Source organism: Burkholderia sp. AU31652 (genome assembly GCF_002223155.1).
In the GTDB taxonomy this organism is placed as follows: Bacteria; Pseudomonadota; Gammaproteobacteria; order Burkholderiales; family Burkholderiaceae; genus Burkholderia.
In genome coordinates, this window is record NZ_NKFG01000005.1 from 1,479,736 (window position 1) to 1,592,612 (window position 112,877).

Genomic DNA, 112,877 nt, shown 5'->3' on the forward strand with positions numbered 1-112,877 from the left:
CGTTCGCGAGGTCGATCCCGCTTTCCAGCCGGAACACCGCCTTCAGCCCGCCGCCGAGATCCTCGACGCCGCGCAAGCCCCACCGCGACGTGTTCTTGTTGCCCGACTTGAGCTTGACGGAATTGCCGCCTTCCGGCGCCGCGTGGTTCGCGAACTCGATGCCGGCGTCCATGATCCCGTAGATCGTGACCGACGACTGCGCGTGCGCGGCCGGCACGGCGATACAGACTGCCGCGGCCAAACTGGTGAGGACTACTGTTCGAATGGAACGTTCTGCGCGTGACTTCATTTTGACGGCGTCTCCTTGGTTTTTGTGGGCGGGTTGAAACAGAAAACGGGTACGCGTCGCGCCGATGCGGGGCGCGAAGGGATGTGTGCGCGAATGCATGCGCGGCGGCGCGTGGGCCGCCGCGACGGGGTCAGCCCGCTTTCGCGAACGCCCAGCAGTCGTTGGCCGGGAATTCGATCCAGTGCTTGCCCGCTGCGCGCGGCACGTGACCGAATGCGCGCAGGCGCATCTCGCCGCAATGGAACAGGTATTCCCAGCGGTCGCCGAGATACATCGACGTGACGAGGTCGGCCTGCAGCCGGTTCGCACCCGGGCCGTCGGCGACCTGCACACGCTCGAGGCGGATCACGGCCTGCGCGTCCTGGCCCGGCGCGAAGGTGTCGCGGGCGAGCGCCTGCAGTTCCCAGCCGTCGCCGGCGAGCGTCACGCGTTCGCCGTCAATGGCCGCGACGCGCGCGTCGATCCGGTTGTTGCTGCCCATGAACTCGGCCGTATACAGCGAGCGCGGCGCGCCGTACAGCTCGGCCGGCGTGCCTTCCTGCTCGATGCGACCGTTGCGCAGCAGCAGGATGCGGTCGGACATCGCCATCGCTTCGGTCTGGTCGTGCGTCACGCACAGGGCCGACAGCCCGAGCGATACGATCAGCTCGCGCAGCCATGCGCGCGCTTCCTCGCGCAGCTTGGCGTCGAGGTTCGACAGCGGTTCGTCGAGCAGGATCACCGGCGGGTTGTAGACGAGCGCGCGCGCAATCGCGACGCGCTGCTGCTGGCCGCCCGACAGCTGATGCGGGAAGCGTTCCGCGAGATGGCCGAGGCCGAGCTGGTCGAGCGCGGACTGCACGCGGCGCTTCTGTTCGGCCGGCGCGACGCGGCGCAGCTTCAGCCCGTAGCCGACGTTGTCGGCGACGGTACGGTGCGGCCACAGCGCGTACGACTGGAACACGAGCCCGAGCGAGCGCTGCTCGACGGGCAGGTCGACGCGCTGCGCGCCGTCGAAGAACACGCGGTCGTCGAGCTGGATGCGGCCGTCGGACGGCTGTTCGAGGCCGGCCACCGCGCGCAGCAGCGTGGTCTTGCCGCTGCCCGACGCGCCGAGCAGGCACACGACTTCGCCGGCCTTCAGTTCGAACGACACGCCCTTGAGGATCGGATGGGTGCCGTAGCTGAGGTGCAGGTCGTCGACGATGAGCTTATCCATGAAGTTTCACTCCGAAACGCAGGGCCACGCCGAGACCGGCGCCGACCATCGCAATGTTGATGACAGAAAGCGCGGCGACCTGGTCGACGGCGCCGGTCGCCCACAGCGACACGAGCAGCGCGCCGATCACTTCGGTGCCGGGCGACAGCAGGTAGACGGCCGTCGAGTATTCGCGCTCGAAGATCATGAAGATCAGGAGCCACGCGGCGAGCAGGCCGAAACGCACGAGCGGCAGCGTCACGTCGAGCGACACGCGGCTGCGCGTCGCGCCGACGCTGCGGCCGGCTTCCTCGAGCTCGGGGCCGACCTGCAGCAGCGCGCTCTGGATGAGCCGCATCCCGTACGCGAGCCACACGACCGTGTACGCGATCCAGATGCTCCACATCGAGTTCTTCAGCTCGCGCAGGCCGGGGACGAACAGGAAGATCCACAGGAACGCGAGACCGGCGAGCAGGCCGGGCACCGCGCGCGGCAGCAGCACGAGGTAGTCGAGCAGCTTGGTGGCCCAGTCGGGGCGGCGGTGGCCGGCGAACGCGACGAGCGAGTAGAAGCCGATCGCGAGCGCGCCGCCGATCACGCCGACGCCGAGCGTATTGACGATCGCGCGCACCAGGTTGTCCTGCTCGAACAGTTCGATGAAGTTCGACAGCGTGAGCACGTCGGCGAGCGCGACGCCTTCGCCCCAGTTGGTCACGAACGCGCGCAGCACGATGCCCGAGATCGGCACGATCACGGTCAGCATCAGCCACAGCGCGACGATCGCGAGCGCGACCCAGCGCCATACGCCGAGCGGCAGCACCGTCGCGCGGCCGGCCTTGCCCTTCACGGTGACGAAGCGGTTCGCGGTCTTCAGCAGGCGGCGCTGCAGCAGCACGAGCGGGAACGTGATCGCGACGATGCACACCGCGACCGCGGCCATCAGGTGATACGACGGCACGCCGAGCTTGTTGGTCAGCTTGTACAGGTAGGTCGCGAGCACGAGGTGGCCTTCCGGATCGCCGAGCACGAGCGGCAGCCCGAACACCTCGAAGCCGAGGAAGAACACCAGCACGCCGGCGAACAGCAGCGCGGGCATCGTCATCGGCAGGCTCACGTCGAGCGCGACGCGGAACGGGCGGGCGCCCGTCACGCGCGCGGCTTCCTCGACATCCGAGCCGAGGTTGCGCAGCGCGGCCGACGAGTACAGGTACACGTGCGGCACGTGCGTGAGGCCGACGATCACCGTGATCGCGAAGACCGAGTACACGTTCCAGGGCACGCTTTGCACCCCGAACAGTGCCTTGAACCACACCGAGTAGAAGCCGACCGGGCCGGCCGCGACCACGTAGCCGAACGCGAGCACCATCGGCGACACGAACACGGGCGTGAGCAGCAGCGGTTCGAGCCAGCGGCGGCCGGGCAGGTCGGTGCGCACCATCAGGAACGCGAGGACGCCGCCGAGCGGGATCGAGATGAACAGCATCCCGCCGGCGATGATGAACGAGTTCTTCACGGCCGACCAGAAATCGGGATCGCTGAAGACGAAACGGAAGCCGTCGATGCCGAGCGTCTTGTTCGCATCGAAGAACGGCGCGGACAGCAGGCTCTGGAACAGGATGAAGCCGAGCGGCAGCGCGACCGCGATGGTCAGTACCGCGACGACGATCCAGCGCAGCATGCCGGCGAGCGGCTGCAGGCTGCTGACCGGCAGCGCGGGAATCGCATCGCGCGGGCCGGTGGCGGGCGGAACGGCAGGCACCGATCCGCGTGTGCTGGTTGAAAGCATGAGTTTGCCCCTGCGGCCATCCGGATGGCCGCCTCTAGGAAGTCGGTATGGGGAAGGGGCCGCCCGCGCGACGTGGCGGGCGGCCATTGGCCGGCCGAAGCCGATCAGCGGATCAGCCCTTGATCGCCTGCTGCCATTGCTTCAGGAACGCGAGCCGCTTCGACTGATCCAGATAGACGAGCAGGCCGGTGCCGATCTGGATCGGCTTCAGCGAATCGCCGAGTTCCTTCGTGAGGCCCGCGGCCGACGTTTCGCCGGTCACGTCCGTGCGGATCGCGTACAGGTTGGCCTGGTTCGCGATCAGCGTCTGGCCGCGTTTCGACAGCAGGTAGTCGACCCACAGCTTCGCGGCGTTCGGATTCTTCGCTTTCTTCGAGATGGTGGTGAGGCGGCTCACGATCTGTGTGTAGTCCTTCGGAAACACGTAGCCGATCGACTTGTCCTTCTTTGCCTTCGCGTACGCGTACGATCCGAAGATGTTGTAGCCGATCAGGTTCTCGCCCGACGAGATGCGCTCCATCATCGCGCCGGTGCTCGACTGCAGCTTCGGGCCGGTCGCGCCGATCGCCTTCACGAGTTCCCACGTGACCTTCTCGTTCAGGTGCGCGTCCTGCGTCAGCGCGTTGAAGCCGACGCCGGATTTCTCGACGTCGTACGTCGTGAGCTTGCCCTTGAACTTGTCCGGTTGCGACGCGAGCAGCTTGATCAGCTCGGCGCGCGTCTTCGGCACTTCGTTCTCGGGGATCAGGCGCTTGTTGTAGACGATCGCGAGCGGCTCGAACGTCGTGCCGTAGGCCTGCTTCTGGTACTGCGCCCATTGCGGCAGGTTCGCGCTTTCGGGGGAGTCGTACGACGCCATCAGGCCGTCGTTGACGAGCTTGACCTGCAGGTCCATCGCCGAGCTCCACAGCACGTCGGCGCTGGTGCTGCTCGCCGCGTTCTCGCTGATGTAGCGGTTGTACAGCTCGGTGCTGTTCATGTCGTTGTACTCGACCTTCACGCCGTACAGGCTTTCGAAGTCCTTGATCAGCGGACGCACGAGGCCCGTGTCGGTCGTCGAGTAGACGATCAGCTTGCCTTCCTTCTTCGCGGCGTCGATGACGCCCTGGTAGCTCCCCGGATACCCGGCCGGAACCTGCGCGGCGGCGCTGCCGGCGGCAGTGCCCAGAACGACCGCCAGCGCGGCGGCGAGGTGCTTCGGTGCAAACGGCATGTCTTCCTCCAGTTACGTCTAGGTGTTGTTCGAGTGGAGCGGATGTTAATTGCGGTGCACTTTCAGCCCGCTTTCATTTCTGTTCACAATCGTGTCGTTCATGTCATGGATTTCCCGAGGTCGAAGCGGCGGCGGCCGCGCGTTTTGCAGCGTGCGGCACGGTCGGACAAGGGGGAGCGGCGGGTTGCCGCGGGGCGCGGCAACGATGACGGGCGCGGCTAGGCGGGTTGCGCGAGCAGCTTGCCGAGCAGCCGGCCGCCATGCCGCGCGTGCGCGGCCGTCAGCGCGGAATACCCGACGACGACGCCCGCTTCGCACCGGGCGCTTCGACAGAATCCGCGGATCGGCTGCAATTCGACGCCGTCCGCCTGGGCTTGCGCGACATACGTCGCGTCGTCCATCCCGGGCGGCAGCCACAGCACGAAATGAAAGCCCGCGTGCTCGCCGGACACCGTGTACCGCCCGCCCGCGTGTTTCGCCAACTGGTCGAGCACGAGGTCGCGCCGCTGGCGGTACGCGTGACGCGCGGCGCGCAGGTGCTTCGCAAAATCGCCGTGCGCGATGAAGCGGGCCAGCGCCAGCTGCGGCGCCACGCCGACCGAGCGCGCGGTCGCATGCCACACGGCCGACAGAGCCGGCCGCAGTTCCGCGGGCACGACCATGAAGCCGATGCGCAGCCCCGAGAACAGCGTCTTGTTGAACGACCCGCAGTAGATCACGCGATCGCACGCGTCGAGTGATTTCAGCGCAGGCAGCGGGGCGGTCTGGTAGCTGAATTCGCCGTCGTAGTCGTCCTCGATGATCCATGCGCGGGTGCGCTGCGCCCAGTCGAGCAGTTCGAGCCGGCGCGACACCGACATCGTCACGCCGAGCGGCGCCTGATGGGCGGGCGTCACGTAGGCCGCGCGCGCATCGGGATAGCGGTCCAGCGATGCCGTGTCGATGCCTTCCCGATCGACCGGCACGTCGATCACGGTCGCGCCCGCGATCGTGAAGATCTGCCACGCCGACGCATAGCCGGGATCCTCCATCAGCACCGTCGCGCCGGGCGCGAGCAGCGTGCGCGCGACGAGATCGATCGAATGGCGGATGCCGGTCGTGATGAAGATGTCGCCGGCGTCGCACGGGATGCCGCGGTATTCCCGCAGGTACGCGGCGATTTCGTCGCGCAGGCTTTCGACGCCTTGCGCCGGCGTGGCCCCGAGGTCGTGCGCGGTCGCGGCAAGCAGGCTGGCCCCGAGCGCCTTCTTCCATTGCTGCATCGGCAGCAGGCCGGGATCGGCAAGCCGCGCGACGAACGGCACGCCCGGGCGCACGCCTTGTTCCGGCGCGGGGGCTTCGGTCGTGCGTGCCGGTGCGGGGTGTGCGACGGATGGGGGAAGGTGGGTGTCGCGCGATTGCGCCGCCGCGCGCAGATAGCTGTCCGGCACCACCGCGCATACCCGCGACCCCGACCCTTGCGTGCGGGCGATGTAGCCCTCGGAGCACAGCCGGTCGTACGCCGCTTCGACGGTTCCCCGGGCGACGCCCCAGCGCGCGGCGAGGGTGCGGCTCGACGGCAGCGGGCTGTCGCCGGGCAGCAGGCGCTTCAGGATCGCGTCGCGCAGCGCGTCGGCGATGCACTCCTGCTTCGACTGCGGACTGCCCGCGGACAGCCCGGCCGGGCACGGCAGATCAAGCGGAATCGCGGCTTTGCCTCGCGGCATAGTGGTCTATTCAGTCAAGGATTTAATGGCCCTTCAGCTTATATCACTTTGACCTTAGATTGCTGTCGACCCCATCAATCCGACCGGAGGCGAGCTCACCGCATGAAAACGCGTTCATTACCCCAGTGGGGCTGGCTGCTCCTGTTGATGCTCGTCGTGTGCCTGCCGCGGGTCACGATCGATGCGTACCTGCCGTCGCTGCCGGCGATGGCGGATGCGCTGCACGGCACCGATGCCCAGTTGCAGCTCACGCTCACCCTGTACATGGTCGGCTACGCGCTGTCGATGCTGGCGTCGGGGCCGTTGTCCGATCGCTATGGCCGCCGTCCCGTCCTGCTCGGCGGTCTCTGCCTCTACGTGGTCGCGAGCGTTGCCTGCGCGTGGTCGACCAGCGTCACGGCGATCGTCGCCGCGCGCATCTTCCAGGCGTTGGGCGGCTGCAGCGGAACGGTGATCGGGCGGGTGATCGTGCGCGAGCGCTTCCCGACCGCGATGCAGGCCACGATGCTGGGCCGCATCTCGGCCGGCATGGCGCTGTCGCCGGTGATTGCGCCGCTGGCCGGCAGTGCGGTGGCCGAATGGCTCGGCTGGCGCGGCGTGTTCGGGCTGCTGGCAGCGGGCGGGCTGGTCGCAACGGCGATGGTGCTGCGCTACCTGCCGGAGACGCGCGAACGCAACGCGCGGCCGGCGCCGGGCGCGGGGCTTCTGCGGACGTACGCGGGCCTGCTGCGCGAGCGCAGGTTCCTGCGCTACTCGCTCGCCATCAGTTTCGCGTACTGCACGTACTACCCGTTCATCGCGGAATCGTCGACGTTGTTCCAGCGGCAACGCGGCGTATCCGGCCCCGTGTATGCGGCGATCTTCGGCCTGACCGTGCTCGGCTACCTGATCGGTTCGAACCTGTTCGCGCGGACCGGCACGCGCTGGAAGACCGATTCGGTCATCGCGGCGGCGGCGGGCGTCAATCTGGCGGGCGCCGCCGTGTTGTGGATCGGCGGTGTGATCGCGCCGACGGCGGTCGCGGCGCTGGTCGTCCCGATGTTCTTCGTGATGATCACCGTCGGGATCGCGATTCCGGCCTGCCAGTTCGCGGTGATGCAGCCGTACACGACGATCGCGGGGACGGCGTCCGGGCTGTTCTTCTTTATCCAGATGGCGATCACCGCCGCGTGCGGCGGCGTGCTGGCGTGGCTGTCGGACGGCACCGCGCGCCCGATGATCGTCGTCACGGCCGGTGCGAGCGTCGCGTTCCTGGCGGTGGCGGTCGGCCTGCGCGAGCGGCGCCGGGCAGGCGAAAGTTCGCGCTTCGCGACGCGCAACCGGCCCGCCGCCGAGCGCTGAGCGACGGTCGGCCGGGCCGGCCGACGTGCGCCCGAGCCGACGGCGCAACCCGTGTTTCCGCGAGGCGTCGCGATGGAAAGGATCATGTAATGTAGCGGCCTGTCGCTGACCTTACCGGAATCCCCATGCGTGTGCTGCTCGTCGAAGACAATCCGAACCTCGCCCAGTCGCTGAACGATGCGCTAAGCGCGGCGCGCTTCGCGGTCGACCACATGGCGGACGGCGAGGCCGCCGACCACGTGCTGCGCACGCAGGATTACGCGCTGGTGATTCTCGATCTCGGGCTGCCGAAGCTCGACGGGCTGGAAGTGCTGCGGCGGCTGCGCGCGCGCCGCAATCCGGTCCCGGTGCTGATCCTGACCGCGCACGGCTCGGTCGAGGATCGCGTGAAGGGGCTCGATCTCGGCGCCGACGACTACCTCGCGAAGCCATTCGAACTGACCGAACTGGAGGCGCGCGCCCGCGCGCTGATCCGCCGCAGCCTCGGCCACGAGCATTCGCGGGTCGAATGCGGGCCGCTTTCGTATGACAGTATCGACCGCAGCTTCCATCTCGCGGGCGAGCCGCTGCCGCTCACGCCGCGTGAGCGTTCGGTGCTCGAGGTGCTGATCCTGCGCAACGGCCGCGCGATCAACAAGGAAACGCTGTCGGAGAAGATCTTCGGGCTCGACGAGTCGGTGAACGCCGATGCGATCGAGATCTACGTGTACCGGCTGCGCAAGAAGCTCGAGAACGCAGGAGTCGCGATCGTCACGCTGCGCGGGCTCGGTTATCTGCTGGAAGCGAAGGCGGAGACGGCTGAATGAACCGCCGCCGGGCTCACGATCTTTGCGCGGAACGGGTGGGCGCGTTGACGCGCCATGCCGGATCGACACGCTCACGGCGCGCCAACGACACGCACGCCATTCACGGCCGACCGTGCGGGCGCGGAGCGGTGCGCCGTGCATGCGCCGCCGTGTCCCTATGGGCGGCCTGGCGGGGGGCCGAGTGACCCGCCCGAACCTGCGCGCGCAGGTCGCGCTGTGGTTGCTGCTGCCGCTGCTCGGCCTGCTCGCGCTCGACTCGTGGCTCACGTACCAGCGCGCGATGAGCGCCGCGCACGTCGCGTTCGACCGCACGCTGTCGTCGTCGCTGAAGTCGATCCGCGAAGGCGTGCGGCTCAACGACGGCGAGATCGAGGTCGACCTGCCGTATCTCGCGCTCGAAATGCTCGAATCGAGCGACGGCGGCAAGGTCTACTACCTGATCCGCGAGGACAACGGCCACACGATCACCGGCTACCCGGACCTGCCGCTGCCGCAAGGGCGCGACGCAGGCGACGGCGCGCTGTTCGTCACGCGTTACTACGACGTCGTGTATCGCGGCGAGCAGTTGCGGATGGCCGCGCTGCGCATCCCGGTGCACGACGTGCCGACCGCGCAGTCGCGCATCGTGTGGGTGATGGTCGGCGAGACGATCGAGGCGCGACAAGCGCTCGCGCGCGAGATCCTGGTGGGGTCGCTGCTGCAGGAAGGATTGCTCGTCGTGCTGGCGCTCGGCATCGTGTGGCTCGGCGTCGGGCGCGGGCTGCGGCCGCTGAACCGGCTGTCGGCGACGGTCGCCGCGCGCAGCGAGGACGATACGACGCCGCTCGATACCGGTGCGGTGCCGAGCGAACTCGCGCCGCTCGTCGAGTCGATCAACCAGTACATCGGCCGCACGCAGCGGATGCAGGTCGCGCGGCGCCGCTTCTTCGCGGACGCGGCCCATCAACTGAAGACGCCGCTCGCGGCCGTGCAGGCGGGCGTCGAACTCGCGTTGCGGCCCGACGAGCAGCCGCGCGCGAACGGGCACCTGCGGCGTGCGAACGGTGCGGTGCGGCAGGCCGCGAAGATCGTGCAGCAACTGCTGTCGCTGTCACGGCTCGATTCGGACAGCGGCCATGCGGTCGCGCACAAGCCGGTCGCGCTGCACCGGCTCGCGCGCAGCGTGACGCTCGACTGGTCGCCGGTCGCCCGCGCGCGCGACATCGATCTCGGTTTCGAGCACGAGGCCGACCTTGACGTGCACGGGCAGTCCGACCTGCTCGGCGAGATGATCGGCAACCTGATCGACAACGCGATCCGTTATGCGGGTGATCGCGCGGTGATCACGGTGCGCGTATCGCGCGACGGCGAGCACGCGCGGCTCGACGTCATCGACAACGGGCCGGGCATTCCGGCGGACGAACGCGACGCGGTGTTCGAGCGCTTCCATCGCGGCAGCAAGACGCAGACGGTCGAAGGGACGGGGCTCGGGCTGTCGATCGTGCGCGAGATCGCACGTGTGCACCAGGGCAGCGTGACGCTGGCCGATGCGGCCGGTGGCGGGTTGGTCGTGACGATCTGGCTGCCGGCGGCGAACGACGCAGCGCCGCGCGCTGCGTGATGGCGATCGGCGATGCGGGAAGCGGTGGCTGTGAGCCGCGGCTTCCCGGCGGTGAAAGGGGCGAGCGGTTCCGCCTGCCCGGCTCAATCGCCGAATCCGATCTCCGCTTCCAGCGACTGGCCGACTTCGAGCCACGCGCCCGCGCCTTCGACGACGATCGCATTGATGCCGAACGTCAGCTCGCCGTTGAAGTTCGGGTTCGCGCGATAGGTCTGCATCGTGTCGGTCGGTTCGTGCGGCCACGCCGGATCGGGCGCGCCGGTGGCCTGATCGATCGTCGGCATCGGGCAGCGCGTGCACGGCTTCACGAGGCGCAGCCGCACGGGCGTCGCGCCTTCCGTGTCGAGATGTTCGACGAAATCCTCTTCGAACGCGTCGAGATCCGACACGACGATATTCGGGCGGAAGCGATTCATCGGGATCGCCGGCGCGCCCTTCGCGGCGAGCCGCGCATTCAGGTCGTCGAGCGACGACTGGCCGATCACGAGCAGCGGGTAACCGTCCGCGAACTGCGTGTGCGTATCGATCTCGCCGGTCCATGTGCGGTTGCAGCCGCGACGCGCGTCGGGCCCGAAGCGCGCGAGCTTCGTGGGCGTGCCGAGGAATTCGGTGAGCCACGCGGCCGTTTCGGTGCCCGTGTCGATCGCGTCGACGGTGTCGCGCCATACGGTCGCGGCCATTTTCGGCGTGGCGGGCGATACGTCGCCGTCGAGCGGCGTGCGGATCTCGCGCATGCCCGGCGCGTTCAGCACGAGCGCATCGCTGTCGAGCGCGGTGCGGATCAGCGCGAGGCGCGGGTGCGTGCGCTGCGTGATCATCTGCCCGGCCGGGTCGGTGATCAGCCAGTGGCGGTCGTACGCCAGGCCCGTTTCGAGCAGTTGCGCGCGCGACAACGCGATGCCGGCGCAGGATTTGATCGGGTAGACGAAGAGTTCGGCGATGGCTGGCATGACGCTGGCTGAAGGCGAATGGCGAGACTGCGATTGTGCCAGATCATGCCGAAGCCGTTCGGGCGGCTGCGCGCCGTCGCGCGGCCGGTCAGGCGAGCGGGAAGCCCGGGTCGAACGTCGTGCGCACGTCGAGCGGCTGGCGCAGCAGTCCGGCTTTCAGGTAGAAGTCGGCCGTGCGTTGTTGCTCCGCGACGACCGTCGCGTCGATCGGCAGCCAGCGCGTGTGGCGGCGCTCGAACTGCAGCTTCGCGGCCGCCGGCGGAATGCCGATGATGCGCGCGAGTGCGGCGGAATACGCATCGACATGGCGGTACGACCAGGTCTGCGCGCGGACGACGCGCCGCAGGAAATCGTGCAGCACGTCGCGCTTCGACGCGATCGCTGCGTCGGTCGCCGCGAGGTAGCTGAGGCCCGACCACAGTCCGCGGCCATTGACGAGCACGCGCGCGCGGCCGCTCGTTTCGGCGAGCGCGGTATAGGGCTCCCAGGTCGCCCACGCGTCGATCGAACCGGTTGCGAGCGCAAGCATCGTGTCGGCCGGCGGCAGGAAGCGGAACGACACGGCGTCGGGCGGCAGGCCCGCTGCATCGAGAGCCTTCAGCGTGACGAAATGGCCGATCGAGCCGCGCGTGGTGCCGATGCGCTTGCCCTTCAGGTCGGCCGCGCCTTTCAGCGCCGCGTCGGGCTGCACGAGCACCGCCGTGCCGTACGGGTCGGAACGGTTCGCGCCGATCACCTTGATGCGTGCGCCCGACGCGAGTGCGAAGATCACCGGCGCATCGCCGATCGGGCCACAGTCGACGGCGGCCGCGTTCAGCGCTTCGGCGAGCGGCGCGGCGGCCGGGAACTCGGTCCACGCGATGTCGTACGCCAGGCCGTTCAGTTCGCCGGCCGCTTCGAGCAGCGCACGCAGCCCGCCTTTCTGGTCGCCGGCGCGCAGCAGCGGCCGCGTGCCCGATTGTGCGCGCAGGGCGGCCGGGGCTGCGGCGATCGTGGCGAGAGCGCTCGCTTGTGCGAGGAAATGGCGTCGGGTCGGATTCATCGTGAAGCTCGGTCGGAAGAGAAGTTCAGGGATTCAATCAATGCGGAAGCCCGGCCTGCACATCGCGTACGGGCTCCGTGTCGACGCGCAGCAGCAGCGCAGTCAGCGGATCGCCGGTCGCTGCCGGCACGGCCGGTCGTGCGGTGGCGTCCGATCGGCACAGCAGGTCGGCATCCGACCAGCCGGCGCTGCCCGGCAACGCGCGCGCCCGCAGCCAGCCGCGCCGATCGGCGAGGAGCTGCGTGCCACCGAGCGCATCGGGCGCCACGCCGGCGATCGTCGCGAATGCGCGCCACGCATCGGGCGTCGACGCGACGCAATCGGCTCGCGCGGCGCCGGTCGCCTGCGCCACGGGCGCGCCGTGTGCCGTGACGAGCAAGGTTTGCCAGCGCGCGTCTTCCGGCGGCGGCGTCGCGCCCGGCGCGAGCGCGACGATGCGCACGCGCTGGCCGTCGCGCCAGCGCTCGAGCGGCTGGGGTGCAGCGGCGCCGCAGCGCACGTCGAGCGCCGGCAGCGGAACGGGCACGGGCCACGCGCCTTCCGCCTGCGCGCCGCTGCCCGCGGCGAGCGCTTTCAGGTAGTCGAGCACGGCCCAGGTGTCCTGGGGGCCGAGCGTCGCGGTGAAGCCGGGCATCGTCGACGCGCTGTGTTCGTCGCGCGTGCCGTGGCGTACGCGCCAGAACAGCTCGCCGTCGAGACGTCGGGCGAGCAGCGCGCCGGCGAAGGTCGGCGGCCAGTGCGGGAGCGTGGCCGCGAGCGGCCCTTCGCCGCGTCCGTCCGCGCCGTGGCACGCCGCGCAATGCTGCGCATACAGATGCGCGCCGTGCATCACGTTCGATACGGAAAACGGCGCGGGATCGCGCTGGAAACTCGTCGGTACGGCAGGCGAGAGCCACAGCGACGACGGCGGCCACGGCGCGAACCACGCAACGGCCAGCGCGGCGACTGCCGATACGACACGCCACTTGCGCGACGCCAGCGCGATGCCCGCGAGCACGACCGCCAGCGCCGTCGCCGCCACGGCGAACGCAAGCTGCCGCGTGAGTCCCGCGTCGATGCGCAGCGTTTCGAGCGCGATGCGATGGGCCCATGGCCACGCGGCTTGACCATCGGCGTCGCCCGTCAGCCCGATCGCATGCAGCACGCGCGCCAGCGCGATTTGCGCGCGATACAGCCCTTGCAGAAACAGGAGCGCCCAGTCGGCGAACGTCGGCGCGTTCATCGGCTACGGCCGCGCCGCGCGGCGGCCCTTCGTCGAACGGTACCGCGCATCTACCAGCTCGCATCGAGCCCGAGATGCCGCAGCGCGTCGTGACGCAGTTCGGCGAGGCGCGGGTCGCCGCGATGGCGCGGATAGGGCAGGTCGACGTGCAACTCGGCGACGATCCGCGCGGGGCGCGGCCCGAACACGATCACGCGCTGCGCGAGGAACAGCGCTTCCTCGACATCGTGCGTGACGAGCAGCGCGGAGAAGCCGTCGCGTTGCCACAGCGCGGTGAGCTCGGCCTGCATCGTCAGCCGCGTCAGGGAATCGAGCTTGCCGAGCGGCTCGTCGAGAATCAGCAGGTGCGGATCGTTGACGAGTGCACGGGCCAGCGCGACCCGCTGCGCCATCCCGCCGGACAACTGATGCGGGAACACGTTCGCGAATTCCTGCAGCCCGACGCGCGCGAGCGCATCGTCGACGCGATGCTGCGCGGTGCGTGCCACGCCGCGCGCCTCGAGGCCGAGCGCGACGTTCGCGCGCACGCGCCGCCACGGGTACAGCGTCGGATCCTGGAACACGACGATGCGCGACGGATCGGGTTGCTCGATCGGCACGCCGTCTTGCGCGATCGTGCCTTGCCGCGCGGCGTCGAGGCCCGCGACGAGGCGCAGCAGCGTCGATTTTCCGCAACCGCTCGGGCCGAGCAGCGCGACGAATTCACCGGCCGCGACCGACAGCGTGACGTCGTCGAGCACCGGCAGCGCGCCGCCGGGGCCGTCGAACGCATGGCTCACGCGGCGGATGTCGATGCGCGCGCCGCGCGCCGCCGTGACGGCGGGCGCAGCGGCAACGGACGATGCAACGGACGATTCGAGTACGGCGGCGCTCACCATTTGACGGTTCCTTTCTGCCAGGCGAGCACGCGGTCGCGCACCGCGAACAGCAGCGCGATCAGCCCGGAAAACAGCAGCGCCATCACGATCAGCGCCGCATACATGTTCACGTACGATGCCCAGCCCTGCGCCCAGCTCAGGTACCAGCCGAGCCCCGACTTGACGCCCATCATCTCGGCGACGACCAGCACCGTGAACGACGCGCTCAGCCCCATGAAGATGCCGACGAACACGTGCGGCAGCGCGGCCGGAATCGCGACGCGCAGCACGAGGAAGCGCGCGTTCGCGCCGAGCGTGCGCGCGACGTCGTAATACTGCTTGTTGACGCTCGCGACGCCCGACCACGTGAGCACGGCGACCGGGAAGCCGGTTGCGAGCGCGATCAGGAACGCGGCCGCGGAATAGCTCGACGGGAAGAAGTAGAACGTGAGCGGCAGCAGCGCGGTGGCCGGCACGGGGCCGAGCACGCGCAACACCGGATGCACCCAGTAGCCGATCCGGCGCGACCAGCCGATCGACACGCCGACCGCGAAACCGACCGCGACGCCATACGCAAAGCCGAGCGCGAGCAGCTTCAGCGTGTTGCCGGCGCTGCCCAGCAGGCGTGGCCAGTCGTCGACGTAGACCTCGATCAGCGCCTGCGGCGGCGCGAAGAACGGCGTCGGCAGCCAGCCGGTTTTAGCTGTGACGATTTCCCACGCGGCGAGCACGAGCGGCAGCGCGACGAGCCACGGGCCGGCCGGGCGCACGCGCGCGAGCCGCTTGCGTGTCGCGGGGACGAGATGGCCGAGCGTCGCGGCGGCGAGCAACAGCGCGGCGATCGTCCACGCGCCGACGGCGAATTCGTCGGTGTACGCCCAGTCGCTGAAACCGACGACGCGGTTCGGCCACAGTCGCGTGAGGGCGCCGAGCACGCCCCATGCGAGCGCGGCGGCGATGCCGGTCGGCCAGGTACGCGCGCGACGGGCTTCGGCGGCCAGCGTCGCTTCGCAGGCCGTGCAGGCGACACGTGCCGACGATGCGGTGGTACTGGCGCCGGAAGCGCCGGAAGCGCCGGAAGCGCCTGAAGCGGAGCGTGCGGGAGCAGCGTGTTCGATCGTCGACATCGCGTCACCCCAGCACGTTCGCATAGACCTGCTGCGCGAAGCGCTGCGGGTCGGTGCTCTTCTTCAGCACGCTGATGCGGCGGAAGTCGTCCGCGTAGAACGCGATTTCCTGCTGCAGGTCGACGTTGGTCGGGTGGTGATTGTAGGTGAGCGTCGCGTAGAGCTTGCGCAAGTCCTCGGGGTTGATCTTCGGCGAATACTTCGCGAACACCTTCGCGGCTTCGTTCGGGTTGTCGTGCGTGAATTCGGTGGCCTGCACGATCGAGCGCGCGAGCGCGGCGGCCGACGGACGGTCGTTGCGCACGAGGTCACCGCGCGCGCCGATCACGCAGCACACCTTGCGCGCGTATTCGCCGGACAGATTCGTCGCCAGCTCGGTGTATGCGCCGTTGCTGCGCTTCTCGAGCAGATAGAGGTTCGGGTCGCCGTCGGCGATCGCGTGGATCTCGCCCTTGTCGACCGCGACGCCGAGCAGGTCGGCCGGATACTGCCGCCACGTGATGTCGCGTTCGGGATCGATCCCGTTCTTCGCGAGCAGGATCGAGAAGAAATGCTTGCCGGGCGCAGCCAGGTCGCTGACGCCGACCGTCTTGCCCTTCAGCGCCTGCAGCGTCGTCACGCCGGCCGCCTTCGCGCCGACGAGCCGCACGCAGCCGCCGTGCGAGCTGCCGATGATCTTCACGTCGAAACCGGCTTCGAGCGGCTTCAGCCAGCGGTGAATCATCCCGACCGCCGCATCGGCCTTGCCGGTCGCGATCGATTCGAGCAACTGATCGGTCGAGCCGCTGTAGTTGATCAGATCGACCTTCAGGCCGTTCTTCTCGAAGAAGCCGCGCTCCTGCGCGACGACGATCGGCGTCAGGCAGAACGCGTTCTGGTTCCACGCGAACGTGAGCTTCTTCAGCGGCGGCGCGGACCAGGCCTTGCGGCCCAGCGTGATCGCGGGCGCGGTGAGCGCGACGGCGCCGGCGGCGCGCAGCAGCTTGCGGCGCTTGTCGTCGTGCGCGTCGTCGGGCACGGGTGCGGGTGCGGTGGTTCGGGTCATGAGGGCTGGTCTCCGGTCGTGCGGAATGTTGCTCAGTCGAGCAGGTCGGGTTCTTCGGCGACGACGCGCGCGAACAGGCTGTCGAATGCATGCAGCGCACCCTCGGGGCCGCCGATCTGGCCGTGCGTGTGGCGCGCGGTCGCGCGATCGATCGGCTGCGGCGTGCCGGCCGCCTCGGCCAGCAACTGCGTGTGCGCGGCGTTGTCGAGCGCGATGTACCACCACGCAGCGGCCTCGACCGTCGGGCCGGCGCTCAGGATCCCGTGGTTCTTCAGGATCGCGCCCTTGTGCGTGGTGCCGTCCGGCTTCGCGAGCACGTCCGCGATCCGCGCGCCTTCGCTCGTGTCGACGACCATCCCCGTGAAGTCGTCGAACAGCGCGTGGTCTTCGTAGAACACGCAGGCATCCTGCGTGAGCGGATCGAGCAGGCGGCCGAGCGTCGACCACGCCTTGCCGTATGTCGAGTGCGTATGCGCGGCGGCGACGATGTGCGGATGCGCTTCGTGGATCGCCGCATGGATCGCGAACGCGGCCTTGTTCAGCGGCCGCGTGCCGATCGCGGTTTCGCCGCGTGCGTTGACGAGCAGCAGGTCGGACACCTTGATCTGCGAGAAATGCACGCCGAGCGGATTCACCCAGAAGTGGTCGGGCAGCTCGGGGTCGCGTGCGGTGATGTGGCCGGCGAGCCCCTGCGCGAAGCCGAAGCGGGCGAACAGGCGGAATGCGCCCGCGAGCCGTTCCTGGCGGTGACGGCGCTCGGCGGCGACGTCGATGCGCGGTGCCGGCGGATCGAACCAGAAATGCTGGCGCGGCGCTTCGGCGAGTTCGAGACCCGATGCGGTGCGGACGGGCGAGGCAAGGACGGCGGACATGATGGCGGATGGCTCCAATAGGCTTCGTTGGGCTCAGGCTGCGCGGCGTGCCGCGTCGCGGGCGGCGACGGCGCTGCGCACGCGCGGAATCAGTTCGCGGCCGTAGTCGATCGCGTCTTCCAGCGGATCGAAGCCGCGGATCAGGAACGTCGTGACGCCGAGGTCGTAGTAGTCGAGCAGCGCATCGGCGACCTGTTCGGGCGTGCCGACGAGCGCCGTCGAATTCGAGCGTGCGCCGGTGAGCTTCGCGATCTCGGTCCACAGCCGCTTGTCGACGCGCGAGCCGCGTTCGGCCGCGGCGAGCAGGCGGCGCGCGCCTTCGCTCTGCTGCGGGCCGCCGGCGCCCAGGCCGGCCGCTTCGCGCAGCCGGCGCGTTTCGTCGAGGATGCGATGCGCGCGTGCCCACGCTTCGTCCTCGGTCGCGGCGAGGATCGGGCGGAACGACACGGAGAAGCGCACCTGCCGGCCGTGCTTCGCGGCTTCGGCGCGCACGCGTGTGGTCAGGTCGCGCACCTGGTCGAGCGATTCGCCCCACAGCGCGTAGACGTCCGCGTGCTTGCCGGCCACTTCGAGCGCCGCTTCCGATGCGCCGCCGAAATAGATCGGCACATGCGGCTGCTGGAACGGCTTCACTTCCGAAAAGCCCTGCTTGAATCGGTAGTGCGCACCGTCGTGATCGAACGGCTGCGCTTCGGTCCAGATTCGTCGGAGGATGCCGAGGTATTCGTCGGTGCGCGCATAGCGCGCGTCGTGATCGAGGAAATCGCCGTCGCGCTGTTGTTCGCTGTCCGAGCCGCCGGAAATGAAGTGCACGGCGAGCCGGCCGCGGCTGAACTGGTCGAGCGTCGCGATCTGCCGCGCGGCGAGCGTCGGCGCGGTGAAACCCGGGCGATGCGCGAGCATGAAGTGAATGCGCTCGGTCGCGGCCGCGGCGAACGCGATCGTCAGCGTCGCCGACGGGCCGGTCGAGTGGTGCGGCACGAGAATCCGGTCGAAGCCGGCCGTCTCGTGGGCGCGCGCAAAATCGCGCACGTAATCGGGATCGACGACGGGGCCGGACGGCGGATGGATTTCCGACTGCTTCTGGCTCTGAATCATGCCGATGAATTCGACGCTCATCTGGGTCTCCGGTGCAGGGACGTCCCGGCGCATGGCCGGGCAGGAATGGAGCGCAGGTTAACGCCGGGATCATGCGAAACGGAAATAATCAATCCCGAATTGAATATCAGATTTGCATGGTTTGGGCGGGGGTGCGCTGCGCATACGCTGTGGGCTCACGAAAGATCGGGCGCGCGGGCGCCAGCGCATCCGGCGCCGCGCGTTCCGGATCGCCGGCTTCATCAGAAACCGCGCCGCGTGGCGATCGATTGCCGCTATTGCCGCCGGTCCGTATTACTTTGCGTATTGCCCAGGGAATCCGTCTCGATGTCCGCCAGCCTTGCCGCTTCCTCGCCAGCGCCGCAGCCGCGTTCGCTGCGCCTGCTGTCCACTGACGATGTCGACGCCGACGGCGCCCGCGTCGCCGCGCTGCTCGACCGCCTCGCGCCGGAGCTGGCCGCCGACGCGGCCCGCAACGACGCTGACGGCCGTTTTCCGCACGAGAACTTCGCGCGGCTGCATCGCGCGGGGCTGATCGCGCAGGTCGTGCCGCGCGAGCATGGCGGCGCCGGTGCGACGCTCGCGCAGGCGAGCCGGATCGTGGCTGCCGTCGCGAGCGCCGACCCGGCGACCGCGCTGGTGCTGACGATGACCTACCTGCAGCATCGCGCGCTCGGCCGCGCCGACAACCGCTGGCCGGCGCAGGTCCGGCGGGCGGTATTCGACAGCGCGGTCACCGAAGGGGCATTGATCAACGCGCTGCGCGTCGAGCCCGCGCTCGGCTCGCCGTCGCGCGGCGGCCTGCCGGAAACCATTGCACGGCGCGACGGCGACGGCTGGCGATTGTCCGGCCACAAGCTGTACAGCACCGGGATTCCGGCGCTGCGCTGGCTGGCCGTGTGGGCGCGCACCGACGAGCCGGTGCCGCGAGTCGGCGTGTTTCTGGTGCCGCGTGACCGCGATGCGGACGGCGATCGCATCCGCGTGATCGAAAGCTGGAATCACCTCGGCCTGCGTGCGTCAGGCAGCCATGAGGTCGTGTTCGACGACGTGCGGCTGCCGGCCGATCACGCGGTCGACGTACGCGCACCGGACGCATGGGCCGTGTCGGCCGCGACCCATGCGGATGCCGACGCGCAGGCCGACCAGCAGGCGTGGATGGTCGCGTTGCTCGGCAGCCTGTACGACGCGGTGGCGCGTGCGTCGCGCGACTGGCTGGTCGGGTTCGCGACGACGCGTGCGCCGAGCGGGCTGGGCGCGCCGCTGGCGACGCTGCCGCGCGTGCAGGAAGCGGTCGGCGAAATCGAGGGCTGGCTGCATGCGAACCGTGTGCTGCTCGACGATCACATCGCGCGCACCGATGCGGGCACGGCACCGACGGTCACGACGAGCGGCCTCGTCAAGCGAACCGTGACCGAGCACGCGATCCGCGTGGTCGAGCAGGCATTGAAGCTGTCGGGCAATCACGGGCTGAGCCGCGCCAATCCGCTCGAACGCCACTATCGCGACGTGCTGTGCAGCCGCGTGCATACGCCGCAGGACGATGCGATCGCGGTGGCAGCGGGGCGTGCGGCGCTCGAAGCGGCGAGCCGGAGTGAGACGAAGCGCGCAGCGAAGGGCGAAACGAAAGGCGAAACGGAGACGAGCGGGGCGTCGGTCAACGAGACCGAACGCGGCCGCAACGATGCGTGATGGGAGCCGGGCGGGCGCGGGCGCCAATCGGGCGGCGCGACGCCTTCGCCGCCCGATCCGGTCAGGCAGCCTTGCCGTGCGCCTGCTCCGGCAACGCGAACGCGGTGCGCGCATGCGCGGCAACGGCGGCGAGCGGCGCGTCGAAGCGGGCCGCATCGTGCCGGCGCAGCAGCCACAGATCGATCTGCGGCTTGAAATCGGCGAGCGGCACGATGTCGAGCGCATCGCGCAGCGGGCTGCCTTCGACGAGCGGCAGCGGCATCAGCCCGATGCCGAAGCCGTTCGCGACGCTCTGCAACTGCAGGTCGCGGCCGTAGGTGTCGAGCGTGACCGGCATCGGCAGGCCCTGCGCGTCGAGCGCGCGCCGCAAGCCCGCACGAAAACCGCAGCCGTCCGGATTGAGCACCCAGCCGCGCGCGTGGCAATCGGCGAGCCGGTAGCTGCGGCGCGGCCAGTCGCCCTTGCGGCCGACCGCGACGAGCCGCGTGGCCAGCAGCCGTTCGCCTTCGACCTGCGCCGGCAGCACCATTTCGCGCGCGAGGAACACGAGCGCCGCATCGAGTTCACGCCGGGCGACGCGCTCGACGAGCATGCCGCCCCAGGCGGTCGTGACCTGCGTCGCGAGCGCGGGCCACTGCGCGGCGAGCTCGGCGATCAGCGCGGGCAGCATCAGCTCGCCGAGGCCTTGCGTGAGCCCGATCCGGAATTCGCCGGCAGGCGGCTGCTCGCCGGCCGTCAGCTCGCGCAGCGCATCGACCTCGCGCAGGATCGCGCGACACTGCTCGAACACCCGTCGGCCGATGTCGGTCGGGCGCGGCGGCTTGGTGTTGCGATCGAGCAGGATCACGCCGAGCGCTTCCTCGAGATTCTGGACGCGCCGCGTGATCGCGGGCTGCGTCATCCCGAGCTCGGCCGCGGCCTGGCTCAGGGTCTGGCAGCGGACGACCGCTGCAAAAGCGTCGATATCGCTAATTTTCATGTTTGTTCTGCATGGTCTTTCGGGTGCATCATGACGATCCATCATATTCGGCATCATATTCGAGGAGTCAGCCGATGAGTACGCTTTCGTTGCATCAGACGCCGCTGCGGCCGTTCGTCGACGGTCTGGGCGCGTTGCTCGCGTCCGGCGCGAACGAGGCGCGCATCCTCGACGAAGGCGGCGCGCTGCTCGCCGCGCTCGTCGAACACGACGACTGGTTGCCCGACGCATTCGCGCAGCCCGACCCCGCGCGCTATCGGCAGTACCTGCTGTATCTCGACCCGGACGAGCGGTTCTCGGTCGTCAGCTTCGTGTGGGGGCCGGGCCAGACGACGCCGATTCACAACCACACGGTGTGGGGGCTGATCGGGATGCTGCGCGGCGGCGAGTTCTCGCAGCCGTACCGGTTCGACGCGGCGGGCCGGCCCGAGCCGGCGGGCGACGCCGTACGGCTGCGGCCGGGCGAAATCGAGGCCGTGTCGCCGCGCATCGGCGACGTCCATCGCGTGACCAACGCGTTCGACGATCAGGTATCGATCAGCATCCATGTGTACGGCGCGAACATCGGCAAGGTCGAGCGCGCGGTGTTCCTCGACGACGGTACCGTGAAGCCTTTCGTGTCGGGTTATTCGAATGCCTGATGCCTGACGCAACGCCCGTGGGCGCGGCCGGTTGCCGGGACGCGCCGGCAGGCCCGAGATTCATCCGTTCCGCTTTTTTCACCGACTTCAACGCATTCAATCAAGACAGAGACACCGTGACGCAATCCGCCGACTCCACCTCCCGCTTTCCCGTCGCGTCGTACCAGGACGTGCGCGCCCGCCTGCTGGCCCGCGACGAGATCGCGCTGATCGACGTACGCGAGGAAGATCCGTACGCGCAGGGCCACCCGCTGTGGGCGGCCAACTTTCCGCTGTCGAAACTCGAACTCGACGCGTGGACGCGGATTCCGCGCCGCGATACGCCGATCGTCGTGTTCGGCGAAGCGGGCGGCGAGGATCTCGCGCCGCGCGCGGCCGCCAAGCTCGCGCAGCTCGGCTACACCGACGTGCGGCTGCTTGACGGCGGCCTCGCGGGCTGGCTCGCCGCGGGCGGCGAACTGTTCATCGACGTGAACGTGCCGAGCAAGTCGTTCGGCGAATGGGTCGAGGCCGAGCGGCATACGCCGTCGCTGTCCGCGCAGGAGGTGCAGGCGCTGATCGACGCGAAGGCCGATGTCGTGATCGTCGACGCGCGCCGTTTCGACGAATACCAGACGATGAACATCCCGACGTCGACGAGCGTGCCGGGCGCGGAGCTCGTGCTGCGCGTGCGCGCGCTCGCGCCGAACCCGGCGACGCAGGTGATCGTCAACTGCGCGGGCCGCACGCGCAGCATCATCGGCACGCAGTCGCTCGTCAACGCGGGGCTGCCGAATCCGGTCGCCGCGCTGCGCAACGGCACGATCGGCTGGACGCTCGCGGGCCAGACGCTCGAACGCGGCGCCGCGCGACGCTTTCCGGACGACATCGACGCGACGCAGCGTGCCGACGCACGCCGGGCGGCGCGCGCGGTGGCCGAACGCGCGGGCGTGCCGCGCATCGCGCTCGCGGATGTCGCCGCGCTCGACGCGCCGGGCCGCACGCTGTACCGCTTCGACGTACGCACGCCGGAGGAATATGAAGCCGGCCATCTGCCGGGCTTCCTCAGTACGCCGGGCGGCCAGCTCGTGCAGGAGACCGACCATCACGCGGCCGTGCGCGGCGCGCGGGTCGTGCTCGCCGACGATGACGGCGTGCGCGCCGACATGACCGCGTCGTGGCTCGCGCAGATGGGCTGGGACGTGCGGGTGGTCGAACCGGAGGACGGCACGGCGAAGTTCGGCGAGCGCGGCCAGCCGCCGCGCGACGTGCCGGCGACGCCGGCCGTGGCGGAAGTGTCGCCCGCGACGCTCGCGGGCTGGCTGAAGGAGGCCGCGCCGGGCGAGCTGGCGATCGTCGACGTGACGGCCAGCGCGAACTACGTGAAGCGGCATATCCCGGGTGCGTGGTTCGCGGTGCGTGCGCAGTTGCGCGATGCGCTCGCGGCGATTCCGCCCGCGAAGCGCTATGTGTTCACGTGCGGGTCGAGCCTGCTGGCGCGGTTCGCGGCGGACGACGCCCGCGCGCTGCTGCCGGCTTCGGCCGACATCTCGGTGCTCGCCGGCGGCACGGCCGCATGGATCGACGCCGGGCTGCCGCTCGAAAGCGGCGAGACGCATCTGGCCTCACCGCGCGTCGACCGCTACCGGCGCCCGTACGAAGGCACCGACAACGCGGCGGCCGCGATGCAGGCGTATCTCGACTGGGAGTACGGACTGGTCGATCAGTTGAAGCGGGACGGCACGCATCACTTCAACGTGATCTGACCGATGCGGCGCGACCGGGCGCGGCGCGTCGTGCGTCATGCATCGCGCCCGGTCAGCGCGCAGGTCAGCGCTTGAACGTATCGACGGCCGTGCGGCCGACGGCCGGATCGTCGGTGAAGAAACCGTCGATGCCCGCGCGCAGGTACGCCTGGATCTCGCGCACCGAGCCGGCCGGGTTGCGCGTGGCCGGCGTGCCGCCATCCTTCAGCGACGCGGGCAGGAAGTTGTTCTCCGGACGGAACGTGTACGGATGCACGACGAGGCCGGCCTCGTGCGCGTAGCGCACGTACGGCGTCGGCTGCTGCAGCGTGCCGTCCGCGGCGACCGCGATGATCGACGTCTTGTACGGGCCGACGCCGTTCGCATAGGTCGCGATCTCGCGCATGCCGTCGCGCGTCGACAGGTCGCCGTAGGTGCGCTTGTCGTTCGCCTTCACGAAGTCGTATGGGCGCTGGCCGGCTTCGTCCATCAGCTGCACGAGCTTCCAGTTCGGCTGGCTCGACTTGATCCGGTTGCGGATCGTCTTCAGGTTCGCGACCTCGAACGACTGGATGTAGACGGTCGCCGTGCGCGCCGTGTACGAATCCTTCAGCAGTGCATCGACGAGACGGTCCTCGAGCGGCAGGCCGATCGACTGGAAGTAGGTCGGATGCTTGGTTTCCGGATACAGGTGGATCGTGCGGCCGGTCTGCGCGGACATCTGCTTCGCGAGCGCGACGATCTCGTCAAAGGTCGGGATCTCGAACTGGTCGTTGTACGCGGTGTTCGCGGGGCGCACCTGCGGAATGCGTTCGCGGGCGCGCAGCGTCTTCAGCTCGGCGAGCGTGAAATCCTCGGTGAACCAGCCCGTCAGTTCCGCGCCGTCGATCGTCTTGGTCGCCTTGCGGCTCGCGAACTGCGGCAGCGTCGACACGTTCGTCGTGCCCGAGATCTCGTTCTCGTGTCGTGCGACGAGCACGCCGTCGCGGGTCGACACGAGGTCGGGCTCGATCACGTCCGCGCCGTCCTCGATCGCCTTGCGGTACGACGCGAGCGTATGTTCGGGGCGCAGCGCGCTCGCGCCGCGATGGCCGACCACCTGGACCTTCGCGGAAATCGGCTGGGTGGGATCGGACGCGACGTCGTCGTCACCACCGCACGCGGCGAGCAGGAACGCGGCGGCACAGGCGAACGGGACGTAGCGCAGGGAGGTCGGGCGCTTGAAGAGCATGTCGATGAACCTTCGAAACGAGAGTCGGAAAGGGGCGATCGATCCGGCGGTGAGGCCGTCGCGGCGTGTCGCACGGAGTCGAATGGGACGCGATCGTCGCACCGAATAATTACATATGTATTACTCGTGCCTTTCCGTTCTCTATTTTTGGGGTGCGATGCCGGCGGCAGGGCGGTTGACCGCAGTCTGGCGTGTGGGGTATTCCGGCCGTCTCGGGCAGGCTGCGCGCCGGATGCACTAAACTTGCGGGAATTTTGCATCGACGCGCCGGGGCCGACGCCCGCCTGGCGCGACGATGCGGCGACTCGCGGGCCGGCGCGGGCGCCCGGCGCCCGTGTGCGTCCGGGGCCCGCGCCGGCCGATTTTTCCCGACCCATGACGACTCGAACCGATTCCGCTTTCCTGCTCGGCGACCTGCTGAAGAACGTTTCCCGCTCCTTCTACCTGACGCTGCGCGTGCTGCCCGACGGCATGCGCGACCCGGTCGGCCTGGCGTACCTGCTTGCGCGCGCGGCCGACACGATTGCCGATACGGCGCTCGTCGCACCCGATCGCCGGGCCGCGTTGCTGACCGACCTGCGCGACGAGGTCGAGCGGCTCGGCGACGGCGTCGCGCTGTCGCGGGCGCTCGAGGACGTGACGCGGATGCAGACCGATTCGCACGAGCACGTGCTGCTCGGCTCGATCGAGCCGATGCTCGCGCTGCTGCGCACGCAGCCGGACGCCGACCGCGCCTCGATCCGCAAGGTCGTCGCAACGCTGACGGCGGGGATGGTATTCGACCTGCGCACGTTCCCCGACGAGCAGTCGGGGCGTGTCGTGTCGCTGCCGACGCGCGGCGAACTCGACCGCTACACGTATCTCGTGGCCGGCTGCGTGGGCGAGTTCTGGACCGACATGACGGGCATGCACACGCCGGCCGCGCGCGGCTGGAACCTGCCGGACATGTGCGAGAAGGGCATCCGTTTCGGCAAGGCGCTGCAGATGACCAACATCCTGCGCGACTGCGGGAAGGACCTGCGCATCGGCCGGTGTTACCTGCCCGACGACGTGCTGGGTGCGCACGGGCTCGGCGTTGCCGACCTGATGGCGCCCGATGCGTCGGCGCGCGCGCGCGGCGTGCTCGTCGACCTGCTGCGCGTGACGCTCGACCAGTATCGCGACGCGTGCCTGTATACGCTCGCGATCCCGCGCCGCTTCGTGCGGCTGCGGCTCGCGTGCCTGTGGCCGATCATGATCGGCCTCGAAACGCTCGAGTTGCTGGCCGGCAACGATGCATGGCTCGATCCGGCAAAGCCGGCCAAGGTGCCGAGAAAGCGCGTCTACCGGATCATGGCGTCGTCGCTCGCGCTGGTCGGCTCGAACGCCGCGATTCGCGCGCGCCTGACCGCGCTCGCCGATGCCGTGAGCGCGCATCTCGCGCAGCCGGCCACGCGCTGATTCGCACTGAACGATGCCGGCGCGACAGGTGCCGGCATCGCCCCTCGGCCCGCGTTCGCCGGGCCATCACAGTTCGCCTCTTCACGTCTCGACTAAAAACGTTTTCATTATTTCGTTTCGCGAAACGTGGGTGTCATGAACGTCAGCGATCCTTCGCGGCGGCGTGAATCGTGGTGTCAGTCACGGTCGCGCATTGGTAAGACGTATGTTGCCGAAGGCATCTGACGACATCCGACGGACGCGTTGCACCCGTAAAAATGTAAAGCTAGGGTTTTCACCGGGAAATGCCGGAAAAGCCCGCCGCGTAAGCGTTTTCAGGTGTTATGTAACCGCTTGGTGAACCCCTGCGTTGCGTCGATCATACGATGACCGACTGCGCGTGTTGGGAAATAATCGGTAATCCGTCAGAATCCCGTCGGCATGTACTCGCACATGTGTCAGTCATAAAACCACACCAGAAAAGAAATCATTCTTTGAGGACGGAGAATCAATGAAAAAGCGCGTCGCTTTCGCCATGACGGCAGTCGGTCTCGCAGCCGCTACCGCCGCCCACGCCCAGAGCAGCGTGACCCTGTACGGTATCGTCGACAACGGTCTGGCTTGGCAGAACAACTCGTCGGCCGTCGGCGCGACCACGGGTGGTCACTCGAAGGTGCAAATGTCCACCGGCGTGTGGGCAGGCAGCCGCTTCGGCCTGAAGGGCAGCGAAGATCTCGGCGGCGGCACGAAGGCGATTTTCCAGTTGGAAGCCGGCGTCAACACGGCTAACGGCTCGTCGCAGTGGACCAACGGCATCTTCACGCGTCAGGCGTGGGTTGGCCTGACCAACAGCACGTACGGTACGCTGACGGCCGGCCGCCAGTACACCGCGTACTACACGCTGCTGTCGCCGTACAGCCCGACGACCTGGCTGACCGGCTACTACGGCGCGCACCCGGGCGATATCGACTCGCTGGATACGAGCTACCGTGCGAACAACTCGCTCGTCTACATGTCGCCGAAGTTCTACGGCTTCACGGTCGGCGGTTCGTACTCGTTCGGCGGCGTCGCAGGCGCGACGAACCGCGGCTCGACGTGGAGCGCGGCGATCCAGTACCTGAACGGCCCGGCAGGCATCGCGGTCGGCTACCAGAAGGTCAACAACGCGACGCTCGGCGGCGGCGTGTGGGGCGCGAACTCGACGGTCCAGAACGGCCTGACGGCAACGGGCGACGGCAACCAGCCGGCTGTCTCGTCGATCAACAACGGCTATGCCACGGCGCAATCGCAACAGCGTATCGCCGTGACGGCGGGCTACCAGTTCACGCCGGCATGGGACATTTCGGCATCGTACTCGAACGTCCAGTACACGCCGGGCACGGGTTCGGCGTTCCGCAACACGGCCATCTTCAACACGGCAGGCGCCGTGCTGCACTGGAAGGCAGCCGCTCAGTGGGACTTCGCAGCGGGCTACTCGTACACGGCGGCAACGCAGTCGAACGGCATCACCAGCTCGGCCAAGTACCACCAGGTCACGCTGTCGCAGTACTACAGCCTGTCGAAGCGCACGGGCCTGTACGCAGTTGAGGCTTACCAGCACGCCAGCGGCAACACGCTCGGCAAGAGCGGCATCATCGCTGCAACGACGTCCATCGGCGACGGCGTGGGCGCAGGTTCGAAGCAGAACCAGATCGGCCTCGGCGTCGGCCTGATCCACCGCTTCTAAATGCCGCGCGGCGCGTGAGCGCCGCTTACGGTATGCGGTTGAAGAACCGGCCTTCGGGCCGGTTTTTTGTTTGCGGTACGTATTAAGTGTATTCCGGTGCCGTCGCCGGCCGGCATCGACCGGATGAGGACGGCGACGAAAGCCGCGCCAGACAAGCGCACCGCTCATGCGGTGCCCGGCGTGCAGACGGCAGCATCCGGCCGGTGCCAATGTCGTCCATCCGATCACTCCGCCGCGTCATCCGTCCAGCTTCCCGCCAGCGCCTGAAACAGCGCCGCCGTATCGGCGAGCCGGTCGGCCTGCGCGCGCGTCCGGTCGAGCGCCGTCTGCAGCGCCTGCCGCTGCGCGTCGAGCAGGTCGAACGTGCTGATCCCGCCCGCCGCGTAACGGTCGCCGGCAATCCGGTTGCTGGCCGCCGCTTCCTGCGCGGCGATGTCTCTCGCCTGCAATGTCGCCGCGTCGTGCTCGACCGCGCGCATTGCGTCGGCCACCTGCTGCAGCGCCTCGAGCACGGTTTCACGGTAGCTCGCGAACGCCGCTTCGTACGCCGCTTCGGCCGCACGTTTCTTCGCGCGCAGTTCACCGCCATGAAAGAGCGGTTGCGTCAGCCCGAGGCCGACATTCCACACGTTGAGCCCGCTCAAGAGATCCGCGATGCGCGTGCGCTCCGAGCCGATTCCCGCCGAAATCGACAAGCGCGGATACAGGTTCGCGGTGGCCACGCCGACGTTCGCGCTCGCCCGGTGCAGCATGGCTTCGGCCGCGCGGATGTCGGGGCGTTCGCGCGCGAGCGTCGACGGCAGCGCAACGGGCAGCGTGCGCGGCAGCGCGAGCGCATCGAGGGAGAGGTCGGGCAGCACGGCATCGGACGGCGGCACGCCGAGCAGGATCGCGAGCCGGTGGCCGGCCTGCGCGAGGCGGGCCTCGAGCGCTGGCAGCGACGCCCGCGTCTGCGCGAGCAGTGCGCGTTGCGCATGCACGTCGGCCTGCGAAACGCCGCCCGCCGCGAAACGCATTTCGACGATGCGCAACTGCCGCGCCTGCGCATCGATCAGTTGCCGCGTGAGCGCGACCTGTTGCGCGAGCGACGCGCGCAGGATCGTGGTCGCGACGATATTTCCCGCGAGCGTCAGGCGCGCCGCGTCGAGCGTGTACGACTGGTAGTCGACCTGTGCGCGCAACGCTTCGAGCGCGCGCCGGTTGCCGCCGAACACGTCGAGTACATACGACACGCTCACCGACGCGTCATACAGCGTGAACGGCCCTGGGCTGGGCACGTTGGCGGGCAGGCCGAACGCGGTTGTATTGACCTGCTCGCGCGTGGCCGACAGGCTCGCATCGACTTTCGGCAACATCGTCGCGCCGGCTTCGGCCGCATGGTTCTGCCGCGCTTCGTCGAGTCGCGCGCGGGCCTCGGCAAGCGTCGGGCTGTTGTGCCACGCGGTATCGACGAGCCGGTTCAGCGGTTCGGAGCCGAACTGCGTCCACCAGTGCCGCGGCGTATGCGCGGCCGATGCGAACATCTGCGCGTCGCCAGTCGGGGCGGCAGTGGCGACCGTCGTCGCGGGCGGCTCGCCGCGCGTGTAGTGTTGCGTGGCCGGCGCATCCGGCGCGTGGAAATCCGGCCCGACCGCGCATCCCGCGACGAGCAGCGCGGCAGCCAGCGCACAGCCGCGAGCAGCAGGGTCGACGTGGAAGGAGCGACGCGAAGCCGGTTTCATCGTGTCGCGCCTAGTCGAGCGTACGTCGGTAGAAGCGCAGCGCGACGCCCATCACGACGACGGTGAACAGCGCGACCGGCCACACCGACGGCCACAGGTCGCTCCAGCCGTTGCCTTTCAGCAGGATGCCGCGCACGAGGCGGTTGAAGTAAGTGAGCGGCAGCAGGTTGCCGATGAACTGCGCCCACTTCGGCATCCCGGCGAACGGGAACATGAAGCCCGACAGCAGGATGTTCGGCAGGAAGTAGAACACCGCGAGCTGCATCGCCTGCAACTGGTTCTGCGCGAGCGACGACAGCGTGATGCCGACCGTCAGGTTCGCCGCGATGAACAGCAACGCGGACAGGTAGATCGCGAACACGCCGCCGACGAACGGCACGTCGAACACGAAGCGCGCTGCGGCGACGATGATCGACACCTGGATCAGCCCGATCAGCACGTACGGGATGATCTTGCCCGTCATCACCTCGAGCGGCCGCACGGGCGTCGCGAGCAGGTTCTCCATCGTGCCGCGCTCGCGTTCGCGCGTGATCGCGAGGCCCGTCATCATTACCATCGTCATCGTCAGGATCACGCCCATCAGCCCCGGCACGACGTTGTACTGCGTGATGCCCTCGGGGTTGTACAGCCGGTGCAGCACGACGTCGAATGCGGCCGGGCGGCCGTTCAGGTGGGCGAGCGGGCCCGTCAGGTCCTTGTCGGCGACGGGCTGCACGAGGCCCGGCAGCGCGCCGATCGCCGACGCGGTCGCGACGGGATCGGTCGCGTCCGCCTCGACGAGCAGCGACGGACGTTCGCCGCGCAGCAGCCGTCGCGAGAAATCTGCCGGCACGCTTAGCACGAACTGCACGTCGCCGCGGGCGAGCGCATGCCGGCCGGCCGCCTCGTCGGGCAGCGTCTCGACGATGTCGAAGTACGCGGAATTGCGCATCGCGGCGATGAAGCTGCGCGCGAACGGGCTCGCATCCGCGACGATCACCGCGGTGGGCAGGTGCTTCGGATCGGTGTTGATCGCGAAGCCGAACAGCGTGAGCTGGATGATCGGCACGCCGACGATCATCGCGAACGTCACGCGGTCGCGCCGCAGCTGCAGGAATTCCTTCAGCACGATGCTCCACCAGCGGGCGACCGAAAACGCGTCGCGCAGGCGCGCCCACGCGTTCATGACGACGCTCCGCCGGGCGGCCCGGATGCGCGGCCCATCATGTAGATGAAGACGTCCTCGAGCGCGGTGTCGATCGGTGCGACCTGCAGCGCGGCAGACCCGTCGGCTTGCGCCGCGACCTGCGCGAGCGTCGCGTCGAGCCGCGCCTGATCGCGGCCGCTCACGTGCAGCGCCGAGCCGAACACGACCGTCTGGTCGACGCCCGGCATCGTGCGCAGCCGCGCGGACAGTTCGCTCAGATGCGCACCGGTGATCGCGCGGGTCACGAGCCCCTGCGACGCGACGATCTCCGCCGACGTCCCCTGCGCGAGCAGCTCGCCGTATGCGATGTACGCCAGCTTGTGGCAGCGCTCGGCCTCGTCCATGTAGTGCGTGCTGACGAGCACCGAGATCCCTTGCGCGGCCAGCCGGTGCAGTTCTTCCCAGAAGTCGCGGCGTGCGGCCGGATCGACGCCGGCCGTCGGTTCATCGAGCAGCAATAGCGCCGGCTCGTGCAGCATGCAGGCGGCCAGCGCGAGGCGCTGCTTCCAGCCGCCCGACAGCGCGCCCGTGAGCTGGTCCGCGCGGCTCGCGAGGCCGAGCCCGTCGAGGGCGCGCGCGACGGCCGCCTTGCGGTCGGGCATCCCGTACACGCGCGCGACGAAGTCGAGGTTCTCGCGAATCGACAGGTCCTCCCAGTACGAGAAGCGCTGCGTCATGTAGCCGACGCGCCGCTTGATCTGCGCGCTGTCGCGCACGATGTCGTAGCCGAGGCAGGTGCCGCTGCCCGAGTCGGGCGTGAGCAGCCCGCACATCATCCGGATCGACGTGGTCTTGCCGCTGCCGTTCGGCCCGAGAAAGCCGAAGATCTCGCCGCGCGCGACGCGCAGCGACACGTCCTTCACGACGTGCTTGTCGCCGAAATGCTTGTTCAGGCGATCGACGTCGATCGCGTACGGTGCGGGCGGCGCGCTCATGGCACCCTCACGGCGACGGGCTGGCCCGGATGGAGCTTCGGCGCGTCGCCGACGGCCGGGCGCGCCTCGATCATGAACACGAGCTTGGTCCGGCTTTCGTTGCTGTAGATCACGGGCGGCGTGTATTCGGCCTCGTTCGACACGTAGGTGATGCGTGCGGGCACGTCCGCCGCACAGCCGTCGCAGTGAATCGCGACCGTGCGCCCCGGCGCGAGCGAGGCGATCGCGGCCTCCGGCACGAAGAAGCGCACCTTCAGGTTTTGCGGCGGCAGCATCTGCACGACCGGATTGCCGGCCTGCACCCATTCGCCGACGCGGTACAGCGTGTCGTACACGCGTCCGGCGGCGGGCGCGGCGACGCGCTTCTGGTCGAGCTTCCATTGCGCCTCGGCGACCGCCGCCTGCGCGGCGTCGACCTGCGCGGCCTGCGCGGCGACCTGCTGCGCGCGGCCCGGCAGGCGCGCGACGTCGACCTGTTTCCGCAGTTCGCGCATTTGCGCGGCGGTCGTTTGCGCGGACGTGCGCGAATCGTCGAGCTGCTGTTTCGACAGGCCGCCGGCGGCGTACTGGCTTTCGTCGCGCGCGAGTTGCGCGGCGGCCCGCGCGGCCTGCGCGGTGGACTGCGCGAGCTGCGCCTGCGTGACCGCGATTTCCGGCGGGCGCTTGCCCGTCTGCAGGTCGGCGAGCTGCGCGCGGGCGGCCGCGAGCTGGTGCTGCGCCTGCAGCAGCGCGGCCGTTTCGCTGACGGCTTCGAGCGAGAAGGCCGGCGTGCCGGCGGCGAGGGGCTGGCCGCGCGCGACCGACAACTGCGTCAGCGTGCCCGATTGCGACGACGACAGGTACACGAATTCGCCTTCGACGTAGCCCTGGTAGGTCGTGCCGTTGTTCTCCCGGCGTTCGCAACCGGCGAGCAGCGCGACGGCGGCGACGGCGGCGGCCAGCGCGAGCGACCGCGCGCGGGGCGCGTTCACGACGGCCTCCGCGGCGAGGGCGAGCGGGCCCGTGCGCGCGGCGCGGCGGCCGGCGGCTGCATGCCCGACCCGAGCAGCGCGCGGACGTGCCGGTGCAGCACGTCGCGGTCGATCGGCGGCAGGCCGCCGCGCGCGCTTTGCCACAGCTTTGCGGTCGCGAGCGGCAGCATCACCAGTGCGATGATCGAATGGAACAGGAACGCCGGTTCGAGCGCCGGGTTCAGCGTGCCGGCCTGCTGCGCGCCGCGGATGCGTTCGGCGAAGCGCCCGACATGTTCGAGCGGAATGCGCCGGACCATCCGTTCGCGCAGCAATCCGCCTTCGTGGACGATCTCGCGCAGCCAGATCGACGGCAGCCATGGCATGCGGTGCGTGACGTCGAAGAAGCGGTCGACGAGTTCGGCGACGAGCGCGAACGGATCGTTTTCGATTTGCGGCTCGGTCGGTCGCCACACGAACGCGATGACCTGCGCGAGCCGTTCCTCGACGATCGCGTCGAGCAACTGCTCGCGATTCGTGAAGTAGTAGTGGACCATCGCCGACGTGACGCCGGCGGCGGCGGCGATCTGCGCGACGGTCGTCGCGGCGATCCCGCGTTCGGCGAACAGCTGCATCGCGACGTCGAGCATGTGGTCGCGCAGGTCGAAATCGTCGACCGACGGGCGGCGCCCGCGCGGCCTGGCGACGGTGGATTTCGCGTTCATGAAATCGACGCTAATTGATGAGTTAGTTAATTTCAAGGAAGGGTTTCCGCCCGAGATGATCGCGATCAGGCGAGCGTCGAAGGGGGACGCGGGCGAGCGAGGAGGCGACGTGACGCGGCGCGGTACGGCAAGCCGGTGGCGGAGTGTAGGGAGCAGCTAATGGAGAAACGGGAGGCGTGGCGGCCCCACGGTATGGAAAACCGGTCGCGAAGCGGGGCGCGCGCCTGGACGATCGCACGCCCCCGGTGAGCGGTTACTGATCGATCGGCGACGTCAGCGGCACGTGTTCGCCGGTCAACCCGAATACGACGAGCTGAGCGGGCTCGGTCGCGCTCGCGTTGCGCGACACCGGGTGGCGCGAGCCGGGCGCCTCGTACCAGCCTTCGCCGGCGCGGTAGCGGTGCAGCGGGCCGCCGTTCACCTGCGACAGCACTTCGCCTTTCGACACGACCGCGAACACCGAGCCGAGGTGCCGATGGGCTTCGGACGCCTGGCCGGGCGCGTAGTCGACGGTCGCGACGACCGCGAGCTTGCCGGGCGCTTCGGGCACGGCCTGCTGCAGGATCGTGTGCACGTTGTCGCCGGTGTCGTGCGCCCGGGCAGCGGCCGGCAGCAGCGCGACGCCGGCCGCGAGCGAGGCGCACAGGGCGGCGCGACGGAGCGTGGCATCCCTCATCGTCGTCTCCTTACTCGGGCATCTTGCGGAACGCGATCGCGAAGCGGTTCCACGAGTTGATCGTCGCGATCAGCATCGACAGGTCGAACAGCTCCTCGTCGGTGAAGTGCGGCTTCACGGCTTCCCAGACGGCGTCGGGCACGTGGTTGCTGGCGACCAGCGTCAGCGCCTCGGTCCATTCCAGCGCCGCGCGTTCGCGCTCGGTGAAGAACGGCGTCTCGCGCCACGTGACGACGGTGGCCAGGCGGCGGTCGGTTTCGCCGCCGTTGCGCGCGTCGGTCGTGTGCATGTCGACGCAGAACGCGCAGCCGTTGATCTGCGAGGCACGCAGGCGGACGAGTTCGGCGAGCGGCTTTTCGATCGAGCTCTTCGCGAGGAATTCCTCGGCGTTGCGCATCACCTTGATCGCATTCGGGCTGGCGGCGTAGAAGTTCAGGCGCGGTTGCATGGCAGGTCCTTTTCGGTTGGAGCGCACGGTGGCGCGACAGGACCTACTTTAGGACGCATGCTGGCCTGCTTGAATGGCCAATTTCCGGTAAATTCAGGTAACCAGTGCCGAGCCGCCAATGGCGTCCGAACCCAGCAGGCCGGCCAGCGTTGCGAGCGCCGTGTCGATGCGCGGCGTGTCGATCCCGCCATAGCCGAACAGCAGCCCCGCGCGGACCGGCACGCCGACGTGGAACGCCGAGATGCCGTACAGGCCGATGTCCTGCGCGCGGGCCGCGCGGACCAGCGCCGCTTCGTCGAGCCCCGGCTTCAGGTAGGCCGCCAGGTGGATGCCGGCGGTCGGCACGATCGCGTCGAACCACGGCGCGAGTTCGCCGCGCAGATGCGCGATCAGCATCTTGCGGCGCGCGTCGTAGTGCTTCTGCACGCGCTTCAGGTGCCGCGCGAAATCGCCTTCGAGCATGAAGCGCGCGAGCGCCGCCTGCGTCAGCGTGCAGGTGTGCCAGTCGACGATCTGCTTCGCCTTGGTCAGCGCGCCGCGCAGCGCGCGCGGCGGAATCGCGTAGCCGATCCGCAGCTCCGGAAAGATCGTCTTCGAAAACGTGCCGACATACGCGACGAGGCCCGTGCGGTCGAGGCTCTTCAGCGATTCCACCGGCCGGCCTTCGAACCGGAACTCGCCGTCGTAGTCGTCCTCGATGATCACCGCGCGGCGGCGCTGCGCCCATTCGAGCAGCGCGACGCGCCGGTCCAGCGTCATCGGCATCCCGAGCGGGAACTGATGCGACGGCGTCACGTAGACGAGGCGCGCGTCGTCGGGCAGCCGTTCCGTCACCAGCCCCTGCGCGTCGACCGGCACGCCGATCACCGTCGCGCCGAGCGACGCGAACGCGGCGCGGGCGGGCGGATAGCCGGGATCCTCGACCGCCACCACATCGCCCGGCCGCACGACGACGCGGGCAATCAGGTCGAGCGCCTGTTGCGCGCCTTGCGTGACGAGCACGTCGTCCCAGCCGCACGCGACCGCGCGGCTGAACGCGACGTAGCGCGCGATCGCGCCGCGCAATTGCGGATCGCCGGCCGGGTCGTGGTACCGGGCGGGGCCGCGCATCTGCTGGCGCAGCGCGTGATGCAGGCAGCGCCGCCACGCGTCGAACGGGAACAGCGCCTTGTCGGTCACGCCGCCGCGGAAGTCGAAGCCCGGTGTGTCCTGCGGCGTGGGCATCGCGAGCGCGTCGGGCAGGTCGTCCCACAGCGCACGCGCGTCGACCGCGTCGATGCGCGGCGTGTATTCGACGAGGGAGGGCGCCGACATGGCCGCGGCGTGCGGCACGCGCGCGAGGCCGTCGGCGACGAACGTGCCGTCACCCGCGCGCGTATTCAGGTAGCCCTCGGCGACGAGACGCTCGAACGCGTCGAGCGTCGTCTTGCGCGATACGCCGAGCTGTTTCGCGAGGTCGCGCGTCGACGGCAGCCGCGCGCCGCCGGCGAGCCGCCCGTCGACGATCGCGGTGCGCAGTTGCCGGAAGATCTGCCCCGTCAGGTCGTGACGGCCTTCGATGCGGATCGCGATGTCCATCGCAGTGGTTACCTCGATAGCCGAAATTTCGTGCCGATCAGCATACCGGAGGCGACGAAAGAATGGGCGGTTCCGCGCGGCGTGACGGCTTCGCGGGTTTCGCTCGATGCACGAACCGGCCGCACGGTGCAAGGCATCCCGGCAGGGCGACGCGGGCGGCCGGCGAACCTGTGCATCGTGCAACGCTGGCCCGGCGGCATTCGTCAGGGGTGACGGGCATCGCCAGACGACGCGGCCCGGTCGCGCGATTGGACCTCGGCCCGCCGCTGCCTTACGATCCACGACAGATCCACGACAACCCCACACCGGAGCGTGCCCATGCTGTCCGAAGACGAACTTGCGCTGCTCGACGCGATCCGCGCCACCGGCAGCCTGTCGCGCGCGGCCGCGCGGCTCGGCAAGGCGCCGTCGACGGTGTCGCACGCGGCGCGCCAGCTCGAAACGCGCTTCGACGCGCTGCTGTTCGACCGCCGCGGCTACCGGCTGCAGCTCACGCCGGCCGGCCAGTTGCTGACCGACGAAGCGGCGCGGCTGGCGCTGGACGTCGCGCGGCTGACGCAGCGCGTGCGGCAGGTCGCGAGCGGCTGGGAAGACCGGCTGTGGATCGTCAGCGACGAAGTGCTGGAGTTCGACACGCTGCTGCCGGTCGTCCGCGCGTTCGATGCGCTCGACTCGGGCGTGTCGCTGCGTTTCACGCACGAAGTGCTCGGCGGGACCTGGGAAGCGCTGCGCGACGGGCGCGCGGACCTGGTGATCGGCGCGACCAACGAGCCGCCGGCGATTCCCGGTTTCAAGTGGTTCGAGCTGGGCGCGATGGAGTGGGTGTTCGCGGTGTCGCCGCGCCATCCGCTGGCCACCGTGAGCGGCGCGCTGACGCGGGACGCGATCGGCGCGCACCGGGCCGTCGTCGTCGCCGATTCGTCGCGGCGCGCGGCCGGCCGCGCGTATGGCCTGCTCGGCGGGCAGGCCGTGCTGGCGGTGCCGTCGATGCGCGCGAAGATCCTCGCGCAGCGCGACGGGCTCGGCGTCGGCTGGGTGCCGCGCCGGCGCGTGGCGTCGCTGCTCGCGCGCGGCGAACTCGTGGAAAAACAGACGGCCGATCCGCGCGAGCCGAACCTGCTGTATGTCGCATGGCACGGCGACCGGGACGGCCGCGCGCTGCAATGGTGGCTCGAGCAATTGCGCGAACCGCGGCTCGCGCAGCGCCTGCTCGACGGCATCGACGTGGCCGGCTGACGCGGCGCGGAACAGCACGGCACGGAACAGAGCGTTCGTATCCCATCCGCCCAAACATGTTCGATATTTTCGAACATGTTCGTCACGCCCGTCGTACGGCATGACCGGGCGCGGCGCGCATCCTGTGTTCACGGTCAACTCACCGGTTCACAGGAGAACATCATGCAACGCTTCGAAGGAAAGACGGTCCTCGTCACGGGTGGCAACAGCGGTATCGGCCTGGCAGCCGCCAAGGCATTCGCGGCAGAAGGCGCGCGCGTCATCATCACCGGGCGCGATGCGCAGACGCTCGAGGCCGCGCGGCAAACGCTCGGTGAAGGCGCGCTCGCGATCCGCAACGAGGCCGGCAGCGTCGCGTCGGCCCGCGCGCTGGCTGATGCGATCGCGTCGGCGGGGGCGCGGCTCGACGCCGTGTTCATCAACGCGGGCGTCGCGAAGCTCGCGCCGTTCGCCGACAGCGACGAGGCCATGTGGGATCTCGTGTTCAACACCAACGTGAAGGGCGCGTATTTCCAGATCCAGTCGCTGGTGCCGCTGCTGAACCGCGGCGCGTCGATCGTGATCAACGGCTCGATCAACGCGCACATCGGGATGCCCGGCTCGTCGGTGTATGCGGCGAGCAAGGCGGCCGTCAATTCGTTCGCGAAGACGCTGTCGGCGGAGTTGCTGCCGCACGGCGTGCGCGTGAACGTCGTGAGCCCCGGGCCCGTGCAGACGCCGCTCTACGGCAAGCTCGGATTTGACGCGGCCACGCTCGACGAAACGGCAGAGAAGATCAAGGGCCTCGTCCCGGTCGGCCGGTTCGGCACGCCGGACGAGATCGCGTCGACGGTGCTGCACCTCAGCGCGCCGGAATCCGCGTTCATCGTCGGCGCCGAGATCATCGCGTCGGGCGGGATGGGCTTGCTCTGATCGGTGGGGCTCAGGCGGGGGCTGCAACCGGCCGGCGTGATGCCGGGCGGACAGCCCCCGTCACATGCAGGACCGATGGCCGCCCGCCCATCGCATCTATCGCGCCGCACAGGCGTTGTGGCTGTCACCACCAGCTTCGAGCTGCGTCACCGTGAGCCCGGAGAACGTCGCGCGGCCGTGTTCGGCAAATACGGCGACGCGGTCCGCATCGAGCGGCGGGAAGATCAGGTCGGTGAGCGCGACACGGCCGCCGTTCGCGAACACTTCCACCGAACCGTGATCGACGACGATCTCGAGCCGCAACTGCCCGTGCTCGAGCGGCAGGTCCACGATGTGCTCTTTGCTGAACGTGTCGGCGAAATTGGTTTCGCCGGACTGCGAGCGGTCGAGCGTCAGCGTGCGCTTTGCCGTGTCGTACACGATCCGGGTGCCGACCGAGCCATCCGCCGAGCGCCGGACGATCAGGCCGGCACGCGCCGCGTGCTGCGGCGCGAGCGTGACCGTGATGCGCTGGATGACGCCGCGCGTCGCGGCCGACAGCGCACGTGTCGTGGAATCGACCGCGAGATCGCCTTCATGCACGGCGGGCCTGCCGTCCGCCCAGGCGTCGAATGCGGCGGCCGGCGCGACCACGAGCGTCGGTTCGCCGTCGATCGTTTTCAGCGACAGTTCGCGCGGCAGGGTCGTCGCGCCGCGCCACGGCGCGGTCGGCGCTTTCGCCGCGTAATCCCAGTTGCTCATCCACGCGATCGCGACCGGCCGTGAGCCGGGCGCGCCCGAGAAGGTGCCGGCTGCGTAGAAGTCCGCGCCATGGTCGACCCAGCGGAATTGCGCGGGATCGGAGCCGGCGGGCGCAATGCGGTCCGGTGTAAACGTGCGGCCGTCGAAGTCGCCGACGAAGTACATCGCGCCGGAGCCGCCGGCGATCGACCACGGATTGACGTTGACGATCATGACCCACCGGATGCGGGCGGGGTCGCCATCGAGCGGCAGCGGCACGAGGTCGGGCATTTCCCACAGCGCGCCGTCGTGCGGCACGCCCGGCCGCGTGAAGTTGCTCAGGAAATTCCAGTGGATCAGGTCGTCCGAGCGATAGAGCTTCACGACGTGCGCGTCGGCGACGACCGTCGTCATCAGCCAGTAGCCGCCCGGCGCATACCACGACACTTTCGGATCGCGAAATTGCTTCGATTCCGGATCGAGCGTCAGCACCGGATTGCGTGCGTACGGCTGCCAGGTCGCGCCTTGATCGAGGCTGTACGCCAGCGACTGCGCCTGGACGCCCGGCGCGTGACCGGAGCCTGCCTTGTACACGCTCGTATAAAGCGCGACGAGCGGCGTGTGGCCCGGCTTGCCGAGGCCGGACGTGTTGAGCGTGTCGGCGACGATCGAGCCGGAGAAGATTTCCTCCGTCGCGTTCGCGCGCATCGCGACCGGCTGCTCGCGCCAGTGGACGAGGTCGGTGCTCGTCGCGTGGCCCCACGACATGTTGCCCCAGTCGCGGCCGAGCGGATTGTATTGATAGAACAGGTGATAGCGGCCGTTGTCGTAGACGAGCCCGTTCGGGTCGTTCATCCAGTTGCGCTGCGGCGTGTAGTGGAGCGCGGGCCGCCATTGCGGCGTGTCATGTTCGGCCGGTGCGTGGCAAGGCGCGGCAGCGACCTGGGCGCAGGCCACGCAGGCGAGCAGCAACCGGGCGACCCGGACGGAAAAGCGGAAAGACGTCGATATCATGCGGGGTCCCGTGCTCCGCCGTGCAAAGCGGGAAAGGAGGGCACAACCGCTTTCAACGGCGGTGTGCGCGATGGATGGAAGAAAAAAGAGGAGGCGCGCACGCGACACGCGCGATACGCGCCTCCTTAACCCCGTGCCTCTACCAGCGTGCGTTATTGTTGGTTATCCTGATTGCCCTGGCTGTTGCCGCCACCGGTCGCGGGCAGGTTCGCGGGAATGTCGCCGTAGCCGCCGAGTCCGCCGCGTCCATAGGTGCGGTCGACCGCCGTCGACGTGCCGTTGATGTTGACCTTCACCGTCGGCGCGAGCGTGCCGCCGCGGCGCGGGCCGATCGCATCGATGAACGACTCGACGAGCCCGCCCGGCATCACGTAGTGCGAATACGACTGGAATTCACGCGGATTCTGGTTCGGATCCTGCGAATACGGCGCGCCGGCCGGCGCGGAGAAGTCCGTCGGGTTGCCGAGCACGAGGCCGCTGCCGCCGTTCAGCGGCAGGAAGTCGCTGCGGATGCCGTTGCCGACGAAGCCGTACACGCCGTCCGGCCCGTCGACGCCGGCCGCCATCGTCGTGCGGTGGCTGATCGTGAACAGGTAGTACTTGCCGTCCTTCAGGTAGATCTGCGGGCGCTCGGTCTGGTCGTCGACGCAGTTCGCGGACAGAATCGGCGGCAGGAACTTCCACTCGGTCAATTGCGGGTTCGTCGCGATCGCCAGGCCGACATTGGCCTTTTGATACACTGCGCCCGAATTCATCACCGCGTTGAGATCTTCCTTGTACGGATCGTTCGGCGCGTAGCCGAGATCCGCGTTGGTGCAGGTGCGTGCGCCGCGCGGGCCGCCCGTGTTGCCCTCGAAGACCATGTAGGTCTTGCCCGGGTGCGCGGGATCGGTGAACACGAACGGGTCACGAAACGAGAAGTAGGTGTTCTGCTGGCCGGACTGGTAGTAGTTGCCGTCCGGTTGCAGCAGCGCCTTGTGATCGTCGAAGCCGGAGAACCAGACGTGCGTGGCGTCGGCGTGGATGTGACCGTCGGCGCGCGTGATGATCGCCTGCGGCGGCGTGATGTCGGCGCCGCCGGGCGCCGAGCGGTTGAACGACGTCGCGGTGTAGTAGAGGCTGACGTTGTCGCCGTGCGTGAGCCGCGCGGATCCCGACCATTCGGCGTTGTTGGTCATCGGCGCGGTGCCGAACACCTTGGCGCTTGCGCCGTCGGGGAACAGGTGGCCGCCCCAGGTCCAGCCGCCGTTCGCGGGGCGCTGCGATGCGGGGATGCCCGCGCGACGGTAGAAGAAGCCGATGCGCGCATGGACGTGACGGTCGTCGAACGTGTAGCCCGCATGCGGATCGGCGGTGAGCGAGAAGATCACCTCCCAGCCCTTGTAGCTGAGCTGGTTCGCGCGCAGGTCGGCCAGCGGCCATGTGTCCCACACCCACACGTTCGAGTTGATCAGCGGGAAATCCTGCGGGATGTCCGGCATCGTCAGCGCTTGCGGCAGCGAGTTCTTGTCGGCACCGGCGGTATGCGACTGCGCGACGATCTGGCGGATGTCCGCTCGCGTCCAGCGCATCGTGAAGTTGCCCTCGGGATCGTAGGCCTGCTGCGTATGGGGCGTGGGCAGGGGCGCGCCCGTGCCGCTGGACTGCGCATGCGCGACGGACGCGAAGGCGGCGAGTGCGCCGCCAGCGAGCAGCAAACGTTTGGTCGCGATCGGGCGGAAAAGGGGAAAGTATGTCATCTCGTCGTCGTTTCCTGGGAAAGTGAAAGTGAACGGCTGAGTGGGCATCGATGTCCAAACCGGTTTGGATGCTATTTCAAACCGGTTTGGAACGCAAAAGATATTTATTTGACGGTAATCGTTACCAATTGGAAATAATTACCCGGTCGGCGCGTCCCGCACGTCGGGCGGCCGGGCGGATCGGCGAATGCGAGGAACGACGGTGAAGGTGAATCTGAAGGCGCTCTCGGACGCGCTCGGGCTGTCGCGGACGACGGTCAGCCGCGCGCTGAACGGTTACGACGACGTCAGCGAGGCGACGCGCGAGCGCGTGGCGCGGGCCGCGCGGGAAATGGGCTATGTGGCGGATCCGACCGCGCGCCGGCTCGCGACCGGGCGGGCGGACGTGATCGGGATCGTCTATCCGTTCGGCGCGGGCGATCTCGGCGATCCGCGTTTCGGCGAGGTTGTCGCGGGCATCACCGAGCGGCTCGCGGAACGCAATCTCGATTTCATCATCGCGTCGGCGCGACCGAACGCGGAACTGGACACCTATCGGCGCATCGTCGACGGCAAGCTCGTCGACGGGCTGATCGTCGCGCGCACACGGGTCGACGATCCGCGCATCGCGTACCTGCAGGCGAGCGCGTTTCCGTACGTGGCCTACGGCCGGACGCAGGTGGCCGAGCCGTATGCGTGGTTCGATTTCGACAACGAGGCCGGCGCGCGGGACGCGGTGCGTCGGCTGACGGCGTTCGGGCACCGGCGCATTGCGATGATCAGCGCGCCGCTGGCGCTGAATTTCGCCGCGCAGCGCCGTGCAGGCTATCTGACGGCCCTGCGCGAAGCCGGTGTCGAGCCGGATCCGGCGCTGATGGTCGAGTGTCCATTTACGCACGACGGCGGGTGGCAGGCGGCGCGGGCGCTGCTCGCGCGCACCGAGCGGCCGACGGCGCTGCTGGTCGACAACAATATCGCGGGCGGCGGCGCGTTTCGGGCGCTCGTGGACAGCGGGCTGCGCCTGGGCGAGGACATGTCGCTGATCGTCTACGACGGCGTGCCGCCGAACCTCGCGCATCCGTATCGCGTGACGGCGGTCGTGCAGCCGACCGGCCACGCGTCGGGGCGCGCACTGGCGGAACTGATGCTGCGGCTGCTGGGCGACGGGGTTCGCGAGCAGCGGCTCGAAGCACCGGCGATCGAGGCGGGTGACACGGACGGTCCGTTGCGCGGCTAGCCGCGGCGGCGCGGGTGAGGGGCGCGAGCGACGGCAGGTGCCGGCGGATCGCGCGGCACCGAAAAGGCCATGACGAAGGCAGGGGTTACTAGACGACCGGTCTAATCCGGGGCTATCATCCGTTCCCATGAATGCGACGACGTCCGCGGCGCAGGCAACGAAGACGCGAAAATGCCATTTGAATGCCATTTCGCGCTGCGATGCTGGTGGTGCAGCAAGACGCCGTCGTTTCATTTCGAATTGTTCTAGACGACTGGTCTAATATGCGCAAGCCGCATTCGGATACACGGGTCGCACGTTGACGCGTCACAGCTGACTAACCCACAGGCGTGCCGCGCCCACCGGCCGGATTTGCCGGCCGAGCGGCCCCGTTCCCGTCATCCATTTTTCGAAGGAGTGTCCGATCATGAAGATTCTGGTTGTCCTGACCTCGCACGACACGCTCGGCGACACCGGCAAGAAGACCGGCTTCTGGCTCGAGGAACTGGCCGCGCCGTACTACACGTTCAAGGACGCGGGCGTCGAGCTGACGCTCGCGTCGCCGAAGGGCGGCCAGCCGCCGCTCGACCCGAAAAGCAATGACCCGACGGCCCAGACCGACGCGACGCGCCGCTTCGACGCCGATGCGGCGGCCAAGGCTGAACTCGCGTCGACGCGCAAGCTGGCCGACGTGTCCGTGGACGACTACGACGCCGTGTTCTACCCGGGCGGCCATGGCCCGCTGTGGGATCTCGCCGAGGATCTGCATTCGATCGGCCTGATCGAGCGCGCGCTGGCGGCCGGCAAGCCGGTCGCGGCGGTGTGCCACGCGCCGGGCGTGCTGCGTCACGTGAAGAATCCGCAGACCGGCGAATCGGTCGTGCGCGGCAAGCGTGTGACGGGCTTCACCAACAGCGAGGAAGCGGCTGTCGAACTGACGGAAGTCGTGCCGTTCCTCGTCGAGGACATGCTGAAGACCAACGGCGCGGAGTTCGAGCGCAGCGCCGACTGGGCGCCGCATGTCGTCACCGACGGGCTGCTGATCACGGGGCAGAACCCCGCGTCGTCGGAGCCTGCCGCCGAGGCGCTGCTCGCGCAGCTCGGCCGCCGTTGAGCCCAGGGCGCCGGCCGGGCCGGCGCCATCCCCGTATCCGTCGCCGGGCGCAGGCCGGCCCGTCGACGGCCTGAATCGATCCGTCGTGCAGGTTGCACGACGCGTTTCCCGTCGTTTTGCAGAACCAAGCAAAGGAGCCGTGGATGTCTGCCCTGTTCGAACCGTTCAAACTCAAGGATGTCACGCTGCGCAACCGCATCGCGGTGCCGCCGATGTGCCAGTACGTCGCCGAGGACGGCGTCGTCAACGACTGGCATCACGTGCATCTGGCCGGCATCGCGCGTGGCGGTGCGGGCCTCGTGATCGCCGAGGCGACGGCGGTGTCGCCGGAAGGGCGCATCACGCCGGGCTGCGCGGGGCTGTGGAACGATGCGCAGGCCGAAGCGTTCGCGCCGTCGGTCGCGGCGATCAAGGCGGCCGGCGCGGTGCCCGGCCTCCAGATCGCGCACGCGGGCCGCAAGGCGAGCGCGAACCGTCCGTGGGAAGGCGACGACCATATCGCCGACGGCGATCCGCGCGGCTGGCAAACCATCGCGCCGTCGGCCGTGCCGTTCGGCGCGCACCTGCCGAAGACGCCGCGCGCGATGACGCGCGACGACATCGCACGCGTGCAGGCCGACTTCGTTGCGGCGGCGAAGCGCGCGCGCGACCTGGGCTTCGAATGGCTCGAACTGCACTTCGCGCACGGCTATCTCGGCCAGAGCTTCTTCTCGGTGCATGCGAACCAGCGCGACGACGAATACGGCGGCTCGGCCGAGAACCGTGGCCGCTTCCTCGTCGAGACGCTGGCGGCCGTGCGCAAGGTGTGGCCGGAGCATCTGCCGTTGACCGCGCGCTTCGGCGTGATCGAGTACGACGGCCGCGACGAGGAGACGCTCGCCGAGTCGATCGCGCTCACGCAGCGGCTGAAGCGGGAAGGGCTCGACATGCTGAGCGTGTCGATCGGTTTCTCGACACCCGACGCGCAGATCCCGTGGGGCCCGGCGTTCCTCGCGCCGATCGCCGAACGCGTGCGCCGCGAGGCCGGGCTGCCGGTGTCGTCCGCGTGGGGGATCGACACGCCGCAACTCGCGAACCGCGTGGTGGCTGAGGAGCAGCTCGATCTCGTGATGGTCGGCCGCGCGCATCTGGCCGACCCGCACTGGCCGTACTACGCGGCCAAGCAACTCGGCGTCGAGCGTCCGTCGTGGACGCTGCCCGCACCGTACGCGCACTGGCTCGAGCGTTACCGGAGCGCCGACAAGGTGGCCTGAGCGGGCGCGGCACCGGGGCGGCGCGCGCATCCCATGCGCCGCCGATCCGGCGCCGATGGATAGAATGGCGGTTCGCGCAGGCCGGTTGCCTGCGCGAACCGCCATTTTTTTCATTTCGACAGAGGTGCCATGGGCGCACATGTCCCGTCGTCTCCCGAGCCCACCGCACGGCCGCGCACGCAGCAGGTTTCCCGCGCCGTGCTGGTTGCGGCACTGCTGGTGATCGCGCTGTGGGTGATCCGCGATTTCATTCCCGCCATCGCGTGGGCCTGCGTGATCGCTATCGCGATGTGGCCGATGCTGAAGCGCTTCGAATCGCACCGGCTGTTCCGCAACCGCCCGACACTCATCGCGCTCGTCATCACGGCGGCGATCTCGTTGCTGGTCGTGCTGCCGGTGGCCGTCGCGGCGACCCAGGCGATCGGCCAGGTGCATGACCTGCGCGAGTGGCTGCGCACGATCCAGGACAACGGCATCCCGGTGCCGGACGTGGTTGCCCGGCTGCCTTACGGCGCGGCGCAGATCACCGAATGGTGGCAGGCCAACCTCGCCCATCCGCTGCATGCGGCCACCGCGATGCACGGCGTCAACAGCGAGAAATTCCTCGCGTTCGGCCGGCAGTTCGGCACCAAGCTCGCGCACGCGCTGCTCGAATTCGGCTTCATGCTCGTCACGCTGTTCGTGATCCTGCGCGCCGGCCACAAGCTGTCGGGGGCGCTGCTGCAGGGCGCACGGCGCGCGTTCGGGCGCAGCGGCGCGGAGCTGATCGAGCGGATGGTCGCGGCCGTGTTCGGCACGGTGACGGGGCTCGTCGTCGTCGGGCTCGGCGAGGGCGCGCTGCTCGGTATCGCGTATGCGCTGGCCGGCGTCCCGCATGCGGCGCTGCTCGGCCTCGTCACGGCCATCGCCGCGATGCTGCCGTTCTGCGCGCCCGTCGTGTTCTGCGGCGCCGCGCTCTGGCTGTTCGTGCAGGGCGCGACCATGTGGGCCATCGTCGTGGCCGTGCTCGGGTTCGTCGTCGTGTTCGTCGCCGAGCACTTCGTGCGGCCGGTGCTGATCGGCAGTTCCGCGCGGCTGCCGTTCCTGCTCGTGCTGTTCGGCATTCTCGGCGGCGCCGAGACGTTCGGCCTGATCGGGCTGTTCGTCGGCCCCGCGCTGATGACGGTGCTGACGATGCTGTGGGCCGAGTGGATTGCATGACGCTGCGCGCCGGGGCGGCGGCATGAAGCGGCGGTACCGATGCGTGTTCACGCGCGCATCGGCCGCCACGACGGACGCCGATCAGGCGGGTGCCGGAGCATGCAATGCAAGGATTCGGATAAAGATCTCTACATTTCTTTTCGATCCGGACCCAAAGGTCGAGTAGCATGGCGCTTTCGATCACGCCGGCATGGCGCAGCAGATTTCACCAAGCATGCGATTGATTACGATGTCCCGTCCCGCAGCGACGCTGTCGCTGGCCGCCAGCTGCCTGATGTTGCACGGTTGCGCGTGGTTCGACGCGTGGCTGCCATTCTCGTATTCGCGCACGCCGCTCGCGAGGGCCGCGTCGCGGCACGGCGCGACGCGCGCCGATGTCGTCCGGGCCGCCGGCAATCCGCGCAGTGTCTGGATGGTCCGCAGCGGCAACGGTGTCTGCTACAACTACTTCATCGAGCACGGCAACGATCACCGCGAGTATTTCGTCGTGTTCGACCGGGCCGGCGTCGTCACGCAATACGGCTTCGATTCCTGCATGAACGCCGACCGCAAGGGCACGCTCCAGCCGGGCAAGGCCGCGTCGCGCTAGCGCGGCGGCGGCCGTGCCCGCCTGCCGTCAGGCGATCGTGTCGACCACGCCGCCGTCCACCCGCAACGCGGCGCCCGTCGTCGCCGACGCGAGCGGCGAGCACACGTAGACCACCAGGTTCGCGACTTCCTCCGGCGTCGCCGGCCGCTGGATGATCGAGCTCGAGCGGTGGTTGCGCACGAAATCCACGGCCACGTCCTCGACACTGCGGCCGGTTTCGTCGGCCGTTTCCTTCAGCAGCGCCCGCACGCCGTCCGACATCGTCGGCCCCGGCAGCACCGAGTTGACCGTCACGTTCGTGCCGGCCGCGAGCTTCGCAAGGCCGCGGGCGATCGACAGCTGCGCGGTTTTCGTGAAACCGTAGTGAATCATGTCGACCGGGATGTTCAGGCCCGATTCCGACGAAATGAACACGATGCGCCCGGCATTGCGTTCGATCATCCCCTTCAGGTAATGCCGCGCGAGGCGCACGCCGGACATCACGTTCATCTGGAAGTAATGTTCCCATTCGGCGTCGTCGATGTCGAAGAACGCCTTCAGGCCGTAGATGCCCGCATTGTTGACGAGGATGTCGGCCGCGCTCGTGTGCTGCGTGACGCGCGCAACGCCGGCGGCATCGGACAGGTCGGCCGCGACGCCGTCGAAGTCTGCATCGGGGAGGGCGGCGCGCAGGTGTTTGAGCGCGGACTGCACCGATGCATCGCTGCGGCCATTGACGACGACGCGCGCGCCGGCGCGTGCGAGCCCTTCGGCGATCGCGAGCCCGATGCCGGCGGTGGAGGCGGTGACGACCGCGGTCTTGCCTTTCAGATCGATATGCATGTGCGTGACGGGAGAGGAATGAACGGAATCGCTGCGAGTGCCGCGGCGGACGGAATTCAAAGCTTAGGCGAAACGGCGCGATCCGGTATTGAAGCTGCAATCCGCCGATCCGGTTGCGCGGCGCCGCACAGTCTTGTACGGTGAGCGTTCGCCATCCGAACCGGGAGCCCGCCGCGTGAGCCGTACCGCCAACCGATCCGTCGTCCCGTCGCCGTTCTGGCGTGACGCCGCGCTGCCGTTCATCGAGGCGCGCACCGTCGACGACGGCCGCGCGATCTGTTACGCGAAGCACACGCACGACACGTTTTCGGTGGGCGCGATCGTCGGCGGCACGAGCACGTACGTGAACGGCCCGACGAACGCGCACGTCGGGCGCGGCGTGCTCGTGATCATCGATCCGGAACAGGTGCATGCGTGCAATCCGTACGGCCCCGACGCATGGGCGTACCGGATGGTCTATGTCGACGTGCCGTGGCTCGCGCGGCTTCAGCATGCGCTGGGCCGCGATCCGAACAGCGATTTTCACGGCTTTTCGCAGAAGTTGACGGAGCGGCACGACCTGTTCGCGCAATTTGGCGGCTTCTACCGCACGCTCGTCGCACCCGGCGTCGATCCGCTCGGCAAGGAGAGCGCGGCGGTCGAGTTCTTCACGGCGCTGCACGGCGCGCTCGATCGCGACCTGCCCGGCCCGCGCGCCGGGGACGACAACACCCGGCTCGCGCGCGCGGCCGACTACATCGCCGCGCATTGCCGCGAGGGCGTCACGCTCGATGCGATCTGCGCGGCGGCCGATCTGTCGCCGTCATACCTGATCCGCGCGTTCAACGCCCGCTACGGGATGACGCCGCATGCGTTCCTGATCGATCGCCGCGTGCAGTACGGCCGCACGGAGCTGCGCCGCGGCCGGCCGATCGCCGACGTCGCGCTGGACGCGGGCTTCGCCGACCAGGCGCATTTCCAGCGCGCGTTCCGGCGGATCGCGGCGGCGACGCCCGGTCAGTACCGCAGCGCGACGAGCTGAACGGCAAGCGCTACACGTCGAGCAGGAAGAGTGCGCTGCCCGCGAGCAGCAGCGCCATCAGCCGGTTGAACACGCGCATGTGCCGCGTGTTCGCGAGCCGGTGCCGCAGCGACGCGCCCGCATACGACCAGCACGCGATCGACGCGAAACAGATCACCAGATACAGCGCGGCGAACTGCCAGACCTGCGTGCGGTCGCCATCGGCCGCATAAGCGCCCATCGCGGCCACGCACGCGAGCCACGCCTTCGGATTCAGCCATTGCATCGCCGCGCCGGCCGCCGCCGACGGGCCGGCCACGTCCGGGTCGGCCGACAGCCGGCCGTCGTCGAGCGCGAGCCGCAGCGCCATATACAGCAGGAACGCGATCCCCGACCATTGCGTGACAGTGGTCAGCACCGGCCAGCGCGCGAGCGCCGCGTGCAGCCCGAGGCCGATCAGCAGGAACAGCGCGACGAAGCCGAGCGTCGCGCCGGCCGCATAGCGCAGGCTCGCGCCGAGGCCGTGGCGGGCGCCGGCACTGAGCGCGACGATGTTGACGGGGCCGGGGGTGATCGACGAGGCGAGCGCGAACGCGGCCATCGAAACCAGCATGCTCATTGGGTGTCTCCATGCGAAAGGTCGAAAGTCGCATCGAGACTACGGGCGCCGCGCGGGCCCGTATTGAAGAAAACTGCCCTCGTCGGGCGGCCGCGCGGCCGCCGTCAGTGCAGCGCGCTCGGCGCGTGCGCCGGCCGGGTCTCGTGCCGGTCGGCCGGGGGCAGCGGGCCCCCGGCGCAGGGTTTCGTCGAGACCGAGAAGCCGAACGTATTGATGCCGCCCGAGCACGCGACGAATACGCTGCCGCCGTGCATCTCGGCGACGGCCTTGACGATCGACAGCCCGAGCCCGTGGTTCTCCTTGCTGTTCGCGCGGGCTTCCTCGAGCCGGTAGAAGCGCTCGAACACGTGCGAACGCCGCGCCGGGTCGATCGGCTCGCCGGGGTTCGCGACGGACATTTCGACGAGCGTGTCGCGACGCACGATCGTCACGCTGACAGTCGCGCCGGGCGCCGAATGCTGGATCGCGTTGATCAGCAGGTTCGTCATCGCACGGCGGAACAGCGACGGATCGACGGCTGCGCGCGCATCGCCGTGCAGCTCGGCGCGCAACTGCGCTTCGTCGAGCGGGATTTCGAGGAAGTCGAGCATGCGCCGCACTTCGTCGGCGAGCGACACGTCCTTCAGGTCGGTCGCGCGTTCGCCGCGGTCGCTGCGCGACAGGAACAGCATGTCGTTGATGATCACGCGCAGCCGCTCGAATTCCTCGAGGTTCGACTGCAGCGTCCGCTCCATCCGCTCGACCGTGCGGTCGCGGCTGGTCAGCGCGACCTGGGTCTGGCCGATCAGGATGCTGACCGGCGTGCGCAGCTCGTGCGCGACGTCCGCGTTGAACGCCTCGAGCCGCGCGTAGGTTTGCTGGATGCGGTCGAGCGCACCGTTGAACGACGTGGCGAGGTCGCGCAGCTCGGGCGGCAGCGCGTCGGTCTGCAGCCGCTGGCGGCGGTTCGCGAGGCTGATCGCCGAGGCGTCCTGCGACAGCCGGTCGAGCGGCGCGAGCCCGAAGCGGGCCACCGCGCGGCTCAGCAGCAACGTGATGATCGTGGCGATCGTGATCAGCCCGGCGAGCGTCCAGCCGAAGCGGCGCAGCATCCGCTGCGTGCGCTCGCACGAGCTGGCGACGATCAGCTTCAGCGTCGGCCGCTCGCCGTTGCCGGCCACCATGACGGTCTTCGTCATCACGTCGTAGGTGCTGTGGTTCAACGCATAACGCTGGAACGCGCCGAACGGTGCGCCGACGGGCACGCCGTCGACGGGCGTGCCGAAGCGGAAATCCGGATTCGGGCTGTCGACCTGGTAGTGCGTCGAGCCGTCGGGCGGTTCGAGGTCGGCGAGCTTTTCCTGCATGAGACGCCCGCGCATGGCCGTGGTCGCATGCGACACGATCATCTCGGCGACCTTGGTGCGCGTATCGAGCGTCGCGCGCAGCTCGGCGAACAGCTGGCGCTCCATCATCACGAACAGCCCGCAGCCCACCAGCGTGAACACGAGCAGCGACACGATGCCGAACATCGCCGACAGCCGCAGGACGATCGAGCGTTTCATGCCGGCCTCTCGGTGTCGCCGTCCTCGCGCGCCTCGAGCACGTAGCCCATGCCGCGGATCGTGTGCAGCAGCTTGTCGGTGAACGGGCCGTCGAGTTTCGCGCGCAGGCGCTTGATCGCCGTTTCGACGACGTTCGCGTTGCTGTCGAAGTTCACGTCCCACACGAGTTCGGCGATGGTCGTCTTCGACAGCACCTCGCCGCTGCGCCGCGCGAGCACGCCGAGCAGCTGGAATTCCTGCGCGGTCAGGTCAAGGCGCGTGCCGTCGCGCGTGGCACGGCGGCCGATCAGGTCGACGCGCAGGTCGCCGATCGAGATCAGCGTCGATTCCTGCACGCGGGCGCGGCGCGTCAGCGCGCGCAGCCGCTCGATCAGCTCGAGGAACGAAAACGGCTTGGTCAGGTAGTCGTCGGCGCCGCCGCGCAAGCCCCGCACGCGGTCGTCGACGCGGTCGCGCGCGGTCAGCATGATGACGGGCGTCTGCTTCTGCGCGCGCAGTGCACGCAGCACGCCGAAGCCGTCCAGCTTCGGCAGCATCACGTCGAGCACGACCACGTCGTAGTCGAATTCGACGGCTTTCCACGCGCCGTCCTCGCCGTCGAGCGCGGTGTCGACGACCCAGCCTTCCTCGGTCAGGCCGCTCTTCAGGTATTCAACGACTTTCGGTTCGTCTTCGACGATCAGGACTTTCATGTTCGAATCCGTTGTCCGGGTAATCCGGTTAAGGGCTGGGGCGCGCCGCGGCCGGGGCTGGCACCGGCGCTGCCGTGGCGACCTCGGCCGGCGCGGGGTCGCCCGCGGCTTGGCCATCCCAGCCGCCGCCCAGCGCCTTCGCGAGAAACACGACGAGCGCCGCGCGCTGGCCCTGGATCTGCACGGCCTGCCGCTCGCTCGTCAGCAATTGCTGCTGGGCCGTCAGCACGTCGATGAACGGCGTCAGGCCGCCCGCGTAGCGATCCTGCGCGAGCGACACGAGCTTGCGCGCGTCGTCGACGGCCGCGGCGGCCTGCTGCGCGGCGTCGGCGAGCACCGACAGTCCCGTGACCGCATTCTGCACCTCCTGGAACGCGGTGAGTACGGTCTGCCGGTAGCTGGCCTGCGCGGCGACATAGCCGGCCTGCGCGAAATCGACGCCGGCCTTCAGCTTGCCGCCTTCGAACAGCGGCTGGCTGAGCGACCCGCCGACCGACCACAGCAACGCCGGCACGGTGAACAGGCCGGCGAAGCGCGTCGCGTCCCAGCCGATATCGGGCGACAGCGTGATGCGCGGGAAATACGCGGCGCGCGCGACGCCGATCTGCGCATTCGCGGCGGCCATCGCGCGCTCGGCCGACGCGACGTCGGGGCGCCGCTGCAGCACGTCGCTCGGCAGACCGGTCGGCAGCGCCGGCGCGTTGATCGGCACGACGCGCGGCGCGATCGAGAACGCGGGGGCCGGCGTGCCGACCAGCGTCGCGATCGCGGTCTCGACCTGCACGCGCTGCTGGAGCAGCAACTGCGCCTGCGTGCGCGTTGCGTCGAGCTGCGCGCGCTGCTGCAGCAGGTCGAGGCCCGACACCGCACCGAGGTCGTGGCGCGCGCTCACGTAGTCGAGCGCCTTCTGCTGGAGGTCGATCGAGCGCTTGACGACGTCGATCTCGGTGTCGAATTCGCGCAGCGCGAAATAGCTCGACGCGAGATTGGCGGTCAGCACCAGGCGCGCGTTCGCGAAATCGTCGCCGGCCTGCGCGGTGGTCGCCTGCGCCGATTCGACGCTGCGCCGCACGCGGCCGAACAGGTCGAGTTCGTAGCTGACGGCCGCGCCGACCTGGATCTCGTTCTGCACGGTCGACATGCTTTTCGTCGCGTAGTTGGTCTGCGGCCGGTCGGCGGAGATCTTGAAGCGCTGGCCGCTCGCGTTCAGGCCGACGGCCGGATACTGCGCCGACGCGACCGACGCGAGGGTCGCCTTCGCCTGGTCGTAGCGCGCGGCGACGGCTTTCAGGTTCTGGTTGTTGCGCAGCGCGTCGGCTTCCAGCGCATCGAGCTGCGGATCGCCGAACGCGGTCCACCATGCCGGGTCGAGCGGCGCGCGGGCCGGCGCGGCCGGATGCCAGTACGCATCCGCCGGGTCGAGCCGCCACGCGGCCGGCGTGTCGACAGCGGGCCGTCTGTAATCGGGGCCGACCGTGCAGCCGGCGAGCGCGGCGGCCAGCGCAACCGACGTGATGGAGACGGCGGCAGGCCGCCGGCGGACGCGCAGCGCGATCACGACTTCGCCTCCGCGGCGCCGGAGGCCGGCTTCGCGGCCGGCGCCGTGACGATCACCGGGTCGCCGTTCGCGAGCGCGTCGCTCGGGTTCGTGACCAGGCGGTCGTTCGGCGTGAGCGGGCCGTCGACTTCGAGCGTCTGCCCGATCGTGCGCACGACCGTCACCTGCTTCAGCCGCACCCGGCCGTTCGCATCGACGGTGGCGACCGTCGGGCCCTCGGCGCGGAACAGCAACGTATTGGCCGGCACCTGCAGGCGGCCGACCGGCGTCATCGGCAACGTCGCCTGCACGTACGCGCCGGGCAGCAGCTTGCCGTCCGGGTTCGGCAGCGTGATCTCGATCTGCAGCGAGCGCGTCGCGACGTCGATCGCCTCGGACGTGCGCGTGACCGTCCCGTCGAAGGTCCGGCCCGGCAGCTCGGCCTGCGCGACGCTCACGTGCTGGCCGACCTTCACCTGCTGCGCGTACGCCTGCGGCACCTGCACGTAGAGGCGCAGCCGGTCGGCCTGCACGACCGTGAACAGCGAGCGGCCCGCGTTGCCGGAGCTGACGAGATCGCCCACGTCGACGTTGCGCTGCGTGACGATCCCGTCGATCGGCGCGGCGATCCGCTGGAAGCCTTTCAGCTCGGTGAGGCGGCGCATGTTCGCATCGGCCGCCGCGAGGTTCGCGGTGCCCTGGTTGAACGCGCCTTGCCGGTCGTCGAGTTCCTGCTGCGAGACGGCATCGCGCTGGCGCAATTGCTGCGCGCGGTCGAACGACGTCTTCGCGAGCGCGAGCGCGGCTTGCGCCTGCTGGCGCTGCGCGGTGGCCTGCGCGAGTTCCTGGTTCAGCTCGGGCGTGTCGAGTTCGGCAAGCGTCTGGCCCTGCTTCACGTGCGCGCCGATGTCGGCCTGCCAGCGCAGCACGTAGCCGCTCGCGCGGGCGTAGATCGGCGCCTCGACGAAACCGCGCAGCGTGCCGGGCAGCGTCAGCTTGCCGCCGGTGGCCGCATCGACCGGATGCGCGACGGTCACGTACTGGCGCGTGTTCTGCTCGGCGACCGCGTCGAGCCGGTTGTGGTTCAGCACGTTGACGACGACCGTGCGCGCCGCGCCGGCGGCCAGCAGCACGCCGATCACGACCAGGACGATTTTCCCGCGTCGCGACACCGACGACCGTGTCGGCAGGTGCATGCCGTGTTCGTCCACCTGGATGCCGACCGCGCTGTGATGTTTCTCTTCCATGAATTCAACCAAATCAACCGGGTAGTGGGACGAAAGTCAGTGGCCGGCCTGGCGCGCACGCCGGCGGGCCAGCCGCGCATGCACGCCGCCGAACACCAGCGGCACGAACAGCAGGGTCGACACGGTCGCGAACAGCAGCCCGCCGATCACCGCGCGGCCGAGCGGCGCATTCTGCTCGGCGCCTTCGCCGAGGCCGAGCGCCATCGGCACCATCCCGATGATCATCGCGAGCGCCGTCATCAGCACCGGCCGGATCCGTGTCGCGCCGGCTTCCAGCGCGGCCGTGAGCGGCGGCGCGCCGTCCGCGAGGCGCTGGCGCGCGAACGACACGACCAGGATGCTGTTCGCGGTCGCGACGCCCACCGTCATGATCGCGCCCGTCAGCGCGGGCACGCTCAGGTGCGTGCCGGTGATGAACAGCATCCAGACGATGCCGGCGAGCGCGGCCGGCATCGCGCTGATGATGATCAGCGGGTCGAGCCACGACTGGAAATTGACGACGATCAGCAGGTAGACCAGCACGATCGCCATCGCGACGCCCGCGCCGAGGCCGATATACGACGTGCGCATCGTCTCGATCTGGCCGCGCATCGTCAGCTCGGTGCCGCGCGGCAGCGTCGCGCGCGCACCGGACACGATGCGGTCGATCTCGCCGGCCACCGCGCCGAGGTCGCGGCCTTCGACACTCACGTACACGTCGATCGCCGGGCGGATGTTGTAGTGCGTGATCACGGCCGGGTTCGCGGTGCTGCGCACCTGCACGAGGTTGCCGAGCAGTTGCAGCGGCATGCCCGTGCGGCCGCTCGCCGAGATCGGCGTGCCGAGCAGGTCGTCGACCGACGAAATGTTGTATTGCGGGGTCTGGATCTGCAGCGGGTACTGGACCCCGGTGCGCGGGTTGATCCAGAACGACGGCGTGGTCTGAGAACTGCCGGACAGCGAGATCAGCATGTTCTGCGCGACGTTCTGCGCGGAGAGATTGAGCTGCTGCATGCGCGTACGGTCCATGTCGGCCAGCAGGGTCGGTTCGTCGTTACGTTGCAGCACGTGCACGTCGACGGCGCCGGGGATTTGCCTGACCTTTTTCATCAGGCTGCTCGCGATAGTCATGTTACTCGCGAGATCGTTGCCGAGCACCTGCAGGTCGATCGCGGCCGGTTGGCCGAAGTTGAGGATCTGCGTGATGATGTCCGACGGCTGGAAGAAGAACTCGACGCCCGGGAAGCGCTCGGGCAGCACTTGGCGCAGCGTCTGCACGTAGTGCTGGGTCGCGCGGTGGCCGGGCTTCAGCGCGATCAGCAGCTCGCCGTCGAGCGTGCCGATCGTGCCCGCGTTGCTGTACGACAGGTTGATGCCGCTCACCGGCAGGCCGAGGTTGTCGACGATCGCGCCGAGTTCGTCAGGCGGCACGGTTTGGCGGATCACGCGCTCGACCTGGTCGGCGAGGCGCGCGGTTTCCTCGATCCGGTAGCCGGTCGGCGCGCGCATGTGCAGCCGGATGTTGCCGGAATCCGCATTCGGGAAGAAGTCGCGGCCGAGCACGAACACGAGGCCCGTCGACAGCACGCAGAAGCCGAGGAAGCACATCGCGTAGAAGCGGCGGCGCACCAGCAGGATGCTGAGCAGCACGATGTACCACGCGCGCAGCCGCTCGAACGCCGCGTTGAACGCATGATGGATGCGCGCGAAGCGTGACGTCGCATGGCCGGCGCCGGTGCCCGCCTGCTGCGCGCGGAACAGCAGCATCGCGAGCGTCGGCACCAGCGTGCGCGACAGCACGTACGACGCGAGCATCGCGAACACGACCGCTTCCGCGAGCGGCACGAACAGGAAGCGCGCGACGCCCGTCAGGAAGAACATCGGCACGAACACGATACAGATGCACAGCGTCGACACGAACGCGGGCACCGCGATCTCGCCGGCGCCTTCGAGGATCGCGTCGTGCAGGTTCGTGCCGAGATGCAGGTGCCGCTCGATGTTCTCGATCGTCACCGTTGCATCGTCCACCAGGATCCCGACCGCGAGCGCGAGCCCGCCGAGCGTCATGATGTTGATGGTCTCGCCGAGCGCGGACAGCGCGATCAGCGACGTGAAGATCGACAGCGGAATCGAGATCGCGATGATCAGCGTGCTGCGCCAGTTGCCCAGGAACAGCAGGATCATCATCGCGGTCAGCACGGCGGCGATCAGCGCCTCGTGGATCACACCCTGGACGGCCGCGTTGACGAACACCGACTGGTCGAACAGCGGCGTGATCGTGAGCCCTTCGGGCAGCGTCGGGATCACCTTCGGCAGCAGCGCCTTCAGGTCCGACACGACCTTGAGCGTCGACGCATCGCCGCTTTTCAGGATCGAGATGAGCACGCCGCGCTGGCCGTTCTGGCGCACGACGTTGGTCTGCGGCGCGAAGCCGTCGCGCACCGACGCCACCTCGCGCAGGTAGGTGGTCGCGCCGTTGATGGTCTGGACCGGCAGGCTGCTGATGTCGGCGACGGTGTCGGCCGAGGCGTTCGTGTCAATCCGGTATTCGGTCTGGCCCATCTTCGCGGTGCCGGTCGGCAGCACGAGGTTCTGCGCGTTGACCGCGTTGACGATGTCGGCGGGCGTGAGCCCCTTCGCCTGCAGCGCTTGCGGATCGAGGTCGATCGCGACCACGCGCGTGCGGCCGCCGTACGGGAACGGGATCTGCACGCCCGGCACCGTGATCAGCTGCGGGCGCAGGAAGTTGAGCGCGATGTCGGCGAGCGACTGTTCGCTGAGCGTCTTGCTCGACAGCCCGAGCTGGATCACCGGGATGCTCGACGCCGAATAGGTGATCACGAGCGGCGGCGTCGCGCCTTGCGGCATCTGCCGCACGATCGCCTGCGCGGACGAGACCGTCTGCGCGATCGCCGTCTGCACGTTCGCGCCCGGCTGCAGGAACACCTTCACGACCGCGATGCCGGGCAACGACGTCGATTCGACGTGCTGGATGTTGTTGACGGTCGTCGTCAGGATCCGCTCATGCACGGACGTGATGCGGTTCGTCATCTCGGTCGCGGAGAAGCCGCTGTAATTCCAGATGACGCTGATCACGGGAATGTTGATCGCGGGCAGCACGTCGACCGGCGTGCGCATCAGCGCAAGCGGGGTGGCCAGCACGATCATGATGGCCATCACGATGAACGTGTAGGGGCGCTTGAGCGCGAGATTGACGATCCACATGGAGGCAGCGGGACGGGCGGTGATCAGGCGTGGGTAAAGGGCACCCGAATGATAGGCGTCGGCGTGGAACGGGTTACTGTCGCGAAACTGGCGGAATTGTCAGGTCGGGGCGGGGCGGCCGATTGCCGATTCAGCAGAGGAAACGCCGCGCGGCGCGACGGCCGGAAAACGGTCGCGATACCGGATGGGCGCGCTGCTTCGATGGCGATTCCGTTCATCGGCCCGCGCTCAGATCTGCTCCATCCCGACACGCGCGAGCGCCCCGAGATCGACGACGTCGATCTGGTTGTACGCGAGCCGCAGCGCACCAAGCTTCTCGAGCTGCTGCAGCGCCTGGTTGATGCGCTGTCGCGATACGCCGACGAGCATCCCCAGTTCCTCCTGCGAGATCGACAGCGACGGGCCGGTGTCCGGGTACAGGTCTGGGTTGAAGAGTTGGGCGAGCGCCTGCGCGACGCGCGCATCGACGTCGAGCAGCCGGCTGTTCTGGATCGACGCGATGAATTCGCCCATCCGGTTGTTCAACTGGTGGATCACGAAACGCGTGAACGGCAGGCTCGTGTCGAGCAACGCGTGGAACGTGTCGACCGGCACGAACAGCACGGTCGAGCGCTGGATCGCGACGACCTCGTACTTGCGCAGCTCGCGCTTGATCACGCTGCCTTCGCCGAACCAGCCGCCCGACGGCACGCCGGAGAACGTGCAGCCGCGCCCGGACGCATTGAAGATCGCGAGCTTCAGCAGCCCGCGGTGCACGCCGATCCAGTATTCGGATGGCGCGAGCCGATGGGCGATCACATCGCCGGCCTCGCACTGCTCGACGCGCGACTGCGCGAGCACGAGCGCCTGGTGCTCGGGCGCGAGCGTGCGGAACCACGCGCACTGGCCGAACAGCGTGGCCAGCGCCGGCAGCGGGCCCGGTTCGGAAAGGGTGTCGGCCGGGGCGGCGGGCGCGTCGGGCGAGGCAACGAGAGGGTCGTGCATGGGTGCGGGTTTGCGAGGATAGGGATAACGCGCAGCGCGTGAAAGGCACTCTGTCGTTTCGATGACAGACCGCTCACAATAGTGCCCGTTAGGCTGTCGGCAATTGAACCACATCAAAACGATCCGGGGTGGATGCGCCCCGGTCGACAGGACACGGGAGACAGGATCATGACGCAGATGTTCGAGGCCGGGCTCGGCCGCCGCGACGCGAATTACGTGCCGCTCACCCCGATCGACTTCCTGGTCAGGACGGCCGAAGTCTACGGCGAGCGCCTCGCGATCGTGCACGGCGACGTGCGCCGCACGTGGGGCGAGACCTACACGCGCGCGAAGCAACTGGCGAGCGCGCTCGCGCGGCTCGGCGTCGAGCGCGGCGACACGGTCGCGGCGATGCTGCCGAACATTCCGGCGATGGTCGAGGCGCACTTCGGCGTGCCGATGGCCGGCGCGGTGCTGAACACGATCAACACGCGGCTCGACGTGTCGTCGGTGCTGTTCATGCTGCGTCATGGCGAGGCGAAGGTGCTGATCGTCGACACCGAATACGCGGAGTTCGCGCATCGCGCGGCGCTCGAGGTGCCGGGCCTGAAGATCGTCAGCGTGGCCGATGCGATGCCGGCCGATCCCGCGCGCTTCGCGGGCGCGACCGACTACGAGGCGCTCGTCGCGAGCGGCGACGCCGACTACGCGTGGACGCCGCCCGCCGACGAATGGGAGGCGATCGCGCTGAACTACACGTCCGGCACGACCGGCGACCCGAAGGGCGTCGTCTACCACCATCGCGGCGCGTATCTCGCGGCCGTCAGCAACCTCCTCGAATGGGACATGCCGAAGCACGCCGTCTACCTGTGGACGCTGCCGATGTTCCACTGCAACGGCTGGTGCTTCCCGTGGGCCGTCGCGGCGCGCGCGGGCGTGAACGTCTGCCTGCGCAAGTTCGATGCGAAGACGGTGTTCGACCTGATCCGCCGCGAACGCATCACGCACTATTGCGGCGCGCCGATCGTGCAGAGCGCGATCGCGAACGCACCGGCCGAATTCCGTGAAGGCATCGACCACACGGTGCACGCGATGGTCGCGGGCGCGGCGCCCGCGCCGGCCGTGATCGCGAAGATGAAGGAGATCGGCTTCGACCTGCTGCACGTGTACGGACTGACCGAGGTCTACGGCCCGGCGACCGTCTGCGCGAAGCAGTCGCACTGGGAGGCACTGAGCGACGACGAGCGCGCGCGGCTCAACGCGCGCCAGGGCGTGCGCTATCACCTGGAGGCGGGCGCGACGGTGCTCGATCCCGACACGATGGCGCCGGTGCCGGCCGACGGCGAGACGCTCGGCGAGATCATGTTCCGCGGCAACATCTGCATGAAGGGCTACCTGAAGAACCCGAAGGCGACCGACGACGCGTTCCACGGCGGCTGGTTCCATACCGGCGATCTCGCGGTGCTGATGCCGGACGGCTATATCCGGATCAAGGATCGCAAGAAGGACATCATCATCTCGGGCGGCGAGAACATCTCGAGCATCGAGGTCGAGGATGCGCTGTACCGGCATCCCGCGGTGGCGGTCGCGGCCGTCGTCGCGATGCCCGACCCGAAGTGGGGCGAGGTGCCGTGCGCGTTCGTCGAGCTGCGCGAAGGCGCGAGCGTGACCGAGGCGGAGATCGTCGCGCATTGCAAGGCGCTGCTCGCGGGCTTCAAGGTGCCGAAGGCCGTGCGGTTCGGCGAACTGCCGAAGACGTCGACCGGCAAGATCCAGAAGTTCCAGCTGCGCAATGCGGTGGGGTCGGACAAGGCGATCGATCTGGCGGGCGACGACAAGAAGTAGGCGATGGGCCGGCCGTTCTCCGTCACGCCTTCCGTTCGAGCCGGAACACGCTGACCGCGTCCGACAGATGCGCAGCCTGGTCGCGCAGCGCGACGGCCGCGCGTTCGGCATCCGAGATCAGCATCGCGTTCTGCTGCGTCGCGTCGCCGATCTGCGTGACGGCCAGGTTCACCTGCTCGATACCGGTCGACTGTTCGCGCGACGCGGCGCTGATCTCGCCGATCAGCGTGCGGACCTGGTCGACGCGCGCGACGATGTCGCGCATCGTGCCGCGTGCGGCCTCCGCGATCCGGTAGCCCTGTTCGACGGTCGTCGACGATTCGGCGCTCAGCGCGTCGATCTCCTTGACCGCGGCCGCGCTGCGCTGCGCGAGCGCGCGCACCTCGGCCGCGACCACCGCGAAGCCCTTGCCGTGTTCGCCCGCGCGCGCGGCCTCGACGGCCGCGTTCAGCGCCAGGATGTTGGTCTGGAACGCGATGCCTTCGATCGCGCCCGTGATCTCGGCGATCCGGCGCGTTGCGCGGCCGATGTCGTCCATCGTCGCGACCACGCGCTGCACCGCGGCGTCGCCGTTCGTCGCGGCGGCCGACGCGTCCGCGACCAGCGCATTGGCTTGCGCCGCGTGCTCGGCACTCTGCTGCACGGCGGCGGTGATCTGTTCCATGCTGGCGGCCGTCTGTTCGACGCTGCTCGCCTGCGTCGCGATCCGCGCGGCGATGTCGCTGCTGCCGGCGGCAATGTCGACCGTGCCGCGCGCGATGTCCGCGGAGCTGTTGCGCACCTGCGCGACGATCCGCGCGAGGCCGTCGCCGATCCCGTCGACCGCCTGCACGAGCCGGCCGATCTCGTCGTCGCCGGCCTGGCCGCGGGTGGCCGCGCCATCGCGGATGCGCACGCTGAGATCGCCCGCCGCATAGCGTTCGGACGCCCGTGCCGCCGCATCGAGCGGCCGGCTCACGACGCGGCGCACCACGATGACGAACAGCGTCGCGAACGCCGCGACGAGCACCGCGCCGATCATCAGGAAGCGGTTGCGGGTGGCGCGCATGGTGGCGAGCAGTTCGTCGTCGAGCGCGATGCCGCCGACGAGCCACTGCCACTGCGGAATCGTCGTGAACGACACGAATTTCGCGGTCGGGCCGCCGTCGTGCGCGGCCGGGTCGGTCGACGTGTACGCGAGCCGCCCCTGGCCGGTTGCGAGCATCTGCGCGTACGGCGCGCGCGTGTCGTCGGCCCGCTGGCCGTCGGCATCCGGATGCACGACGAAGGTGCCGCGCGACGGGCCCTGCGACGCATCGAGCACGAAGTAGTAGCCGTTGTCGCCGATCTTCAGCGAGCGGATGCCGTCCTCGACGAGCTTGAGCTCGGCGCCGATGTCGAGGCCGACGAACAGCGCGCCGATCACGCGGCCGGTCGCATCGGTCACCGGCTTGTACTGCGTGATGTACGGCCGGCCGAACAGCTTCGCGAGGCCCGTGTAGCTGCGTCCGGCGACGAGCGGTGCGTACGCGGGGCCGGCACGGTCGAGTTTCGTCCCGACGGCACGCGCGCCGTCCTGCTTCTTCAGCGATGTCGTGATGCGCACGAAATCGTCGCCGTCGCGCGCGAAGATCGTCGCGATCGCGCCGCTTTTCTTCAGGAACTGGTCGGGAATCGAATAGTCGAGGTCGAGCGGCTGGCCGCCCGCGAGCAGGGTCGGCGCGGCGACGCCGCCGATGTCGACGGTACGCGTCGGGTCGAGCGAGAAATCGGGCGGCAGGAAGCTCGCGAACAGCGACATCGAGCGGTTGGCTTCGGCCGACAGCGCCTTGTCGAACAGGTCGACCATCGCGCGGATCGACTGTTCCTTGTCGACGATCCGCATGTGGGCTTCTTCAGCCAGCTGCTGGCCGGCGAAATGAGCGAGCGTCCACGCGAACACGGTAAACAGCACGGCGACGAGTGCGCACGCCAGCGCCGCGAGACGCGCGCCGACGCTCACCCGGCCCAATTGAGTCAATCTCATGGAACATCCTGAGTGGGGAGGGAGAGGAGGCGGAACGCACGCGTCACCGCTAGTCGACCGGTTAATACGGCAACTTCGGCGAAATCTTTAGCGGCGCGTGGTCGATGGCGGCGCCGGCCGGCGCTGACGTTGCGCGGATGGGCGAAGAGAAGCGGGTGTCAGTGCGTCACGAGCCACGCGATCGCGAGATACCGCGCGACTTTCGCGACGGTCACGATCGCGAGGAACGACGGCAGCGGCTCGCGCAGCACACCGGCGATCATCGTCAGCGGATCGCCGATCACGGGCGCCCAGCTCAGCAGCAGCGACCAGCGGCCGTAGCGCGCATACCAGCGCTCGGCGCGTGCAAGTGCGGCGGGCTTGACGGGAAACCACCGGCGTTCGCGGAAGTGCTCGATGCCGCGCCCGAGCGCCCAGTTGATCACGGAGCCGGCGACGTTGCCGATGCTCGCGACGAGCACCAGCGCCCACACGGGTTCGCGCCCGGCGAGCAGCAGGCCGGCGAGCACGGCTTCGGACTGGAGCGGAAACAGGGTCGCGGCGACCATCGACACGGCGAACAGGCCGCCGTAAGTGAGCAATTCGGACATCGCGCGATTGTACCGGGCGCGCACCGGCCAATCCGGGGCACCGGGTCACACGGTCATGCGGCGTCGGCCGTGCCGAACAGCAGGTGCGAGATCAGCGACTTGTCGACGGGTTCGTCGTTGAGCGTGCTGGCCAGCAGTTCGCCCGCCAGCTGCTGCGGCGAAAACACCATGTCGGGCTTCAGCAGGCGCAGCCGTTCGAGGTTGCGCTGCTGGTTCACGAGCGCGACCGTGCGCACCGACGATGCGATCTCGCGGATCGCGAGGATGATGAACGCGTTTTCGGCATCGTCGGAGCGCAGCGCGAGCACCGCACGCGCGGTCGCCGCGCCGGCGCGTTCCAGCACCGCGTGGTCGGTCGCATCGCCGACGATCAGGTCGGTCGCGGCCGGATAGTTGTGCTCGACGCCGGCCGGCACGACGACGGTCACCGCGTAGCCGCGCTTGCGCAGCCCGTCGTGCACGGCATGCGCGACGGGTGTCGCGCCGACGATCAGGTAATGATGCTTGCGGATCACGTTCGAAATGCCTCCCTTGACGATCCGTTTCAGATTGCCGCCGATCACGGGCCCGACGACCGCGCTGATCGACGTCGCGAACACCGTGATGCCGAGCACGATCACCGACGCGGTGAACAGGCGGGCGGTCGGCGCGTGCGGGACGATGTCGCCGTAGCCCACCGTCGACATCGACACGATCGAGAAATAGACGGCCGTGGCGAGATCGTGGACGGGCGGCGTGAATTCGTCGCCGAGATACAGCACGCCGAAGGTCGCGTAGATCAGCAGCGACACGATGCTCAGCAACGCGAACAGGCTGCTCGCGGCGACGCTCGCGCGGTCGAAGTGCCGCCAGTAGTACAGCAGCGCGACGGCCAGCACGGCCGTATAGACGAACACCGCGTGGCTGCGATAGCCGCCGAGCACGCTGATCGCGGCGGCCGCGACCAGCAGCAGGATCGACAGCACCCACGCGACGCGGGCGCGCAGCACGATGCCGATGGCCATCGTCGCGAGGCCGGCCGCGACGACCACTTGCGGCAACACGACGAGCCCGGCGTTGTCGACGAGGTTCAGCGCATCGGCGAGCCACGCGTGATGCACGCCGAGCCGGGCATGCTCGACGACGGGGCGCAGCACCATGAGCGCGTCGAGCGCGAGGAGGAGAGCGAGATACCAGTGCAGGCCGATCGGCGCGAACAGGCGCCGCAGGCGGGAAGTGAGAAGCTTCATCCAGTCGCCCGGCTGGCCGGGCATGTCCAACGAAACAGCCGCTACCCTAAAGCATTCGGCGCTCGGCTGCTTTTTCGAGGGGCGTTGCGGCGGCCGCGATGAAGCCGGCCGCCCGGCCGCGTTCAGTTCCAGCCGACCATGATCGCGCCCATGCCGACGAGCAGGCCACCCGTCACGCGGTTCATCGCGCGCATCCGCGCGGGCCGCTGCAGCGCGCGGCTCAGCCGGTGCGAGAACAGCGCCATCGACGCGACGCCGCCCGCGAACAGCACCGCGAACGTCGCCGCGAGCAGCAGGTACTGCTGGTTCAGGTTCCAGTCGGCGTTGGGGCTGATGAACTGCGGGAAGAATGACGGGAAGAACAGCAGCGTCTTCGGATTGAGGCCCGAGGTTGCCACGCCGCGCCAGAACAGCGCGCGGTGCGAGTCGGTGTCCGGCGTGGCCGGTCCGGCCGGGCCGGCCGAGGCGGCGGGTGCGCCGGCCGGCGTGCGGCTGAGCCATTGCTTGCAGCCGAGCCAGACGAGGTAGGCCGCGCCGGCCCAGCGCAGCACGGTCAGCGCGCGCTCGTCGAGATGCACGAGCGAATTCAGGCACAGCGCGGTCAGCGCGAGTTGCAGCAGCACGGCGAGCGTGCCGCCCCAGACGCACGGCAGCGCGCGGCGCCAGCCGGCGCGTAGCGCCTGGTTCATGGTGAGGAGGTTGACGGGGCCGGGGGCGTAGACGAGAACGGCGGAAGCCGCGAGAAACGACAGGTAAAGCCTGAACGACATGACGGGTAGGGCAGGAACAGGATCACGGGCGCCGAGGCCGCGCGGCCGGATAGGCGCGCGGACGGCGGGGAATCGCATGCCTGCCGGCCGGCACCGCAACTCGTGATTGCGGCTGTGCGTCCCGGTGCGAAGGGGTTGTCGCGGGGAACGTGCCGGACAGCAGGCATGGGTAAAAATATATCAAGGGGCCGGATTAAAAGGCTTCCGCTTTTCCACACAAACCGACACAAATCCGGAATGTCGTTCAGATAGAATCCCGGTTTTCAGTAGAAGATTCTTTTTGCCATGGCCACACGTGAACGCTCGCCGAAAACGCTCGACAGCCAGGACCGCAAGATCCTCGGTGCACTGCAGAAAAATGCGCGTCTGTCGAACGCCGAACTGGCCGAACAGATCGGCATGTCGACCACCGCGTGCTGGAACCGCACGCGGCAGCTCGAGGTGGACGGCTACATCGACGGTTACGTCGCGCTCGTCAATCAGCGCAAGCTGGGCTATGCGGACATCGTGATCCTCGAAGTCACGCTCGATCGCCACGAGGACGACGCGCTTGCGCGCTTCGGCGAGGAACTCGCCGCGCTGCCCGAGGTGCTCGAGGCGTATCTCGTGTCGGGCGAGTACGACTACTGGATCAAGGTCGCGGTGGATGGCACGGCCGGTTACGAGCGGTTCCTGCGCGAAAAGCTGTACAAGATTTCGAGCATCCGTCACAGCCGCTCGATGTTCGCGCTGCGCTGCATGAAGGACGTGCCGTCGATTCAGGTGTGATGGGGGCGGGGAGGCGTGTGCGGCCGTCGTTGAAACGACGGCGCATGAGGCTGCGCGTTTGCGCGGAGCAAGCCGGCAATCGGGAGAGGGGGCAGGCGTGAGGCGGGGTTCGGCGCCCGGGCCTGCAACGCGGATGAATCTTCCGCTCGCGATGATCCGGCGGACTCACGCGCCGGCGAGATAGCAGCTGCCTGCCCGGGCAACCGGCAGACAAAACCGCGCCGAGGTTGATCGCGGCGCCGGCGTCGGCTTTAAAGCAACTTCAAGGCGACTTCAACGCGCGCCTGAAACACGGCGCGCATCCAACGGGATCACCCGGCCTGTTTCTGACGACTTGCCTTGCAATCCGTTGCCCGACGCGGCGGCCTCATGGCGCGCGTCCGGGCAAGCGGATCAGGCAGGGTATCGTCGGGCCAACCGGCTGGCGGCCGGCCATTCCGCGCTCAGCGCGGCAGGCGTGCGTGTGCTTCAGCGATGACTTCGCAGTTCTCGAGGTGGAGTGCCCAAGCTTCTGCAATCAGCTCGCCCATACGTGCGAGCCAGCCAGCGGATTCGGTGGAACGGTCGGAGGTGTTAGACGTTTGCATGACGAAGCCCCATATAGGTGGCGAGTTAGGGATAACCCTAATCATAGCGAAACACCTCCGCTTTGTGAAATGCGATTTCGTTATATGAGAATTCCTGACAGTTTATGTTGCCGCGATGCAACATGAATGGCGGTCGCACACGGCTTCATAGCGATGTCATTTAGTACGGCCATCCCGCCCCGGAAAGGCCTGGCGCGCAGGCGTGGCGAGGCTGCGCCTCGCGGCGCGGTCTGGCGGAGGGAAGAAGAGAAAAAAGAGGACGGCTATCCGCCGATCCACCCGAACCGCCACGACAGCCGTCGCGTCGCGGCGAGCAGCGCCTGCGCGAGCTCGCTGTCGGGCCCGCGCGGGAAGCCGCGCGACGAGCCGATGATCGCGATCACGAGCCGGATGCTGCCGGTGTGATCGAACACGGGCGCGGCGACCGTCCCGATGCCCGGCACCGGCGCGTCGAATGCGAAATCGAGTTCGTCCGCGCGGATCGTCGCGAGCCGCGCGCGGAAGGCCGCGTCGACCGGCGCGGCGGCGCGGCCCGCGAGGCGCACGGGCTCGTTGGCGAGCAGGTCGGCCAGCACGTCGTCGGACATGCCGGCCGCGAAGATCCGTCCGATCGCCGTATTGACGAGCGACATCACCGTGCCGACCTGCAGGCTCACGTGCTGCGGTCGTGCCGATTCCTCCAGGCGGATTACCGTGGGGCCGAGCGGCCCGAGCGTCGCGGCCGCGACGCTCATGTCGGTCGCGCCGGCCAGCGCGACGATCTCGGCTTCCGAGTCGCGCGTCGGCGACACGCGCTGCATCGCGATCAGGCCGAGTGCCTGCCCGAGCGGGCCGCCGCCGAAGCAGCCGGCGTCGTCGCGGCTCAGCAGGCCGATCTTCTGCAGGCTGACGAGATGCGGAAAGGCCTTCGCGGCCGGCATGCCGGCGGCCGCCGCGAGATCGCGCAGCGGCAGCGCGCGGCCCGCCGACACCAGCGCGAGCAGCAGCTCGCCGGTGCTGTCGAGCGCATTGATCCCGCGCTGCGCTTTCGCATCGTCGGCCAGTGCGGGCGGCACGCGCGGGGCGGTCGGCGCCGAGGTGGAAGCCGGCGGAGGCGCATCGTGCGCCGCGCCGAGCGATGCGGTTGCCTGAAGAGCCGCGTCGCGTAACGCCGCCGCGATCGGGCCGTCCCAGTCGACGTCGATCGAGCCCGTCGAACCGATCACCGTCAACGCGAGTTGCAGCGTGCCTTGCGCGTCGAACACCGGCACGCACATCGCGCTGACGCCGGGGCTCGGCAGGTCGACGCCGCGCTCGATACCGCGTGCGCGGATCGCGTCGAGTTCCGCCTGCGGCACGCCGGCGTCCGGCGCGGGCTGCTCGGCGCCCGCGAGGGTGGCGCCCGCGCCGGCCTGGCTGGCCGCCATCGCATCGAGTTGGGCGGGGTCGCCGAACGCGCGGAACACGCGGCCGGTGGCCGTCGTGTCGAGCGACATCACCGAGCCGACGTGCAGGTTCACGTGCAGCGGATAGCCGCCGTGCTCGATGCGCACGATCGTCGGCCCGAGCACGCCCGGCACCGACAGCGCAACGCTCAGGCCAACCGCTTCCGCGAGCCGCGCCGCGTGCGGCAGCGCCGCGCGATAGGCCGGCTGGCGCTCGATCGACATCAGCCCGAGCCGCAGCGACAACGGGCCCGGCTCGTAGTTACCGGTGATCGCATCGCGCTTCACGAGTGCGAGCCGCGTCAGGCTGACGAGATAGGTGTGCGCCTGCGCGGTCGACAGGTCGGCCGCCGCGGCCAGCTCGGACAGGCCGAGCGGCTTGCGCCGGCGCGCGAGCGCGTCGAGCAGCCGGCCGCCGACCTCGACACTCTGGATCCCGCGCTGCGCCTTGGGCGGCGCGTCGTCTGCGCTGACTTCGTGGTTCTGCACGCGATGATTCTTCCGTTGACGAAACCCCGCATGGTATCCGACGCCATTTATCGCGCCAGCCCGCAGGTTTACCCGTATTAGACAATAGCAAGTGACTTTGTCATTGACAAATAATCGGCGCAGGAAGATGATCCGCTCACTCCCCTCAACACATGGCTCGCAGCCACGGAACGCAACATGGCCAAAGCATTCGCCTCCCAAGCCGATCTGGAAGAGAAGAAAGTCACCTGGACGAAGCTGTCCGAGAACGCCTACGCGTACACCGCCGAAGGCGACCCGAACTCGGGCGTGATCATCGGCGACGACAGCGTGCTGATCGTCGACACGACCGCGACGCCCGCGATGGCGCAGGACCTGATCGCGAAGATCCGCAGCGTGACCGACAAGCCGATCAAGCACGTGGTGCTGTCGCATTACCACGCGGTGCGCGTGCTTGGCGCGTCCGCGTATTTCGACGAAGGCGCGCAGCACGTGATCGCGAGCCGCGGCACGTACGAGATGATCGTCGAGCGCGGCGAGGCCGACATGAAGTCGGAGATCGAGCGTTTCCCGCGCCTGTTCGCGGGTGTCGAGACGGTGCCCGGCCTGACCTGGCCGACGCTCGTGTTCGAGCGCGAGATCACGCTGTTCCTCGGCAAGCTCGAAGTGAAGATCATGCACGTCGGCTCGGGCCACACGAAGGGCGACACGATCGTCTGGATCCCGTCGCAGAAAGTGCTGTTCTCGGGCGACCTCGTCGAATACGACGCCGCGTGCTACTGCGGCGACGCGCAGCTCGAACAATGGCCGGCCACGCTCGAGGCGCTGCGCGCGCTCGGCGCCGAGAAGCTCGTGCCGGGCCGCGGCCCCGCGCTGCTGAACCCGGCCGACGTGAACAAGGGCCTCGACTACACGAAGGATTTCGTCACGACGCTGCTCGCACAGGGCCGCAAGGCCGTCGAGCAGAAGCTCGACCTGAAGGCGTCGATGGCGCTCACGCGCGAAGCGATGGATCCGAAGTTCGGCCACGTGTTCATCTACGAGCACTGTCTGCCGTTCGACGTGTCGCGTGCATTCGACGAAGCGAGCGGCATCACGCATCCGCGCATCTGGACCGCGCAGCGCGACAAGGAAATGTGGGCCGCGCTGCAGGACTGAGCGGCTTGCACAGGCGGGGTGTCCGGCAGGGCGCTCCGCCTTTTTTCTGACGCGGCGACGGGCCACGGCTTCCTGCCGGCTTTCCGTCCGCCGTATCCGATCTCACAAGAAAGCAGGGCGCACGTACGCCCTGGGAGACGGCTTGCGCGCTCGAATCGCGCAGCCTGTTTGGAGAGAGACATGCCCCAATCGCTTCCCGCCGAAGCGACGCTCGCGCACGCGAGCGCTTCGGTTTCCGCTTCCGCCGCCACGGACGACGCGCTGCTGTTCCGCAAGATCGCCTGGCGGATCGTGCCGTTCCTGTTCCTCTGCTACGTCATCTCGTTCCTCGACCGGATCAACATCGGCTTCGCGCAGTTGCAGATGAAGCACGATCTCGGCTTCAGCGACGCGATGTACGGCCTCGGCGCCGCGGTGTTCTACGTCGGCTACGTGTTCTGCGAAGTGCCGAGCAACCTGCTGCTCGCGCGTTTCGGCGCACGCCGCACCTTCACGCGGATCATGCTGCTGTGGGGCATCGCGTCGACCGGGATGATGTTCGTGTCGCAGCCGTCGCATTTCTACGTGCTGCGCTTCCTGCTCGGCGTGTTCGAAGCGGGCTTCTTTCCCGGCATCGTGCTGTACCTGACCTACTGGTTCCCCGCGAACCGGCGGGCGGCCGCGATCTCGGTGTTCTTCGCGGGCGTCGCGGTGGCCGGCGTGCTCGGCGGCCTGATGTCGGGCTGGATCATGCGCGACATGAGCGGCGTGCTCGGGCTGCACGGCTGGCAGTGGATGTTCGCGATCGAAGGCGCGCCGGCGATCCTGCTCGCGTTCGCCGCGTTCACGTTGCTGGTCGACCGCCCGCAGGACGCCACGTGGCTCACGTCCGATGAAAAGGCGCGGGTCGCCGCGCTGTGCGCCGACGGCCGCGGCCACGGCCACGCGCACGACGGGCGCAGCCTCGTGGCCGCGCTTGCGAACCCGCGCGTGTACCTGTTCGCGTTCATCTATTTCTCGCTGACCTGCGCGTCGCTGACGCTCAACTTCTGGATGCCGCTGATGATCCGCGACTTCGGCGTGACCGACGTCGTGGCCGTGAGCCTGTACACGGTGGTGCCGAATGCGGTCGGTGCGGTGGGGCTGATCCTGATCGCGCGCCGTTCGGATCGCACCGGCGAGCGGCGCAAGCACTTCGCGTGCTGCACGATCGGCGGCGGGCTCGCGCTCGCGGCGCTGACGCTGCATCTGCACAGCTTCGCGGCGATGCTCGCGTGCCTGTCGGTCGCGGCGACGCTGATCTTTGCCGCATTGCCGATCTTCTGGGCGGTGCCGACCCGCTACCTGTCGGGCAACGCCGCCGCGGCCGGGATCGCGCTGATCAGCAGCATCGGGATCACGAGCGGGATCGTCAGCCCGTGGGTGATCGGGATGATCCGCACGCGCACCGGCAGCATGGATCTCGCCGTGTATCTGTTGGCCGCGCTGCTGGTGGCGAGCGGCGTCGCGCTGATGCTCGGCGTGAAAGGCGAAGCCGCGCCGCGCGACTGAGCGAGCCACGGCCGGTCGCCGCTCGCGGGCGGCGGCGACTGGCACGACGTGTGAGTCCCGTACCCGAACCCAGCGAGGAGACGATCGATGTCAGCCCCTCTTCAAGCGGACGCCGCGCGTGCCGTCGCGTCCGGTATCGCTTCAACGGACGACGACGCGCTGTACCGCCGCATCGGTGCGCGAATCGTGCCGTTCCTGTTCATCTGCTACATCGTTTCGATCCTCGATCGCAGCAACATCGGCTTCGCGCAGTTGCAGATGCGGCAGGATCTCGGCCTGACCGATGCGATGTACAGCCTCGGCGCGGTGCTGTTCTTCGTCGGCTATGTGCTGTTCGAGGTGCCGAGCAACGCGCTGCTGCGCCGCTTCGGCGCGCGCCGCACGTTTGCGCGGATCATGTTCCTGTGGGGGGCGGTGTCGGTCGCGATGATCACCGTCGACAGCGCGAAGCATTTCTACGTGCTGCGTTTCCTGCTCGGGCTGTTCGAGGCCGGGTTCTTTCCGGGCGTGGTGTTCTACCTGACGTACTGGTATCCGGCACGCCGGCGCGCGTCGGTGCTGTCGATCTTCTACGCGGGCGTCGCGGTGGCGGGGATGGTCGGCGGGCTGCTGTCGGGCTGGCTGATGCGCGGGATGTCGGGCGTGCTCGGGCTGCACGGCTGGCAGTGGATGTTCGCGATCGAAGGCGCGCCCGCGGTCCTGCTCGGCGTGATGGCCTGGTTTTGGCTGTGCGATCGTCCCGAGCAGGCGAGCTGGCTGTCCGACGCCGACCGCCAGCGGCTCGCGGCCGACCTCGCTGCCGACCGCGCCGGTGCCGGGACGCCGGCGCCGCATTCGCTGCGGCAGGTGCTGGCCGAACCGCGCACGTACCTGTTCGCATTCATCTATTTCTCGCTGACCACCGCGCTCCTGATGCTGCTGTTCTGGATGCCACTGATGATCCGCGAATTCGGCATTCACGACGTCGTGCAGATCAGCCTGTTGTCGGTGGTGCCGAATGCGATCGGCGCGGCCGGCCTGATCGCGATCGCGCGGCGCTCCGATCGCAAGCGCGAACGGCGCTGGCACTTCGCGGCATGTGCGCTCGGCGGCGCGGTGGCGCTCGCGCTGTTGACGCTGCACCTGTCGAGCATCGTCGCGATGATGGCGCTGCTGTCGGTCGCGGCGATGCTGATCTTCGCCGCGCATCCGGTGTTCTGGGCCGTGCCGTCCGCGTATTTCTCCGGCGCGGGCGCGGCCGGCGGGATCGCGCTGATCAGCAGCATCGGCGTGTCGAGCGGCATGATCACGCCGTGGCTCGTCGGGCTGATCCGCACCAGAACCGGCAGCATGGACCCGGCGATGCTGATGATCGCGGCGTTGCTGGCCGCATGCGCGGTCGCGATGCTGCTGGGCGTGCGGGCAGTGCCGCGTGCGGAATCGGCGTGACGCGGGCGGTGGCGGTGCGGTTCAGTGGAAGGTCATAAACAGCCCGGGCAGGACGATCAGGCCGTGCAGCGCCAGCGCCCAGTAGATCGTGCCGCCGCGCGCCTGCTGGTCGATCGACAGGCACGCGATTGCCGCCATGACCCCGATGACCGACAGGCCTGCCGCCCAGAAGAACGCGGTGATGAGCACGCGAAGGCCCATGTACGGATCGTCCATCGAACTGGCGAACCCGTAGCCGAACAGCAGCGCCAGCAGCTCGATGAGCGCGACGACGAGAAGAACTGACGCGATGCGCGCGGTTCGTTTGGCATTGTCCATGGCGAGTCGGGGTGTGTAGGAGCAGGGGCGCCAGCCTACACGATCCGTCCCGAATATGTCGAGCAACGGGGGCGGCGGGACGCCACGCAGATCGGGAAACAATCCGGTGCGCGTTCCCGCGGACGAACTCATCAATCTGCAGATGCCCGGAAACGTGCCGCCGAACTTCGGATGATGACGGGCAATTCGCCACGTATCACCGTGTTCCGCAGCACCTCCCGGGCTTCGAAACGGCTATTGCTTTCGACCTGCGAGCGTCGCGTGCTCAGCCCGCCGTCGAATAGCGCGGCGCGGGCGTGTCGGCCGACAGGTGGGGCGCCATCGTGCGGCGCGCGGCCTCGTACGCGGCCCATTCGTCACCCGCGTGCAGCGACGGGATCGTCACGAGTTCGCCACGATCGAAGCCGACCAGCGCCGCGTCGACCATGTCGGTCGCCGACATCACGATTTCCTTCGGCAGGTGCTCGAGCGGCAGGCCGCCCGTTTGCCAGAAATCGGTGGCGGTCGCGCCGGGCAGCACGGCCTGCACCTGCACGCCCTTGTCGGCGAGTTCGTGATGCAGCGACTGGCTGAACGCGAGCACGAACGCCTTGCTGCCGCCGTACACGCCGTTCAGCGTTTCCGGCGAGATCGCGACGATCGACGAAATGTTGATCACCGCGCCGTTGCCGCGGGCGACGAAGCCGGGCACCGCTGCATACGTGAGGCGCGTGAGCGCGGTCACGTTGAGGTCGATCATCCGCGTCATCGCATCGACGTCGCTGTCGAGCAGCGGCGTGTGCGTGCCGATGCCCGCGTTGTTCACGAGCAGCGTGATGCTCGCATCCTGCTTCAGCTTCGCCTCGACGGCGGCGAGTGCCGTGCGGTCGTTGAGGTCGGCGTCGATGATCTCGACGCTGCGCTGCGTGTCGTTCGTGAGGCGGTCGGCGAGGGCGGCCAGGCGGTCGCGGTTGCGCGCGACCAGGATCAGGTCGTAGCCGCGGCGCGCGAGGCGGTCCGCGTAGACGGCGCCGATGCCCGACGAAGCGCCGGTAATGAGGGCGGTACCGCGATGTGCTTGCGTCATGATGTGCTCCGTTTCGAGGGAAATGGCCGGATGGCGTGAAGCCATTCTGGTCTCGAATCGTTGCGACACAAATGACGTAGATGGGTATGATTCCGGACATCGGGTCGACCTCTTCGCCCGGGACGGGAGATTCCACATGCACCGCATCGGCTTTCTGATCAGCGACGGCTTCCAGATCATGGCGCTCGCCGCGCAATCGGTGTTCGAGTACGCGAACATGGGCACGAGCGAGCCGTTCTACGGGATGGCCAACTATTCGGTCGACGGCGGCGACGTGCGCTCGTCGCTCGGGCTGCCGGTCGCCACGCACGCGCTGCGCGGGCGGATCGCCGTCGATACGTGGATCGTCGCGGGCGTCAACGATCCGCTCGCTTCGCCGGCGCCGGCCGGCGTCGTCGCGTTCCTGCGCCGCACCAGCGCACGCGCGCGGCGGATCGCCGGCATCTGCACGGGCGCGTTCGTGCTGGCCGAAGCCGGGTTGCTGGCACAGCGCCGCGCGACGACGCACTGGGCGTTCGGCCGCGACATGCAGCGGTGCTATCCGGAGATCCGCGTCGAGGACGACCGGATCTACATCGTCGACGGCCCGATCTGGACGTCGGCCGGGATGACGGCCGGCCTCGACCTCGCACTCGCGATGGTGGAAAAGGATCTCGGCGCCGATGCCGCCCGGTCGGTCGCGCACAAGCTCGTGATGCACCAGCGGCGCGCCGGCGGCCAGTCGCAGCATTCCGAAATGCTGGAACTCGCACCGAAATCCGACCGGATCCAGAACGCGCTGAACTACGCGCGGCAGAATCTCGGCCGCGCGCTGACCGTCGAGGATCTCGCCGAAGCCGTCCACCTGAGCCCGCGCCAGTTCAGCCGCGTGTTCACGCTCGAAACGGGACAGTCGCCGGCGAAGGCGATCGAGCGGCTGCGGCTGGAGGGGGCGCGACTGATGATCGAGCAGAGCCGCCATTCGCTCGACGTGATCGCGAAGGAAAACGGCTTTCGCGACCGCCGCCACATGCGCGAGGCGTTCGTGCGCGGGTTCGGCGTCCCGCCGCAGGCGATGCGGCGCGACGCGCGTGCGGAGGAGCGGGAAGCGGGCTGATGCCCGCGGGCGCGAGACGCCAGCGAAGGTCGGAAAAATCGCGCAGAATCTCCGGCACGTTTCGCGAGGAGACACCATGCACGCCGAGCCGTTCGACATTGCGATACCCGATCACGCGCTGGATGACCTGCGTCGGCGCCTGCGCGCCCGCCGCCCGCCGTTGCTCACGCCCGCCGAGCCGTGGCAGCAGGGTGTGGACGACGCGTGGCTGGGCGAACTGACCGACTACTGGGCCGAGCGCTTCGACTGGCGCGCGGTGGAACGTGCGCTGAACCGGTTGCCGCAGTTCGTCGCGGACGCAGGCGGGCAGCGCGTGCACTTCATCCATCGGCGTGGGGCGGGACCGAAACCTTATCCGCTCGTCATCACGCACGGCTGGCCGGGCTCCGTGTTCGAATTCGCCGCGCTGATCGAGCGCCTGTGCGATCCGGCGGCATTCGGCGGCGATCCTGACGACGCGTTCGATGTCGTCGTCCCGTCGCTGCCCGGCTTCCTGTTCTCGCCCGCGCCAACGGCACCCGGCATGTCGGCACTGCAGGTCGCCGACTGCTGGGCGGCGTTGATGTCCGGCCTCGGCTATCGACGCTTCGGCGCACAAGGCGGCGATCTCGGCGCAGGCGTGTCGATCGCGCTCGGCGCGCGGCATGCCGACCGGGTGGGCGGCATCCATCTGAACTACCTGCCCGGCAGCTACGAACCTCCGGCCGACGCGGCCGTGCCGCTGACCGACGACGAACGGGCCTTCGTGACGCAGCGCGGCGAGTGGGCCGCGCTGGAAGGCGGCTACGCGCATGTGCACATGACGAAGCCGCAGACGCTGGCCGTCGCGCTCAACGATTCGCCGGCCGGACTGGCCGCCTGGATCGCCGAGAAATTCCGCGCGTGGAGCGATTGCGACGGCGACGTCGCACGGCGGTTTTCGCACGATGCGCTGCTGACCGGCATCTCGCTCTACTGGTTCACCGGCTGCATCGGCTCATCGATGCAGATGTATTGGGAAAACCGGCTGCAGCCCATGCGTTTCGCGGCCGGGCAACGCGTGACGGTACCCATCGCGTTCGCGCGCTTTCCGAAGGAAATCAGCCGTCCGCCGCGCAGCTGGCTCGAACGCGTGTTCGACGTCGTGCAATGGACCGACATGCCGAGCGGCGGCCATTTCGCGGCAATGGAAGAGCCGGATCGGCTGGCCGACGATATTCGGACGTTTTTCCGGCGCTTTCGGTGACGATCGGGGCGGCCGGCGCAGCGCACCGGCGGCCATCCGGTCGACCGGGAGTGCGGGCGCCACGCGGATCGCGACACGACGGCGGCGCCTGCGTTAGCGCCTGCCTTAGCGCGTGACGAACGGCGCGGCGTCGTCCGGCGCCGTACGCGCATGCTTGCGCTGGCGCAGCAGCGCGACGCGGCAGTTCTCGCGCGCGGTCTCGCGGCCGTCGTCGTCGAGCAGCACGAGATCGCCGCGCATCACGTTGAGCGTGATTACGTCCTCACCCGGCGCGCCGAGCGTTTCCGGCGTATGCACCGACCCGGCCGGCTCGAGCACCGTCGAGCCGGCGTGCGCCACCCAGTCGTATTCGCGGTAGCGCCACGCCCCCTGCAACGTATGGACGAACACCTCGCCTTCATGACGGTGGCGCGGCAGCGTGCCGCCGGCCGGCATCTTCAGCAGCGCGGTGAGTGTGTCCTCGGCCGCATTGATGTGCAGGTACTTGATCGCCAGCCCCGGCAGGTCGGCGCTCATCGGCAGCCACGGCAGCGCGTCGCCGGGCAGGCACGAGATCGGCGGCAGGTCGGTGGAGAGCGGGACGGACGGCTGCGTCATGGCGGGCGGTGGAGCGGAAATGGGGAGCCCGCATTATCGCAGAGCGCGGCTTGTGCAGCCGAGCGGAGGCATTTCGCATCGACTCGAGCGCACGCGATGACGCGATCCTTACAGCTTGAAATGTGCAGCTAAACTGTACAGTTTTCCTGTATATCTGCTATCTTGAATTCATGAACACGCCATTGCCCCCCTCCGAAGCGCTCCCACTGGCCGGTCTCGCCGGCGAACTTCGCATCTCGGTCGGCAAGCTGATGCGGCGGATGCGGGAGCAGGTCCACCCGAACGACCTCACGTCATCGCAGAAATCGGTGCTGTTGCGGCTCGACCGCGACGGCCCCGCGACCGTGTCGGCGCTCGCGCGCGCCGAAAGCGTGCGGCCGCAGTCGATGCGCGTGACGGTCGCGACGCTCGAGGCGCTCGGCGCCGTCAGCGGCGAGCCCGATCCCACCGACGGCCGGCAGACGCTGATCGCGCTCACGCCCGGTTTCCGCAAGGCGCTGCAGGCCAACCGCGCGGCCAAGGACGACTGGCTGTTCCGCGCGCTGCACGCGCAACTGTCGGAGGCCGAGCAGGCCGAGCTCGCATCGGCCGTGAAACTGCTGCAGCGGCTCGCCGAATTCCAGGAACCGGCGCGTCCGTAAACCGCCTCGCCCCGTTTGCCGCAAGGAAAGCCCGAACATGAACCTCCCGCATCTCGTGTCGTATTTCTTCGGCGGCGCGTTTCTCGCGAACGTCGTGCCGCATCTCGTCAGCGGGTTGCGCGGCGAGCCGTTCCAGACGCCGTTCGCGAATCCGCCCGGGCGCGGGTTGTCGTCGTCCACCGTGAATGTCTTGTGGGGTGTCGCAAACCTCGTGATTGCCTACGTGCTGGTGTGCAGAGTCGGCGACTTCGACCTCCGCATCACGGCAGACGCGGCGGCATTCGGCCTCGGCATCTTCGCGCTCGGCCTGTTCCTCGCGCGGCGCTTCGGTGAGCTGCACGGCGGCAACGAGCCCGACCGGGAGCGGCCATGAGCGTGCCGGCGGCGGGCGTCTTCCGCTCGCTTCGCAGCTTCAACTATCGCGTGTGGGCGATCGGCTCGCTGGTGTCGAACATCGGCACGTGGATCCAGCGCACCGCGCAGGACTGGCTCGTCCTCACGCAGCTCACGCATCACGACGCGTCGGCCGTCGGCATCGTGATGTCGCTGCAGTTCGGCCCGCAGCTTCTGCTGCTGCCGTGGACGGGCTACGCGGCCGACCGTTTCGACCAGCGCAAGCTGCTGATGGCGACCCAGGCGCTGATGGGCGGGCTCGCGCTCTTGCTGGGGCTGCTGACGGTGACCGGCGTCGCGCAGCTGTGGCACGTGTATCTGTTCGCGTTCCTGTTCGGCTGTGCGTCGGCATTCGATGCGCCGGTGCGGCAGACGTTCGTTGCCGAGCTGGTCGCCGATCGGGAACTGGCGAACGCCGTCGCGCTCAACTCGACGTCGTTCAACGCGGCGCGGATGATCGGGCCGGCGGCGGCCGGCTTCATCATCGCGTCGGTCGGCACCGGCTGGGCGTTCCTGCTCAACGGGCTCAGCTTCGTCGCGGTGCTGGCGTCGCTGTCGATGCTGCGTGCCGACGAGTTGCGCGCGCATGCGCGAGCCGACCGCACGCGCGGGAGCCTGCTCGACGGGTTCCGCTACGTGTGGCAGCGCCCGGACCTGAAGGCGATCCTCGTGATGCTGTTCCTGATCGGCACGTTCGGGCTCAATTTCCAGCTGTTCATCTCGACGATGGCGGCCAGCGTGTTTCACGTCGACGCGCGCGGCTTCGGCGTGCTGTCGTCGATGATGGCCGTCGGCACGATCACCGGTGCGCTGCTCGCGGCGCGCCGCGACCGGCCGCGTTTCCGGCATCTGTGGATCGGCGCGGCGCTGTTCGGGCTCGGCTGCACGCTGGCGGCGCTGGCGCCGGGTTACTGGCTGTTCGGCGCCGCGCTCGTGCTGACCGGGATCGCCGCGATCACCTTCATGAACTCGACCAACAGCCTGGTGCAACTGTCGACCGAGCCGGCGATGCGTGGCCGCGTGATGGCGCTGCGTCTCGCGGTGGCGCTCGGCGGCACGCCGATCGGCGCGCCGGTGGCCGGCTGGGTCGCGAATCATCTCGGCCCGCGCTGGGCGCTCGGTGTCGGCGCGATGTCCGGTTTTGCCGCGGCGCTCGTCGCGATGCATTTCATGAAGCGGATGCGTGCACAGGCGGGCACGGGCGACGGCGCTTGACCGGCAGTGAAACCGACGTAGGCTGCCCAACCGTTCAACCGTTCAACCGTTCAACCGTTCAACCGTTCAGCCGTTCAGCCACTCAGCCACTCAGCCACTCAGCCACGACGGCCGTTAAGCGACCGGCCGCGCCGCAGCATGCGCGGCTTCCAGGCACGACTGAAACAGCAACGCCGCCCGCGACGGCCGAGGCGAGCGCCGCAGCAGGCTCACGAACCGGCACCGGTAATTGAACCGGTGTGGCGCGATCGGCTGCATTAGCCCCTTGTTTTCGAAGCTTTCCGCGTAATGGTCGGGCAGGAAGCCGAGATAACGGCCGGACAGGATCAGCGTCGCGATCGACTCCTGATCCGACGCGGTCGCGCTGCGCGTGAGCTTCGCGCGATGGCTCAGCTCCATGTTCGGCGAATGGAAGCCGAGGCCGGCGAACGCATGGTTGCGGATCGTCGTCCAAGTGAGCTTGCCGTGCGGCGCATCGTAGAGCGGATGCTGGCGGCCGCAATAGAGCAGCATCCGTTCGTCGAACAGCTCCGAATACACGAGGCTGCCCGAGTTGCGGTGTGCGGGAATGATCCCGACCTGATAGCTGCCGTCGATGATCCCGCGCTCGACCTCGTTGATCGACGCGACATGCAGGTTCAGTGCGACGTCGGGCGCTTCGTCGGCGAACTGGCGGATCGCGTCGCCGAGCCGTGCGTTCGCGTTGGTGGCCGTCTTGTCGAATACCGCGATGTGCAGTTCGCCGCCCATCCGGTCGTGAATGCCGTCGATTCTGCTGCGAAATGCTTCCATCGACGCGAGCAGCCGCAGCGTCTCCTCGTACACCGTCTGGCCCTCGGGCGTCAGCGTAAAGCCCGCGCGGCCGCGCCGGCACAGCACGAGGCCGAGGCGCGTTTCCAGATCCTTCACGTGCCGGCTGATGGTCGAGATGCCGATATTCAGTTCCAGTTCGGCCGCGGCCATCCCGCCGCACTGCACGACGCCCTTGAAGACCCGCAGCAGGCGGAGGTCCATGTCGCTGAGCTGCCCGAGCAGCGCGCGACTCTTCGGTTGCTTTGCTTGCATAGATGCGCAAGTGAACATTGATATTGCGATATTCAAAAGACTAATTGGCCTCCCGACAATGCGCAATATCAACATAAGGAGGAGGGGCGCCCCGCGCCGACCGACATGACCGACATCACCACCGCCCAGCACGACGAAACCAACCTCCGCACCGACGCCGCGTGGCTCGACGCGCACTGGATGCCGTTCACCGCCAACCGCCAGTTCAAGGCCGATCCGCGCATGATCGTGTCGGGCAAGGGCGCGTATTACACGGACGCCGAAGGCCGCAAGATCTTCGACGGCCTGTCGGGGCTCTGGTGCACGGGCCTGGGTCACGGCCGCACGGAAATCGTCGAGGCCGTGAGCCGCCAGGTCGCGCAACTCGACTACGCGCCGGCATTCCAGTTCGGCCATCCGAAATCGTTCGAGTTGGCGAACAAGATCAAGGACCTGACGCCGGCCGGCCTCGACTACGTGTTCTTCACGGGTTCGGGCTCGGAAGCGGCCGATACCTCGCTGAAGCTGGCCCGCGCTTACTGGCGCGCGAAGGGCAAGGGCACGAAGACGCGCCTGATCGGCCGCGAGAAGGGCTATCACGGCGTGAACTTCGGCGGCATCTCGGTCGGCGGGATCGGGCCGAACCGCAAGCTGTTCGGCCAGGGCCTCGACGCCGACTTCCTGCCGCACACGCAACTCGCCGAGAACAAGTTCTCGCGCGGGATGCCCGAGCACGGTGCCGAGCTGGCCGACCGCCTGCTCGAGCTGATCGCGCTGCACGATGCATCGAACATCGCGGCCGTGATCGTCGAGCCGTTCTCCGGTTCGGCGGGCGTGGTCGTGCCGCCGAAGGGCTATCTGAAGCGCCTGCGCGACATCTGTACCGCGCACGACATCCTGCTGATTTTCGACGAAGTCATCACGGGCTTCGGCCGGGCCGGCGCGATGACGGGCGCCGATGCGTTCGGCGTGGTGCCGGACATCATGAACTTCGCGAAGCAGGTCACGAACGGCGTGCAGCCGCTCGGCGGCGTGATCGCGACGAAGGAAATCTACGACACGTTCATGGCCGCGGGCGGCCCCGAGTACATGCTCGAGTTCCCGCACGGCTACACGTATTCGGCGCACCCGGTCGCATGCGCGGCCGGCGTCGCGGCGCTCGACCTGCTGGTGAAGGAAGACGCGGTGGCCCGCGTGCGCGATCTCGCGCCGCATTTCGAAGCGGCGGTGCATGGGCTGAAGGGCCAGCGCCACATCACCGACATCCGCAACTACGGGCTGGCAGCCGGCCTGACGATCGCGGCGCTGCCCGGCGAGCCGGCACGGCGCCCGTACGAGATCGCGATGCGCTGCTGGGCGAAGGGCTTCTACGTGCGCTACGGCGGCGACACGATCCAGCTGGCGCCCCCGTTCATCTCCGAGAAGCGCGAGATCGACAACCTGGTCAACGCGCTGTCCGATGCACTGAACGAAGTGGACTGAGCCGCGGCTTGCCCTGAGCGATAACCGAATTCACGAAAGAGCCTCAACGATGAAACACGACAGCAACGTAACCTCCACCGTCGGCCACCTGATCGACGGCAAGCGCGTCGACGGCGGCAGCCGCGTCCAGCCGGTGTTCGACCCGGCCACCGGCGAATCGCACAAGAGCGTCGCGCTCGCCGACAAGCTGACCGTCGAAGCCGCGATCGCATCCGCGCAGGCCGCATTCCCGGCCTGGCGCAATACGCCGCCGCTGAAGCGCGCCCGCGTGATGAGCCGCTTCAAGACGCTGCTCGAGGAGCACGCCGACGAGCTGTGCGCGCTGATCACCGCCGAGCACGGCAAGGTGCTCGCCGATGCGATGGGTGAGCTGCAGCGCGGGATCGAGAACGTCGAATACGCGACCTACGTGCCCGAACTGCTGAAGGGCGAGCACAGCAAGAACGTCGGCCCCGCGATCGATTCGTGGAGCGAGTTCCAGGCGCTCGGCGTCGCGGCCGGCATCACGCCGTTCAACTTCCCGGTGATGGTGCCGTTGTGGATGTGGCCGATGGCCGTCGCGTGCGGCAACACGTTCGTGCTGAAGCCGTCGGAGCGTACGCCGTCGTCGACGTTGCGCATGGCCGAGCTGGCGCTCGAGGCCGGCCTGCCGCCGGGCGTGCTGAACGTCGTGAACGGCGACAAGGAAGCGGTCGACACGCTGCTGACCGATCCGCGCGTGAAGGCCGTGAGCTTCGTCGGCTCGACGCCGATCGCCGAATATATCTATTCGACCGGCTGCGCGCACGGCAAGCGCGTGCAGGCGCTCGGCGGCGCGAAGAACTTCGCGGTCGTGATGCCGGACGCCGACATCGGCAACGCGGTGAACGCGCTGATGGGCGCCGCGTACGGTTCGTGCGGCGAGCGCTGCATGGCGATCCCGCTGGTCGTCGCGATCGGCGACGAGACGGGCGACCAGGTCGTCGCGGGCCTGAAGGCCGAGATCGAGAAGATGAAGGTCGGCCCGGGCAACGGCGCGGGCGTCGACATGGGTCCGCTCGTCACGCAGCAGCATTTCGAGAAGGTGACGGGTTTTGTCGACGCCGGTGTGGCAGCGGGCGCGACGCTCGTCGTCGACGGCCGCAACGTGAAGGTCGACGGCCACGACGGCGGTTACTACCTCGGCCCGTGCCTGTTCGACAACGTGAAGCCCGGCATGCCGATCTACCAGCACGAGATCTTCGGGCCCGTGCTCGGCGTGATCCGCCTGAAGTCGCTCGACGAGGCGATGGCGCTGATCGACGCGCACGAGTACGGCAACGGCACGTGCCTGTTCACGCGCGACGGTGAGGCCGCGCGCTACTTCGGCGACAACATCCAGATCGGCATGGTCGGCATCAACGTGCCGCTGCCGGTGCCGGTCGCGTACCACTCGTTCGGCGGCTGGAAGCGTTCGCTGTTCGGCGATTTGCACGCGTACGGCCCGGACGCCGTGCGCTTCTACACGAAGCGCAAGACGATCACGCAGCGCTGGCCGTCGGCCGGCGTGCGCGAAGGCACCGTGTTCAGCTTCCCGTCGAACCGCTGACGCGCCACCCCGCTGCATGCGTCGCCCGTCCGCCTGCCTGACGGCGGGCAACGCAACGCAATGCGGCCGGCGTGACCGCGACAAGGCCCGCCCGGATCGACGATCCGCGCGGGTTTTTTTACGTCCGCGCGGCGCGCGCGGAAGAGGGCGGAAGGACGGTTACGGCGCCACCACGTGCCACATGTTCTTGAAGTTGTCGCCGTTGCGGTCGCCCTGTTTCATGTCCTTCGAGAAGAAGTACAGCGGCTTGCCCTTGTACGCCCATTGCGGGCTGCCGTCATCGCGCTTGATGATCGTGTAGGGGCCGACCGGGACATCGGTCGCGCTGGCCTTGTAGGGCGGCCAGAAGGATTCGCATTGGCCGGTGCAGGCGCTGGTGCCGGCGTTGGGCTTGTCCTGGTCGAATGCGTAGACGGTCATCCCGTTTGCGGCGACGAGCGCGCCGTTTTCGACTTTCGTGATCGAGCCTTGGGCCGACGCCGAAGCGGATGCAATGGCGAGCAGGGCGGAACTGACGAGCAGCGCGGCTTTCATGAGGGCCTCCTGTAATCCGGTGGGCGGCCGCGATAGCGCACGGGCGAGCGTGCGCCGGGATCGCGATGAATGGTGCCGGAACGCGGTGCCGTTACCGCCGGTGCGAGCGACGCAGGGTCGAGTGGCGATGAACGGGGCGCTCCATTCACGATAGGCGGTTTTTGGCGGGGCTGCGAGAACATCGGGGGCGTATCGGCCGCGCGTGGGCGTGACACAACGGCCGTCATGCTCCGGCGCCGGGATTTGACATCCGTCCCCTTAGGCGCGACGGGCGCATGCCGATACGTCAGCGCCGCGCGCGATTGGTCAACGCGACGCCCACGATCACGAGCGCACCGCCGGCCAGCATCGACGGCGACAACGGCTCGCCGAGCAGCGCGACCGACAGCAGCACGCCGAACACGGGGACCAGGTTGGTGAACACGGCCGCGCGGGCCGGCCCGAGTTCGCGGATGCCCTGCGAATACCAGACGAACGCGACCACCGTGCCGATCGCGCCGAGGTAGAGCATCGACGCGACGGCCTGCCACGTCAGCGGCGTGCCGCTGCCGGCGGGCGCGCTGAACAGATGCGCGCCGATCAGCAGTGCGAGGCCCCACAGCGCCGCATACGTCGTGGCCGCGAGCGGCGACAGCCCGTCGAGCGCGCGTCGGCCGATCACCGTATAGGCGGCCCAGCTCAGCACCGCGCACAGCATGAAGCGTTCGCCCGAGCCGAACGTGTTGCCGAGATCGGTCAGCACCCGCAGCAAGTCGCCGCGGCTGATCACGACCAGCGCGCCGGACAGCGCGACGGCGATGCCAGCCCAGCGCGACAGCGACAGGCGCTCCGCGCGCACGACGATCGACAGCAGCACGGCGGTGGCCACCGGGTTCAGCGCGACGAACAGCGCGGTGCGGCCTGCCGGCATCCGCGCCAGTGCCGCGAAAAAGCACACGTTGTACAGGAAGATGCCGGTCGCGCCGAGCCCGAAGGTCGTCACGACCTGGCGGCCGCTCAGCCTCGGGAGCCCGCCTTCGATCTTCCACGTCAGCACGACCAGCAGCAGCGCGGCGATCGCGAAGCGGCCGGTGGCCGCGGCGGTCGCGGACATCGTCGCGGCCAGGATCCGACCTGCGATGAACGTGCCGCCCCAGAACAGCGCGACGAGCGTGAGCTTCACGTAGATGGCCGCGTGCGGCCGGGTGGCGACGAGGGCGGCGGGTGGGGCGGGCGCGTTCATGTGAAGGGTTTCTCGGTGGGTGCCTGCGGCCACGCGTGAGCGACCGCGCGCGGCCGACGATGCGGAATCGCGCGATGGCCGGCTGGCAGTCTGGATTCAGGGGGAAGGAGGGCGGCGCTGCGTCGTCAGCGAAACCCGGGCGCCGACGCGAGCGCGCTCAGCACGACCGGCATCGCGAGCGCCGCGGCGACCGTCTGGAACGCGGTGATGCCGGCCATCAGCGGTGCATCGCCGCCGAGCTGGCGCGCCATGATGTAGGACGCCGACGACGTCGGCAGTGCCTGGAACAGCAGCGCGACCGTCAGCGCGGCATCGCCGAGCCCGAGCAGGCGGCCGGCGGCGAGCGTGATGAGCGGCATCGCCATGAACTTGAACGCCGACGCGACGCATACCGGCTGCAGCCACGCACGCGCCGCATCGAATTGCAGTGCCGCGCCCACGCACAGCAGGCCAAGCGGCATCGACGCGACGCCGAGCGCGCGCACGGCCGGCGCGACGGCCGCCGGGAACGAGACGCCGCCGGCCTGCATCGCGATCCCGAGCGCGCACGCGACGACCAGCGGATTCGACAGGATCTGGCGCACGAGTGCCGCCGCGCCGAGCCGCGTGTCGCCGTAGCGTGCGAACACCAGCACGCACATCAGGTTGACGGTCGGGACGATCGCCGCGACGCATACGGCCGCGAGCGCGATGCCTTTTGCGCCGAACAGGCCGGCGGCGAGCGCGGTGCCGACATAGTTGTTGAAGCGCACGGCGCCCTGGAATACCGACGTGAAGCCGGCGCCGTCGACCCGCACGAACCGGCGGACCAGCAGGAGAAGCGCCGCGGCGAGTGCGGTCGAACCGACCAGCGCGGCCGCGAGCGGTAAAACGGGCAGTGATTGCAGCCGTGCGTTCGCGAGGCCGTCCGCGAACAGCGCGGGCAGCAGCACGTAGTAGCACAGCCGCTCGGCCTGCGGCCAGAACGCGTCGCCGATGAAGCCGGTGCGCCGCAGGCCGTGGCCGAACGCGACCAGCAGCGCAACCGGTGCCAGCGCGAGCAGGATCGGGCCGATCATCGACACGCCTTCACGCGAGCCGTGCAGGCGGTGCGGGCCGCCGCGAGTGGCTGGCACGTAAAACGGCGGAACGAGGCGGGAATCCATCCGGCGGGCAACATGGCGACACGCAATCGAAAGAGTGACGATGCCGCCAAGTTAACACGCGCAAGCAACAGGAATAATGGTGAATTATCGGGTGTTCAATGAGAAATTCTCATCGATGACGCAGTGACTTCGGCGGCCAGCGCACGTGCGAAACGCTCGGCCGGACGCGACTGGTGTTCGAGCAGGACGACCGCGCGCCCCATTTGCGGCTGTCCGAACGGCAAGCGCGTGACGGGCGGCAGCCGCGCGAGCGTTGAATCGGGGAGCGCGACGATCGCCGCGCCGAGCCCTCTCGCGACCATGCGCGCGATCGTTTCCGCGCTGTCCAGCACCATCTCCTCGCGCACGCGCACGCCGATGCGGCGCAGCTCGGCGGCGATCATGCGGCCGGCCCATGCCTGCGCATCGAAGCGGATGAACGGCAGCGAATCGAGCAGCGTGACCGCATCGCGTTCCGCCTGGTCGGGCGGCGCGAGCAGCCAGAAGCGATCCTCGTACAGCGTGGTCCACGTCAGTTCCGCCGGATGCGGGCGCACGGGGCGCGTCGTGATCGCCGCATCGAGTTCGCCGGCCGCGACGCGGTTCGCGAGTTCGGCCGACATCCCGGCCGACACGTGCACGCGCAGCCGTGGGTGCGCCGCGCGCAGCGCGAGCAGCGCGTCGGGCAGCGGGCCGGACAGCGCGGTCTGGATCGCGCCGATCCGCAGGCGGCCGACCAGCTTCTTCTCGTCGCTGAGCGCATCGGGAATCCGGTCGACCAGCGCGAGCACCTGCTCGGCCTGCGCCAGCAGGATGTTGCCGGCCTCGGTGAGCACCGGCTGCCGGCGCGAGCGATCGAACAACTGCACGTTGTATTCGCTTTCGAGCGTCTTGATCTGCAGGCTCACCGCCGATTGCGTGAGGCCGATGGCTTCGCCGGCGCGCGCGAATGTGCGGTGTCGGGCGATGGCGACCAGCGTTCTGAATGCGCGTAATGACATGGGCGGGCGGAGGTGGGCAGAAGCAGCCGTGTGCGAAGCGGATCCCGGCTGGCGCGATTTGCAGCGCGTTGCGGGAAACCGTTCACAGGGCCGCCGCCAGGGTTCGCGACATCATGCCCGCGCGTCCCGAATCGGGCAACCGGCGTGCATGGCGTGCGCTGCGAGTCGTCGATGAGTCGCGAGCGTTCGGGGATTCCCTGGAATGACGGTTTGATTTCTGGAATGCTTTAGCCGGACAAGCGAGTGGTGCCGTACCGGCGTGTCGAGCGATGCTGCACGCCGGCGCAATGTGTCGTCCGCGGCGCCTTACACCCACAGCCGATACATCCAGAACGATTCGTCCTCGATGAAACGTTGCGTGAATTCGCTCGGCGAGAACCCCGTGATGCGCTTGACCTCGCGGCTCAGGTGCGCTTGGTCGGCGAACCCTTCGTCCAGCGCCAGCGTGGCCCAATTGAACGCGGCGCCGGCTTCGTACCGGTCGCGCGCCGCGAAGAACGCGCTTTCTGTCCTGACGAGCGTTTGCCATTCGCGCAGCGATCGGCCGCTGTAGGTCTTGATCCGCCGCTCGACCTGCCGCGGGCTATGGGTATCCCGCCATTCGCGCGCCTGCAGTGCGAGGCGCTCGACCCAACTGCGTCCCGCATTGCGTAACGACGACAGCGGCGTCGCGGGCCGTAACGCCTGCCAGCGCGGTGCAAGATGACGTTCGATCGCCGCCAGCGCATCGGCATCGCGGTCCGCGCCGGCCAGCGCGTCGAGCAGCGGATGCCAGTCGTGGCCGAGGCACGCATGGGCGTCGAGCACGCGATCGTGGATGTCCGCCAGCGCGACGCCGAACAGCGCCCGTGCCGCATCGGCGGTGAAGCAGATCATGCCGATCCGTCCGCCCGTCGGCGCCCAGGCTACGGTAGGGGCCGAATGGCTGCCCGACAGCGTCACGGCGGCACCGAAGGGGTGCCACCGGGGCCCGTCGGCCGTGTGTTCGACGAAGCCCACGTCGAGATCCCGATACCACGACACGCACACGAGCGGCGTGGCCGGAAAATGCGAGAGCCGCTGCGCGTCGCTCAATGCGACCCCGCGCGTGTCGTGCAACACGATCGCGACCACCGCGCCCTGCAGGGCAGCCGGCGCCGGGTACAGCCGTCCATGCGGCGCCCGCCCGTCGCCCGGCGCGCGAGGGGCGCGTGCCAGCGGATCGGGGCACGACAGCGGGATCGATGACGGGTCGGGGAACATGACGCTGGAGTATAGGGAGCGGCCCGACGCGTGTCGATGTCGTTTGCGTTCAAGACCGCCGCCATGCCGGTGCGGACAATCCGGCCCATGAACACGCGATCCACATCCTCATGTCCATTCCATACGGGCGCTGCTTCGGCGCCCGTGCTTCACCCGCCCGGCGTATGGCCGCCGGGGCCGCGTGCCGGCCTGACGGGTTGGGGGCTGCTGCGCGCGATGTGGCGCGACCTGCTCGGCACGCTGGCCGGCTGGCAGCGCGCATACGGTGACGTCGTGCACGTGCGCGTGTGGCCCGAGCATGCGGTGGTCGTGACCGATCCCGCGCTCGTGCGCGAACTGGTGGTCACGCATCACGATGCGCTCGGGCGCTGGGAGCGGGCCGTCCGCGTGTTTGCGGAGGTCCACGGCCATAGCGTGCTGATCGCCGAAGGCGACGCGTGGCGCGACAAGCGGCAGGCGTTGCAGCCGAATTTCATGCCGAAGGCGGTGCAGACGTTCGTGCCGTCGATCGCGGCGACGGCCGGACAGGCTCTCGCGCAGTGGCCCGCGCGCGATCCGGACTGGCCGATCGAAAGCGCGCTGACGTCGCTGGCGATGGACGTGATCATGCGCACGATGTTCTCCGACGCGATCGGCGACGACGCACGTGCGGCCGAGGAAGCCGTGCGAGCGGTGAGCGCGGCGGCCAACGCCGATTTCTACTGGCCCGCGAGCACGCCGGACTGGGTGCCGTGGAAGCGCGGCAAGGCCCGGGCGATGGCCGTGCTGAACGGGCTGATCGACCGGCAACTGCATGCGCGTCTCGACCTGCCGGCGCGAGCGTGGCCCGACGATCTGCTGTCGCGCTTGTTGCGGCTGCATCGGGACGACGCGCGGCGCTGGCCGCTGCAGGCCGTGCACGACGAATGCATGACCGCGTTCCTCGCGGGCCACGAAACGACGGCCGGGGCACTGACCTGGTGGGCGTGGTGCATGGCGACGAATCCGGCGGCGCAGGCCGCCGCGCGCGATGAAGTGTCACGCGTGCTGGGCGGTTGCGCACCGTCCGCCGAGACGCGAGCGTCGTTACGCTACCTGACGCACACGCTCGAGGAAACGCTGCGCCTGTATCCGTCCGCGCCGATCCTGATCAGCCGCCGCGCGTCGCGACCGATCGTGCTGGGGCCGTGGCAGTTTCCCGCGCGGACGCTGTTCATGCTGCCGCTGCAGCTCATGCAGCGCGATGCGAGAGGGTTCGACGCGCCCGACGTGTTTCGCCCCGAGCGTTTTGCCGACGACGCGCCGGCTGCGCCGCGCGGAAGCTACATGCCGTTCGGCACAGGCCCGCGCGTGTGTCTCGGGCAGCATCTGGCAATGACGGAAATGACGGTCGTCGCGGCGATGATCCTGCAGCGCTACGCATTGTCGGCGCCGCCCGGCATGAAGCCGCCGCGGCCGGTGCTGAACGTGACGCTGCGGCCGGACCGGCCGCTGCATCTCGCGATCGCGCCGGCGGCGGATGGGTGTTCCGCGTGATGCGGACGGCGCGGCCGGGCGAGCGGGCCGCTGAGTCGACGACAGATATCGAACGCGACGGCAGGCTCGGCCGATTCGCGTGTCGCGAACGCTTGCTGTTCGCGACACGCAACGAAATCGAATCGTCGGAACGTAAACGCGTGCCGGCCGCTGCGTTCGGCGCCACTGGCGCGGCATCGCGCAGCACCTATGCTTGAAGGGCCCAGGCCGGGCGCAGCCCAAGGAGGATGGTCATGCGCATGCTTCTCAACATACGAATCCCTCACGAGCCGTTCAACACGCTGGTGCGCGACGGCAGCGTCGGCGACGTGATCGGGCGAATACTCGAAGCGGTCAAGCCGGAGGCCGTGTATTTCACGGAGCAGAACGGCGGGCGCGGGGCGGTCGTGATCGTCGACCTGAATGATCCATCGCAGATCCCGGCGCTCGCGGAGCCTTGGTTCCTGATGCTGAACGCGGACTGCGAGTTCCGCGTGGTGATGTTGCCGGACGATCTCAAGAACGCCGGGCTCGCGCAGATCGGCGCGAAGTGGAAGTCGACATAGACGTAGCGGGAATCAGCGCGTGACGATGCCCCTGCTCGATAACCGGGCAGGCGGCTTGGCGCGCCGTCGTTCGCGTGCCGGCTATCGCGCAGGCTGCGACGGTTCGGCGTTCGCTGTTTGCGTGTCTTTCGGCCGTAATAGCAACAGCAGGCCGCTCAGTGCCGCCGCCGCGACGAACACGAAAAAGAACTGTTCGTTCCATTGGCGCAGGCTGTCGGACGCCACGCCGCCGTGACTCCCGGCCGAGGCGCCGGCTTCCAGTAGGAACGTGAAGACGGCCGGCACCGGCGCGGAGCCCAGGTAGGCGAGGAACGCGAACTGCAGCCGGCCGCGGGTCAGGATCGACCAGACGTTCTTGCCCATCAGGCAAGCGACCAGCACCGCCGGCGGGATGAGCACGATCGATACGGCACTGATCGCGCACAGCAGCAGCCAGCCAAGTCCGATGATCGGAATGAGCGACATGAATCGGGGCTCCTGTTGTCGGGCAATCCTGTTGGCGACGGTGCATCCGCATCGGCGTTACCGGATGACCCCGGCATGCGGCGCTTCACGGAGTGTGCCCGATTCCACGCCGGTTGCCATCCGCCGGCACCGATGCAGTCATCCGGCCGCGTCTTCCCCCAGCGCCTGGATGAAGCGCGAAAACAGCTCGGGCTGCGACGAAATCCCGAGCTTCGCGTACAAATGCCGCCGGTGCACCTTCACCGTTTCGGGGGATATCGCCAGCCGCTCGGCAATCGCCTTCGACGAATTGCCGCGCAGCACCATTCGCGCGATCGACATCTCTCGATCGGTCAGCACGCCCGCGCCGAAGCGGGCAAGCGCCTGCTCGACCCGCGCGCCGAGATCGGCATCGGGCGTCGCGCGCGCCGCGTCGCCCACCAGCCGCCAGTGCTGCCGGATCGCCGCGAGCACCCACGGCATCGCGGCCGTCAGCTTGCCGAGCGGCTCGACGTCGAACCGCGTGCCCGCACCGAGCGACAGCGACAGCAGCATGTCGGCGTTCGGCCGCACGAGGATCTGGATCTCGTCGTCGCCGACCGCGTCGCGGAAGTAGCTCAGGAAATATTCGCTCTGCCGGAACAGGTCGGGCGCGACTTCCTCGAGCCGGTAGCAGCCGTCGGCGAGGCCGTCGTGCGCGGCCTGCAGGAACGGGTCGAGCAGATACACGCCGTTCAGGTAGAGCGGCACGGGCGATGCGGCATCGGTGCCGCCCGTGTCGTATTCGTCGAGCACGAGCGGCACTCCGTCGCGGCCGATCGCGGTCGCGAGCGCGTTGTCGAACGGCACCATTTCATTGAGCAGCAGCACCAGGAACCGCCAGAAGCGCGGCTGGCCGAGATGATCGATTGCGCGGCCGAGCGCCTGGTGCATCGCGATTTCGGAAAAGAGACGATCCATACCACCACCGGAAGGGCGTAACACGAAGGGGGAATAGCGGTCCTGAAATTGGCTTCCTAGACTGCCACGCAATCAATCGGGCCCGAGTATGGGCGTTCAAAAAAAAGTGGCAAAGGATTGGCCCAAGCACAGGAGAACGAAATGGCGATGATGTCGGAATCGACGGGCACGCTGCAAGCGGCGCCTGCAACGGAAGACGCGCCGCGCGCGCTGTCGCAGACGCTCAGCGTGCGCGATGCGGTGATGATCACCGTATCGGGCGTGACGCCCGCGAGCTCGATCTTCGTGATCGCGCCGTTCGCGATCCAGCAGGCCGGCAGCGGCGCCGTGCTGTCGTTCCTGCTCGGCGGCGTGCTCGCGCTGGCGTTCGCGCTCTGCTATGCGGAGCTGAGCGCCGCGCACCGCAGCGCGGGCGGCGAGTACGTGATGGCCAAGCGCGTGTTCGGCACGCTGCCCGGCTACCTGACCTTCATCACGGTGCTGTCCGTCAGCGTGTTCATCCCGGCCGTGCTCGCGAGCGGCGCCGCGCCCTACCTGAACAACGCGCTCGGCACGCATTTCAGCAACCAGTCGGTCGCGCTGACGATCGTGCTGCTCAGCTATCTGCTCGGCATGCTGAACATCAAGACGAACGCGTGGATCACGGGCGCGTTTCTCGTCGTCGAGATCGGCGTGCTGATGCTGATCGCGGGCCTCGGCTTCGGTTCGCCGCATCGCGGCGCCGACGCGCTGATCGCGCCGGTCGTCGCGAGCGGCAACGCGCTCGTGCCGGCGACGCTGGCCGCGATCGTCCCGGCGATCGGCACGGCGATCTTCTGCTACAACGGCTTCGGCTCGGCCGCCTATCTCGCGGAAGACCTGCGCGGCGGCAACCGCAATGTCGCGAAGGCGGTGATCTACTCGCTGCTCGTGATCCTCGTCGTCGAACTGATTCCGCTCACCGCGATCGTGCTCGGTGCGCCGTCGCTGACCGAGCTGACGAAGAGCGCCGACCCGATCGGCTATGTCGTGCGTTCGCTGAGCAACCCGGCCGTGTCGCGCGTGGTCAGCGGCGGAATCTTCCTGTCGGTGTTCAACGCGATCATCGCGATCGTGATCACGATGGGCCGGCTGCTGTACAGCAGCGGCCGGCATGCGCTCTGGTCACGCACCTGCAACCGCGCCTTCTCGACGATCCATCCGCGCTTCGAATCGCCTTGGCTCGCCACCATCGCGCTCGCGGTGCCGTCGGCGGGGCTCGTGTTCGTGTCGAGCCTCGACGAACTGACCGCGTTCACGGTCGACCTGCTGCTGCTGATCTATCTGGTCGTCGGGCTGGCCGCGCTCGCGAGCCGCTTCGTGCGCCGTGACGTCGAGCATCATTACCGGATGCCGTTGTGGCCCGTGACGCCGCTCGTCGCGGTAGCCGGCGCCGCGTATACGCTCTACACCACGCTCGCAACGGCCACGAAACCGACCGACCTGATCATCATCGCGGGGCTGCTGGTCGCGGCACTCGTGATGTATGTGGTCTGGGCGCGCCACAGCGAAGCCTTCCGCACGCTCTGAGCGCGGGATCGAAAGCTTGCCGTACCGAATCATCGAAACATCGAAACACCGAACCATTGAAAGACGGGAGGAATTGCATCATGCGCACGAGGGATCTCGGCATCCGCATCGGACTCGGCACGCCGGGCCGCTTCAACGCGATCACGGACGTTCCGGGCATGCGGGTCGGACATTGCACGCTGAACGTCGAGAACGGCGACGCGTCGATCTGCACCGGCGTCACCGTCATCGAGCCGCGCGCGGGCGCCGCGCACGATTCGCCGTGCTTCGCGGGCGTGCACGTGCTGAACGGCAACGGCGACGCGACGGGGCTCGAATGGATCCGCGAGGCCGGCCTGCTGACCACGCCGATCGCCTATACGAACACGCACAGCGTCGGCGCGGTGCGCGATGCGCTCGTCGCGAACGAGCGCGAAGCGGCGGCGGGCCGCGTGTACTGGTGCATGCCGGTCGTGATGGAAACCTACGACGGGCTGCTGAACGACATCTGGGGGCAGCACGTGAGCGCCGCGCATGTGCAGCGCGCGCTGGCCGCCGCGCAGTCGGGGCCGGTTGCCGAAGGCGGCGTGGGCGGCGGCACGGGGATGATCTGCCACGAGTTCAAGGGCGGCATCGGCACCGCGTCGCGCGTGCTCGCGGCCGAGGCGGGCGGCTGGACCGTCGGCGCGCTCGTGCAGGCGAACTACGGCGTGCGCGAGATGCTGCGCGTGGCCGGCTACCCGGTCGGCGAAGTGCTGCGGCACGTGCCGTCGCCGTTCCGCGCGCCGGACGCGCAGGGCGAGGCCGGGATGGGCTCGATCGTCGTGACGATCGCGACCGACGCGCCGTTGCTCCCGCACCAGTGCACGCGTCTCGCCCAGCGCGCGAGCGTCGGGCTGGCGCGCGTCGGCGGCGGCACGGAGGATTCGAGCGGCGACATCTTCCTGGCGTTCGCCACGGGCAACGACGGTCTGCCGGCGGCGAACTACGGCAGCAAGGGCGCGCCGACCACGGGCGTGAAGATGGTCAACAACGACCATATTTCCGCGCTGTTCGTCGCGGCGGCGGAAGCGGTGGAGGAAGCGATCGTGAATGCGCTCGTCGCGGGCGGCGACGTCGAGTCGCGCGGGGCGCGGGTCGAAGGGCTGGGGCAGGCGCGCTTGCTGGATGCGTTGCGCGAAGTGGGCTGGCGGCCGGGGCGCGGCGCCTGAAACGGCATGCGCCGCTTCAATCGAAGCGGCGCGCAGGGGAGCGGCGATGCGGCGATCGGCCGGGCCGCCGCTCGCCCATGGATGCAACGCGGGCGGTGCGGGCCTGGCCGTGACGACGCGGCGTCATGCTCAGCTGCCGAAGTAGATGTTGCAGAAGCTGACGGGGCCGACACACGCGTTCGGGTCTTCCTGCTTCGATTGCGAACGATCGACGCGGCCGGCGGCCTTCACGGCTTCGGCGCGGTTCGCCTGTTGCGGTGCGGCGTCTGCCGGTGCCGGCTGTGCGTGAGCAACAGCAGCGGTGAGCGACAGGGCAACGAGGGCGAGGTGCAGCGGCTTCATTTTGGTTTCTCCTGGGTGGGTGCCAGTCTCGCTGGCAGTGAGGAAACTATAGGCTCGCACTGCTTAAAGATTAATCACCGCGGCTGTAGAGCTTATTTCCATCCGGAACAAGGATCCCGTTGCGCGCGCACCGATCGTCAATGGCGGTGCCGGTTGAATGGCGCATCCTTGTCCAGCAGCGCGCTGCGCATGAAGTGCAGGCAGCCGACGATGCGCTGCATCCGGTGCCGCTCGTTGGGCACCGCATACCACGCCTGCAGCGTGTGCTGCGCCGCGCGGATCGCCAGGTTCACCGATTTCAGCGTGCGCGCGTGGTGGCCGGGCGTCGGGTCGTCGAAGAAGCGCGGCAACTCGTGCAGCACCGCGTCGATCGAGCCGGTCCAGCGCAGCGTTTGCGGCGGTTTCGATGCGCAGAACGCGTTCAGTTCGTCACGCAGGTCGATCACCGCGTGGCCGACCTCGAGCGTCGACAGCATCCAGCGCAGCGCATCGCGATGCTGTCGCGTGCGCCGCACGAGCAGCGTGCGCAGTTGCGCCATCAGGTCGTGCGTGCTTGACTGGAAGCGCTGCGCGAGGCGCTCCGTCGGCCCTTCGCACGCCAGCGTGACCTGGCGGCGCAGGTCGTGCGCGATGCGACCCGTGAGCCACGGCATGTGGGTAGGAAAGACGACCGCGAACACGAGCGAGCACGCGAGCATCGCGACGACGATCGCCAGCCCGTTGTTGATCAGCACCTCGGGTGTATAGGCGATCACGTTGTCGGGCCCCGCGAGCAGGCAGAAGAACACCGCGAAGCCGATCCCGTAGCCGGACAAGCCCGGCCGCATCGCGAGAAACGCGCCGAGGCCGAGCACCGGCGCGAGCGCGGCGCACAGCAGCGGGAACCCTTCGATGTTCGGATACACGTAGCACAGGAACACATAGCCGACCGCGGTCGCGAACGCCGCGCCGACGCTCATCTGCGCGACGAACTTCGGCGCGCGCGGCGACGTCGAGCTGAGCGCGCACGCGATCGCGGTGGCGATCACGGCGAGCGGGCCGCTCGGCCATTCAGAGGCGAGCCAGAACGCGCTCATCGCGCCGACGGCGACGATCGTGCGCAGGAACGCGAACCCGACGAAGAACGAATTGGTCTTCACCGCGTAGTGCGTGACCGAGCGCTCGAACGCGTGATCGTCCTGGTCGAGCGATGCATAGGTGTCGGCGTAGCCGAGATATTCGCCGATGAAGCGGTACAGCAGCTCGATCGCGGTATCGAAGTCGAGCAGGCCGCCGGCAGCGTGCTCCTCGATGGTTCGCCGCGATGCACGCGCGGCTTTCGGCAACGCGCTGTGGAAGCGGCGCAGTTCGAGCAGTGCGCCGGTGGCCGGCGCGATGCCGCGCTGCCGCTCGTCGCGCAGTGCGGCGAAGCGCTGCGCGAGCGCATCGACGTGCGGCGCCAGCGCGTCGAGCACCGCGTCGGAGCCATTGGCGCGCAATCGCTTGATGAGCTGGTGCAGCGCATGCAGCCGCGTGCACGCGTTCATGAACTCACTGTTCAGCCGCGCGAGGCGGCGGCTGCGTGCGCGAATGTGCGGATCCTCGAACGACGCGAACGCGCGGTTGGCCTCGAAGCCGACGATGTCGTCGACGAAATCGGCGAAGCGCCGCTCGAAATCGCCGCGCGCGACGTCGCCCGCGAGCGCGCCGGCCGTGAACGCCGCGAACGTCGCGTGGCGGGTGCCCAGCGAACGCATCAATGCCTTCGCGGAGCTGAGCGGCAGGATCAGCGCGCTGACCGCACCCGAGCACGCGATGCCGAGCGCGACCTCCGCGGCGCGGGTGAGCGCGGACTGGAACAGCGTCTGCGGGGTCATCACGGACGGCAGGCCGATCAGCGCGGCCGTATAGCCGGCGAGCACGAAGCCGTACCAGCGAAAGTGGCGGTTGCGCACCGCGAGCGCGATGCAGGTGCCGATCCACAGCGTGATGCCGGCCATGTACAGCTCGGGCTGCTGCGCGAACAGCCCGCCGAGCGCGAGTGCGGCGACGAGGCCGGCCGCCGTGCCGAGCACGCGGTAGAAGCTCTTCGCGAACACCATCCCCGACAACGGCTGCATCAGCACGAACACGGTCGTCATCGCCGTGCGCGGCTGCGACATCTCCAGGCGCATCGCGATGCCCATCGCGAGGAGCGCCGCGAACACGGTTTTCGCGAGGTGCAGCCAGATCAGCCCGTCGCTTGCGGCCCAGTCGCGTGCCGCGTCGCCGAGTGGATCGAGCCAGGTCCTCCATCGTGCCGGTTCGATGGAATGACGCTCGATCACAGGTTGTGGCTTCATGAAAAGAGGGGGCCGGTACGGGGCCTGGCGAGGTGCCTGGCACGTCCGAACGGGTCCGTTCGACTGTTGAGGCGCCGATTGTAGGAGGGCGGCGCCCGCGCATTAACGCAGCTGCGGGGAAACGATAGTTGCAGCCGGAGTAACAATCTGTCGCATCCCGTGGAGGAAAATAGCGGCTCCGCTACAGGTTGCTCACAGGAATGGATACCCTACAAAACATGCGGGTGTTTTCGCGCGTCGTCGAGACGGGCAGTTTCACCGCCGCCGCGCAATCGCTGAATTCGACGACGGGCGCGATGTCGCGCGCGGTGTCGGAGCTCGAGGCGCGCCTGCGCACCCGTCTGATGAATCGTTCGACGCGCCGTCTCGCGCTCACGTCGGCCGGCGAAAGCTATCTGCGGCGCTGCCGCCAGATCCTCGCCGACGTCGACCGTGCGGAAGAAGAGGCGAGCTGCGCACACGAACGGCCGGCCGGCGTGCTGCGCATGCACAGCTTCGCGAGCGTCGGCCATCACTATGTGTTGCCCGCGCTGACGCGCTATCACGCGCAGTTCCCGGACGTGTCGATCGAACTGTCGCTGTCGCAGCGCATGCCCGACCTGTTCGACGGCACGAGCGACATGGCCGTCGTGACCGCGTCGTCGCTGCCCGATTCGGAACTCGTGTCGCACCTGCTCGGTTCGACCTTCAGCATCCTGTGCGCGTCGCCCGACTATGTGAAACGCCACGGCGCACCGGTGCGTCCGCAGGATCTCGCTGCGCACGTATGCCTGACGTTATGCACGCCGGCGTTCCCGACGCACGAATGGGTGCTCGAAGGGCCGGAAGGCGTCGAGCAGATCCACGTCGCGGGGCCGGTGCAGACCAATACGGCCGAATCGCTTGCCCTCGCGATCCGCGACGGCATCGGGATCGGCATGCTGCCGCTGTACTCGGCGATCGACGCATTGCGCGACGGCACGCTCGTCCGCGTGCTGCCCGCGCATATCCTGCAGAAGATGAACGTGTATGCGCTGTATCCGTCGCGCCGCTTCGTCGATGCGAAGGTGCGGACCTGGGTCGAGATGCTGCGGGCCCAGGTGCCGGGGATGATCGCGCGCGACGTCGAGATGCTGAACGCGATCGATCGCGAACCGCAGGCCGCCTGAGCGGCGGGCGCGCACCGGCGCATTGCCACGCTGCCGGCGTCTTCTCTTCAAGCCAATCAAGCGAACGCAACCGCGCCGCGCCTGCATGACATCGTTCACGCGGGCGCGGCGCTTCGTCATGCCGTTACAGCGCGGGCTTGGCCGCCGCGCCCGATTCCGTCGTCGGTGCGCCGGCGTGGCCGTAGGCGGCCTGCGCTGCCTTCTGTTCCGCGAGACGCTTTTCGTGAAGTCGTTCCTGCGCCGCCATGATGTCGTCCGGATAGTTGTTGACTTCGCCGCGCGCCGGGTTGTAGCCGACCGACTCGAGATCGATCAGCTCCTGCAGCACTTGCGCGCGCGTGACGGGCGACTGGGCCGACTGGGCGAAAGACAGGGCCGGTGCAGCGAGCAGGACGGCAGCGGCGGCGGTAACGACGAGCGATTTCACGAGGTTCTCCTGGGTACGGGGTGGGCGGCCGGTTCGACGCGCGATGCGTGACCGCGACCTTTGCAGGCAGTCTACGCAGCGCCCGCGCGCGCAAAAACCCCGATTCCAGGCAGGCTGCTTTCCAGATGACACAACATTGATGGAGGCCGCCCGCGGCCGGCGAACCCGCGTGCGAAAGCAGGTTCGTGGCCGGCGGGCGACGACGCATCGTGCCGGTCAGAAGCGCGTGCGCATGCCGATCGTGCCGACGATCTGGTTCGCCGTGCTCGATGCGCCGCCCGAGCCGTTGATGAACGCCTGGTAGCCGCGGCCCGCTGCGTGCTGGTACATCGCTTCCGCGTAGACGTCCGTGCGGCGCGACAGCTTGTAGACGGCCTGCAGGTCGACCTGGTGCCATTTCGGATCGGTGCCATGTTTGCTGTCGGGGTTCGACACGCTGGCGTCCGTGTACACGTAGGCCGCGCCGAGGCTGACGGCCGGCGTCACCGCATAGCGCACGTTCACGTCGTAGTTGTTGAACGCGACCTGGCCGGTCGAGCCGAACGAACCCGTGTTGTCGTACTGCGAACGCGTATAGACGAAGCCGACGGTGGCCGGCCCGAACCCGTAGCTGACGCCGCCGCCGTACGAACGCATGCGGTCCGAGCCGATCGACCAGCCGCCCTGGTTCAGGCTCTTTGCTTCGGCCGCATCGGTCGCGCCGGGGCTCGCGCTCGTCGAGCCCTTCGTGCCGTTCATCTGCAGGTACGCGCCGGCCAGTTTCAGCGGGCCGTTCGTGTAGCTCGCCGCGACGCTGTACGCGCGGTTCGCGCCGAAGTTGGTCGCGTTCGAGAACGCGACCATCGCGCCGACCTTGAAGCCCGCATAGGTCTCGCTCGTGTACTTGACCGCGTTGTTGATGCGCAGCGAGTGGTTCAGGTTGTCGTTGTCGAACGGATGCGCGAAGCTCGCGTCGCCGAGGTCGCCGGCCGTGGCCGACAGCGGCGCGACGAAGTCGACCATCGTGTCGTACTGGCGGCCGAGCGTCAGCGTGCCGAAGCCGTTCTGGCTCAGGCCGACGTACGCGTGGCGGCCGAACAGCTTGCCGTCCTGCCCGAGCCCGCCGTTGTTCACGTTGAAGCCGTTCTCGAGCACGAACAGCGCCTTCAGGCCGCCGCCGAGATCCTCGGTGCCGCGAAACCCGACGCGGCTGCCGTTGACGGTGCCGCTGTTCAGGCGCCACAGCGACGCGCCGTTCGCGTTGTTGGTGTAGACGATGCCGGCATCGATCAGGCCGTACAGCGTGACCGAGCTCTGTGCGTGAGCGAGCGGGGCGAACAGGGCGGCGGTGCATGCGCCGGCGATGAAGGTTTTTTTCAAGTCAGGGCTCCTGCGTGTGGGACTGGGAACGAAAGTTCGGCGCAAGTGTAGGGGCGCATCGCGCGCGCTAGGCCGCCGGGGCGGCGAGCGGACCTTTCCGGATCCCGCAAGAGTCCTTCACAAAACTGACACGATGTGCCGCGCGCGCGTGACGCCGGCGGTTATTGCGTGGTCGTGTGCGGCTGGCATCCGTTCATCGAGGCGTGCCTGTCGCGTCGCTGCAACATGCGCGGCGTGCGGTACGGCGGTTGATCGGCGCGTCCGGCGAATCTCGTCGTGCTTGATGCGGACAGCGACGACGAAGCAGTGCGGCGACAGGCCAAGGCCACGCTGTCGATCCGCCAGGGAAAGCGATCTGCGGCGCGAACCTGAGCGCGTCATATATCCGGATTGAGGTGAACGGCGGGCGACTTGGGCCCGTCAGATGCCACGTATGCGCAAAATGCATCAGTCGATTTGAAAAATACGTTTGTCTCATGATGGGGCGCCGGCATACGATGCGGTCCTGACGGCGGCGTGCATGTTGCGCGCCGTCTTTTCGATTCCATTCGCCGACACCATGCGCCCCGATCTCCCGTCCGCCCCCGCATCCTCCTCGCCGGCCGCCAGCCCGTTCGCGCGCGTGGCCGTCGTCACGATCCTGACCGGCGTCGGCGCGGGCCTCGGCGGCATGCTGCTCGCACTGCTGCTGCATGCGATCCAGCACGTCGCGTACGGCTACAGCGTCGCGCACGTGATCGGCACCGAGAGCTTCCTCATCGGCGTGACCGGCGCCGATCCGCTGCGCCGCCTCGCGGTGCTGGTCGTCTGCGGGATCGTTGCCGGCGGCGGCTGGTGGGCGTTGTACCGGTATGGCCGGCCGCTCGTCAGCATTCGCCGCGCGGTGCGTGCAGCCGATCCGCGGATGCCGGTCGTCAGCACGACGGTTCACGCGCTGCTGCAGATCGTCACCGTCGCGCTCGGCTCGCCGCTCGGCCGCGAAGTCGCGCCGCGCGAGATCGGTTCGCTGCTTGCCGGGCGGCTTGCGCATGCGGCGGGGCTCACGCCCGACGACTGCCGGCTGATGGTCGCGTGCGGTGCCGGTGCGGGCCTCGCTGCCGTCTATAACGTGCCGCTCGGCGGCGCGATCTTCGTGCTCGAAGTGCTGCTCGGCACGTTCGAACTGCGTGCGCTGGTCGTGGCGGTCGCGACGTCGGCGATCGCCGCGGCCGTTGCGTGGATCGGCCTCGGCAACGAACACCAGTACACGGTGCCGCCGTTCGTGCTGAGCTCGCCGCTGGTGGCGTGGTCGATCGTCTGCGGTCCGCTGTTCGGCCTTGCCGCGTACGGCTTCGTGCGGCTCACCACACGTGCCCGGGCGAACGCGCCGAAAGACGGGCGGTTGCCGGTGCTCGCGCTGATCAACTTCACGATGATCGGCGTGCTCGCGATGGGGCTTCCGCCCTTGCTCGGCAACGGCAAGGGCCCGGCGTCGCTGGGCTTCGACGGCACGCTGACGATCGGTCTCGCCGCGGCGCTGCTCGTGCTGAAGGTGCTGATCGAGGCCGGCAGCCTGCGGGCGGGTGCGGAAGGCGGCCTGCTGACACCGGGCCTTGCGAACGGCGCGCTGCTCGGCGTCGTGCTCGGCGGGCTGTGGAGCCTCGTGTGGCCGGGCGCGTCGATCGGCGGATGCGCACTGATCGGCGCGACCGCGTTCCTCGCCGCGTCGATGCAGATGCCGATCACGGCGGTCGTGCTGCTGCTCGAATTCACGCGCGCGGACCACGACAGCCTCGCGCCGATGCTGCTTGCCGTGGCCGGCTCGCTCGTTGCGTACCGGTTCATGCAGCTGCTGGCGGAGCGGCGCGAATACGCGGTCGCGACGGTGCGTGCGCGCGCGCATCGGTGACGGCGCGTTAGCGCGGCGAACTCGTTCGAATCCTTCGCATGCGGCGCCTGGGGCGCCGCATGCTGTTTCTTGCTCCCTCGTTTCCCGGTTGCATCGCTGCGCTTACCAATCCAACTTACGGTCTCGATGCAGATGGTATTGACGTTCCTCTTCCTTTAAAAGCGAGGAATTCCCACAACTGGCGATGCACGTCCGCATCGGAGAATGTTCAGCGCAGCGTTGATATCACGATCATGCTCGACACCACAGTCACTGCAGGCCCACTCTCTTATTCGCAGTCCCGCGATACCTTTCGGCCGCGTCGTGCTGTCTTTCGATCCGCACGCCGAACAGGACTGGGTAGAACCGCTTTCGTCGACTTTCTCGAACGTGGCCCCGTGCGCGATCGCTTTGTAGCGGAGCTTGTTTCGGAAGGACGACCAGGATGCGTCGTAGACGCTCTTCGCCATCCTGGTTCTGGCGAGTTTGGCGGCCGACACGTTGCCAACCGCGATGTAATCGAAACGCCGCACCAGATCGAGCGCGAGCTTATGCTGGAAATCGGCACGGGCATTCGCCACCTTGGCGTGCAGCTTCGCGATATGCCGCTTGTGCTTTCGTGCCCGTTGCGCTTTCGCCAGCTTTTCCGCCGCTCGTCGACCGAACCGATCGTTAGGCAGTTTCTCGCCGGTCGAAAGTGTGGCGAAGTTTTTCAGGCCGAGATCGATGCCGACGCCGGAACGGACCGGGCGGGCCTGCACATCGGGCATCTCGATCACGATGTTCAGAAACCAGTTGCCGCGTGCATCCTGCGCAAAGTTGGTCCCGTCCTTGATCTTGCCTTCGGGAAGCGGTCGGCTGTTGAACACGCGAAAGGTGTTGCCGGCGAAACGGAACGCGTCACCCTCACGCTTCAGGTCACGGCCCTTCAGCGGCACCCAGCCCAGCGATTTCCTGCCGCGATAGCGCAGGTAGGGCCGACGGTGTTGGCTGCGCGACTTCGCGTATTGCTCGCAGGTTGCGTTGACGGTGCCCGAGTGGATGCCGAGTTCCTTGCTGGCACCGGTCGTCAACACGTTCAGGTCGAAACCCGTCGGCCACTTCTTGCGCCACTTGAGCGCGTGCTTTTGCGTGTCGTTGCAGAAGTTCCAGACGTAGTTCACCGCACGGCTCTGCTTGTTAAGCAGGCCATTGAGCGACTTCACCCGGTAGCGATAGACAACAATCATGCTGATCACTCTAGCGTTCGAGTGCTTTCTGTCAACGGTGCATTATTTCCTGATCGTAACCGGTGAGTTTTTCTTGGGTGATTGAAGTCGCGTACAACGAACGAGTGTGCGAGTCTGGACTCAATTGCGTGACAGCATGGCATCCCGCTCGTGCCCGTGCCGCAACGCGAGGCTGGCGAACGCCGCGATGACGAGCGCGGCCGCCAGCAGCGTCAACCCGTTCTTCGCATTGCCGGTGGCCTGTTCGATCGCACCGACGACGGTCGGTCCGACGAAGCCGCCGAGCAACCCGCACGTATTCACCAGTCCGAGTCCGCCGGCCAGAGCGTTACCGGCGAGCCGCGACGCGGGAAACGTGAAGACGATCGACTGAACGACGAAGAACATGAAGGCGGCCACGCACACGCACAGGAGCCCCGCGGCAGGCGACGCATGCGCGGCGCCGGCCATCCCGGCCGCCATCACGACCAGCCCCGCACACAGCATCCGGCGCGAATGCCGCGACTCGCGCGCAAAGCGCGGCAGCGTGGCGGCGCCGCAGGCGGCAGCGAGCCAGGGCAGTGCGGTCAACAACCCGACCGCGAACGGCGAGAAGCGTCCCGATGCGCCGATGATGCCCGGCAGGAAGAAAATCACCGTGTAGATGGTCAACTGGTGGCAGAAGTACACGAAGATCGCGAGCCAGATCTGCGGATCGCGCAGCGCGGTGCCGAATGCATGGCCGCCGTGCGCGCCGGCGCCCGCATCCTGCTCGGCGGCCAGCGTGCGTTCGAGCGCGCGCCCGGTTTCCGGGGAGAGCCTCGGCGCGGTGCTCGGACGATCCGGCAGCCGTGTCCACACGACGAATGCGAGCAGGATCGCCGGAATGCCTTCGACGACGAACAGCCATTGCCAGCCGTGGAAGCCGAGCGTGCCGTCGAGCTCGATGAGCGCGCCGGCCAGCGGCCCGCCGACGATGTTTGCGATGCACACGCCCAGCAGGAAATAGCCGGTTGCGCGCGCACGCTCCTCGCGGCCGAACCAGTACGTCAGGTACAGCATCACGCCGGGAAACAGGCCGGCTTCGGCGGCCCCGAGCAGCAGGCGCATCACGTAGAACGACGTCTCGCCGCTGACGAACGCCATCGCGACCGATAGTGCGCCCCACGTAATCATGATCCGCGTGATCCAGAAGCGCGCGCCGACGCGATGCATGATCAGGTTGCTCGGAATTTCGAAGAGCGCATAGGTCAGGAAGAACAGCCCCGCGCCGAGTCCGTACGCGGCCGATGAAATGCCGAGATCGACCCCCATCGAATGTTTGGCGAACGCGATGTTGGTGCGGTCGAGGAAGCTGATCACATACGCGGCGATCAGCAGCGGCAGGAGTTTGCGGAACAGCAGCCGGTTCAGCGACGCGCTCGCGTCGCCGGCGGCGGAAGACAGGGCCTGGGCGTGATGAGTGGACATGCGGACGACTCCGGTAAGGGCGAACCGGCGCGCACGGCAAGCACGGTGCGCCGCGTTCGACAGATGCCGCTGCGATGCATGCAGCGGATGGGCAGACGACGGAGCCGCGCCGGCAGCGCTCGAACGGAGCGGGGCGATGATGGGCGTCCTGGCGCCGGCCGGCTCGGGCCGGCGCCTTGTCACTGCGCTTGCGGATTCTGGTGTTGGGGCGTTACCCGGCGATCAGAAATTCACCGCGTCGTCGCCCTTGAGTGCGAGCATCGCGCGCGCCTCGGCCGGTGTCGCGATCTCGAGCGACAGGCCCTCGAGCACCTGTCGCATTTTCAGGACCTGCGCGGCGCTCGATTCCGCGAGCGTGCCCGGCGCGATCCACAGCGAATCCTCGAGCCCGACGCGCACGTTCGCGCCTTGCGCGGCGCCGATCGTCGCGAGCGGAATCTGGTTGCGCCCGGCGCCGAGGATCGACCACACGTAATCGCTGCCGAACAGGCGGTCGGCCGTGCGGCGCATGTGCATCAGGTCTTCCGGGTGTGCGCCGATCCCGCCGAGCAGGCCGAACACGCTTTGCACGAAGAACGGCGGCTTCGCGAGCCCGCGGTCGACAAAATGCGCAAGGTTGTACAGGTGCGAGATGTCGTAGCACTCGAATTCGAAGCGCGTGCCGTTCGCCCCGCAGCGCGTGAGGATCGTTTCGATATCGGCGAACGTGTTCTTGAACACGAGGTCGCGGCTCTTCTCGAGATGTTCGCGTTCCCACGGATGCTTCAGCTCGCGAAAGCGCTCGAGCATCGGGTACAGCCCGAAGTTCATCGAGCCCATGTTCAGCGATGCGACTTCGGGCTGGAAATGCAGGGCGGGCTGGAGGCGTTCGTCGACCGTCATGTGCGGGCTGCCGCCCGACGTGAGGTTGATCACCGCGTCGGTTTGCGCCTTGATGCGCGGCAGGAATTCGGCGAACACGGCCGGATCCTGGGTCGGCTTGCCGTCGGACGGATTGCGTGCGTGGAGATGCAGGATCGCTGCGCCGGCCTCGGCGGCCGCGACGGCGGCGGTTTCGATCTCGTGCGGCGTGACGGGCAGGTACGGCGACATCGACGGCGTATGGATCGCGCCGGTCGGCGCACAGGTAATGATGACTTTGCGAGCGTTGGCCATGGATGGATTCCTTTCGGTGAACGATGCAGGGTGCGTCAGAGCACTTCGACGTTGCCGCAGACGGAGATCGCTTGGCCCGTGATCCCGTGCCCGCCCGGCGAGCACAGGAACAGCGCGGTTGCGGCGATCTCGGCCGGATCGGTCATGCGCCGCAGCGAGATCTTCTCGAGATAGCGCGTCTCCATTTCGTCGTAACCGATGCCGAGCTGCTGCGCACGTGCCTGGATCACGCGGCGCATCCGCGGGCCGCGCACGATGCCGGGTTGAATGGCGTTCACGCGAATGCCGAGCGGGCCGAGTTCGATCGCGAGGCTCTTCACGAGGCCGACCACGGCCCATTTGGTTGCCGCATACGGCGTGCGGAACGCGTAACCGAGCCGGCCTGCGACCGACGACAGCGCGATGATCGCGCCGCCGTGCTTCGCGTCGCGCAGCAGCGGCACCGCGTGGCGCGCGAACTGGAATTGCGCGGTCAGGTTGATCGCGACGGTTTGTTCCCACTGCACCGGGTCGATCTCGTCGATGCCGCCGGTCGGACCGGCGATGCCGGCATTGTTGACGAGCACGTCGAGGCCGCCGAGCGTGGCCGATACGTCGGCGAACACGCGTTCGACGGCAGCCGGATCGGAGACGTCGGCCAGCGTCGCGCTGATCGCGCCGGCTCCGGCGCGCGGCGGCCGGTCGGCGAGCGCTGCAATCGCGGCTTGCGACGCGTCGCATACATGCACGTGCGCGCCGCATTCGGCGAACGCGTCCGCGATTTCAAGACCGATGCCCGATGCGCCGCCCGTCACGAGGACGCGCAGGCCGTCATAGGGTTTCAGCAGGTCGGAAGCTGTCATGCCGGGTTGTCTCCATCGTTGATGTAGTCGGATCGCGGACGCTCGCGACCGGGCGCCCGCGGCAGGCGGCCGCTACGGCTTCGCGTTCACGGTCCGCGGGGTCCGTTCCGCCCGCAGCGTCTCGGCGAGATCGTGTGCCGCGCCGCCGATGTCGAGCGCGATGCCTGCGCGCACGCCTGCGCCGTCGCGCCGTTCGAGCGCATCGACGATGGCGCGGTGCGCATCCATCGAGCGCCGCATGTGCGGGATGTCGAGCGCGACCATGTTGAGGAAGGGGCCGACGCGCATCCACAGGTTCTCGACGATCGCGAGCGTGCTTTCGCTTGCGCCGTGCGCGTAGATCGCGCTGTGGAACGCGAAATTGCTTTGCAGGTAAGCGCGCGAGCGGCCTGCCTCGGCGTGCGCCTGCATCGTCTCGCAGGTCTTGCGGACGGCCGCGATCTGCGCGTCGGTCATCCGGGCGCATGCGCGTTCGGCGATGCAGCCTTCGAGCGCGATTCGCACGTCGCGCAGTTCGTCGAGCATGTCGAGCGTCATCGGCGGCACGACGAGTGCGCGGTTCGGGCCGTCGACCAGTGCGCGTTCGGCGCGCAGCCGCGTGAGCGCCGCACGCACGGGCATCGTCGACGAACCGACCGCTTCCGCGACGCTGCGCAGGCTCAGCGCCTGGCCGGGCGCGAAACGGCCGCTCATCAGCGCTTCGCGCAGTTGCTGGTAGACCTTGTCGGCCATCGTTTCCTGTTCGATGGCTTTGAGGGCGGGCGGGACGATACGAGGCGCCAAGGCGGGTTCTCCTGGGTTTGATCTGCGATCTGTGATCACACTTGCGATGTGCGAATTGTGGTCGCCGGAGCGTGTGGAGTCAAGGCGAACGGGATCGGGGAAAACGAGGGGGCGAAGCAGAAGAAGGATCGGCGTCCGGCAAGTCGGCATCCTTACAAAAAACTTTCCAATCGCGCATCATGACTCCCTGATTCGATGGATTCGAAGGTATTCGTAGCACAGAGCCGTCGCGAGTCTTCGATGCGCTTCCTCGAGTCGAATTCATTACTACAACAAGGAGCCAAAGTGAAACGACCATCATTTGCCGTTGCGTGGGCGGCATCCCAGCGAATCTACGACCCGGCAAATTCCGGGGAGCGCGTCGCGAAAGTGATCGGCGGATACGTTGCGAAGAACGTCAACAATCCGAACCCGGCAGAGCAATGGAGCAATACTTGCGCGGTGAGGATGAGTTATATCCTGGGTGAAGCAGGTATGGTGATACCGCGAATCCCGGAACAAACGGTATCGGGTGGAGACAATCGGCAATACTTTTTTCGTGTCAGGGACTTGATTCGTTTTCTCGAGCAACGATGGGGGAAGGCTGACGGCGTCAAATACCCGCCGTCGAACGGAGGGCCACTTGCGGGTCGGCGGGGTGTCATCCTGTTCGAGGTGTCGGGGTGGCGCGATGCACAGGGCCACGCCACGTTGTTCAACGGGCGAACGTGTTACGACCATTGTTACTTCAACGAACCCGGCGCGCGGTATCGTACCGATCGCGCAAATTTTTGGAGCCTGTCATGAGGGGAGTCCGGATCGCTGCCGCGTTGGCGTGCATCGCGTTTCAACCGGCGATGGTCGTGGCGAAAGACGCCGCACAAACGTCGCCTGAGGCCGGCTCACGAACTTACCTCTGGAACTTCAAGGACATGGTGCTCGCGGAGTGCCTGGCTACCGCATACAAGCAGGCGCCCGGCGCGAGCAAGGACATCGGCAGCAGCACCAGCGCGTTGCGCGACTGGACCTACTACGACATGGAGCGTGCGCCGGACGTCATTCATGCGCTGGTCGCGAAGTATCTGGCCCGCGACTATCGGAATCCGGTCGTCGAATCGGAAGTCGGGGACGTGAAGTTCGACTTCCTGAAATGCATCGATCTGTATCACGGCAAGGAACTGGACGCCGCAGCGAAGCAGCTCGTATTGCGCCCGAACGGTACCTACCGGGCCGAGCATTCGCCGAAGCCGCAGTAGCGATCGAACGCCGGTGCGCCATGCAACGGCGCGCCGTATGCCGTTTCGCCGACGCTATTCAAGCGTCCGGATCGAATTGCTGATCCCGCGCGCGCAGTCGATCACCGCCGGCGCAAGCTTGCGGCGCGCGTCGTCGAACGTCCAGCGGCTCGTCGGTGCGACCACGTGCACGGCCGCGACCGGCTGCCCCTGACTGCCGAGCACGGGTGCGGCAATCGACATATCCCCGATGAACAGTTCTTCCTGGTTGGCCGCGTAGCCTTCGCGCCGCGCGCAATCGAGCAACGCGACGAGATCGTCGAGCGCCGTGACCGTGCGCGGCGTATGCGGCGTGCGCGCCATGCCGTCCAGCCTCACACGCGCTTCTTCCGGCGGCAACGCGCTCAGGAACGCGCGGCCACTGCCGGTGCAGTACATCGGGATACGGCTGCCGATCGGCATGTGGATCGGCACGAACTTGGTCGATACGAAACGCGCGACGTACACCATTTCATCGTCGTCCGGCTCGGTGAGGTTGGTCGTTTCGCCGGTCAGGTTCGTGAGCTCGGACAGGAACGGATTCGCGACGTCGATCAACGTATCGGCCGCGAGATAGTTGAAGCCGATCCGCATCACGTGCGGCGTGAGCTGGTAGCGCCGCGTAACCGGATGCTTGCGGATGTAACCGAGCTTCTCGAGCGTATAGACCATCCGCTGCGCCGAGCTTTTCGTCATGCCGGCCGCGTCGGCCACTTCCGCCAGCGTCATCGTGCGCCGCTTCGCGCTGAACGCGCGCAACACGTTCAGCCCTTTCTCCAGCGACTGGTTGAACAGCAGGTCGTTTGACTGATCGGGCGACGTTTCCATGAGCAAGGGGCCGAATCGATTCGATATCGCATCATATCGTATCGCATATCGATACACAAAAATCTTTTTACGATATTTTTGATTCGTTTTAAGATCGGGTCATCGTCGCAGTGTCGATCCGCGACCGGCCGGCGCACCGAAGTATTCGAGAAGGAGACATCATGGTTTCGTTCATCAAGCGGTTCGGCGCACTGGCCGCCGGTTTCGCCACCTGCATCGCTTTCTCCACGGCATCGGCCGGCGCCGTCGCGGCCGAGCCCACGCTGAAGGTCGGCGCGACGGCCACCGGCGTGCCGTTCACGTTTCTCGACGTCAAGAGCAATTCGATCCAGGGGATGATGGTCGATGCGATCACCGCGGCCGGGAAGTCGGCCGGGTTTCGCGTCGACGTGCAGCAGACCGTGTTCTCGGCGCTGATTCCGTCGCTCACCACGCAGAAGATCGACATCATCTCGGCCGCGATGCTGAAAACGCCGGCGCGCCAGCAGGTCGTCGACTTCTCCGACACGGTCTATACGTTCGGCGAAGGCCTGATCGTGAAGGCGGACGACCCGGGCCGCTATACGTCGATGGACGACTTCAAGGGGCAGGTGGTCGGCGCGCAGGTCGGCACGGCGTTCGTCGACGCACTCAACAAGAAGGGCATCTTCAAGGAAGTCCGCACCTACGATTCGATCGCCGACATCATGCGCGACGTCGCGCTCGGCCGCATCAAGGCCGGCTTCGCCGACCAGCCGATCGTCGCGTATCAGATCGAACACGGCGTCAACCGCCAGGTCCGGCTCGTGCCCGAATACCAGAGCGTCGTGAAGGGGCAGGTGTGCTTCATCGTGCGCAAGGGCGACACGGCGACGCTCGAGCAACTCAACGGCGCGATCCGGAAAATGAAGGGCGACGGCACGCTGCAGCAGATCCTGCAGAAGTGGCACATGAGCTGAGCGCGCGCCCGGGATTCCCGAGCGGTATCGCCCGCGCATCGCGGGCACCCACTGCGACGTGCCGCCGGGCCGTCGCATAGGAGACCTCATGTTTTTTCAGAACGCGATCGATTTCCTGCCGATCCTGCTGAAGGGGGCGGTGGTCACGATCGAGATCACGGCATGCGCGTTCGTGCTCAGCTCGGTACTCGGGCTGATCCTCGCGTTGCTGAAGGTGTCGCCCAACCGTGCCGTGTCGACGGTCGGGAGCACGGTCGTCAACGTGATTCGCGGCCTGCCGATCATCGTGCAGCTGTTCTACATGTACTTCGTGTTGCCCGATCTCGGCATCCAGCTGTCGGCATTCCAGGCCGGGGTGCTCGGTCTCGGCATCGCGTATTCGGCCTACCAGGCGGAAAACTTCCGCGCGGGCATCGAGGCGATCGACCGTGGCCAGATCGAAGCCGCGCACGCGATCGGCATGCGCGGGCCGATGATCATGCGGCGCGTGGTGCTGCCGCAGGCGTTCCGCATCGCGCTGCCGCCTTACGGCAACACGCTGGTGATGCTGCTGAAGGATTCTTCGGTCGCGTCGACGATCACGGTCGCGGAGATCACGCGCGCCGGCCAGCTGATCGCGTCGTCGACGTTCCAGAACATGAGCGTCTATACGCTCGTCGCGTTGCTGTATCTCGCGCTCGGCCTGCCGCTGATGTTCGGCGTGAACCGGCTCGGCAAGCGACTCTCGCTGAGGAGAAGCGCATGATCCGGATCGATGCGATACACAAGCGCTTTCAGCAACACGCGGTGCTGAAGGGCGTCAGCCTCGACGTGCAGCAAGGTGAGGTCGTGTGCCTGATCGGGCCGTCCGGCTCGGGCAAGTCGACCGTGCTGCGCTGTATCAACGGCTTCGAGACTTACGACGAAGGATCGATCACGATCGACGGCGTGACGGTCGACGCGCATTCGAAACGGATCCACGAGCTGCGGATGCGGGTCGGCATGGTGTTCCAGCGCTTCAACCTGTTCTCGCATCGCACGGCGCTCGAGAACGTGATGGAAGGGCCGGTCCACGTGCGGCGCACGCCGGCCGCGCAAGCGCGCGAGCAGGCCCGCGCGCTGCTCGACAAGGTCGGGCTCGCGCACCGGATGAACGCGTATCCGTCCGAGCTGTCGGGCGGGCAGCAGCAGCGCGTCGCGATCGCACGCGCGCTCGCGATGGAGCCGCAGGCGATCCTGTTCGACGAACCGACGTCGGCGCTCGACCCCGAACTCGTCGGCGAAGTGCTCGGCGTGATGCGCGGACTCGCGCGCGACGGCATGACCATGGTGGTCGTCACGCACGAAATGGCATTCGCGCGCGAGGTGGCCGATCGCGTGTGTTTCCTGCACGACGGCACCATCTGCGAAAGCGGATCCGCGCGCGACGTGCTCACGCAGCCGAAGCATCCCCGCACGCAGGAATTCCTGCGTCGACTGCTGGCGTCGGACGACGCCGCCAACCCGGATCGAACATGAGTGCAAGGAACGCGGCACCCGGATGGCCCGACGCCCAGTGGCCGGATTCGCTGTGGGCGGCGACCGCCGCGCCGGCGCCCGATACACCCGCGCTCGACGCTTCCGCGTCGTGCGACGTGGCGATCGTCGGCGCCGGCTTTACGGGCCTGTCGACCGCGCTTCACCTGGCCGAACGCGGCGTGAACGTGCGCGTGATCGACGGCGCGCAGCCGGGCTGGGGCGCGTCCGGCCGCAACGGCGGGCAAGTGATCCCCGGCCTGAAATACGACCCCGACGAATTGATCCGCCGGTTCGGCGACGAAGCCGGCGAGCAGCTTGCTGCCGTGGTCGGCGGTGCGGCCGACACGGTATTCGACCTGATCGCGCGGCACGCGATCGACTGCGATGCGCGACGCCACGGCTGGATCCAGCCGGCGCCGACTGCCGCGATGCTCGACACGGTCGCCCGGCGTGCGCGGCAGTGGGCCGCGCGCGGCGCACCGGTCGAACTGCTCGGTCGCGACGAGGTCGCGCGCCGGCTCGGCACGCATGCGTATGCGGGCGGCTGGATCGATCGCCGCGCGGGCAGTGTGCAGCCGCTCAGCTATACGCGCGGCCTCGTGCGCGCCGCGCAGGCGAGCGGGGCGGTCGTGCACGGGCTGACGCGCGCCGTCGGGCTGACGCGTGCCGACGGCCGCTGGCAGGTCGCGACGGCCGGCGGCGCGACGCTATCGGCGGACCGCGTCGTGATCGCGACCAACGGGTATACGGACGGGCTGTGGCCGGGCTTGCGCCAGTCGGTGATCGCCGCGAACAGCTTCATCGTCGCGACGCAACCGCTCGCGCCGGAACTCGGTCGCGACATCCTCGCCGGCGGCGAGGTCGCATCGGATGCACGGCGCCTGCTGCTGTACTTCCGGCGCGATGCCGCGGGACGCCTGCTGATGGGCGGCCGCGGCCCGTTCGCGGAACCGCGTGCGACGAGCGACTGGCGCCATCTCGAGCGTGCGACGACGCTGCTGTATCCGCAACTGAAGGGAGTCCGGTTCGAGTACCGCTGGGCCGGGCGCGTCGCGATCACCGCGGATTTCATGCCGCACGTGCACGAGCCCGCGCCGGGCGTGACGATCGCGCTCGGCTACAACGGGCGCGGCATCGCGATGGCGACGACGCTCGGCAAGCATCTGGCCGCGCACCTGTCGGGCGATGCGCAACTGCCGCTGCCGTTCCGGCGCACGCCGATCCGGCCCATTCCGTTTCACGGGCTGCAGCGCTTCTATATCGCGGCCGGCGTGGCCTGGTATCGGCTGCTCGACAGCCTGTCGTG

General features: G+C 68.4%; 100 protein-coding genes and 1 pseudogene (2 of these 101 only partly in view). 42 read left to right on the forward strand and 59 right to left on the reverse strand.

What is annotated here, in order from left to right:
• From CFB40_RS24200 to pdxR (CFB40_RS24220), 5 genes are all read right to left on the reverse strand, one after another.
• Positions 1-289, reverse strand: partial view of a porin gene (locus tag CFB40_RS24200; RefSeq protein WP_089432594.1) — the 5' end (the start) only. Its footprint begins 803 nt before the window's first position; 289 of the gene's 1,092 nt are visible here — the first part of the coding sequence; it begins with the start codon at positions 287-289; its stop codon lies off the left edge, out of view.
• Between the two features lie 130 nt (positions 290-419).
• The gene (locus tag CFB40_RS24205) at positions 420-1,487 is read right to left on the reverse strand and encodes an ABC transporter ATP-binding protein (RefSeq protein ID WP_089432595.1); all 1,068 of its coding nucleotides are present in this window, start codon (positions 1,485-1,487) and stop codon (positions 420-422) included.
• Positions 1,480-3,252 (reverse strand): ABC transporter permease, encoded by a 1,773-nt coding sequence (locus tag CFB40_RS24210; protein WP_089432596.1) that lies wholly within the window; start codon positions 3,250-3,252, stop codon positions 1,480-1,482. Before CFB40_RS24210 ends, CFB40_RS24205 begins: the two co-directional genes overlap by 8 nt.
• A gap of 112 nt (positions 3,253-3,364) precedes the next feature.
• Positions 3,365-4,465 (reverse strand): ABC transporter substrate-binding protein, encoded by a 1,101-nt coding sequence (locus CFB40_RS24215; protein WP_089427630.1) that lies wholly within the window; start codon positions 4,463-4,465, stop codon positions 3,365-3,367.
• 218 nt (positions 4,466-4,683) lie between these two features.
• On the reverse strand, positions 4,684-6,171 hold the full coding sequence (pdxR, locus tag CFB40_RS24220) for a MocR-like pyridoxine biosynthesis transcription factor PdxR (RefSeq protein ID WP_089432597.1): 1,488 nt from the start codon (positions 6,169-6,171) through the stop codon (positions 4,684-4,686).
• Between the two features lie 102 nt (positions 6,172-6,273).
• On the opposite strand from pdxR (CFB40_RS24220), the gene CFB40_RS24225 reads away from it, so the two are divergent.
• From CFB40_RS24225 to CFB40_RS24235, 3 genes are all read left to right on the forward strand, one after another.
• Entirely contained in the window at positions 6,274-7,512 is a 1,239-nt protein-coding gene (locus CFB40_RS24225) for a multidrug effflux MFS transporter (protein ID WP_089432598.1), read from the forward strand.
• A 125-nt stretch (positions 7,513-7,637) separates the two neighbouring features.
• Positions 7,638-8,318, forward strand: a complete 681-nt coding sequence (locus CFB40_RS24230; RefSeq protein WP_089432599.1) for a response regulator — start codon at positions 7,638-7,640, stop codon at positions 8,316-8,318.
• Between the two features lie 181 nt (positions 8,319-8,499).
• The gene (locus CFB40_RS24235) at positions 8,500-9,918 is read left to right on the forward strand and encodes a sensor histidine kinase (RefSeq protein ID WP_089432600.1); all 1,419 of its coding nucleotides are present in this window, start codon (positions 8,500-8,502) and stop codon (positions 9,916-9,918) included.
• Positions 9,919-10,001: 83 nt separating this feature from the next.
• Here CFB40_RS24235 and CFB40_RS24240 read toward each other — a convergent pair whose 3' ends face one another.
• The 8 genes from CFB40_RS24240 to CFB40_RS24275 form a co-directional block, all read right to left on the reverse strand.
• Positions 10,002-10,868 (reverse strand): MOSC domain-containing protein, encoded by an 867-nt coding sequence (locus tag CFB40_RS24240; protein ID WP_089427625.1) that lies wholly within the window; start codon positions 10,866-10,868, stop codon positions 10,002-10,004.
• A gap of 88 nt (positions 10,869-10,956) precedes the next feature.
• Positions 10,957-11,910 (reverse strand): ABC transporter substrate-binding protein, encoded by a 954-nt coding sequence (locus tag CFB40_RS24245; protein ID WP_089432601.1) that lies wholly within the window; start codon positions 11,908-11,910, stop codon positions 10,957-10,959.
• Between the two features lie 37 nt (positions 11,911-11,947).
• Positions 11,948-13,132: a c-type cytochrome gene (locus CFB40_RS24250; RefSeq protein ID WP_089432602.1), complete on the reverse strand. Its 1,185-nt coding sequence runs from the start codon at positions 13,130-13,132 to the stop codon at positions 11,948-11,950.
• 50 nt (positions 13,133-13,182) lie between these two features.
• Positions 13,183-14,010 (reverse strand): ABC transporter ATP-binding protein, encoded by an 828-nt coding sequence (locus tag CFB40_RS24255; RefSeq protein ID WP_089432603.1) that lies wholly within the window; start codon positions 14,008-14,010, stop codon positions 13,183-13,185.
• On the reverse strand, positions 14,004-15,116 hold the full coding sequence (locus CFB40_RS24260; protein ID WP_089433301.1) for an ABC transporter permease: 1,113 nt from the start codon (positions 15,114-15,116) through the stop codon (positions 14,004-14,006). The genes CFB40_RS24255 and CFB40_RS24260 overlap by 7 nt, the downstream gene beginning before the upstream one ends.
• A gap of 4 nt (positions 15,117-15,120) precedes the next feature.
• Positions 15,121-16,161 (reverse strand): ABC transporter substrate-binding protein, encoded by a 1,041-nt coding sequence (locus CFB40_RS24265; protein ID WP_089427620.1) that lies wholly within the window; start codon positions 16,159-16,161, stop codon positions 15,121-15,123.
• A gap of 32 nt (positions 16,162-16,193) precedes the next feature.
• A complete protein-coding gene (locus CFB40_RS24270; protein WP_089427619.1) occupies positions 16,194-17,033 on the reverse strand; it encodes a class II aldolase/adducin family protein in 840 nt (279 codons plus the stop codon).
• Between the two features lie 33 nt (positions 17,034-17,066).
• A complete protein-coding gene (locus tag CFB40_RS24275) occupies positions 17,067-18,152 on the reverse strand; it encodes an LLM class flavin-dependent oxidoreductase (RefSeq protein WP_089427618.1) in 1,086 nt (361 codons plus the stop codon).
• 306 nt (positions 18,153-18,458) lie between these two features.
• Between CFB40_RS24275 and CFB40_RS24280 the strand changes: the two genes are divergently transcribed.
• Positions 18,459-19,823 carry an acyl-CoA dehydrogenase family protein gene (locus tag CFB40_RS24280; protein WP_089432604.1) on the forward strand — a complete coding sequence of 455 codons (1,365 nt, stop codon included), beginning with the start codon at positions 18,459-18,461 and terminating at the stop codon, positions 19,821-19,823.
• A gap of 61 nt (positions 19,824-19,884) precedes the next feature.
• On the opposite strand, the gene CFB40_RS24285 is transcribed toward CFB40_RS24280, so the two are convergent.
• Entirely contained in the window at positions 19,885-20,859 is a 975-nt protein-coding gene (locus CFB40_RS24285; RefSeq protein WP_174971555.1) for a LysR family transcriptional regulator, read from the reverse strand.
• A gap of 17 nt (positions 20,860-20,876) precedes the next feature.
• On the opposite strand from CFB40_RS24285, the gene CFB40_RS24290 reads away from it, so the two are divergent.
• Together CFB40_RS24290 and CFB40_RS24295 are read left to right on the forward strand one after the other, a co-directional pair.
• Positions 20,877-21,443, forward strand: coding sequence for a cysteine dioxygenase (locus CFB40_RS24290; RefSeq protein ID WP_089427616.1), 567 nt, complete (start codon positions 20,877-20,879; stop codon positions 21,441-21,443).
• Positions 21,444-21,559: 116 nt separating this feature from the next.
• Entirely contained in the window at positions 21,560-23,188 is a 1,629-nt protein-coding gene (locus CFB40_RS24295) for a rhodanese-related sulfurtransferase (RefSeq protein WP_089432605.1), read from the forward strand.
• A 64-nt stretch (positions 23,189-23,252) separates the two neighbouring features.
• On the opposite strand, the gene CFB40_RS24300 is transcribed toward CFB40_RS24295, so the two are convergent.
• On the reverse strand, positions 23,253-24,398 hold the full coding sequence (locus CFB40_RS24300) for a glycerophosphodiester phosphodiesterase (RefSeq protein WP_089432606.1): 1,146 nt from the start codon (positions 24,396-24,398) through the stop codon (positions 23,253-23,255).
• A gap of 375 nt (positions 24,399-24,773) precedes the next feature.
• Here CFB40_RS24300 and CFB40_RS24305 point away from each other — a divergent pair, with 375 nt between their 5' ends.
• Complete coding sequence (locus tag CFB40_RS24305; protein ID WP_089432607.1) at positions 24,774-25,838, forward strand: phytoene/squalene synthase family protein; 1,065 nt, start codon at positions 24,774-24,776, stop codon at positions 25,836-25,838.
• A gap of 490 nt (positions 25,839-26,328) precedes the next feature.
• Positions 26,329-27,543, forward strand: a complete 1,215-nt coding sequence (locus tag CFB40_RS24310; protein WP_089427612.1) for a porin — start codon at positions 26,329-26,331, stop codon at positions 27,541-27,543.
• A 224-nt stretch (positions 27,544-27,767) separates the two neighbouring features.
• Here CFB40_RS24310 and CFB40_RS24315 read toward each other — a convergent pair whose 3' ends face one another.
• The 8 genes from CFB40_RS24315 to pdxR (CFB40_RS24350) all read right to left on the reverse strand — a co-directional run bounded on the left by CFB40_RS24315 (position 27,768) and on the right by pdxR (CFB40_RS24350) (position 35,762).
• Positions 27,768-29,264: an efflux transporter outer membrane subunit gene (locus tag CFB40_RS24315; protein WP_089432608.1), complete on the reverse strand. Its 1,497-nt coding sequence runs from the start codon at positions 29,262-29,264 to the stop codon at positions 27,768-27,770.
• A gap of 10 nt (positions 29,265-29,274) precedes the next feature.
• Positions 29,275-30,429, reverse strand: coding sequence for an ABC transporter permease (locus CFB40_RS24320; protein ID WP_089427610.1), 1,155 nt, complete (start codon positions 30,427-30,429; stop codon positions 29,275-29,277).
• Entirely contained in the window at positions 30,426-31,385 is a 960-nt protein-coding gene (locus CFB40_RS24325) for an ABC transporter ATP-binding protein (protein WP_089427609.1), read from the reverse strand. The genes CFB40_RS24320 and CFB40_RS24325 overlap by 4 nt, the downstream gene beginning before the upstream one ends.
• The gene (locus CFB40_RS24330) at positions 31,382-32,356 is read right to left on the reverse strand and encodes an HlyD family secretion protein (protein ID WP_089432609.1); all 975 of its coding nucleotides are present in this window, start codon (positions 32,354-32,356) and stop codon (positions 31,382-31,384) included. Before CFB40_RS24330 ends, CFB40_RS24325 begins: the two co-directional genes overlap by 4 nt.
• Positions 32,353-33,060, reverse strand: a complete 708-nt coding sequence (locus tag CFB40_RS24335; protein WP_089432610.1) for a TetR/AcrR family transcriptional regulator — start codon at positions 33,058-33,060, stop codon at positions 32,353-32,355. The genes CFB40_RS24330 and CFB40_RS24335 overlap by 4 nt, the downstream gene beginning before the upstream one ends.
• A gap of 253 nt (positions 33,061-33,313) precedes the next feature.
• The gene (locus tag CFB40_RS24340) at positions 33,314-33,736 is read right to left on the reverse strand and encodes a cupin domain-containing protein (protein ID WP_089427606.1); all 423 of its coding nucleotides are present in this window, start codon (positions 33,734-33,736) and stop codon (positions 33,314-33,316) included.
• A 10-nt stretch (positions 33,737-33,746) separates the two neighbouring features.
• On the reverse strand, positions 33,747-34,184 hold the full coding sequence (locus CFB40_RS24345) for a carboxymuconolactone decarboxylase family protein (RefSeq protein ID WP_089427605.1): 438 nt from the start codon (positions 34,182-34,184) through the stop codon (positions 33,747-33,749).
• 93 nt (positions 34,185-34,277) lie between these two features.
• The gene (gene pdxR, locus CFB40_RS24350) at positions 34,278-35,762 is read right to left on the reverse strand and encodes a MocR-like pyridoxine biosynthesis transcription factor PdxR (RefSeq protein ID WP_089432611.1); all 1,485 of its coding nucleotides are present in this window, start codon (positions 35,760-35,762) and stop codon (positions 34,278-34,280) included.
• Positions 35,763-36,080: 318 nt separating this feature from the next.
• Between pdxR (CFB40_RS24350) and CFB40_RS24355 the strand changes: the two genes are divergently transcribed.
• Both CFB40_RS24355 and CFB40_RS24360 read left to right on the forward strand, forming a co-directional pair.
• Positions 36,081-36,998 (forward strand): LysR family transcriptional regulator, encoded by a 918-nt coding sequence (locus tag CFB40_RS24355; protein ID WP_089427603.1) that lies wholly within the window; start codon positions 36,081-36,083, stop codon positions 36,996-36,998.
• Between the two features lie 162 nt (positions 36,999-37,160).
• Positions 37,161-37,910, forward strand: a complete 750-nt coding sequence (locus CFB40_RS24360; protein ID WP_089427602.1) for an SDR family oxidoreductase — start codon at positions 37,161-37,163, stop codon at positions 37,908-37,910.
• Positions 37,911-38,006: 96 nt separating this feature from the next.
• Here CFB40_RS24360 and CFB40_RS24365 read toward each other — a convergent pair whose 3' ends face one another.
• Together CFB40_RS24365 and CFB40_RS24370 are read right to left on the reverse strand one after the other, a co-directional pair.
• Entirely contained in the window at positions 38,007-39,644 is a 1,638-nt protein-coding gene (locus CFB40_RS24365; protein WP_089432612.1) for a glycoside hydrolase family 32 protein, read from the reverse strand.
• A gap of 152 nt (positions 39,645-39,796) precedes the next feature.
• On the reverse strand, positions 39,797-41,383 hold the full coding sequence (locus tag CFB40_RS24370) for a glycoside hydrolase family 68 protein (protein WP_089432613.1): 1,587 nt from the start codon (positions 41,381-41,383) through the stop codon (positions 39,797-39,799).
• Positions 41,384-41,570: 187 nt separating this feature from the next.
• Here CFB40_RS24370 and CFB40_RS24375 point away from each other — a divergent pair, with 187 nt between their 5' ends.
• The 5 genes from CFB40_RS24375 to CFB40_RS24395 all read left to right on the forward strand — a co-directional run bounded on the left by CFB40_RS24375 (position 41,571) and on the right by CFB40_RS24395 (position 46,734).
• Positions 41,571-42,599 carry a substrate-binding domain-containing protein gene (locus tag CFB40_RS24375; RefSeq protein ID WP_089432614.1) on the forward strand — a complete coding sequence of 343 codons (1,029 nt, stop codon included), beginning with the start codon at positions 41,571-41,573 and terminating at the stop codon, positions 42,597-42,599.
• Positions 42,600-43,005: 406 nt separating this feature from the next.
• On the forward strand, positions 43,006-43,692 hold the full coding sequence (locus tag CFB40_RS24380; RefSeq protein ID WP_089432615.1) for a type 1 glutamine amidotransferase domain-containing protein: 687 nt from the start codon (positions 43,006-43,008) through the stop codon (positions 43,690-43,692).
• Between the two features lie 143 nt (positions 43,693-43,835).
• Positions 43,836-44,945 (forward strand): NADH:flavin oxidoreductase/NADH oxidase, encoded by a 1,110-nt coding sequence (locus CFB40_RS24385; RefSeq protein ID WP_089433302.1) that lies wholly within the window; start codon positions 43,836-43,838, stop codon positions 44,943-44,945.
• Between the two features lie 129 nt (positions 44,946-45,074).
• Positions 45,075-46,145: an AI-2E family transporter gene (locus tag CFB40_RS24390; RefSeq protein ID WP_089432616.1), complete on the forward strand. Its 1,071-nt coding sequence runs from the start codon at positions 45,075-45,077 to the stop codon at positions 46,143-46,145.
• 214 nt (positions 46,146-46,359) lie between these two features.
• Positions 46,360-46,734: a hypothetical protein gene (locus CFB40_RS24395; protein ID WP_089432617.1), complete on the forward strand. Its 375-nt coding sequence runs from the start codon at positions 46,360-46,362 to the stop codon at positions 46,732-46,734.
• Between the two features lie 27 nt (positions 46,735-46,761).
• On the opposite strand, the gene CFB40_RS24400 is transcribed toward CFB40_RS24395, so the two are convergent.
• A complete protein-coding gene (locus CFB40_RS24400) occupies positions 46,762-47,556 on the reverse strand; it encodes an SDR family NAD(P)-dependent oxidoreductase (RefSeq protein WP_089427594.1) in 795 nt (264 codons plus the stop codon).
• A gap of 175 nt (positions 47,557-47,731) precedes the next feature.
• Here CFB40_RS24400 and CFB40_RS24405 point away from each other — a divergent pair, with 175 nt between their 5' ends.
• A complete protein-coding gene (locus CFB40_RS24405) occupies positions 47,732-48,577 on the forward strand; it encodes a helix-turn-helix transcriptional regulator (RefSeq protein ID WP_089432618.1) in 846 nt (281 codons plus the stop codon).
• Between the two features lie 10 nt (positions 48,578-48,587).
• Here CFB40_RS24405 and CFB40_RS24410 read toward each other — a convergent pair whose 3' ends face one another.
• The 7 genes from CFB40_RS24410 to CFB40_RS24440 form a co-directional block, all read right to left on the reverse strand.
• Positions 48,588-49,175 carry a LysE family translocator gene (locus CFB40_RS24410; RefSeq protein WP_089427592.1) on the reverse strand — a complete coding sequence of 196 codons (588 nt, stop codon included), beginning with the start codon at positions 49,173-49,175 and terminating at the stop codon, positions 48,588-48,590.
• 104 nt (positions 49,176-49,279) lie between these two features.
• Positions 49,280-50,719 carry a heavy metal sensor histidine kinase gene (locus tag CFB40_RS24415; protein WP_089432619.1) on the reverse strand — a complete coding sequence of 480 codons (1,440 nt, stop codon included), beginning with the start codon at positions 50,717-50,719 and terminating at the stop codon, positions 49,280-49,282.
• Positions 50,716-51,411: a heavy metal response regulator transcription factor gene (locus CFB40_RS24420; protein WP_011355331.1), complete on the reverse strand. Its 696-nt coding sequence runs from the start codon at positions 51,409-51,411 to the stop codon at positions 50,716-50,718. Before CFB40_RS24420 ends, CFB40_RS24415 begins: the two co-directional genes overlap by 4 nt.
• Before the next feature lie 28 nt (positions 51,412-51,439).
• Entirely contained in the window at positions 51,440-52,960 is a 1,521-nt protein-coding gene (locus CFB40_RS24425) for an efflux transporter outer membrane subunit (RefSeq protein WP_089433303.1), read from the reverse strand.
• Positions 52,961-52,965: 5 nt separating this feature from the next.
• Positions 52,966-54,195, reverse strand: a complete 1,230-nt coding sequence (locus CFB40_RS24430; RefSeq protein ID WP_089432620.1) for an efflux RND transporter periplasmic adaptor subunit — start codon at positions 54,193-54,195, stop codon at positions 52,966-52,968.
• A gap of 36 nt (positions 54,196-54,231) precedes the next feature.
• The gene (locus CFB40_RS24435) at positions 54,232-57,399 is read right to left on the reverse strand and encodes an efflux RND transporter permease subunit (RefSeq protein WP_089432621.1); all 3,168 of its coding nucleotides are present in this window, start codon (positions 57,397-57,399) and stop codon (positions 54,232-54,234) included.
• Between the two features lie 228 nt (positions 57,400-57,627).
• Positions 57,628-58,383: a Crp/Fnr family transcriptional regulator gene (locus tag CFB40_RS24440; protein ID WP_179255303.1), complete on the reverse strand. Its 756-nt coding sequence runs from the start codon at positions 58,381-58,383 to the stop codon at positions 57,628-57,630.
• 168 nt (positions 58,384-58,551) lie between these two features.
• On the opposite strand from CFB40_RS24440, the gene CFB40_RS24445 reads away from it, so the two are divergent.
• Complete coding sequence (locus CFB40_RS24445; protein WP_089432622.1) at positions 58,552-60,207, forward strand: acyl-CoA synthetase; 1,656 nt, start codon at positions 58,552-58,554, stop codon at positions 60,205-60,207.
• A 22-nt stretch (positions 60,208-60,229) separates the two neighbouring features.
• Here CFB40_RS24445 and CFB40_RS24450 read toward each other — a convergent pair whose 3' ends face one another.
• The 4 genes from CFB40_RS24450 to CFB40_RS24465 all read right to left on the reverse strand — a co-directional run bounded on the left by CFB40_RS24450 (position 60,230) and on the right by CFB40_RS24465 (position 64,801).
• On the reverse strand, positions 60,230-62,212 hold the full coding sequence (locus tag CFB40_RS24450; protein ID WP_089432623.1) for a methyl-accepting chemotaxis protein: 1,983 nt from the start codon (positions 62,210-62,212) through the stop codon (positions 60,230-60,232).
• A gap of 158 nt (positions 62,213-62,370) precedes the next feature.
• On the reverse strand, positions 62,371-62,802 hold the full coding sequence (locus CFB40_RS24455; RefSeq protein ID WP_089427586.1) for a YqaA family protein: 432 nt from the start codon (positions 62,800-62,802) through the stop codon (positions 62,371-62,373).
• A gap of 53 nt (positions 62,803-62,855) precedes the next feature.
• Complete coding sequence (gene kch, locus CFB40_RS24460) at positions 62,856-64,031, reverse strand: voltage-gated potassium channel protein (protein ID WP_089433305.1); 1,176 nt, start codon at positions 64,029-64,031, stop codon at positions 62,856-62,858.
• Between the two features lie 122 nt (positions 64,032-64,153).
• Entirely contained in the window at positions 64,154-64,801 is a 648-nt protein-coding gene (locus CFB40_RS24465) for a LysE family translocator (protein WP_089432624.1), read from the reverse strand.
• A gap of 285 nt (positions 64,802-65,086) precedes the next feature.
• Between CFB40_RS24465 and CFB40_RS24470 the strand changes: the two genes are divergently transcribed.
• Positions 65,087-65,569 (forward strand): Lrp/AsnC family transcriptional regulator, encoded by a 483-nt coding sequence (locus CFB40_RS24470; RefSeq protein WP_021159229.1) that lies wholly within the window; start codon positions 65,087-65,089, stop codon positions 65,567-65,569.
• Positions 65,570-66,419: 850 nt separating this feature from the next.
• On the opposite strand, the gene CFB40_RS24480 is transcribed toward CFB40_RS24470, so the two are convergent.
• The gene (locus tag CFB40_RS24480; protein WP_089432625.1) at positions 66,420-68,069 is read right to left on the reverse strand and encodes an IclR family transcriptional regulator; all 1,650 of its coding nucleotides are present in this window, start codon (positions 68,067-68,069) and stop codon (positions 66,420-66,422) included.
• A 177-nt stretch (positions 68,070-68,246) separates the two neighbouring features.
• Here CFB40_RS24480 and CFB40_RS24485 point away from each other — a divergent pair, with 177 nt between their 5' ends.
• From CFB40_RS24485 to CFB40_RS24495, 3 genes are all read left to right on the forward strand, one after another.
• Complete coding sequence (locus CFB40_RS24485; RefSeq protein ID WP_089427583.1) at positions 68,247-69,206, forward strand: MBL fold metallo-hydrolase; 960 nt, start codon at positions 68,247-68,249, stop codon at positions 69,204-69,206.
• 180 nt (positions 69,207-69,386) lie between these two features.
• The gene (locus CFB40_RS24490) at positions 69,387-70,736 is read left to right on the forward strand and encodes an MFS transporter (RefSeq protein ID WP_089427582.1); all 1,350 of its coding nucleotides are present in this window, start codon (positions 69,387-69,389) and stop codon (positions 70,734-70,736) included.
• A gap of 87 nt (positions 70,737-70,823) precedes the next feature.
• Positions 70,824-72,164: an MFS transporter gene (locus CFB40_RS24495; RefSeq protein ID WP_089432626.1), complete on the forward strand. Its 1,341-nt coding sequence runs from the start codon at positions 70,824-70,826 to the stop codon at positions 72,162-72,164.
• 21 nt (positions 72,165-72,185) lie between these two features.
• Here the strand turns inward: CFB40_RS24495 and CFB40_RS24500 are convergent, their stop codons facing one another.
• Positions 72,186-72,482, reverse strand: a complete 297-nt coding sequence (locus CFB40_RS24500) for a hypothetical protein (protein WP_089427580.1) — start codon at positions 72,480-72,482, stop codon at positions 72,186-72,188.
• A 265-nt stretch (positions 72,483-72,747) separates the two neighbouring features.
• The gene (locus tag CFB40_RS24505) at positions 72,748-73,548 is read right to left on the reverse strand and encodes an SDR family NAD(P)-dependent oxidoreductase (protein ID WP_089433306.1); all 801 of its coding nucleotides are present in this window, start codon (positions 73,546-73,548) and stop codon (positions 72,748-72,750) included.
• A 136-nt stretch (positions 73,549-73,684) separates the two neighbouring features.
• On the opposite strand from CFB40_RS24505, the gene CFB40_RS24510 reads away from it, so the two are divergent.
• Together CFB40_RS24510 and CFB40_RS24515 are read left to right on the forward strand one after the other, a co-directional pair.
• Positions 73,685-74,644: a GlxA family transcriptional regulator gene (locus CFB40_RS24510; RefSeq protein WP_089432627.1), complete on the forward strand. Its 960-nt coding sequence runs from the start codon at positions 73,685-73,687 to the stop codon at positions 74,642-74,644.
• A gap of 76 nt (positions 74,645-74,720) precedes the next feature.
• Positions 74,721-75,869, forward strand: coding sequence for an epoxide hydrolase family protein (locus tag CFB40_RS24515; protein WP_089432628.1), 1,149 nt, complete (start codon positions 74,721-74,723; stop codon positions 75,867-75,869).
• A gap of 105 nt (positions 75,870-75,974) precedes the next feature.
• Here the strand turns inward: CFB40_RS24515 and CFB40_RS24520 are convergent, their stop codons facing one another.
• The gene (locus CFB40_RS24520; RefSeq protein ID WP_089427574.1) at positions 75,975-76,466 is read right to left on the reverse strand and encodes a 2,4'-dihydroxyacetophenone dioxygenase family protein; all 492 of its coding nucleotides are present in this window, start codon (positions 76,464-76,466) and stop codon (positions 75,975-75,977) included.
• A 170-nt stretch (positions 76,467-76,636) separates the two neighbouring features.
• Here CFB40_RS24520 and CFB40_RS24525 point away from each other — a divergent pair, with 170 nt between their 5' ends.
• Genes CFB40_RS24525 through CFB40_RS24535 form a run of 3 tightly spaced genes read left to right on the forward strand, consistent with a single transcriptional unit; the run spans position 76,637 to position 78,715 of the window.
• Positions 76,637-77,107, forward strand: a complete 471-nt coding sequence (locus tag CFB40_RS24525; protein ID WP_089432629.1) for a MarR family winged helix-turn-helix transcriptional regulator — start codon at positions 76,637-76,639, stop codon at positions 77,105-77,107.
• A 37-nt stretch (positions 77,108-77,144) separates the two neighbouring features.
• The gene (locus tag CFB40_RS24530; RefSeq protein ID WP_089432630.1) at positions 77,145-77,480 is read left to right on the forward strand and encodes a hypothetical protein; all 336 of its coding nucleotides are present in this window, start codon (positions 77,145-77,147) and stop codon (positions 77,478-77,480) included.
• Positions 77,477-78,715 carry an MFS transporter gene (locus CFB40_RS24535; RefSeq protein ID WP_089432631.1) on the forward strand — a complete coding sequence of 413 codons (1,239 nt, stop codon included), beginning with the start codon at positions 77,477-77,479 and terminating at the stop codon, positions 78,713-78,715. The genes CFB40_RS24530 and CFB40_RS24535 overlap by 4 nt, the downstream gene beginning before the upstream one ends.
• A 114-nt stretch (positions 78,716-78,829) precedes the next feature.
• On the opposite strand, the gene CFB40_RS24540 is transcribed toward CFB40_RS24535, so the two are convergent.
• Entirely contained in the window at positions 78,830-79,780 is a 951-nt protein-coding gene (locus CFB40_RS24540; protein WP_179255304.1) for a LysR family transcriptional regulator, read from the reverse strand.
• Between the two features lie 105 nt (positions 79,781-79,885).
• Between CFB40_RS24540 and CFB40_RS24545 the strand changes: the two genes are divergently transcribed.
• A complete protein-coding gene (locus tag CFB40_RS24545; RefSeq protein WP_089427569.1) occupies positions 79,886-81,241 on the forward strand; it encodes an aspartate aminotransferase family protein in 1,356 nt (451 codons plus the stop codon).
• Between the two features lie 49 nt (positions 81,242-81,290).
• Positions 81,291-82,808 (forward strand): CoA-acylating methylmalonate-semialdehyde dehydrogenase, encoded by a 1,518-nt coding sequence (locus tag CFB40_RS24550; protein ID WP_089427568.1) that lies wholly within the window; start codon positions 81,291-81,293, stop codon positions 82,806-82,808.
• 159 nt (positions 82,809-82,967) lie between these two features.
• On the opposite strand, the gene CFB40_RS24555 is transcribed toward CFB40_RS24550, so the two are convergent.
• The 5 genes from CFB40_RS24555 to CFB40_RS24575 form a co-directional block, all read right to left on the reverse strand.
• The gene (locus CFB40_RS24555) at positions 82,968-83,342 is read right to left on the reverse strand and encodes a COG4315 family predicted lipoprotein (protein ID WP_089427567.1); all 375 of its coding nucleotides are present in this window, start codon (positions 83,340-83,342) and stop codon (positions 82,968-82,970) included.
• Between the two features lie 286 nt (positions 83,343-83,628).
• Positions 83,629-84,564 (reverse strand): DMT family transporter, encoded by a 936-nt coding sequence (locus CFB40_RS24560; protein WP_089432633.1) that lies wholly within the window; start codon positions 84,562-84,564, stop codon positions 83,629-83,631.
• Between the two features lie 125 nt (positions 84,565-84,689).
• Positions 84,690-85,622 carry an AEC family transporter gene (locus CFB40_RS24565; RefSeq protein WP_179255319.1) on the reverse strand — a complete coding sequence of 311 codons (933 nt, stop codon included), beginning with the start codon at positions 85,620-85,622 and terminating at the stop codon, positions 84,690-84,692.
• Positions 85,623-85,804: 182 nt separating this feature from the next.
• Positions 85,805-86,689, reverse strand: a complete 885-nt coding sequence (locus tag CFB40_RS24570) for a LysR substrate-binding domain-containing protein (protein WP_089427564.1) — start codon at positions 86,687-86,689, stop codon at positions 85,805-85,807.
• Positions 86,690-86,995: 306 nt separating this feature from the next.
• A complete protein-coding gene (locus tag CFB40_RS24575) occupies positions 86,996-87,931 on the reverse strand; it encodes a helix-turn-helix transcriptional regulator (RefSeq protein ID WP_089432635.1) in 936 nt (311 codons plus the stop codon).
• Between the two features lie 87 nt (positions 87,932-88,018).
• On the opposite strand from CFB40_RS24575, the gene CFB40_RS24580 reads away from it, so the two are divergent.
• The 3 genes from CFB40_RS24580 to CFB40_RS24590 are packed head-to-tail and all read left to right on the forward strand — an operon-like array spanning position 88,019 to position 89,991.
• Positions 88,019-89,446 (forward strand): cytochrome P450, encoded by a 1,428-nt coding sequence (locus CFB40_RS24580; protein ID WP_089432636.1) that lies wholly within the window; start codon positions 88,019-88,021, stop codon positions 89,444-89,446.
• Positions 89,434-89,643, forward strand: a complete 210-nt coding sequence (locus CFB40_RS24585) for a hypothetical protein (RefSeq protein WP_089427561.1) — start codon at positions 89,434-89,436, stop codon at positions 89,641-89,643. The genes CFB40_RS24580 and CFB40_RS24585 overlap by 13 nt, the downstream gene beginning before the upstream one ends.
• A 36-nt stretch (positions 89,644-89,679) precedes the next feature.
• On the forward strand, positions 89,680-89,991 hold the full coding sequence (locus tag CFB40_RS24590) for a panthothenate synthetase (RefSeq protein WP_089429103.1): 312 nt from the start codon (positions 89,680-89,682) through the stop codon (positions 89,989-89,991).
• Positions 89,992-90,072: 81 nt separating this feature from the next.
• Here CFB40_RS24590 and CFB40_RS24595 read toward each other — a convergent pair whose 3' ends face one another.
• Together CFB40_RS24595 and CFB40_RS24600 are read right to left on the reverse strand one after the other, a co-directional pair.
• Complete coding sequence (locus CFB40_RS24595; protein ID WP_089432637.1) at positions 90,073-90,456, reverse strand: hypothetical protein; 384 nt, start codon at positions 90,454-90,456, stop codon at positions 90,073-90,075.
• Positions 90,457-90,594: 138 nt separating this feature from the next.
• The gene (locus CFB40_RS24600) at positions 90,595-91,395 is read right to left on the reverse strand and encodes a helix-turn-helix transcriptional regulator (RefSeq protein ID WP_089432638.1); all 801 of its coding nucleotides are present in this window, start codon (positions 91,393-91,395) and stop codon (positions 90,595-90,597) included.
• 141 nt (positions 91,396-91,536) lie between these two features.
• On the opposite strand from CFB40_RS24600, the gene CFB40_RS24605 reads away from it, so the two are divergent.
• Both CFB40_RS24605 and CFB40_RS24610 read left to right on the forward strand, forming a co-directional pair.
• Positions 91,537-92,943: an APC family permease gene (locus CFB40_RS24605; RefSeq protein ID WP_089433307.1), complete on the forward strand. Its 1,407-nt coding sequence runs from the start codon at positions 91,537-91,539 to the stop codon at positions 92,941-92,943.
• Between the two features lie 80 nt (positions 92,944-93,023).
• Positions 93,024-94,133 (forward strand): P1 family peptidase, encoded by a 1,110-nt coding sequence (locus CFB40_RS24610; protein ID WP_089432639.1) that lies wholly within the window; start codon positions 93,024-93,026, stop codon positions 94,131-94,133.
• 129 nt (positions 94,134-94,262) lie between these two features.
• Here CFB40_RS24610 and CFB40_RS24615 read toward each other — a convergent pair whose 3' ends face one another.
• Positions 94,263-94,475: a hypothetical protein gene (locus CFB40_RS24615; RefSeq protein ID WP_034191451.1), complete on the reverse strand. Its 213-nt coding sequence runs from the start codon at positions 94,473-94,475 to the stop codon at positions 94,263-94,265.
• 137 nt (positions 94,476-94,612) lie between these two features.
• A complete protein-coding gene (locus CFB40_RS24620) occupies positions 94,613-96,796 on the reverse strand; it encodes an FUSC family protein (protein WP_089432640.1) in 2,184 nt (727 codons plus the stop codon).
• A gap of 200 nt (positions 96,797-96,996) precedes the next feature.
• Here CFB40_RS24620 and CFB40_RS24625 point away from each other — a divergent pair, with 200 nt between their 5' ends.
• Entirely contained in the window at positions 96,997-97,944 is a 948-nt protein-coding gene (locus CFB40_RS24625) for a LysR family transcriptional regulator (protein ID WP_089432641.1), read from the forward strand.
• Between the two features lie 124 nt (positions 97,945-98,068).
• On the opposite strand, the gene CFB40_RS24630 is transcribed toward CFB40_RS24625, so the two are convergent.
• Together CFB40_RS24630 and CFB40_RS24635 are read right to left on the reverse strand one after the other, a co-directional pair.
• A complete protein-coding gene (locus CFB40_RS24630; RefSeq protein ID WP_089432642.1) occupies positions 98,069-98,371 on the reverse strand; it encodes a DUF4148 domain-containing protein in 303 nt (100 codons plus the stop codon).
• A gap of 216 nt (positions 98,372-98,587) precedes the next feature.
• Positions 98,588-99,730 (reverse strand): porin, encoded by a 1,143-nt coding sequence (locus CFB40_RS24635; protein ID WP_089432643.1) that lies wholly within the window; start codon positions 99,728-99,730, stop codon positions 98,588-98,590.
• Positions 99,731-99,988: 258 nt separating this feature from the next.
• On the opposite strand from CFB40_RS24635, the pseudogene CFB40_RS39200 reads away from it, so the two are divergent.
• Together CFB40_RS39200 and CFB40_RS24640 are read left to right on the forward strand one after the other, a co-directional pair.
• Positions 99,989-100,124, forward strand: a pseudogene (locus CFB40_RS39200) (cytosine deaminase); the annotation flags it as partial.
• A gap of 165 nt (positions 100,125-100,289) precedes the next feature.
• Positions 100,290-101,618: a chloride channel protein gene (locus CFB40_RS24640; protein ID WP_089433308.1), complete on the forward strand. Its 1,329-nt coding sequence runs from the start codon at positions 100,290-100,292 to the stop codon at positions 101,616-101,618.
• A gap of 155 nt (positions 101,619-101,773) precedes the next feature.
• Here the strand turns inward: CFB40_RS24640 and CFB40_RS24645 are convergent, their stop codons facing one another.
• The 5 genes from CFB40_RS24645 to CFB40_RS24665 form a co-directional block, all read right to left on the reverse strand.
• Positions 101,774-102,826: an RNA-guided endonuclease InsQ/TnpB family protein gene (locus tag CFB40_RS24645; protein WP_089432644.1), complete on the reverse strand. Its 1,053-nt coding sequence runs from the start codon at positions 102,824-102,826 to the stop codon at positions 101,774-101,776.
• Positions 102,827-102,946: 120 nt separating this feature from the next.
• On the reverse strand, positions 102,947-104,275 hold the full coding sequence (locus CFB40_RS24650) for an MFS transporter (RefSeq protein WP_089432645.1): 1,329 nt from the start codon (positions 104,273-104,275) through the stop codon (positions 102,947-102,949).
• A 222-nt stretch (positions 104,276-104,497) separates the two neighbouring features.
• Complete coding sequence (locus CFB40_RS24655; RefSeq protein WP_089432646.1) at positions 104,498-105,430, reverse strand: 3-keto-5-aminohexanoate cleavage protein; 933 nt, start codon at positions 105,428-105,430, stop codon at positions 104,498-104,500.
• Positions 105,431-105,465: 35 nt separating this feature from the next.
• Positions 105,466-106,272, reverse strand: a complete 807-nt coding sequence (locus CFB40_RS24660; protein ID WP_089432647.1) for an SDR family oxidoreductase — start codon at positions 106,270-106,272, stop codon at positions 105,466-105,468.
• A 72-nt stretch (positions 106,273-106,344) separates the two neighbouring features.
• Positions 106,345-107,055, reverse strand: coding sequence for a GntR family transcriptional regulator (locus tag CFB40_RS24665; RefSeq protein ID WP_089427549.1), 711 nt, complete (start codon positions 107,053-107,055; stop codon positions 106,345-106,347).
• Between the two features lie 240 nt (positions 107,056-107,295).
• Between CFB40_RS24665 and CFB40_RS24670 the strand changes: the two genes are divergently transcribed.
• Positions 107,296-107,841 (forward strand): type VI secretion system amidase effector protein Tae4, encoded by a 546-nt coding sequence (locus tag CFB40_RS24670; RefSeq protein ID WP_254600235.1) that lies wholly within the window; start codon positions 107,296-107,298, stop codon positions 107,839-107,841.
• Complete coding sequence (locus CFB40_RS24675; protein WP_089427548.1) at positions 107,838-108,290, forward strand: type VI secretion system amidase immunity protein Tai4; 453 nt, start codon at positions 107,838-107,840, stop codon at positions 108,288-108,290. Before CFB40_RS24670 ends, CFB40_RS24675 begins: the two co-directional genes overlap by 4 nt.
• A 54-nt stretch (positions 108,291-108,344) precedes the next feature.
• Here CFB40_RS24675 and CFB40_RS24680 read toward each other — a convergent pair whose 3' ends face one another.
• The gene (locus CFB40_RS24680; protein WP_089427547.1) at positions 108,345-109,136 is read right to left on the reverse strand and encodes an IclR family transcriptional regulator; all 792 of its coding nucleotides are present in this window, start codon (positions 109,134-109,136) and stop codon (positions 108,345-108,347) included.
• Between the two features lie 161 nt (positions 109,137-109,297).
• Between CFB40_RS24680 and CFB40_RS24685 the strand changes: the two genes are divergently transcribed.
• From CFB40_RS24685 to CFB40_RS24700, 4 genes are all read left to right on the forward strand, one after another.
• A complete protein-coding gene (locus CFB40_RS24685) occupies positions 109,298-110,074 on the forward strand; it encodes an ABC transporter substrate-binding protein (protein WP_089432648.1) in 777 nt (258 codons plus the stop codon).
• 88 nt (positions 110,075-110,162) lie between these two features.
• Positions 110,163-110,819 carry an amino acid ABC transporter permease gene (locus CFB40_RS24690; RefSeq protein WP_046547751.1) on the forward strand — a complete coding sequence of 219 codons (657 nt, stop codon included), beginning with the start codon at positions 110,163-110,165 and terminating at the stop codon, positions 110,817-110,819.
• On the forward strand, positions 110,816-111,571 hold the full coding sequence (locus CFB40_RS24695) for an amino acid ABC transporter ATP-binding protein (RefSeq protein WP_089432649.1): 756 nt from the start codon (positions 110,816-110,818) through the stop codon (positions 111,569-111,571). Before CFB40_RS24690 ends, CFB40_RS24695 begins: the two co-directional genes overlap by 4 nt.
• On the forward strand, positions 111,568-112,877 hold the 5' portion of the coding sequence (locus tag CFB40_RS24700) for an NAD(P)/FAD-dependent oxidoreductase (protein WP_089432650.1). 1 nt of this gene lie beyond the right edge of the window; the window shows 1,310 of its 1,311 coding nt (coding positions 1-1,310); it begins with the start codon at positions 111,568-111,570; its stop codon straddles the right edge of the window (only 2 of its three bases are visible, at positions 112,876-112,877). The genes CFB40_RS24695 and CFB40_RS24700 overlap by 4 nt, the downstream gene beginning before the upstream one ends.

What these genes read in the sequence shown, in the direction of transcription:
- CFB40_RS24205 (WP_089432595.1), bottom strand. Translation starts at nt 1,487, where the DNA reads ATGGATAAGCTCATCGTCGACGACCTGCACCTCAGCTACGGCACCCAT.
- CFB40_RS24210 (WP_089432596.1), bottom strand. Translation starts at nt 3,252, where the DNA reads ATGCTTTCAACCAGCACACGCGGATCGGTGCCTGCCGTTCCGCCCGCC.
- CFB40_RS24215 (WP_089427630.1), bottom strand. Translation starts at nt 4,465, where the DNA reads ATGCCGTTTGCACCGAAGCACCTCGCCGCCGCGCTGGCGGTCGTTCTG.
- pdxR (WP_089432597.1), bottom strand. Translation starts at nt 6,171, where the DNA reads ATGCCGCGAGGCAAAGCCGCGATTCCGCTTGATCTGCCGTGCCCGGCC.
- CFB40_RS24225 (WP_089432598.1), top strand. Translation starts at nt 6,274, where the DNA reads ATGAAAACGCGTTCATTACCCCAGTGGGGCTGGCTGCTCCTGTTGATG.
- CFB40_RS24230 (WP_089432599.1), top strand. Translation starts at nt 7,638, where the DNA reads ATGCGTGTGCTGCTCGTCGAAGACAATCCGAACCTCGCCCAGTCGCTG.
- CFB40_RS24240 (WP_089427625.1), bottom strand. Translation starts at nt 10,868, where the DNA reads ATGCCAGCCATCGCCGAACTCTTCGTCTACCCGATCAAATCCTGCGCC.
- CFB40_RS24245 (WP_089432601.1), bottom strand. Translation starts at nt 11,910, where the DNA reads ATGAATCCGACCCGACGCCATTTCCTCGCACAAGCGAGCGCTCTCGCC.
- CFB40_RS24250 (WP_089432602.1), bottom strand. Translation starts at nt 13,132, where the DNA reads ATGAACGCGCCGACGTTCGCCGACTGGGCGCTCCTGTTTCTGCAAGGG.
- CFB40_RS24255 (WP_089432603.1), bottom strand. Translation starts at nt 14,010, where the DNA reads ATGGTGAGCGCCGCCGTACTCGAATCGTCCGTTGCATCGTCCGTTGCC.
- CFB40_RS24260 (WP_089433301.1), bottom strand. Translation starts at nt 15,116, where the DNA reads ATGTCGACGATCGAACACGCTGCTCCCGCACGCTCCGCTTCAGGCGCT.
- CFB40_RS24265 (WP_089427620.1), bottom strand. Translation starts at nt 16,161, where the DNA reads ATGACCCGAACCACCGCACCCGCACCCGTGCCCGACGACGCGCACGAC.
- CFB40_RS24270 (WP_089427619.1), bottom strand. Translation starts at nt 17,033, where the DNA reads ATGTCCGCCGTCCTTGCCTCGCCCGTCCGCACCGCATCGGGTCTCGAA.
- CFB40_RS24275 (WP_089427618.1), bottom strand. Translation starts at nt 18,152, where the DNA reads ATGAGCGTCGAATTCATCGGCATGATTCAGAGCCAGAAGCAGTCGGAA.
- CFB40_RS24280 (WP_089432604.1), top strand. Translation starts at nt 18,459, where the DNA reads ATGTCCGCCAGCCTTGCCGCTTCCTCGCCAGCGCCGCAGCCGCGTTCG.
- CFB40_RS24285 (WP_174971555.1), bottom strand. Translation starts at nt 20,859, where the DNA reads ATGATGCCGAATATGATGGATCGTCATGATGCACCCGAAAGACCATGC.
- CFB40_RS24290 (WP_089427616.1), top strand. Translation starts at nt 20,877, where the DNA reads ATGAGTACGCTTTCGTTGCATCAGACGCCGCTGCGGCCGTTCGTCGAC.
- CFB40_RS24300 (WP_089432606.1), bottom strand. Translation starts at nt 24,398, where the DNA reads ATGCTCTTCAAGCGCCCGACCTCCCTGCGCTACGTCCCGTTCGCCTGT.
- CFB40_RS24305 (WP_089432607.1), top strand. Translation starts at nt 24,774, where the DNA reads ATGACGACTCGAACCGATTCCGCTTTCCTGCTCGGCGACCTGCTGAAG.
- CFB40_RS24310 (WP_089427612.1), top strand. Translation starts at nt 26,329, where the DNA reads ATGAAAAAGCGCGTCGCTTTCGCCATGACGGCAGTCGGTCTCGCAGCC.
- CFB40_RS24315 (WP_089432608.1), bottom strand. Translation starts at nt 29,264, where the DNA reads ATGAAACCGGCTTCGCGTCGCTCCTTCCACGTCGACCCTGCTGCTCGC.
- CFB40_RS24320 (WP_089427610.1), bottom strand. Translation starts at nt 30,429, where the DNA reads ATGAACGCGTGGGCGCGCCTGCGCGACGCGTTTTCGGTCGCCCGCTGG.
- CFB40_RS24325 (WP_089427609.1), bottom strand. Translation starts at nt 31,385, where the DNA reads ATGAGCGCGCCGCCCGCACCGTACGCGATCGACGTCGATCGCCTGAAC.
- CFB40_RS24335 (WP_089432610.1), bottom strand. Translation starts at nt 33,060, where the DNA reads ATGAACGCGAAATCCACCGTCGCCAGGCCGCGCGGGCGCCGCCCGTCG.
- CFB40_RS24340 (WP_089427606.1), bottom strand. Translation starts at nt 33,736, where the DNA reads ATGAGGGATGCCACGCTCCGTCGCGCCGCCCTGTGCGCCTCGCTCGCG.
- CFB40_RS24345 (WP_089427605.1), bottom strand. Translation starts at nt 34,184, where the DNA reads ATGCAACCGCGCCTGAACTTCTACGCCGCCAGCCCGAATGCGATCAAG.
- pdxR (WP_089432611.1), bottom strand. Translation starts at nt 35,762, where the DNA reads ATGGACATCGCGATCCGCATCGAAGGCCGTCACGACCTGACGGGGCAG.
- CFB40_RS24355 (WP_089427603.1), top strand. Translation starts at nt 36,081, where the DNA reads ATGCTGTCCGAAGACGAACTTGCGCTGCTCGACGCGATCCGCGCCACC.
- CFB40_RS24360 (WP_089427602.1), top strand. Translation starts at nt 37,161, where the DNA reads ATGCAACGCTTCGAAGGAAAGACGGTCCTCGTCACGGGTGGCAACAGC.
- CFB40_RS24365 (WP_089432612.1), bottom strand. Translation starts at nt 39,644, where the DNA reads ATGATATCGACGTCTTTCCGCTTTTCCGTCCGGGTCGCCCGGTTGCTG.
- CFB40_RS24370 (WP_089432613.1), bottom strand. Translation starts at nt 41,383, where the DNA reads ATGACATACTTTCCCCTTTTCCGCCCGATCGCGACCAAACGTTTGCTG.
- CFB40_RS24375 (WP_089432614.1), top strand. Translation starts at nt 41,571, where the DNA reads ATGCGAGGAACGACGGTGAAGGTGAATCTGAAGGCGCTCTCGGACGCG.
- CFB40_RS24380 (WP_089432615.1), top strand. Translation starts at nt 43,006, where the DNA reads ATGAAGATTCTGGTTGTCCTGACCTCGCACGACACGCTCGGCGACACC.
- CFB40_RS24385 (WP_089433302.1), top strand. Translation starts at nt 43,836, where the DNA reads ATGTCTGCCCTGTTCGAACCGTTCAAACTCAAGGATGTCACGCTGCGC.
- CFB40_RS24390 (WP_089432616.1), top strand. Translation starts at nt 45,075, where the DNA reads ATGGGCGCACATGTCCCGTCGTCTCCCGAGCCCACCGCACGGCCGCGC.
- CFB40_RS24395 (WP_089432617.1), top strand. Translation starts at nt 46,360, where the DNA reads ATGCGATTGATTACGATGTCCCGTCCCGCAGCGACGCTGTCGCTGGCC.
- CFB40_RS24400 (WP_089427594.1), bottom strand. Translation starts at nt 47,556, where the DNA reads ATGCATATCGATCTGAAAGGCAAGACCGCGGTCGTCACCGCCTCCACC.
- CFB40_RS24410 (WP_089427592.1), bottom strand. Translation starts at nt 49,175, where the DNA reads ATGAGCATGCTGGTTTCGATGGCCGCGTTCGCGCTCGCCTCGTCGATC.
- CFB40_RS24415 (WP_089432619.1), bottom strand. Translation starts at nt 50,719, where the DNA reads ATGAAACGCTCGATCGTCCTGCGGCTGTCGGCGATGTTCGGCATCGTG.
- CFB40_RS24420 (WP_011355331.1), bottom strand. Translation starts at nt 51,411, where the DNA reads ATGAAAGTCCTGATCGTCGAAGACGAACCGAAAGTCGTTGAATACCTG.
- CFB40_RS24430 (WP_089432620.1), bottom strand. Translation starts at nt 54,195, where the DNA reads ATGGAAGAGAAACATCACAGCGCGGTCGGCATCCAGGTGGACGAACAC.
- CFB40_RS24435 (WP_089432621.1), bottom strand. Translation starts at nt 57,399, where the DNA reads ATGTGGATCGTCAATCTCGCGCTCAAGCGCCCCTACACGTTCATCGTG.
- CFB40_RS24440 (WP_179255303.1), bottom strand. Translation starts at nt 58,383, where the DNA reads ATGCACGACCCTCTCGTTGCCTCGCCCGACGCGCCCGCCGCCCCGGCC.
- CFB40_RS24445 (WP_089432622.1), top strand. Translation starts at nt 58,552, where the DNA reads ATGACGCAGATGTTCGAGGCCGGGCTCGGCCGCCGCGACGCGAATTAC.
- CFB40_RS24450 (WP_089432623.1), bottom strand. Translation starts at nt 62,212, where the DNA reads ATGAGATTGACTCAATTGGGCCGGGTGAGCGTCGGCGCGCGTCTCGCG.
- CFB40_RS24455 (WP_089427586.1), bottom strand. Translation starts at nt 62,802, where the DNA reads ATGTCCGAATTGCTCACTTACGGCGGCCTGTTCGCCGTGTCGATGGTC.
- kch (WP_089433305.1), bottom strand. Translation starts at nt 64,031, where the DNA reads ATGAAGCTTCTCACTTCCCGCCTGCGGCGCCTGTTCGCGCCGATCGGC.
- CFB40_RS24465 (WP_089432624.1), bottom strand. Translation starts at nt 64,801, where the DNA reads ATGTCGTTCAGGCTTTACCTGTCGTTTCTCGCGGCTTCCGCCGTTCTC.
- CFB40_RS24470 (WP_021159229.1), top strand. Translation starts at nt 65,087, where the DNA reads ATGGCCACACGTGAACGCTCGCCGAAAACGCTCGACAGCCAGGACCGC.
- CFB40_RS24485 (WP_089427583.1), top strand. Translation starts at nt 68,247, where the DNA reads ATGGCCAAAGCATTCGCCTCCCAAGCCGATCTGGAAGAGAAGAAAGTC.
- CFB40_RS24490 (WP_089427582.1), top strand. Translation starts at nt 69,387, where the DNA reads ATGCCCCAATCGCTTCCCGCCGAAGCGACGCTCGCGCACGCGAGCGCT.
- CFB40_RS24495 (WP_089432626.1), top strand. Translation starts at nt 70,824, where the DNA reads ATGTCAGCCCCTCTTCAAGCGGACGCCGCGCGTGCCGTCGCGTCCGGT.
- CFB40_RS24500 (WP_089427580.1), bottom strand. Translation starts at nt 72,482, where the DNA reads ATGGACAATGCCAAACGAACCGCGCGCATCGCGTCAGTTCTTCTCGTC.
- CFB40_RS24505 (WP_089433306.1), bottom strand. Translation starts at nt 73,548, where the DNA reads ATGACGCAAGCACATCGCGGTACCGCCCTCATTACCGGCGCTTCGTCG.
- CFB40_RS24510 (WP_089432627.1), top strand. Translation starts at nt 73,685, where the DNA reads ATGCACCGCATCGGCTTTCTGATCAGCGACGGCTTCCAGATCATGGCG.
- CFB40_RS24515 (WP_089432628.1), top strand. Translation starts at nt 74,721, where the DNA reads ATGCACGCCGAGCCGTTCGACATTGCGATACCCGATCACGCGCTGGAT.
- CFB40_RS24520 (WP_089427574.1), bottom strand. Translation starts at nt 76,466, where the DNA reads ATGACGCAGCCGTCCGTCCCGCTCTCCACCGACCTGCCGCCGATCTCG.
- CFB40_RS24525 (WP_089432629.1), top strand. Translation starts at nt 76,637, where the DNA reads ATGAACACGCCATTGCCCCCCTCCGAAGCGCTCCCACTGGCCGGTCTC.
- CFB40_RS24530 (WP_089432630.1), top strand. Translation starts at nt 77,145, where the DNA reads ATGAACCTCCCGCATCTCGTGTCGTATTTCTTCGGCGGCGCGTTTCTC.
- CFB40_RS24535 (WP_089432631.1), top strand. Translation starts at nt 77,477, where the DNA reads ATGAGCGTGCCGGCGGCGGGCGTCTTCCGCTCGCTTCGCAGCTTCAAC.
- CFB40_RS24540 (WP_179255304.1), bottom strand. Translation starts at nt 79,780, where the DNA reads ATGCAAGCAAAGCAACCGAAGAGTCGCGCGCTGCTCGGGCAGCTCAGC.
- CFB40_RS24545 (WP_089427569.1), top strand. Translation starts at nt 79,886, where the DNA reads ATGACCGACATCACCACCGCCCAGCACGACGAAACCAACCTCCGCACC.
- CFB40_RS24550 (WP_089427568.1), top strand. Translation starts at nt 81,291, where the DNA reads ATGAAACACGACAGCAACGTAACCTCCACCGTCGGCCACCTGATCGAC.
- CFB40_RS24555 (WP_089427567.1), bottom strand. Translation starts at nt 83,342, where the DNA reads ATGAAAGCCGCGCTGCTCGTCAGTTCCGCCCTGCTCGCCATTGCATCC.
- CFB40_RS24560 (WP_089432633.1), bottom strand. Translation starts at nt 84,564, where the DNA reads ATGAACGCGCCCGCCCCACCCGCCGCCCTCGTCGCCACCCGGCCGCAC.
- CFB40_RS24565 (WP_179255319.1), bottom strand. Translation starts at nt 85,622, where the DNA reads ATGATCGGCCCGATCCTGCTCGCGCTGGCACCGGTTGCGCTGCTGGTC.
- CFB40_RS24570 (WP_089427564.1), bottom strand. Translation starts at nt 86,689, where the DNA reads ATGTCATTACGCGCATTCAGAACGCTGGTCGCCATCGCCCGACACCGC.
- CFB40_RS24575 (WP_089432635.1), bottom strand. Translation starts at nt 87,931, where the DNA reads ATGTTCCCCGACCCGTCATCGATCCCGCTGTCGTGCCCCGATCCGCTG.
- CFB40_RS24580 (WP_089432636.1), top strand. Translation starts at nt 88,019, where the DNA reads ATGAACACGCGATCCACATCCTCATGTCCATTCCATACGGGCGCTGCT.
- CFB40_RS24590 (WP_089429103.1), top strand. Translation starts at nt 89,680, where the DNA reads ATGCGCATGCTTCTCAACATACGAATCCCTCACGAGCCGTTCAACACG.
- CFB40_RS24595 (WP_089432637.1), bottom strand. Translation starts at nt 90,456, where the DNA reads ATGTCGCTCATTCCGATCATCGGACTTGGCTGGCTGCTGCTGTGCGCG.
- CFB40_RS24600 (WP_089432638.1), bottom strand. Translation starts at nt 91,395, where the DNA reads ATGGATCGTCTCTTTTCCGAAATCGCGATGCACCAGGCGCTCGGCCGC.
- CFB40_RS24605 (WP_089433307.1), top strand. Translation starts at nt 91,537, where the DNA reads ATGGCGATGATGTCGGAATCGACGGGCACGCTGCAAGCGGCGCCTGCA.
- CFB40_RS24610 (WP_089432639.1), top strand. Translation starts at nt 93,024, where the DNA reads ATGCGCACGAGGGATCTCGGCATCCGCATCGGACTCGGCACGCCGGGC.
- CFB40_RS24615 (WP_034191451.1), bottom strand. Translation starts at nt 94,475, where the DNA reads ATGAAGCCGCTGCACCTCGCCCTCGTTGCCCTGTCGCTCACCGCTGCT.
- CFB40_RS24620 (WP_089432640.1), bottom strand. Translation starts at nt 96,796, where the DNA reads ATGAAGCCACAACCTGTGATCGAGCGTCATTCCATCGAACCGGCACGA.
- CFB40_RS24625 (WP_089432641.1), top strand. Translation starts at nt 96,997, where the DNA reads ATGGATACCCTACAAAACATGCGGGTGTTTTCGCGCGTCGTCGAGACG.
- CFB40_RS24640 (WP_089433308.1), top strand. Translation starts at nt 100,290, where the DNA reads ATGCGCCCCGATCTCCCGTCCGCCCCCGCATCCTCCTCGCCGGCCGCC.
- CFB40_RS24645 (WP_089432644.1), bottom strand. Translation starts at nt 102,826, where the DNA reads ATGATTGTTGTCTATCGCTACCGGGTGAAGTCGCTCAATGGCCTGCTT.
- CFB40_RS24650 (WP_089432645.1), bottom strand. Translation starts at nt 104,275, where the DNA reads ATGTCCACTCATCACGCCCAGGCCCTGTCTTCCGCCGCCGGCGACGCG.
- CFB40_RS24655 (WP_089432646.1), bottom strand. Translation starts at nt 105,430, where the DNA reads ATGGCCAACGCTCGCAAAGTCATCATTACCTGTGCGCCGACCGGCGCG.
- CFB40_RS24660 (WP_089432647.1), bottom strand. Translation starts at nt 106,272, where the DNA reads ATGACAGCTTCCGACCTGCTGAAACCCTATGACGGCCTGCGCGTCCTC.
- CFB40_RS24670 (WP_254600235.1), top strand. Translation starts at nt 107,296, where the DNA reads ATGCGCTTCCTCGAGTCGAATTCATTACTACAACAAGGAGCCAAAGTG.
- CFB40_RS24675 (WP_089427548.1), top strand. Translation starts at nt 107,838, where the DNA reads ATGAGGGGAGTCCGGATCGCTGCCGCGTTGGCGTGCATCGCGTTTCAA.
- CFB40_RS24680 (WP_089427547.1), bottom strand. Translation starts at nt 109,136, where the DNA reads ATGGAAACGTCGCCCGATCAGTCAAACGACCTGCTGTTCAACCAGTCG.
- CFB40_RS24685 (WP_089432648.1), top strand. Translation starts at nt 109,298, where the DNA reads ATGGTTTCGTTCATCAAGCGGTTCGGCGCACTGGCCGCCGGTTTCGCC.
- CFB40_RS24690 (WP_046547751.1), top strand. Translation starts at nt 110,163, where the DNA reads ATGTTTTTTCAGAACGCGATCGATTTCCTGCCGATCCTGCTGAAGGGG.
- CFB40_RS24695 (WP_089432649.1), top strand. Translation starts at nt 110,816, where the DNA reads ATGATCCGGATCGATGCGATACACAAGCGCTTTCAGCAACACGCGGTG.